We start from the raw sequence: 97,981 nt of genomic DNA, 5'->3' as shown, positions 1-97,981 counted from the left end.
AGCGCCATCGCCAGCAGGAATGCCGAGGTCAGTATGCGCTGGCGGCGCCAGAGTTTCAGGAGTGACTTCACGGTTCTCTTGTGTGCTCGGCTCGGGTTGAGGTTGACAGGTCCGGTTGCCGGCTCTCTATCGTCTCCAAGCATGTAAGCGAGAACGAGGAGCGGCGGCAATGGCGGAGGCGGGTGTCAGGCTCGAAGACAGCTGGAAAGCGGTGCTGGGAGACGAGTTCGCGCAGCCCTACATGCGCCATCTCAAGGTTTTCCTGCAGGCTGAAAAGGCGGCCGGCAAGCAGATCTTTCCCAAGGGGGCGGAGTATTTCCGGGCGCTCGATCTGACGCCGCTCGACGAAGTCCGGGTGGTGATCCTCGGCCAGGATCCCTATCACGGGGCAGGGCAGGCGCATGGGCTCTGCTTCAGCGTTAGACCCGGCGTGCGCATCCCGCCGTCGCTCGTCAACATCTACAAGGAACTGCAGAGCGATCTCGGTATTGCGCCGGCGCGCCACGGCTCCCTGGAGCACTGGGCGCAACAGGGGGTGCTGCTGCTCAACAGCGTGCTGACGGTCGAAGAGGCGCGGGCGGCCTCGCATCAGGGCCAAGGCTGGGAGCGCTTTACCGATGCGGTTATCCGCGCCGTGAACGAGGACTGCGAGCATGTCGTCTTCATGCTGTGGGGCTCCTATGCGCAGAAGAAGGCCGCCTTTGTCGACGGGTCCCGCCATCTGGTCTTGAAGGCGCCGCATCCGTCGCCGCTGTCGGCGCATAACGGTTTCTTCGGCTGTCGGCATTTTTCGCAAGCCAATGAGTATCTTCTCTCCAAGGGCAGAAACGCGATTGATTGGCAGCTCCCCAGCGAAGCATGAGAATGTTCTGAAGTTTGATTATCCATCGCGGCTTAAGTAGTAATCGGTCATTCTACCCATCGGCCAAAATACAGCCTGACGTTTATTGTGTGGTTTGTTGGGGCGGGGCAGATTGCCCGACGATTTTTCCAATCGTGTTCAGGTCTCACCTTTATGCAGTCCGCAATTCCGGTCTCGTCCGTTTGGCGACGCCCCGTTTCGCCGCTTCACTGTCGCTGTGAAGAGGGCGATCTCGACCTCGTTGTCATCGGCGCCGGATATCAGGGATTGTCGACGGCGCTGCATGCAGCGCGCGCCGGGCTATCGGTTCAGGTTATCGAAGCCGGTGGGATCGGTGACGGGGCATCCGGGGTGAATGGCGGCCAGGTGATCCCTGGGCTGAAGCAGGATCCGGAAACGCTGCTTGCGCTTTTCGGTGATGAGGCCGGTCGAAGGCTCATCGAGTTTTCGGCGGGGACGGCAGATTTCGTCTTCGATCTCATCGCCCGCGAAGGTCTCGACGTCGAGCATACGCGCTCCGGCTGGATTCAGGCGGCGCATACCGAGACCGCCATGCAGGCGGCGGTACAGCGCAACCGGCAATGGCGGGCGCAAGGCGCGGATGTCGCGCTTCTCAATCCGGCAGAGATTGCGCTCCTGACCGGTGCCGAAGGCTATCGCGGCGGTTTTCTCGATCGGCGCGCCGGTGTCGTCAATCCGCTGGCGCTCGTGCATGAACTCGCGCGTATCGCAACGGAAGCCGGCGCAGCGCTGCTGCTGAATGATGCCGCCACGTCGCTGCAGAGGGAAGGAACCTTCTGGCAAGTCTCCACGCGGTCCGGTCGCTCGTTCCGTGCTCGGAAAGTCCTCGTTGCGACCAACGCCTATTCCGAGGGGCTGGTGCCGAACCTCGCCCGGAGCCTTGTCTGGCTGCATTCCTTCCAGATCGCCACGGAGCCGCTGCCGCCGGATTTCGATTTCATACTGCCGAGCGGACAGGCCGTCTCAGACAGCCGGCGGATCGTCCTTTACTATCGCCGCAGTGCCGACGGACGTCTTGTGTTCGGTGGGCGGGCTCCGATGCGCGTGCCGCAATCGACAGACGACTGGCTGCATCTGGAGAGGGCCATGCGTCGGCTCTTTCCGATGCTTGGCTCCATGCGGATCGAACAGCGCTGGTTCGGTCGTGTCGCGATGACGCCCGACTATATGCCGCACTTGCATGAACCTCAGCCGGGACTTCTGATGGCGGCCGGCTGTCAGGGGCGCGGCATCGGGCTGATGGTGGCGCTCGGTGGAGTTCTCGCGCGGTATCTGGCCGAGGGGAGCCGCGAGGCCCTGCCACTGCCGATTTCGCCCCTGGTCCCCATTCCGCTGCATCGCTTCCGACGTCTCGGGGTCGCTGCTCATCTTGCCTGGTATCGACTGCTCGATGGACTGGAACGCTGATCCCCGCATTCAGGTTGGGGAAAGCCTGATCACGCCGTCTTGCATGCTTGCCGTGATCCGGCATGTGACCAATAGTGCCAACCACCTTACTTTCACTCCGCTGGAGCCCGCATGTCCAACCATCTGAAGTTCTTCATAGACGGTGCGTGGGTCGATCCGCTGGAGCCTGCGGTTCTTGATGTCATCGATCCGGCCACCGAGGAGCCCTTCACGACGATCTCGATCGGTGGACGCGGTGATGTCGACCGCGCCGTGGCAGCCGCCCGAAAAGCCTTTGCCACTTTCTCACTGACCGACCGGTCAGAGCGGCTGGAGCTTCTCGAGCGCATCCTTGCCGTCTACAACGAGCGCTTCGAAGACATCGCCCAGGCCGTCAGCCGGGAGATGGGGGCGCCGCTCACTTTCGCACGGGACTCTCAAGCCGAGGCAGGGCGAGCGCATCTCGAGGCCACGATCGCCGCCTTCAAGAGCTTCGAATTCATCGAGCAGCGCGGCTCGACCCGCATCGTCAAGGAGCCGATCGGCGTCTGTGCGCTGATCACACCGTGGAACTGGCCGCTCAACCAGATCGTTTGCAAGGTCGCGCCGGCAATCGCCGCCGGCTGCACCGTCGTGCTCAAGCCCTCGGAGATCGCCCCGATCTCGGGGCTGATCTTTGCCGAGGTGATGCAGGCGGCTGGGACGCCTGATGGGGTGTTGAACCTCGTCAATGGCCGCGGGCCCGAAGTTGGTCAGGTGATGGCAGGCCATCCTGATGTCGACATGGTGTCGTTCACCGGCTCGACGCGGGCAGGCATCATCGTCGCCAAGACGGCGGCCGATACGGTCAAGCGTGTGGCGCAGGAACTGGGCGGCAAGTCAGCCAATATCATTCTTCCTGACGCCGATTTCGGAACTGCCGTGCGCAAGGGCGTGGAGGGCTGTTTCGGCAATTCGGGCCAGTCTTGCGATGCACCGACGCGGATGCTGGTGCCAGCTGATCGCCACGACGAGGCGCTGCATATCGCGCGGGAAGCCGCGGACGCTCACAAGGTCGGGAACCCGCGGGCTGAAGATACCGTCCTCGGTCCTGTCGTCAGCGACGTTCAATACAACAAGATCCAGCGGCTGATCGAAGTGGGGATCGAAGAGGGCGCGCTGCTGGTCACCGGCGGACCCGGGCGGCCAGAGGGCCTGAACCGCGGCTACTACATCCGTCCGACGGTTTTCGGCCATGTGACGCCGGATATGACGATTGCCCGTGAAGAGATCTTTGGTCCCGTGCTGTCGATCATGCCTTACGAGACGGAAGAGGAGGCGATCGCGATTGCCAACGACACCGTCTATGGCCTCGCCGCCTATGTCCAGTCGCGGGATATCGACCATGCGCGGCGGGTTGCTGCCCGTATGCGCGCCGGCTCCGTCTATCTGAACTACCCTGATTGGGACACGTCTGCCCCGTTCGGTGGCTACAAACAATCCGGCAATGGCCGCGAATATGCCGACTGGGGTATCCACGACTTTCTCGAGATCAAGGGCATCGTCGGCTGGGGTGCCTGAGCTGCTTTCCACATCAGCATGACGCTGCCATTCCTGCCGCGAACGCGTCTTGTTGCTCTTCAGCTTCGGTCTCGGCGTGCCCGTTGAACGAATAGCGTTTTACTGCCACCTGCAGTAATCCCTGCCTCAAGCATTACGCCTCTGCCTAAATTCTGCCAATTTTTCCAAAGGCTTGTAGTAGAGGCTTGGGAGAGGTTCGCGGAACAATTTCCTGTGAAGTCCGTTCTTTCCGTCAATGGCAGTCAACGGAAAGGATCAAGCCATGAATACGAAGATTATCGCTCTTGGAGCTGTAGTACTTGGTGCTGTCGCTTCTCCAGTCCTGGCACAAGAAGGCACTGTCACCGGTGCTGCCGGTGGTGCAGTGACCGGTGCCATTGTCGGCGGTCCTGTCGGTGCAGCCGTGGGCGGCGTCGTCGGTGCCATCGCGGGTACCGCTGTTGCTCCGCCGCCGGAGCGGGTTGTCACCTATGTCCAGCAGCAGCCGATCCCGGCCCAGCCGGTCGTCATCGAGCGGCAGGTGGTCGTCGGTGAACCCCTTCCGCAGGAAGTCGTGCTGACCACGATCCCCGAAGATCCGACCTACGCCTATGCAGTGGTCAACAATCAGCGCGTCATCGTTGACCCGCAGACCTACGTCGTCGTCGGCGTCGTTCAGTAAGCGACGATCGCCAGCCTTTATAGAAACGAGATTTTGACCGGCCGCGCAGCCGTCGGTCATCCAATCCAGGAGGAAACACCATGGACCAACGTCCTGATCCCCGCCTCGATCAGCGTCCGCACGTAACCCAGCAGACCACTGCTGGCGGCGGCGCGACCTGGGGCATCGCCATCCTGCTTATCGTGGTGATCGCAGCCGGCGCCTTCTTCGTCTTCGGTGGCACGAACACTGCCGAAACGCCGGCTACGCCCGCTACGGAAAGCAGCACGCCCGCAGCCCCGCCGGCCGATGCTCCGGCCCCGCCGCCGGCTGATACGACAACGCCTCCGGCTGCTGATCCGGTCACCCCGCCGCCTGCAACCGATCCGGCTCCGGCCGCACCGGCTCCGACTGGTGGTGCCACCGATACGCCGCCGGCAACCACAACACCTTAATCGGTGTACCAATGCACTGCGAGGCCGGCCCCTGTGGGGGCTGGCCTTTTTCGTGCCGATACGCTTTTCTCTTGATGCGTGCAGCGCAGCGACGGGACAGGAGGTGTCCAATGGGTGATGAGGGTCTGATGAGCACTGAGCCGGGCCGTGCGCCACGTCTCGTCATCGATCCCGCCGACTATGCCGCTGTCTATGCGATCGGTGACGTTCACGGCTGTCTCGACGCGCTTCTGGAACTGGAAGACATGATCCGCGAGGACGCCCTGTCGACCGAGGGGCGCAAGCTGATCGTGATGCTCGGCGACTATGTCGACCGAGGGCCGAAATCCGCTGCCGTCCTCTATCATCTTACAGCGTCGCCGCCGTCTGGTTTCGAGCGGGTTTGCCTGCGCGGCAATCACGACGATGCCTTCCTCGCCTTTCTCGACGGCGATCCGGCCGGTGACTGGGTCCTCGACCACGGTGCGGAGACAACCTTCGCGTCCTATGGTGTGGTGATGGACGGCTTCAATCTGCCCACCAACCGCTTCGCCCTGCGCGAGGCCATCCGGAATGCAGTTCCGAGCAGCCATGTGGAGTTTCTCAGATCGCTGCCTGTGCTCCTCACCCTGGGCACGGATGTGTTCGCCCATGCCGGGCTCAAGCCAGGACGACCGCTGTCCGAGCAGACCGATGACGATCTCATGTGGATCAGGCGATCGTTCCTCGATCTAGGTCCAGGTTTGCCGGTGCGCGTCTTCCACGGGCATACGCCCATGCGCGAGGCCCATGTCGGCCCGGATCGGGTCAGTCTCGACACGCATTGCTATCGCACCGGACGGCTGACCGCCGCGCGTGTTGTTGCTGGAGACGTGTCCATCCTGTCGGTCGGCTAACCTTGCTTAAGATTGTCAGCGCGGAGCCTTGTCGGGGGCGGGCTTGCCCCATTCGGCAATCGCGATGCCACCGAGAACGAGCACCAATGCCACGACATGGAAGACTTCCAGCTTTTCGCCGAGGATGGTGACCGATAGAAGCGTACCGAAGACCGGCACCAGATTGATGAAGAGGCCTGCGCGGTTTGCGCCAATGCCTTCGACACCCTTGATATAGAGGATCTGGGAGATCAGCGAGGGGAACAGGCCCGCATAAAGGATGATGAGCCAGCCGCGCGTGTCGGGCAGGATCAGTTCGCCGCGGCCCGCTTCCCACCAGAGCAGCGGCAGACAGGTGATTGCGGCGGCGAGTGCCGGCACGGCCATCAGGCTCTTCCAGTGAACCGGCGGCTTCCAGCGCAATGACACGGTGTAGATCGCGTAGGCGATACCGGCAAACAGCATCAGAAGATCGCCATAGTTCAGCGTCAGGGTAAGCAAGGTCTGGAGATCGCCATGAGAGGCGGTGACCGCCGCGCCGATGAAGCTGATCATGAAGCCGAGGATCTGGACCGCAGAGACGGCGATGCGAAACAGCAGGAAGTTGATGACGAAGATCAGGACCGGGATGGCGCCCTGTTCGATCGCGCCATTCACGGCGCTCGTGTATTTCAGCGCCGTATAAAGAAAACCGTTGAAGGCGGCATAGCCCACCGCGCCGTAGAAGATCAGCAGCTTCCAGTTGGCTTTAAGGACCTCCCAGTCCTTGCGGATCTGGGGAATCGCGATCGATGCAATTACCAGGGTCGCAAGCGCCCAGCGGCCAAAGCTCAGCACCATCGGGCTGACATGGCCAAGCGCCAGCTTGCCGGCAATCGTGTTGCCGCCCCAGAGCAAGGTCGTGATGACGAGAAAACTATAGGCGCGGATGGGCAAAGACATCATTCCCTGCATGCGGACGCCCCGTGCAGAACCCGTGTGCCCCCGGTCTGTCACGGCGCGAATTGCCTCCGAAATAGGCCAGAGGGGATTGTTTGTCACGTAAAAAGCCAAATCGCCGGTCAAGACGGGTCGATTTCCCAAAAACAACACAGTATAGATGCGCGGGTTTGGGTAGGCGCAGGCACTGCGCAATATACAGGATTATGTGATGACGAATGTCGTGGTGATTGGTTCGCAATGGGGTGACGAGGGCAAGGGCAAGATTGTCGACTGGCTCTCCGAACGTGCGGACATCGTGGTCCGCTTCCAGGGCGGACACAATGCCGGCCACACGCTCGTCATCGACGGCGTTTCCTACAAACTGTCCCTGCTTCCGTCGGGCGTCGTGCGTCCGGGGAAGAAGGCCGTGATCGGCAACGGCGTCGTCGTCGATCCGCATGCGCTGATCGCTGAAATCGGCCGGCTGAAGGATCAGGGCGTCGAAGTGACGCCGGACAATCTGCGCATTGCCGAAAACGCCACGCTGATTCTCTCGCTGCACCGCGAACTCGACGGCATGCGCGAAGATGCGGCCTCCAATAGCGGCACCAAGATCGGCACGACCCGCCGCGGCATCGGCCCGGCCTATGAAGACAAGGTCGGCCGTCGCGCGATCCGCGTCATGGACCTCGCCGACCTCGATGCTCTGGAAGGCAAGGTCGAACGGATCCTTACCCATCACAACGCGCTGCGTCGCGGTTTTGGCGTGGCCGAAATCGAGCACAAGACCATCATGGACGAGCTGACCTCGATCGCCGATCGCGTTCTGCCCTTCATGGATTCGGTCTGGGTGCTCCTGGACAAGGAGCGCCGCAAGGGCTCGCGCATCCTGTTCGAAGGTGCGCAAGGGTCCCTGCTCGACATCGACCACGGCACCTATCCTTTCGTCACCTCGTCGAACACGGTTGCCGGCCAGGCCGCTGCCGGTTCCGGCATGGGCCCGGGCTCGCTCGGCTATATCCTCGGGATTACCAAGGCCTACACGACCCGCGTCGGCGAAGGTCCGTTCCCGACCGAGCTGCATGACGAGATCGGCCAGTTTCTCGGCGAGAAGGGCCATGAATTCGGCACGGTCACGGGCCGCAAGCGCCGTTGCGGCTGGTTCGACGCAGCGCTCGTGCGCCAGTCGGTCGCCACCAATGGAATCACCGGCATTGCTTTGACCAAACTCGACGTTCTCGATGGCTTGGAAGAGCTGAAGATCTGTGTCGGCTACAAGCTCGACGGCCAGGAAATCGACTATCTGCCGGCCGCTCAAGCGGCTCAGGCGCGTGTCGAGCCGATCTACATCACGCTTGAAGGCTGGAAGGAATCGACCGTCGGAGCCCGGAAATGGGCGGATTTGCCGGCTCAGGCGATCAAATATGTCCGTCAGGTCGAAGAACTGATCGGAGCCCCGGTCGCCCTTCTGTCGACAAGTCCGGAACGCGACGACACCATACTTGTGACGGACCCTTTCGAAGACTAATCTAGGATTTTAATGAAATTTTGCCGGCGCGGCGGCCCGGCTCTCAAGAGAAAGTGCTGATGGCTGACTTTATCGCTGTGATTCGACGGGCCGTGGATGGCCTGTCGAACAATACTCCGGAGATGCGCGCGCGAGTCTACGAAAAGGCTCGCGCCGCTGTCGTTCGGCAGCTCGAGAACATGTCACCGCGCCCGCCCGAGCATATGCTGCAGCGTCAGCTCGACAAGCTCGATGCGGCTATCCGTGAAGTCGAAGCGGAACATGCGGACGCCTTGCCGCCGCTCGACGAGGCGTCAGAGCCTTCCATGCCTGCCGTTGCAGGTGCGGCCGCGGCAGCAGCTGTTTCTGCGCCCGCCTGGGCCGAGCAGCAGCCGGAATATGCGCCCTCTTCGCATGAAGACGTCGCGGCGCAGGAGCCGGTAGAAGAGGGTGCTCCGGCAGCAGAGCCGGTCGAGCCTCGTCAAGAGGTGAGCGGCGATGACTGGGCGGATGCCCACATGGCAGAGCCTGCCGCCCCTGCGGTGGTGGATGAGCCTGCCTACCTCGCCGAAGAAACCGTTCCGCCCGTTGAAGATGCACTTCCGGAAGAGCCCGTCGAACCGACGCCGCCGGCGCAAACCGCCTGGCAGGACGAACCGGTTGCGGCTCCCGAGCCGGAAACCGACTACACGCGTCTTTACGAGCATCGCGAGGACGAGGCTCCGGCTGTCGAGCCTGAGCCGCAGTACGAACCGACGCCAGAGGTCCGGCACGAGGTCGAAACCGTCGCAGCCGCTGCGACCTACGGCGACGTTCCGACCGCCGAAGAGACCTGGCCTCGGGGTGACGAGCCGGAGACGGCTGCACCCGCCTGGGATGCCGTGCCTGCCGTCGAGGCCGAGCCGGTGGCCGAAGAGTTTCAGCCGGCGGATGCGTTCGTCGAGGCTGAACCTTATCACCAGCCGCAGGCGCCGGAGGTGGGCGTTCGTGTGGATTCGGTCGAGGATTGGCTGCAGAGCCGCGCACTCGATCCGGCACCGACTGTACCCTCGGCAAGCTGGGACCTGCCGGCTGCGACCGAAACGGCCGCCAATCGTGTCCCCGAACTGCCGGAAATCGACACCGCGCCGCCGGCCGTCTCCTATACGCCGACCGACGAGTTCCCCGCCTATGAGGAACCCGTGCATGTCGAGGCAAGCGGCGACTATGTCGCGCCGGAGGGCCTGAGCCTTCCCGATGCCGACCCCGTCGTGCTCGACAAGATCGCCTCCACCTCCGCTGCACCGGCAATCGACGCCGATGACTTCAGCCAGTGGTTCCAGGAGCATGTCGACCAAGGCGAAACCCAAAAGGGTAGCGTCGATCCGGCTTCTGCTTCTGCCGCTCCTGCAGCCAGCGAGTGGGACGAGCATATCGACAGCTTCGCACCCGGCGCCAAGGGTGCGCAGGTTGAGGTCGCCGGCCAGGCCGATGGCATGGAAGCGCTTGTCGGTGGTTATGGCCAGCAGCCTTCCTATCGCCTCGAGCCGAAGAAGCGTCGCAATCCTGCGCCGATGATCGTCGCCGCGCTTGTTCTAGTCGTGCTGGGCGCCGGCGGCTATCTCGCCTGGAGCATGCGAGATGAGATCGGCAGCATGGTCGCCAACCTGACGGGCGAAGTGGCTCCGACGGAAGAGACCGCAGACGCGCCCGAGACGACACCTGCCGAGCAGCCGGAGGCGCCGGCCGACACTGCGGCTGCACCGCAAGAGGCGACTCCTGCAGTTGACGACGGCAGCCAGAAATTCACGCAGCGACTGCAGGCGGACGGAACGGAAATCGATGCTGGTGCCGGATCGGCGCCGATCGAGGGAGCGCCTGCCGAAGGTCGCTCGGTGTCGGCCCAGACCGTGGCGTCCACGGTCGAGCCGACCGATGCGCCGACTACTGCGAGCGGCACGGCTGCCACGCAAACGCCGGGAACAGCGGCCAATACCGCAGCCGTGGCCGGCGGGGAAAAACTCTTCCTCTATGAGGAGCGCATCGGCCAGGCGACGCCTGTGGCGGTCCCCGGTTCGATCACATGGTCGGCGGTGCGTGAAAACGGTCCGGACGGCCGACCCGATCCGCAGATTCAGGGCCGTATCAACGTGCCGGAACGCGGCATCTCGGCGCTCCTGACTTTCAAGCGCAATACCGACAATTCGCTGCCGGCGAGCCACATCATCGAGGTGGTGTTCTCCGTGCCTGCGGATTTCGAGGGTGGTGCAATCGAGAACCTGCAGCGGATCGCGATGAAGCGCACCGAGCAGGACCGCGGCGACCCGCTGGTGGCCGTGACGGCCAAGGTCACCGACGACACCTATCTCGTGGCGCTCAACGATTTCGAGGATGTGGTGAAGCGCAACATGGACCTTCTGTCCACGCGGGGCTGGATCGACATTCCCGTGACCTATCGCAATGGCCGGCGCGCGCTTATCACGCTCGACAAGGGCACGACGGGTGGCAATGTCTTCGAGCAGGTCATGCGTGAATGGACGGCGCTGACGCCGGCCGCGCCGGCGAACTGAGCTGCATCTCTATCGATCTTCTACATATCCGCCGGGCCTGCCCCGGCGGATTTTTTCTTTTGGAGTTGGGGGCAGGGCACGGGTTGTCTTTACCCCTCAGCGACCGACGCAAGATCAAACGCAAGGGCGACGTGATGTCAGGACAGGCGCAGCGAGTTTCGATCATTCCCTCTGCCGATCCGGGCGGTGATCCCGCCGTTGCCTTCCTGTCCGTCAGCAAGAGTTTCGGGCGCGGTCGCGGCGCCATTCAGGCGCTCGATGGTCTGAGCCTTTCCATCCCCCGCGGTGTCGTCTATGGCCTGCTCGGCCCGAACGGCGCAGGCAAGAGCACGCTCCTGCGCATCCTCGCCGGACTGTTGAGGCCCGATCGCGGCGAGATCCGGGTCTTCGGCGAGCCCGCTGGACCCGCCCAGCGGCGGCGTCTCGGCATGCTGATCGAATCGCCGAGCTTCTATCCCTTTCTGACGGCCCGCGAGCATTTGCAGATGTTGGCGCGCTCCACGGGCACCCTGGCGCTTGTCGAGCCGGTGTTGCGGCGCATCGGGTTGGAAAAGGCGGCTGACAAGGCCGTTTCCGGTTTCTCGCTGGGCATGAAGCAGCGGCTCGGTATCGGCTGTACGCTGATCGGGCAGCCGGATGCGCTCGTGCTTGACGAACCAACCAACGGGCTCGATCCCGATGGCATATTGGAGATGCGGGCCCTTATCGACGACCTGGCGCATCGCGATGGGTTGACTGTGCTCTTGTCCAGTCATCTGCTGGACGAAGTGGAGCGGGTCTGCGACCGGGTGGCGATCCTCCAGCGCGGGACGCTGGTCGCCGAAGGCGCGGTTGCCGATCTCCTTGATCGTGACGGACGCTTCTGGCTGAAGGTGGACGCGCCTGACGCGGTGCTGGTACGTCTCGGTGATGTGGCTGAGGAGGCTGACGGAGGCGTTTACGTCCGGATCGAGAGGGCGGAGGTCCCGGAGCTCATACTGTCGCTCGCCAATGCCGGCGTGCGCATTCACGAGGCCAAGTGGATCAAGCCGGATCTGGAAACCGTATTCCTGTCAGAGACGCGGGAGGTGCGCTCATGAACCCGCTTCTGCCTGCAGAAATGCTCAAGCTTGTCCGTCAGCCGGGGACCCTGTTCTGGGGCTTCCTCGCTGTGCCGATCGCGGCACTTCTGGTCAAACTGGTCATCACAGGTTTCGTCTATCTGCGCCTCGGGCGGCAGTCCGGCGATGTCGATGTGCTCCTGTCGGCGGCCAAGAGCCTCAGTCTCTCCGGAAACTCGCTGGGCCACCTGCTCTTTGCGCTCGGGATCGCCACCGTCTTCTTTCTCGAATATCGCTATTCCACCTGGAGGCTGCTGGTACCAAGGCATGCGCGCGTGCAGCTCTTCGGCGCCAAGCTGCTCATCTGCCTTGCGTGGCTCGCTGTTGCGCTTCTGCTGGCAGCTGCCGGCGATATGGTGCTGACTGTGCTGTTTGGTCTCCTGCAGGGGCAAGGTTTCGACGTCACGGCGTCCTCGCTTGTGACGCTCTCGGCGGCATTCGGCATCGCATTTCTCGAACTTGCGGTTCTGGCGTCGCTCGCTGCCCTGCTCGTGGTTGCCTTCCGGTCGATGATCGCCGCCGTCATCCCGACCTTTCTGCTGGCGATCGGTTCGTCACTGCTCCAGCTTTACCTAGGATCGGATGCCGACCGGCTGCCCTTGCCGAGCTATGCGGCACAGGCACTCCGCGACTGGTTGCTGGCGGGAGGTGCGCCGCTGGCAGCGCTGCTCGGTTTCGCCGTGCTTGTCGGCTGGTTCTGCATCCTGACGGGACTTGGACTCGCCGTCTTCTCGCGGCAGCAACTGGCATCGGAGTAACAGGCGGCCACCCACAAAGGAAAAGCCGCCCGGTTTCCCGGACGGCTTGAACAGTTGTCGTCGATGTCGACGGATTTAAGCCTCGACCACGCGCAAGGCCTTGGCGCGCTCCAGAGCGTCCTTCTGGACGGCTTCCTGAACCTTCTCAAAGGCGCGGACCTCGATCTGGCGAACACGCTCGCGGCTGATGTCGAACTCGGTGGAGAGTTCTTCCAGCGTCACCGGATCTTCCGCGAGGCGACGGGCCTCGAAGATGCGGCGCTCGCGCTCGTTCAGCACGCTCATGGCCCGCTTCAGCATGCTGCGGCGGGTTTCGAGCTCGTCCTGCTCGATCAGCACGTCTTCCTGGCTTTCATGGTCGTCGACAAGCCAATCCTGCCATTGGCCGCTTTCGCCTTCGGACGCGCGCAAGGGCGCATTCAGCGATGCGTCACCGGAGAGGCGGCGGTTCATCGAAATGACCTCCTCCTCGGACACCTTGAGCTTGGTCGCGATCTCGGTGACCTGGTGGGGCTTCAGGTCGCCTTCCTCGATCGCCTGGATCTTGCCCTTGAGGCGGCGCAGGTTGAAGAACAGGCGCTTCTGGTTGGCCGTTGTGCCCATCTTCACCAGCGACCAGGAGCGCAGGATGTATTCCTGGATCGAGGCCTTGATCCACCACATGGCATAGGTCGCAAGGCGGAAGCCACGCTCCGGATCGAATTTCTTCACGGCCTGCATCAGGCCGACATTGCCTTCCGAGACGACTTCGCCGATCGGCAGGCCGTAGCCACGATAACCCATGGCAATCTTCGCCACGAGGCGCAGATGGCTGGTTACAAGACGATGGGCGGCGTCGCGGTCACCATGCTCCGCGTAACGCTTGGCGAGCATGTATTCTTCCTGCGGCTCCAGCATCGGGAACTTGCGGATTTCGTCGAGATAACGATTGAGGCCGGCTTCACCGGCAGTGATGGTTGGCAGTGTATTGCGGGCCATAAAGCACCCCCTTCTTCTTCAGAGCTCCCAAAGCAACGGCGAGCCCGATCTCCGTGGATCTCATTTCCCCACAGAAATCCACATGACAGATAAGTATGGCAAAACGGCGATACAAGGCTTGCGTTCCGTCACGAGGCCGTGACGGAGTGTCAACCGATACGCAACGGTTTGGCTGGGAGCCTCCGGGGCTCACATCGCCTTCAGCGCGTCGATGACCTTCTGCAGGTCCGCCGGGATCGGCGCTTCGAAACGCATGGTTTCGCCTGTGGTCGGGTGTTCGAAGGCGAGCAAATAGGCATGCAGCGCTTGGCGGTGGAACTTGTTGACGGCGCGCTTGGCGTCTTCGGGCAGGAGGTTCGCCTTTGTCTTGAAGGCGGCGCCGTATTCCTGGTCGCCGACGAGGGGATTGCCGATATGGGCCATGTGCACGCGGATCTGATGGGTGCGGCCCGTTTCCAGGCGGCACTCGACCAGTGAGGCGAGGCAGCTGGCATCGGGCTTTTCGCCGTAGCGTTCGAGCACGGTGTAATGGGTGATCGCCTCGCGGGCGTCGTCGGTATCCTCGCGCTTCACCGTGCGCTTCGTGCGGTCGGCGCCGGAGCGGCCCAGCGCCGCATCGATCGTGCCGGCGAGCGTGCGCGGGCGGCCCCAGACGACGGCTCGGTAGGCGCGCTCCAGCGGACCGGTGCGGCCGTGATCGGCGAACTGGTCGGCGAGGTGACGATGGGCGATATCGTTCTTGGCGACGACCATCACGCCCGAGGTGTCCTTGTCGAGCCGGTGAACGATGCCGGGGCGCTTGACGCCGCCGATGCCCGAGAGCGTGTCGCCGCAATGATAGATCAGCGCATTGACCAGCGTGCCATGCCAGTTGCCGGCGCCCGGATGGACGACGAGGCCCGGCGGCTTGGCAATCACGATCAGGTCCTTGTCTTCGTAGAGGACGTCCAGCGGGATGTTCTCGCCCTTCGGCTGCGGATCCTCAGGTTCGGGCAGATCGATGACGACAGTGTCGCCCGGCTTGATCTTGCGGTTCGGGCTGTCGAGGATATTGCCGTTCAGCTGCACCGCGCCTTGTTCGATCAGCGCCTTGACCCGGTTGCGGGAAAACTCTTGACCGAGCGCCGCTGTCAGCCAGGCATCGATGCGGCCGGAGGCATCGTCCTCGGCAATCAGCTCTTTCCTTGATGCGGCGGCTTCGTTAAAGGGGTCGGTCATCATGTCATCCCGTCTTACGGCGGCCAGGGTCTCGGCCTTTGTCGCTGCCATTTGGCACAGACCGGGGTCTTCGACAATCGACAGCCGGTCTGCCCGGCAATTTTCTCCGGCTCGTTCGCATCGGAGAAGGCATGCAAATCAGCGCGAACTTGGATTGGAAACGACTGCTGCCATGGCTCATATCGACGACGAGAACCCGGAAGACAAGCCGCTTGATCCCGTCATGGAAGGTGTGCGCCGCAAGATGGTCAAGTTGCAGCTCATCTCGGGCGGCATCATGGCGGTGCTGTTTCTCGCCGTGCTCGTATCGATCTTCTACAAGCTGACGCGCGACGAAGGTGGAGCCGAGCCGGTCGCGACGACATCGCAGCCCTTCGCCGTGCCCTCAGACCAGCCGCTCAGCCTGACCGCCAACCTGCCGGCCGGCTTCCGCGTCGTGCAGACCTCGTTGTCCGGCAGCCAGATGCTGATCTACGGCGAAACGGCTGATGGCGCGCGCAAGGCTTACGTCTTCGATCTTGCGCTCGGCCGCATCATTGCCGACGTCACGCTTGCCGGCAACTGAGGCAGGCGTGGAAGTGGGTCGCCTTATCGAGATCACCGACCCTGGCGATGTGCGTATCGCCGAGTTCACCTCGATCCGCGAACGCGACCTGACCGGGCGGCACGGCCAGTTTGTTGCCGAAGGCACGGTGGTGCTCTCCATGCTGGCCAAGGCGCATGCCGATGGCGGATCGGTGCGGGCGGAGAAGCTGCTTCTCCTTAAAAACCGGGTGGCCGGGCTCTCCGATCTGATCGAACAGTTTGCGGCTGATATCCCTGTCTACGTGGCCGAGGCTGCGGTTCTCGACGCGATCGCCGGCTTTCACCTGCATCGCGGGGTTCTGGCACTCGGCAGCCGTGCTGCGCCACCTGAACTGAACGATCTGGTCTCACGGCTGCCGAATAATTCTCTGGTGCTGGTTGGGTGCGGCATTTCCAATCACGACAATATCGGTGCCCTGTTCCGCAATGCGGCGGGCTTCACCGCAGATGCCGTCTTCCTTGATCAGACTTGCTGCGATCCGCTCTATCGCAAGGCTCTGCGCGTTTCCGTCGGCTCGGTGCTGATGGTTCCCTATGCTCGGCAGGGGAGCGCGGAAGAGGTGCTCGGGGCACTTGCCGCGGCCGAGTTCGAGATCTGGGCTCTGTCGCCTGGCGGTGTGGTCGAGATCGGTTCGATTGCGCCGGGCCGACGCGTGGCGCTGGTGATGGGAACGGAAGGAGAGGGGCTTCCGGCTGCGATCCTCGACCGTTTCCGATCGGCCCGCATCGCCCAGGCTCCGGGCCTCGACAGCCTGAATGTCGGCACGGCGAGTGGGATTGCCCTCTATGCTATTGCGCGCGCCATGGGACGTCTCGGTTAAGTCCACGTCTCAGATCGCGTAGGGGGCCGACGAGGCAGCGTCTTATTCGGCCGGTGTCGCCATGCCGGCGCCACGACCGATCGAGGGGTCCATGGCGAGCACCCGGTCGACCAGGCTCTTCGGCTTGTCGCCGCTCTTTGATTGCGGCGACACGAAGTCGGTGATGACGCTCTGCTCGCCTTCGCGGGCGGCCGTCAGAACGATCATCTTGGCGGCGATATCGCCGAGTTCTTCGCGCAGCGCATCGTCTTCCGTCGACGCTTTCGCCTTCAACAGGCGCTCGGTCAGGGCAGTCTGGCTCCGGCGGATGTCGTTTTCCAAGGCGGTCGTATCGGTTGCGAGGTTTGAATTGGCGATCTCGTCTTCGGGCATCGGCGTGTCCTTGGCATCGGGTATCGCGATGCCGGCTTCGCGAAGCGCGCGTTGGGCCTCGCGCAACTGGGCATTGGCCGTCTTCAGCTTAGCGCGGAGATCGCGAAGTTCGCGCGTGCGGCGCTCGACGAGCGAGCTCGCGTCGGCTCTTTCGGCAGCATCCCGGGCCAGCACGTCTTCGAGCCGCAATACCTTGTGTTCTTCCTGGGCGAGGCGCAGTTCCGCATCCTTGGCGCGTTTGCCGAGCAGCTTGTTCTCCCGGCGCAAGTCTTCGCGTTCGTCGCGCATGCCCTGAATGCGGGTCTTCAGGGTGTCGATCTCGGTGTCGCGGCTCATGGCTTCGATGCGCATGGTGTCCATATCGCTGATCAGGCGGGCCATGCGATGGGCGCGTTCCTCAAGCTCGACATCCTTGGCAGCGGCTGATATCTCCACGCGCTTCAACGTCTCGCGGATCGTCGACATTTCCACATCGCTGCGGCGCAGACGCGAGCGCAGGTCGGCGGCTTCCGTGCTCATGTCCTCGATCTGGACCTTGAGTTCCTTCGTCTCGGTGACGAGGCGTGCCGCTTCGCTGCTCAGCGTCTCGTTCTTCAGCGTCAGGCCAAGGGACTTTTCACGTTCGCGGGTCAGATCATGTTGGGTCTTGGCGTTCTCGGCCGCATAGAGTGCGCGCACCATGTCCTTCTGGGCGCGGATCTCCTGCGGGCTGAGCGGCATGGTGGCCTTCAGCCGGTTCTCCGTATAGCGCACCACGCGCTGGTGTACGGCCGGGGCAACGAGCATTACCAGCAGCGCTGCTGCCATAAATCCCATTGCGAATATCAGGGTATATTCAATCACGACGGCGCCACAGCACTAGGGAAGCATTAGCAGATAGTTAAGCATGCACGGTGCCGCCCGGCAAGCAGAACAGCCTGACGTGCGACGTCCTTCGACCAATATGGCTAACGACAGAGCAGATCGAGCTTGCTTCAGCCTTAAGGATTAAGGCGAGGCGGTTCAGAACGGGTTCCAGGTCGGCGTACGCGTCAGCTTCAGATAGCCGACATTGACCCCGAGGCGTGCGCCGATGCCGGTGCGAATCGGCACCAGGATCACGTCGCGGCTCTTCAATACCGTCATGCCGACGCCGGCAACGATATAGGCCGAGCCGCTCACGCCGCCATAGCGGGCGTAGAGCGTGTCGACATCCGGCAGGTCATAGACCAGCATCATGGTGCGGGTGCCGTTGCCGCCGTAGTCGATCCCGAGGGACGGGCCCTGCCAGAAGACGTCGTGCTGGCCGACATTCTTGGTGTAGAGCGTGCCTTCGCCATAGGTCAGACCGGCAATCAGGGCGCCGGAGCCTTCCTGGCCGAGAATGTAACCGTTCGGGAGGCCATATTGTTCGAAGGCCTGCTCGATCACCTTGGCGAGCGCTCCGCTGGTCTCGCCGAAGAAGCCATGGCCTGCGTCGACCACTTCCTGGATCGAATATTCGCCGGCAGCCTGGGCTGGGCGCAGTACCGAAACGAGGCTGATCGCCGCCAGAACGGCGACGGCAAGCGACCGCAGCAACGGCAGGGAGCGGTAGGGCAGGTGACGCATAATGCCTCCTAAATGCGAAGCCGACGGATTCGGCGTCTTCCTTGGGGGTAATTAAACCTAGCGAGCATCGTCTTAATAATCGGTTTACCAAATATGGTGTCATTATGGCCGAACGGCATCCGACCAAGTCGCGGCCAGCGGACGTATGTCCGACTGTTGCTTCGAGGGTCCACATCTTCTGGAGAAGACCATGGCGAAGAACCCCAACCTCACGCTTGCAGGCCCCGATCTTGCTGCACTGCTTTGCAGCCGTGTCTGCCACGACGTGATCTCGCCTGTCGGAGCGATCAACAACGGCCTGGAACTGCTTGACGAAGGCGGCGCCGATGCCGATGCGATGGACCTGATACGGACCAGCGCTCTCAATGCTTCGGTGCGGTTGAAATTCGCCCGTCTCGCCTTCGGTGCATCCGGCTCGGTCGGTGCTTCGATCGACACCGGCGAGGCGGAGAAGGCGGCAAAGGATTTCGCCCAGGCAGAGAAGAAGACCGAGGTGACCTGGAGCGGCCCGCGCGCGATCATCGCCAAGAACCGGGTGAAACTGCTGCTCAACCTCTTCCTCGTCGCCTACGGCGCCATTCCGCGTGGCGGCTCGCTCGACATTTCTCTCGAAAACCCCGAGACGGACGCGAAGTTCAAGATCGTCGCCAAGGGTCGCATGCTGCGGGTGCCGCCTAAGTATCAGGAAATCTTGTCCGGTCATCTCGAAGAAGCCGTCGATGCCCATACCATCCAGCCCTATTACACAGTGCTGCTCGCGGATGAGTGCGGCATGGAGCTGAAATGCGTGCCGAGCGAAGGCGAGATCGCGTTCACCGCCGAGGTGGTGGGCTAAGCCGTCCCGATTCGGGACGCGCAGTGGCTACAACCGGTAACCTTTCCTTAGGCGCGGCCCGTTAAGGTATCAATCATATTTCAGATCCCCATCTCTGGGGAGGGAGGCCACCATGAAGCGCCTGATGATCGCAGATGGATCCGACATCGTTCGCAAGGTCGGCAAGAAGATCCTGTCGGAACTCGGCTACCAGGTGACGGAAGCCGCTTCCGGCCGCGAGGCGCTGTCGCGTTGCGAGCGCGAGCTTCCCGATGTGATGATCGTCGATGCCGGCATGGATGATGCCCTCGATCTGATCTCGAATGTCCGTGCGCTGCCGGAAGGCAAGGCGGTCAAGATCTATTACTGCGTGGTCGAAGCCGAGCTGAAGGTGATGATGGCCGGCAAGCGGGCCGGGGCCAGCGACTTCCTGCTGAAGCCGTTCGATCGCGAGATCCTCACCAAGACCTTCGGCGACAAGGCGATCGCCGCCTGATTTCCATCTCGGGACTTGAAGAACGACATCTGACAAGGCGGTGCCCAGGGCGCCGCCTTTTGTGTTTCTGCTGTCCGCGGTCAGGGAAGCCATCGTTTTGTGGCTCTAAAATGCAAGAAGCCCGCGTCATCGACGCGGGCCTCTTTGAAGAAGTGGGAAAGGGCTTACGCCGTTTCCTGGTATTCCGCGCCGTCCGGCTCGCGCAGCACATAGCCACGACCCCAGACGGTTTCGATGTAGTTGGCGCCACCGGCAGCATTTGCGAGCTTCTTGCGCAGCTTGCAGATGAAGACGTCGATGATCTTCAGTTCCGGCTCGTCCATGCCACCATAGAGGTGGTTGAGGAACATTTCCTTGGTGAGCGTGGTGCCCTTGCGGAGCGAAAGAAGCTCCAGCATCTGGTATTCCTTGCCCGTCAGGTGAACGCGCTGACCGCCGACTTCGACCGTCTTGGCGTCCAGGTTCACGATCAGTTCGCCGGTGATGATGATCGACTGGGCATGGCCCTTCGAGCGACGGACGATCGCATGAATGCGGGCAACCAGCTCGTCCTTGTGGAACGGCTTGGTCATGTAGTCGTCGGCGCCGAAGCCCAGACCACGTACCTTGTCTTCGATGCCCGCCATACCGGAAAGGATCAGGATCGGCGTCTTCACCTTGGACAGGCGAAGGGTACGCAGCACCTCATAACCGGACATGTCGGGCAGGTTCAGGTCGAGCAGAATAATGTCGTAGTCGTAGAGTTTACCGAGGTCGACACCTTCTTCGCCGAGATCGGTGGTGTAGACGTTAAAGCTCTCCGACTTGAGCATCAGTTCGATGCTCTGCGCCGTTGCGCTATCGTCTTCAATGAGTAGAACCCGCATATTTATCCCCTTTACCGCCGCCGAAAGGTCTGGAATGGCCCCCTACGCGATACGGATCCAGTCGTTGCCTGATTTGAAGGCTGCCACCAATTGGTTAACAAATTCTGATTCCCTCTGGCAAGGTGTATCGAATTTATTAAGCAAAGATTTTAGCCTCCTGATTCTTCATGTGTTTTCGGTCATCGCCACACTTGAATCTGCGCCTCAGGGAAACCCCGTAACCGATTCATTTGACTCATCATTGTCACGAGCTCTTTTCGGGCTCTGGCATTTACTGACCCTTAAGTGATCGGGCTTATCATTAACGATGCCCGTAAACGAAAGGTTACCAAAGGTAGCTTTTTGTTAACGCCGCGGACTTTTTTTGGACGAATCGGTGGCGGGCGTGTTGAGTAGCAAGTGTGGCGGGGGGTCTCGCATCACGGGAGTATTGCGTATGAAGTCGCGTGAGAGCCTGGTACGCCTGAAGGGATTTCAGGTTACCGAAAAGCGTCGGCAATTGCAGCAGCTGCAGTCTATGATGGCTGAATTCGAACGGATGGCGAAGGAGCTAGAAGCTCAGATCGGCATCGAGGAAAAGAAATCGGGCATCACCGATCCCAATCATTTCGCCTATCCCACCTTTGCCAAGGCGGCACGCCAGCGCGCGGACAATCTTCAGGTTTCGATTCGGGAACTGAAGGTCCAGCAGGAAGCGGCAGAACTGGCGTTGGAAGAGGCTGAAGCGGAATACCAGAAGGCAGCCGCTCTCGAAGAGCGCGATGGCCAGATGCGTGTCCGGGCCTGAATAACGCTATTCAGTCTGGTTGAGATTTCAAACAAGAAGGCGGGCGCGGGTTAACCGGCGTCCGCCTTCATTCGTCTTGGGCACAAACCAGTCGGTGCTCACTTGCGCACGTCGTTCCAATCCGGGTGCCGGTCCATCTGCGCCTTCATGAACGGGCAAAGCGGGATGATCTTCCAGCCGCCGGTGCGCGCTGCGGCCACGGCGTGTTCGGCGAGCGCCTGACCGGCGCCCTGTCCGCGCATTGTGCCGGGAACTTCCGTATGGTCGATGATGATCAGGGTGGCGGAGGCACGGGAATAGGTCATTACGGCGGGTTCGTTGATGCCCTCGATACGGCCGACATAACGTCCGCCCGATCCTGCTTCCTCACTGGTGATCTGCATTGACGCCTCCTGTTGCCGCGTTTGGATGGTTCTGCTTAACATCGGGCAGAGCCGGCCGGCAACGCAACTGCCGGATACGCAGTGTTCGATGTCGGGAAGGAAGCCATCGTGGTCGTCTGGTTGAAGGCGCTCCTTCTCGTCGGGGCCTCGATCTCGTTTGCGCTCGGCGTGAGCCTGCCGCTGATGCGGTTCGAAAGCTTTTACGTCTTTTCCACCGATGCCTCGCTCATCGAGGTGATCGTTTCGCTTTATGTTGACGGTGACGGCGTGCTTGCGCTGCTGGTCGGGCTCGTTTCCATCGTCTTTCCGCTGATCAAGCTGGTGCTTTTGACGGCCGAGGAGATTGCGGGCGAGGCGCAACCGGGGCAGGGGGCGCTGACGCGGCTGGTCCCGGTGCTGTCGAAATGGTCGATGATGGATGTGTTGCTGGTCGCCATCGTCATCTTCGCGACGAAATCCAGCGGGCTCGCTCAGGCCTTCACGCAGCCGGGCCTCTGGTTCTATGCCGGTTCCAGCCTGGCGGTCGCGGCGCTGAGTGGCTTGAACGCAGGACGCTTCGCCCGAAAAGCATGAAACCGGCAGGCTGGGCCTTGCCGGTTTCAGGTATGGGTCTGATGCAAATGGAAGTGTACCGGGCGAGCCGGTACGAAAATGGACTAATGGCGATACTGCTGAATTCGGGTGGTGCGCAGGCCCGGCAGGCCGTGGTCGTTGATCGACGACTGCCAGGACAGGAATTCCTCGACCGTCAGGGTGTAGCGTTCGCAGGCTTCTTCCAGGCTCAACAGGCCACCACGCACAGCCGCGACAACCTCAGCCTTGCGGCGGATCACCCAGCGGCGCGTATTGGCCGGCGGAAGATCGGCAATCGTAAGGGGGCTGCCATCGGGGCCGATGACATATTTCACTCGTGGGCGGATCATTTCGGTCATTGGACTCTCTATACAAACTCAAGACCACACACCCTCATACTAGGACCGATGCTTTAAAATTTGCCTAAGCCCATTGTAAGCATTTGATAATAATTTTCCCGATCAGGCCGGAGCAAGAGTCGTCGCGTTGCGGGGAAGTTGATTAAACTTGCGGCAAATGCATAGGAGTTATGCGAGGACTGCGACTGGTGCCCATTAGCGATCTGTGGCATTGGCTCCGCAGCAATACTGATGTCTCGATCGATGCCTCGATCGGAAGGGCAGATGTCGAGCATCGCGGTTCCCGTCGGGGGCCGCAAGACCGGCGACAGGCCCAGCTGATACTCGTTCCGCATGGAACGATTCAATGTCCATAAACATTCGAAATCCCGATCGGACGAACGTCCGGTCGAAAGGAGTTTTATGTTCAGGCCAACTGATGTGACGGGCAGTCACGGTCTTGGTGACGGTGATGCCGTTTTTCAGAGCGAAGCGCTCTCCGCCGGCCCATGGGGACGCGAGTTCTCTGCGCTCGGTCGCAGCCATGGCTTCCGAAACACGCTGCTTGCGCGCGTCCCAAAGGCCGATAGTCCGGAGTTTTCGGCCAATCTCATCCTCTGCACCTGGCCCGACGAATTGCGCCTCGGCTATGAGGCGGCTGAAGTCTATGCCGGCAGCCTGTTGATCGCCCGGATCAAGCAGACGATCCTTCCGCTCTTCACGCATGACAACCTGTTCCTCGGCACGCCGGGTTCGGAGGCGCGCCAACCGCTTGCCCCGCTTTTCCAGCAGTTCGAGCTCGGCGGTTCTCTGGTCCTCAACCTGTACGACCGCAACCAGACCCAATATGTGCTCGTCTTTTCAGGGCGTGACCATGCGCCCGAGCGTGCTGAAATCGCTGCTCTGCAGCTGGGTGCGATGGAGCTCCTAGATGCCGGCGTCGAGGCCCTGGTGCCGCGGCTCGGGCCGAAGGAAAAGCTGTCGGCCCGCGAGATCGAATGTCTTCGCTGGTCGGCTGCCGGCAAGAGCAGCGACGAGATCGCCATCATCCTTGATATTTCAAGCCATACGGTCGTCAGCTATCTGAAGAGCGCGATGCGCAAGCTCGAGGCTGTGAACCGCATGCAGGCGGTGGCGCGGGCCTGTCGCTATCGGCTGCTCTGACAGCAGTATCCTTTGCAGACAAAAAAGGGCGCCGGCTTTTTCAAGCGGCGCCCTTCGTCGTTCTGGCCTTCAGAGAAAGGCGAGGCTGAGCTCGGTCTTGCCGTAGCCGAACTGGTACTGGATCGTGCCTTGATGGCGAAGTGCCAGCGTGTCGCCGGCGTCGAGCCAGACTAGGGCGACCGTGCTTGATGTCCCGGCACCCCCGACATGGCTTGCGATATCGGCAGATCCGTTGCGGCTGACATGAACGGTGTGGGTGCTCGTGCTGACGGCGGATACGCAGAGCGATAGCAGATAGTAACCGGATGCGGCGACCACGAGTGGTCGACCATGGCCGGAGGCAAGCGGAACGCCGAGGGACATGTCGCCACCGGAGAGGTGCAGATCGTCAAAGCCGGTGAAGCTGCCGGCTGTCGGTGTCAGCGTTGTTGCTGCAAGAGCGGCGCGGGCCAGCGGCCTCTGGTCGTGGCGGACGTAGCCTTCCGGGGTGACGCTCACGGCCTGGCGCCAACCCGTCAGGTCGCCGTTCACTTTCAGCGAGAAGCGATCCTCTCCGGCAAGCCCCATTTCTGCGCGACCCTGCCAGTTGGACTGGAAGATCATGCTTGCCGTATCCGCGGTTCCCGCCTTGTTGATCGCCAGCCGGTGGCTGTCGCCGGCGTGGTTGAACAGGGCTGCCGGCGAAGAAAGGGAGAGCCTGTTGAAGCCATCGGCATCGGCGGCGATCCCCAGACGCTCAAAGCGCGCTTCCTCCGCCAGCGGCGGGACGATCCACTCAGTGCCGTCGAAAATCCTCAACCTCTGTTCGTCGAGGAAAAGAGCGTGCCAGCCGATCCTGGGTGTCATGAAGACCCACACGCTATCCTGAAAAAGGGCGAGTTGCCCGGCATGCCCTGTCCACAGACCGCTTTCCGGCTCGACCACCCAGTGGATTTCTCCTTCTTCCGGAGCGGTAGGCGGACTGCTCGAAGTGCCGGCGACGACCAGTTGCACCAGAGCGTCGAGGCGCTGGAGCGCTTCGTTGTGAGTCACATGTTTCTGCGCCTGCGCCGGCAGGATGAAGGGCAGGGCGAGATTGCGGGTCGTGTCAGGCATGGTCTCTCCTTCGCGTTCGGCTGCCGGGGCAGCGCGGGTTGAAGCGGAGAGTGTGGGCGAGCCGCAGAGGAGGGGGATGAAAAGCACATGCCCCCATTGAAAAATATTGAGTTTTTCCGAAAGTCATCCCCGCTCGGAGGGGCGTCCCGTGGCGAGGAAGGGCGGGTTTTCGAAGGCGCGCAGCCCAGGAAGGCGTTTGCCATAGGTGAGCGGCGCGCCATCTTCGGTGGCAACCATGCCGCCGGCCGCCCGAAGTACGGCATCGCCTGCAGCCGTGTCCCATTCCATTGTCGGGCTGAAGCGCGGGTAAAGATCGGCCACGCCCTCGGCCACCATGCAGAACTTGAGCGAGGAGCCGACCGTCTTGCGCTCCAGGATCGCGGCCTTGCGGATATAGGCGTCGGTCGCATCGCAATTGTGGGAGCGGGAAACCAGGGCTGACGGGGAAGCCCCCTTCAAACGCGCCGCAATCGGCATGCGGGCGATCACCGCGTCCTTGTCATCTAGCTTGACCTTCTCCGCCTTGCCTGCGCCGCCGAGGTAGAGTGTGTGCAGTGCTGGCGCATGCACGACACCGAGGACCGGCGTGCCGGCCTCGATCAGGGCGATGTTGACGGTGAAATCATCGTGGCCACCGATGAATTCGCGGGTGCCGTCCAAGGGGTCGACGAGGATGAACCGTCCGCCGCTCACATCGGGAATGCGACCGGCTGCGACCTCTTCCTCTGCGACCACGGGGACGTCCGGCATATGGCGGGCAAGGGCTGCGAGGATCAGCCGCTCGGCGGCTTCGTCGGCTTCTGTCACCGGTGAGGTGTCGCCTTTTAGGCGTACGGCCGCACCGGCCCTGTAAATGTCGAGGATCACGCGGCCCGCGGCAATCGCGCTCTCTTCGAAGAGTTTCAGTATGTCTGCCGACTGCTGCACCGAACCGGGCTCCCGATCACTTCACACTCGGTTTAACGGTGTCGAATGGGCTTGGGAAGTGCGCTGTGCCGCGGGCCGCCATGCTTGCCTGATGTTTCTGTGCTGCACTGCGATCAAACCTGTGTTCCATGTCTCAAACAGCATAGATTTTGTCCTGATCGCGCTTGCTCTTTGTGACGCCTATGCGAATGTGACGCGACATTTGCAGAGGTTGTTCGATGCGTTATTCCGCCCTTTCGATCTTCCGCCAGGCGCTTTCGGGCAACCGGAACTGGGCGCCGATGTGGCGCGAGCCGCAGCCGAAACCGCATTACGATGTCATCATCGTCGGTGGCGGCGGGCATGGTCTTTCCACGGCTTATTACCTCGCCAAGGAATTCGGCATCACCAATGTCGCTGTCATCGAGAAGGGCTATCTCGGCGGCGGCAATGTCGGGCGAAATACCACGATCATCCGCTCGAACTATATGCTGGAGGGCAACGAGCCCTTTTACGAGCTGTCGATGAAGCTGTGGGAAGGGCTGGAGCAGGACTTCAACTATAATGCCATGGTTTCGCAGCGAGGGATCGTCAATCTCTTCCATACCGACGGCCAGCGGGACGCCTATGCGCGGCGCGGCAATGCGATGATGATGCATGGGGTCGCTGCCGAACTGCTCGACCGCGAGCAGGTGCGCTCGATGATGCCCTATCTCAATTTTAACCATGCGCGCTTCCCGATCCTTGGTGGTCTCCTGCAGAAGCGCGGCGGCACTGCCCGTCATGATGCGGTTGCCTGGGGTTACGGGCGCGGTGCAGACGAACGCGGCGTCGATCTGATCCAGCATTGCGAAGTGACCGGCATCCGCCGTGACGAGCTTGGCCAGGTGACGGGTGTCGAGACGACCAAGGGCTTCATCGGCTGCAACAAGCTGGCGCTCGCCACGGCCGGCCATACCTCGGTCACCGGCAAGATGGCCGGGCTGGACCTGCCGATCGAGACCCATGTGCTGCAGGCCTTTGTGTCCGAGGGCATCAAGCCTGTCATCGACAATGTCATCACCTATGGCGCGGGACATTTCTATATCTCGCAGTCCGACAAGGGCGGCTTGGTCTTCGGCGCCGATATCGACTACTATTCGTCCTATGCCCAGCGCGGCAATCTCGCGACCGTCGAGCATACGATCGAGGAGGGCGTGTCGCTGATCCCGGGTCTGTCGCGGGTTCGGGTGCTGCGCGCCTGGGGCGGGGCCATGGACATGTCGATGGACGGCTCACCGATTATCGACCGTACGCCGATCGACAATCTCTATCTGAATTGCGGCTGGTGTTACGGCGGCTTCAAGGCGACGCCGGCGTCCGGCTTCTGCTTTGCCCATCTGATCGCCAAGAACGAGGCGCATCCCGTGGCCCGCCTCTTGCGCCTTGATCGCTTCGAACGCGGCTTTGCCGTCGACGAAGGCGGCAAGGGCCCCCAACCAAACCTGCATTGAGACATCGCCATGGCAAGCCTGATCACCTGTCCGCATTGCGGCGTCCGTCCCAAGGAAGAGTTCAGCATTCGCGGTGACGCCAGCCCGGTGCGCCCGGCGCCCACAGCGACTGACGACGCCTGGAACGCTTACGTCTTCCTCCGCGACAACCCGAAGGGCCGGATCATCGAGCACTGGCACCATACGAGCGGTTGCCGGCGCTGGCTCGTCGTCGAGCGCGACAATGCCGCAAGTCACGAGGTCTATAGCGTGATCGATGTGCGTGGTTACGCGAAGGAGGCTGCGCGATGACCGGCTACAGGCTTTCCTCCGGCGGGCTCGTCAATCGTGCCCGCACGCTCTCCTTCTCGTTCGATGGTGAGACCTATACCGGCTATGAGGGCGATACGCTGGCCTCTGCGCTGATCGCCAATGACCAGCTGCTCGTCGGGCGCTCGTTCAAGTATCATCGTCCGCGCGGCATCGTGACGGCAGGTTCTGCCGAACCGAATGCGCTTGTGACGATCGGAGCCGAAGGGCGCACCGAGCCCAATACGCGCGCTACCGTGGCCGAACTCTATCAGGGGCTCGAAGCCAAGAGCCAGAACCGCTGGCCGTCGCTGAAATACGACATCGGCGCGGTCAACAGCCTGTTGTCGCCGTTCCTTTCGGCCGGCTTCTACTACAAGACCTTCATGTGGCCAAAGGCGTTCTGGGAAAAACTCTACGAGCCGATCATCCGCAAAGCCGCCGGTCTCGGCAAGACGCCGTTTCTCACCGATCCCGATCGCTACGAAAAGGCCTGGGCGCATTACGACCTGCTGGTGATCGGTGCCGGTCCGGCCGGTCTGATGGCGGCACGGGCTGCGGCGCGCGCCGGGCTTCGTGTCATCCTGGCGGATGAAGGGTTCCGGCTGGGCGGATCGCTGCTGTCCGAGCGCGTCACCGTCGGCGGCGTGCCTGCGGCCGAGTATGCGGCCTCCGTCGTCGAGGAGCTCAAGAGCCTTTCCAATGTTACGCTGATGCCGCGCACCACGGTGTTCGGCTGGTACGACGACAATGTCTTCGGCGCCGTCGAAAAGGTGCAGAAGCATGTTGCGCAGCCATCTGGCGATCTGCCTGTCGAGCGCGTCTGGCGCATCGTTGCCAAGCGGGCGATCCTCGCATCGGGTGCGGAAGAGCGGCCGCTGGTCTTCGGCGGGAACGACAAGCCAGGGGTGATGACCTCGGGTGCCATCAGGACCTATCTCAATCGCTACGGCGTGGCCGCCGGCCAGAACGTCGCCATCTTCACCAATGGCGGTGCGGGCTATCGCACGGCAGCCGATCTGGTTGCGGCCGGCGTCGGCGTTGCGGCCATCATCGACGGGCGGACACAGTCTTCTGATGTTGTGCCCTCCGGCGTGCGGGTCATCCGCGGCGGCTCCGTTGTCGACACATCAGGCCATCTTCGTCTCAAAAGCCTGCTTGCCGAACGCGTCGGCCATCAGGAAGAGATCGCCTGCGATGCGCTGGCGATGAGCGGCGGCTATAGCCCGATCGTGCATCTCGCCTGCCAGCGCGGTGCCAAGCCCACTTGGTCGGAGGAACACCAGGCGTTTCTGGCGCCCGATGTCGGCCACGGATTGCGGATCGCAGGCTCGGCTGCCGGTCATGCCTCGCTTGCCGCTGTTCTGCGCGATGGCGCTGACAAGGCACATGAGGCGATCGGCGATCTCGGTCGTCTGGTCGGCACGGTCGACGTGCCCGAAGTCGAGGGTGAATATGACGCTTCCTTCGCACCTCTCTGGTATGTGCCGGGCGCCAAGTCCAAGGCCTTCGTTGACTTCCAGAACGACGTGCATGTGAAGGACCTGAGCCTTGCCCAGCGCGAGGCGATGGGGCATGTCGAGCATACCAAGCGCTACACGACCGGCGGCATGGCGACTGACCAGGGCAAGCTCGGCAATGTTGCCACCATCGGCATCATGGCAGGCATGCGCGGTGTCTCGCCTGCCGAAATCGGCACCACGACCTTCCGGCCCTTCTATACGCCGGTTTCCTTCGGCGCGATGGCGGGCACCTCGCGTGGCGAACACTCTCGTCCCGTGCGCACCTCGCCGCTGCATGGCTGGGCAAAGAAGAACGGCGCCGTCTTCGTCGAGTCCGGCCTCTGGTATCGCTCCTCCTGGTTTCCGCGCGATGGCGAGAAGACCTGGCGCGAGGCGGTCGACCGGGAAGTGCTGAATATCAGGGCGAATGCCGGCATCTGCGATGTCTCGACGCTCGGCAAGATCGAGATCTTCGGCAAGGATGCCGCCGAATTCCTGAACCGCGTTTATTCCAATGCCTTCCTCAAGCTGCCGGTCGGCAAGGCGCGCTACGGGCTGATGCTGCGCGAAGACGGCATGATCTTCGACGATGGCACGACGAGCCGCTTGTCGGACGAACATTTCTTCATGACCACGACGACGGCCTATGCCGGCGAGGTGATGACGCATCTGGAATTCTGCGCCCAGGTTCTCTGGCCGGATCTCAATGTGCGTTTCGTCTCCTCCAGCGATCAGTGGGCGCAGATGTCGGTCGCAGGGCCGAAGGCTCGGATCATCCTCGAGCAGATCATCGAAGACGATATCTCCGACGAGGCTTTCCCCTTCCTTTCGGCGCGAGAAGTGCTGCTCAAGGGGGGCTTGAAGGCGCGGCTCTTCCGGATCTCCTTCTCCGGCGAACTCGCCTTCGAAGTGGCGGTACCCGCAAACTTCGGCGAGGCGGTCGCCGATGCGATCATGGCCGCCGGCAAGCCGCATGGCATCTGTGCGTACGGCGTCGAGGCACTCAACGTGCTGCGCATCGAAAAAGGCTTCATCACCCACAGCGAAATCGACGGTCGCACGACGCCCGACGATGTGGGCCTTGGCAAAATGTTCTCGACCCAGAAGCCTGACTTTATCGGCAAGCGCTTGTCGAGCCGTTTTGGCCTGACCGCTGCCGATCGTCCGCAGCTCGTCGGGTTGAAACCTGTCGATCACGACAAGAGTTTCGCTGCCGGTGCGCATCTCTTGAAGGAAAACGTCAAGCCGTCGACGCTGAACGACCAGGGCTGGGTGTCGTCCGTCTGCCATTCGCCGACGCTGGGACACACGATCGGTCTTGCCTTCCTGAAATCCGGCCGCGAGCGGCTGGGCGAGAAGATCGTCGTCTGGGATGGGCTGCGTGGTTCGGAAGTGCTGGCGGAAGTCGTCAGCCCCGTCTTCTACGATCCCGACAACAAGAAACTGTACCTGTGAGGACCCTGCCATGCCGGTGACCTATGCTGCCCGTCACGTGCTCGAGGACCACATTTCCGGTTTCGAGGCGACACCCAATCCGCATCATCTCGCGATCCTGCGGGCCGTCTCCGTCTTTTCCGTGCTTGCCCATCAGGGCCATGAGGCCGATATCGACGAGGCTTTGACCACGCTTGAAGATGTCCATGTGCGTGTCTGCGGCCCCGGCGAATGGCTTGTCGTCAGCGAGATCGTCGCCGCCGACACGATCGCGCGGCAACTGGCTGACCTAGGTGCAAACCGCGCGTCTTTCGTCGACCAGACCGACGGGCGTGTAGTACTGCAGATTCACGGGCCAAAAGTTCGGGCGATCCTTGGCAAATGCACGGCGCTCGACCTGCATGCCGATCTCTTCGAAATCGGCCAGTCGACCAACTGCCAGATCTGCCATGTCGCAGCCAACCTCGCCCGCACAGGCCAGGATAGCTTCGAAATCATCGTGATGCGCAGCTTTGCCGGCTTCCTGTTCGACGAGCTGCGCGAGATGGGCCGGGAATTTGCGCTGACGGCGGGGTTTGCGTGAGGGGCTGACCACCCTATGTCTCGGTGATCCGCCGACGCTCTTCCGGCGTTTGCGGCACAAAGGATCCCGCCCCCGCATGTTTCATCTGATGTTCTCCCTGCCATGGCTGATCGTGGCAACCCGCTTCATCGCCCCCTTGCCGTGGCCGTTGATGGTCAAAGTCTTGCTCGCCGCTTTCCTGCTCGTGGCGTCGCAATACCATCTGTTCAGCCGTTTCACCTCCGGCTCGGTGTTCGCGCCGGAGTTTCCGCGCCCACTGGTCATCGGCTTCAACCTGTTCTTCGGCGCGATCGTGCTGCTCGCCATGATGCAGGTGGCTCTCGATCTGGTCAGTCTCCTGATCTTTGCCGTCAAATGGTCGTTTCCCGCCGTTCCGGCGGAAGTGCGCTACACGATGGGCATCGCCGCCGTCCTGCTTGCCAGTTTCGGCATTTCCCAGGCGATCCGAGTGCCGCCGCTCAAGCAGATCGAGGTCGTGATCCCGGGACTTGCACCCGAATTCGACGGCTATCGCATGGTGCAACTCACCGACATGCATATCAGCCGCCTGTTCACGGGGGGCTGGGCTGCCGCTGTCGTCGAGAAGACCAATGCGCTCGATGCCGACCTTATCGTCATCACCGGTGACTTGATCGATGGCAGTCTCGACATCCGGCGCGAGGACATCGCGCCGCTTGGCGGGCTGACGGCTCGGGACGGCGTTTTGACGGTCCCCGGAAATCACGAATACTTCTTCGACATCGACCGGTGGCTCGGCCATTTCCCTGAAATCAACATGCGCATTCTCGCCAATGAGCATGCAGTGATCGAACGCGGGGAGGGGCGTCTCATCGTGGCCGGTGTCACCGACCTTTCGGCGCGCTCGACAGGTGCTCTGGAGCCGGATTTACGGGCTGCCTTGCGAAATGCGCCAGCGGATGTCCCGGTCATCCTGCTCGATCACCAGCCGCGGCTCGCACACCGGGCCGCTGAGCAGGGGGTCGCCCTCCAGCTTTCAGGCCACACCCATGGCGGAATGATCCGGGGCCTCGACCAGATCGTCGCCCGGGCGAACAACGGCTTCGTTTCCGGTTTCTACCAGGTGGGCGACATGCAGCTCTATGTGAATAACGGCACGGGTCTGTGGCCGGGCTTCGCGCTTCGGATCGGCGTGCCGGCGGAGTTGACGGAGTTCACGCTGCGGCGGGGCTGAGCTATCCTAGCCTTCTGAGCTTATCAGCCGCCGGCACATCGCCGGCGGTTTTTCATTTCCCATGTGTCAGATTGCGGCTTCGTGCGTGACCCTCGAGGGGCCGAAGGCGAAGATGGCAATCAGGGCGGTCGCGACAGCGCAGGCGGCCATGACGGCAATCAGCGGAAGCGCCGTGCCATCATCGAGCACGCCGATGGCGAAACTGCCGAGTGCGCCGGCGCCGAAGCCGAGGGCGCCCATCAGCGCCGCTGCCGTGCCCGAGATGGCGCCATGGGATTCCATGGCGAGGATGTTGCAGGTTGGCATGATGCCGCCGACGCCCATCACCATGATGAAGAGCAGGATGCAGACCGGGATGAGGGAGGCAATACCGGCAAGCTGCAGGCCGAGCAGAATGAGACCGGCTGCCGCATAGATTGTTGCCGAAAGCTTCACCGCGCCGCGCACGCCGATCCGCTCTGCAAGGCGCGGGGCAAGCTGCGCGCCGATGCCGATGCCGATGGCGTTCAGGCTGAAGATCACCGAATAGGCGAGTGGCGAGAGGCCGTAGACATTGATCAGCACGAAGGACGAGCCGGCGATATAGGCGAAGAAGCCGCCCTGGGCGAGTGCAAGGGCGCCTGCATAGGGAATGAAGCTGCGGGTGACGAGCAGGCGGCCATACCAGTGCAAAGCGTCGCCCGGGCGGCTCTTGGCGCGCAGTTCGGCCATCCGCGTTTCCGGGAGCATGGTGACGGTGATGACAGCGACGACCACACCGAGTGCACCAAGCAGCGCGAAGATCAGGCGCCAGTCGCCGACCTCCAGCACGAGGCTGCCGAGCAGGGGTGCCAGAACCGGGGCGATGCCGAGCACCAGCACGACCATGGACATCAGGCGGGCGGCGGCCTGTCCGGTATGCACGTCACGGATCGAGGCGGTGGCGATGACCATGCCGATCGAGCCGCCGATGCCCTGGAGGAAACGGAAGACGAGCAGTTCCGTGGCACCGGTCGACAGCACACAGCCGAGCGAGGCGAGAACGAAGATCGTAAGCGCCAGATAGATCATCGGCTTGCGGCCGGTCTTGTCGGAGACGGGACCATAGAAGAGCTGGCCGAGCGTGAAGCCGGCGAAATACGTCATCATGCTCAGCTGGATGCTGGCATCCGTGGTGGCAAGATCCTGTGCCATGCGGGGCATGGCGGCGACATACATGTCGGTGGCGAAAGGGCCGAGAGCACAGATGGCTCCCAGCGCGATCGCAAGCGCGGTGTTCTTGTTCGTCATGGCGTCTTCTCTTCAGCGGCGGGGATTGAAAGATTGGATTGGAAACGATATCGTTTCCTTATGGGGATAGGAAACGCAAACGTTTCTTATTGTCAATCGAAATCTCGTGGGATGGCAGGCATGACAACGGCATCAGCCACGGTGGGACGGCCGCCAAGCCTTGCGGACGACGACCGCAAGGCATTGATATTGCAGGCGGCGGAGACGGTTTTCGACAGTCTCGGCTATGGCGATGCAACCATGGAGGAGGTGGCCCGCGCCTGCGGCATGGCCAAGAAGACGGTTTACAAGTTCTTTCCGGACAAGGCGTCCCTCTTCTGGGCGCTGGTCGAAAGTCATGACGTGGCCGTCATCGAGATCAGGAACGGGGAGGGAGACGAGCGACCGGAAATGAGGTTGGGCCGGCTTCTGGAGGATGTCTCATCGGCCATCCTCTCACCCCGGCAGATCACCCTGACCCGGCTGGTGATCGCGGAATCGGTGAAATATCCTGAACTGGCGCAGCGTTTCTACCGGGACTGCGTCGAGAAGACGATGAACCATGTCGCGAGAACTCTTGCCAGCGATCCATCCCTTCGCCTGCCACCGGGCTACGACAGCCGAACCCTTGCGGACCTGCTCGTCTCGGCTCTGCTCGGCTCCATCCATCTGCGCGCGTTGATGCTCAACCTGTCCGGCCAAGCCCTGGAAGACGAGTTGCGCGGGCGGGTGCCGCTGGTGATGGACCTTATTGTCGGGGCCTTGCCCGCACGCTGAATGGCGAGCAGGGGAGACAAGGAATGCCCGCGCTGGGGAAGCGCGGGCGGCCACAATCTAGAGCGGTTTGAACTCCGCAGGACGGATTTCTCCCGCCTCAGGAGGCGGCGCGGTAGGAGGTGGTCCGCAGACGGGCTGCCCGTTCGGCCGGTGTCCAGACCTCTTTGGCGCCCTCGCGGATATCGCCGCGGCGGTTGAGCTTGAAGCGGTTGACGAGCTCGGCAAGCACCGAGGCACCATCCGAGACCGCTCGGCTGATCTCGGTCGACTGGGCGACCATGGCTGCGTTCGCCTTCGTCATGCCGTCGACATCGGTGACGGCACCGTTGATGGCATCGAGGGCGGCCGTCTCTTCTGCCGCAGAGGTGGCGATACGATCGACGTTCTTGCCGATGGCCGAGACAAATTTCTCGATCTCCTGAAGCACGCGGCCCGTCTCGCCGACGAGGCGCACACCTTCCTGAACCTCGTTGGCCGAGGTGCTGACCAGCGTCTTGATTTCCTTCGCCGCATTGGCCGAGCGCTGGGCGAGCTCACGCACTTCCTGGGCGACGACGGCAAATCCCTTGCCGGCTTCTCCGGCACGGGCAGCCTCGACGCCGGCATTGAGCGCGAGCAGATTGGTCTGGAAGGCAATCTCGTCGATGACGCCGATGATCTTTCCGATCTCGTTGGAGGCGCCCTCGATCCTTTGCATCGCGCTCACGGTGTCGCCCACTACGGCGACGGAAGAGGTGGCGGCGGCGCGTGCTTCCGTTGCGATCTGACGGGTCTCTCGGGTCTGTTCGGTCGCGGCCCTCAGTTTCACCGTGGCTTCTGACAAAGCCGCTGCCGTCTGCTCAAGAGCGACGACCTGCTGGTGGGTCCGGCCGGAAAGCTCTTCTGCCGAGTTCTTCATGGCGCTGCCGTTGCGGGCCAGTTCATGCGTCTGGTCGAGCACGCCGGATAGTGTCTGTTGGAACGCGCTGATGGATGCGTTGAAGTCGCGCCGCAGCGGTTCGAATTCGGTGCTGAAGGGTTTGTCGAGGGTGATGCGGATATTGCTCTCGGCGAGACGACCGAGGCCAGCGCCAAGCTCCTCGATGACGCGGGTGCGTTCCGTCACGTCGGTGGCGAATTTGACCACTTTCAGAACCCTGCCGTCGACATCCATGATCGGGTTGTAGGAGGCCTGGATATGGATCCTCTTGCCGCCCTTGCCGAAACGGGTGAACTGGTCGGCGACGAACCGGCCTTCCCCGAGGCCGCGCCAGAACTCCCGATATTCACCGGAACCTGCGTAGTCCGCATCGCAGAAAATCGAATGATGGCGTCCGACGATTTCGGACAAGGTGTAGCCCATGGCGCCGAGAAAGTTCTCGTTGGCGTGCAGGATCTCGCCCTTCGGCGTGAATTCAATGATGGCCTGGGCGCGATCAAGGGCTGCAAGCTTGCCTTCGGCGTCCAGCGACTTCAACTTCATCGCGGTGATGTCGGTGGCGAACTTGACGACCTTATAAGGACGGTCGCCCTTGAGAACCGGATTGTAGGTCGCCTCGATCCAGATTTCACGGCCGCCCTTGGCGATCCGTTTGTACTGGCGCTGATCGAAATTGCCGGCTGCCAGATTGCGCCAGAATTGTTTGTATTCCGCCGAACCGGCCTCCGCCTCCGTGACGAACATCCGGTGATGCTGACCGACGATTTCGCTCAACTGATAACCGATCGCCTTCAGGAAGTTATCATTGGCGTGGAGAATGCGGCCTTCGAGATCGAATTCGATGATGGCCTGGGATTTTTCGAGTGCGTTTAGGATTGACCGGGCATCGCTGCCGAAGGCGAAAAGGGACATGCGGGTCTCTGGTTTTGGGAACGGCCGGGAAGATGTCGCCGCATTGATAAGATTATAGTTGCTAACTTACCGAACCCTTAAAATAGAGTGGTTGGTGTCGGGTTTGGTTGACACCTGCACCAGTGCTGCACGCCGCCCTCGGAACACTCCCTGTTACCGATGCGACATGTTTCGTCGCAGCATGGTCTTCTGACTTTCACGTGCCCGATCTAGCTTTGTCGCATCAATCATTGCTGCCAAGGGGAGCGTTTTCCATGAAAAGCCATGCACGTGTCGTCGTCATCGGCGGGGGTGTCGTCGGGTGTTCGGTGCTGTATCACCTGACCAAATTCGGCTGGACCGACGTGGTGCTTCTGGAGCGTTCGGAACTGACCTCAGGCTCCACCTGGCATGCGGCAGGCGGCATGCACACGATCAATGGCGATCCGAACGTTGCCAAGCTGCAGAAATACACGGTCGAGCTCTATAAGGAAATCGAGGAATATTCGGGCCAGGATATCGGTCTGCATATGACATCAGGCCTGATGCTGGCCGCCACCAAGGAGCGCTTCGACTGGATGAAGTCGCTGCTCGCCAAGGGCAAGTATGCCGGCGGCGAGGCGACGCTGATCTCGGCGCAGGAAGCCTATGAGATGATGCCGCTTCTTGACCCGAAGCAGTTCGTCGGCGCGGTCTTCGATCCGCATGAGGGGCATCTCGACCCCTATGGTACCACCCATGCCTATGCGAAGTCGGCCAAGAAAAACGGCGCCGAAATCTATCTGCACACCAAGGTCGAGGATCTGGTGCAGCTGGAAGACGGCACCTGGCGGGTGATCACGAACAAGGGCGAGATCCGCGCCGAGCATGTCGTCAATGCAGCCGGTCTCTGGGCGCGCGAAGTCGGTCGCATGGTCGGGCTGGAGCTTCCTGTGCTCGCCATGGAGCACATGTATCTGATCACCGAGGACATGCCCGAGGTCATCGAGTTCAACAAGACCACCGGCAAGGAGCTGATGCATTGTGTCGATTTCGACGGCGAGATCTATATCCGCCAGGAGCGCAACGGCATGCTAATGGGCACCTATGAAAAGGACTGCCGTCCGTGGTCGCCGATCGAGACGCCCTGGACCTTTGGCCATGAACTCCTGGCGGAAGATCTGGAGCGCATCACCAGTGAGCTGGAAATCGGCTTCCGGCATTTCCCGGCCTTCAACAATGCCGGCATCAAGAAGATCATCAACGGCCCCTTCACCTTCTCGCCGGATGGAAACCCGCTGGTCGGTCCGGTACGCGGCATGACAAACTACTGGTCGGCCTGCGCGGTCATGGCCGGCTTCTCTCAGGGCGGCGGCGTGGGGCTGGCACTTGCGAACTGGATCATCGAGGGCGATCCGGGTTTCGATGTCTTTGCCATGGATGTCTGCCGCTACGGCGACTACGCGACGCTTGCCTATACCAATGCCAAGGTGCGCGAGAATTATTCCCGCCGCTTCTCGATCCGTTATCCGAACGAAGAGCTGCCGGGCGCGCGGCCGCTGCTGACCACGCCTGTCTACGACAAGCTGAAGGCTGCCGGTGCCGTGTTCGGCGCGTCCTATGGTCTGGAAACGCCGCTCTGGTTTGCACCTGAAGGCGTCGAAGATGCCTTCTCCTGGCGTCGCTCGACCGACTTCGAGGCCGTGGGACGAGAAGCCAAGGCCGTGCGCGACGGCGTCGGCCTGATGGAGACCTCCGGCTTTGCCAAATACATGGTGAGCGGGGAGGGGGCTCGCGCCTGGCTCGACCACATGCTCGCCTGCAAGCTGCCGGAGGTCGGCCGCATGGCGCTGGCACCGATGCTGAACGAGGCCGGCAAGCTGATCGGCGACTTCACCGTTGCCAATCTCGACGACGAGGACTTTCTCGTCATCGGCTCTGGCATCGCCGAGGATTATCACATGCGCTGGTTCGAGAGCCATCTGCCGGACGATGGTTCTGTTGATGTCGAGCCATTGAACCTCAGCCTGGTCGGACTGTCGATCGCCGGGCCGAAGTCGCGCGAGGTGCTCGCCAAGCTCACCCATCTCGACGTCTCCGACGCCGCTCTCCCCTTCATGGCGATCCGAGAGATGGATCTCGGCATGGCGCCGGTCATGCTGGGGCGTGTCACTTACACCGGCGATCTCGGCTACGAGATCTGGATGCGGCCGGAATATCAGCGCTACGTCTTCGACGCACTGATGGAGGCAGGGGCCGAGTTCAACATCACCCTCTTTGGCCTTCGCGCCCTCAACGCCTTGCGTCTTGAAAAGAGCTTCGGCAGCTGGTCGCGCGAATACCGTCCGCTCTACGGGCCGCTCGAAGCCGGGCTGTCGCGCTTCGTCGCGCTCAAGAAAGAGGCGAGCTTCATCGGCAAGCAGGCGGCGATGGAGGAAAAGCTGTCGGGTGGGGCGCTTCGGCTCCGCACCTTCATCGTCGACGCCAAGGATGCGGATGTCATCGGCGACGAGCCGATCTCGTACAAGGGTGAGGTGCGCGGCTGGGTGACGTCGGGCGGCTTTGCCCATCCGAGCGGGGTCTCGGTCGCCATCGGCTATGTTCCGAAGGAAATGGCCGACGAAATCGACGGCTGGGAGGTGGAGATTCTTGGGGAAATCCTGCCGGCCCGCCTTCAGCCTCAGTCGCTTTTTGACGCGAACGGGTCGCGAATGAGAAACTGAACCGTTTTTGACATAAATGGGCTTGCTTTAGTTCCATGCGATTGACAGCAGGTCGCCCCGGCGACCTGCTGATTTCATAAGCTTTTTCTGCTGCTTTTTTGTGTGACCTGTCATTTCAGGGGTCAAAGTACCTGTTAACAGTAACATTTTGCCCGATGCCTGCCTTTTTGGCTTCACATTTTCGGACAAAGCGATATGGAATCCACCGACGCCTATGCCCGCAAGGGATAACAAAATGAGACGCAACAGTAAGGCGCGTCCGGGGGATAATATATGGAGTACTTTGCCCAGCAGCTCATCAACGGGCTGACTCTTGGTTCCATCTATGGCCTTATCGCTATCGGCTATACGATGGTCTACGGCATCATCGGCATGATCAACTTTGCCCATGGTGACATTTTCATGCTCGGCGGCTTTGCCGCTCTCATCGCCTTCTTGATCCTGACATCCTTCTTTGCCGGTGTTCCCGTGGCGATCGCCCTTTTGGTGATGTTGATCGTCGCGATGCTGATGACCAGCCTGTGGAATTGGGTCATCGAACGGGTCGCCTATCGGCCGCTGCGCGGTTCGTTCCGCCTTGCGCCGCTGATCACGGCGATCGGCATGTCGATCGTTCTTTCCAACTTCATTCAGATCTCGCAGGGTCCGCGCAACAAGCCGATCCCGCCATTGGTCAGCGATGTCCTGCATTTCGGTAACATCACCGTCGCGTTGAAGCAGGTGATCATTGTTGTGATCACGGCCGTCCTGCTGGCTGGCTTCTGGTACATCGTCAACAAGACGCCGCTTGGTCGCGCTCAGCGTGCGACCGAACAGGACCGCAAAATGGCGGCTCTGCTCGGCGTCGACGTCGACCGTACCATCTCCATCACCTTCGTCATGGGCGCTGCGCTCGCGGCTGTCGCCGGCACGATGTATCTGATGTATTATGGCGTCGCCAGCTTCCACGACGGGTTCATTCCCGGCGTCAAGGCGTTCACGGCCGCAGTTCTGGGTGGTATCGGCTCGCTGCCGGGTGCCGTCATCGGCGGGTTGTTGATCGGCCTGATCGAAGCCCTGTGGTCCGCTTATTTCAGCATCGCCTACAAGGATGTCGCAACCTTCGGCATTCTGGCCTTCGTGCTGATCTTCAAGCCCACCGGTATCCTCGGGCGTCCGGAAGTCGAGAAGGTTTGATCCGATGAGCAACACTGCAAACGTAAACGGTGCCGCGTCGTCCGGCATAATGGCGCGTGCCCTGAAGGAAGCTCTGTTCGCTGGCCTCCTCTCGCTCGGCATGTTCAGCCTCTATATCGGCATCAAGACCGACCAGAACATGGCCAACGAGCTGATCTGGTACACGCGCTGGGGCCTTCTTGCGACCTTCGTCGCCATCGCCGCTGGCGGTCGCTTCGCTCTCGTCGCCTTTATCTTGCCGTGGTACTCCGCGCGCAAGGAAAAGAAGTCGGCAGCGATGCCGGTCCATGAAATCGATGCCAAGCCGTCCTTCTTCAAGACGCATTTCCTGAAGATCGCGCTGCTGGCCCTGATCCTTTATCCACCCGTGATCCTCGCGCTCTCGGGTGTGCAGGGCTCGCTGAAATATGTCGACAACTTCGGCATCCAGATCCTCATCTACGTCATGCTGGCCTGGGGTCTGAACATCGTCGTCGGTCTCGCCGGTCTTCTCGACCTGGGTTACGTGGCCTTCTACGCCGTCGGCGCCTATTCCTACGCGCTTCTCGCGCAGAACTTCGGCCTGTCCTTCTGGATCCTGCTGCCGATGGCCGGCATTCTCGCCGCCTTCTGGGGCATCATCCTCGGCTTCCCCGTCTTGCGTCTGAGGGGTGACTACCTCGCCATCGTGACGCTCGCTTTCGGGGAAATCATTCGACTGGTGCTGATCAACTGGCAGGAAGTGACCCGGGGTACCTTCGGTATCTCCAGCATTCCGAAGGCAACCTTCTTCGGCATTCCCTTCGATGCGTCTGCTGGCGGCTTTGCCAAGACCTTCGGTCTGCCGATGTCCTCGGCGTACTACAAGATCTACCTGTTCTACATCATTCTCGCTCTGTGCTGCCTGACGGCCTATGTCACGATCCGCCTGCGCCGCATGCCGATCGGTCGCGCCTGGGAAGCCATGCGTGAAGACGAGATCGCCTGCCGCTCGCTCGGTATCAACACGGTCACCACCAAGCTGACGGCCTTCTCGATCGGGGCGATGTTCGGGGGCTTTGCTGGGTCCTTCTTCGCCGCGCGTCAGGGCTTCGTTTCGCCGGAAAGCTTCGTCTTCCTGGAATCCGCCGTCATTCTCGCCATCGTCGTCCTTGGCGGCATGGGGTCTCTGACTGGGATTGCCGTGGCTGCGATCGTCATGATCGGCGGAACGGAATTGCTGCGTGAAATGCAATTCCTGAAGCTCGTCTTCGGACCCGACTTCACGCCGGAACTGTACCGCATGATCCTCTTCGGCCTCGCCATGGTCATCGTCATGCTGTTCAAGCCGCGCGGTTTCGTCGGCAGCAGAGAGCCGACGGCCTTCCTCAAGGAGCGCAAGGCCGTCTCGGGCAGCTTTACCAAGGAAGGTCACGGCTGATGGCTTCCGGGAATACGACAATGAACAAAGACACCATCCTGAAGGTCGAGCATCTGTCGATGCGCTTTGGTGGCCTGATGGCCATCAACGACTTCTCCTTCGAAGCCAAGCGCGGGGAAATCACCGCGTTGATCGGCCCGAACGGTGCTGGCAAGACCACCGTCTTCAACTGCATCACCGGCTTCTACAAGCCGACCATGGGCATGATCACGCTGAACCAGAAATCCGGTCAGCAGTATCTTCTCGAGCGGCTGCCGGACTTCGAGATCACCAAGAAGGCCAAGGTCGCCCGTACCTTCCAGAACATCCGGCTCTTCTCGGGTCTGACCGTTCTGGAGAACCTTCTGGTCGCCCAGCACAACACGCTGATGAAGGCCTCCGGCTATACCGTGCTCGGTCTTCTCGGCCTGCCGGCCTACAAGAAGGCCGAGGCGGAATCGATCGAGAAGGCCCGCTACTGGCTGGAAAAGGCGGACCTTACCGAGCGCGCCGACGATCCGGCCGGCGATCTGCCCTACGGCGCCCAGCGTCGTCTGGAAATCTGCCGCGCCATGTGCACCGGTCCGGAGCTTCTTTGCCTCGATGAACCGGCCGCCGGCCTCAACCCGAAGGAATCGCTGGCGCTCAACACCCTGTTGCGCAGCATCCGTGACGAGGGCGCCTCGCTGCTCCTGATCGAGCACGACATGTCGGTCGTCATGCAGATCTCCGACCACGTCGTGGTTCTGGAGTATGGCCAGAAGATCTCTGACGGTACGCCTGATCACGTCAAGAACGACCCGAAGGTCATCGCGGCCTATCTGGGTGTCGAGGATGAAGAATTGGAAGAAGTGATCCACGAAGTCGAAGCGATTGCCGGAGGGGAAGCCTGATGTCCTCTGAACCGCTTCTCAAGGTTTCCAATGTCGAAACCTACTACGGCAATATCCGTGCGCTCGCCGGTGTCGACGTCGAGGTCCACAAGGGAGAGATCGTGTCGCTGATCGGTGCGAACGGTGCCGGCAAGTCGACGCTGATGATGACGATCTGCGGCAGCCCTCAGGCGCGTGCCGGCCAGGTCGTGTTCGACGGTGAAGACATTACCAAGCTGCCGACGCATCTGATTGCGCGTCGCCGCATCGCCCAGTCGCCGGAAGGTCGTCGCATCTTCCCGCGCATGACGGTTCTCGAGAACCTGCAGATGGGGGCCAGCCTCGACAATCTGAAATACTTCAAGGAGGACGTGGAGAAGGTCTTCACCATGTTCCCCCGCCTGAAGGAACGTCAGAGCCAGCGCGGCGGTACGCTTTCGGGTGGCGAACAGCAGATGCTCTCGATCGGTCGCGCGTTGATGTCGCGTCCGAAGCTGCTTCTCCTCGACGAGCCGTCCCTCGGTCTCGCACCGCTGATCGTCAAGGGCATCTTCGAGCAGATCAAGCGGCTCAACAAGGAGGAGGGGCTGACCGTCTTCCTCGTCGAGCAGAATGCGTTCGCCGCACTGAAGCTTTCCGACCGTGCCTATGTCATGGTCAACGGCAAGGTGACGATGAGTGGCACGGGTAAGGAACTGCTGGCCGATCCGTCGGTCCGCGCGGCCTATCTCGAAGGCGGCCATCACTGAGCGCGGGGAGTATTTGACATGCAAGGTTTGTTTTTCGAAAGCGACACGACTGTTCGTATGGTCCTCCGCTTCCTGGTGCTCCTGCTCGGTTTGTGGACCGCCTGGCGTACTGGCAAGGCTGCCGCGGAAAGCTGGAACGGCTATGGGACGGTGTTCGTCTATGTGCTGGGCTTGGGCTTCGCGATGCGTTTCCTGCACTTTTCGCTGTTCGCAGGGCCGTTCCTCAGCCCGTTCTTCTACATCCTCGACGTGGCCCTTCTGATGGTCTTTGCGGTCGCCGGATTCCAGGCCCGCAGGACCACCCAGATGGTCGATAACTATTACTGGCTCTACGAGAGAACTTCGTATTTCTCGTGGAAGAACAAAGATTGACAAGCTGTTGTTTTCTGTCGCAGATTGGCGACAGAAGGCTACGGCTCGGCATATAACAAGGCCTCGGCCAGATACAAAAGAGTGGAACAGTTTTCCGGCGCAGTCGCAGCGGGTATTGCGCAGGGTTTTTAACCTAACCCGCACAAAAAACTTGGGAGTAACAATATGAAGAAGTCTCTTCTTTCGGCAGTTGCGCTGACGGCCATGGTTGCCTTCAGCGGCAACGCCTATGCCGAAATCCTGGTCGGCGTTGCCGGTCCGCTGACCGGCCCGAACGCTGCCTTCGGTGCACAGCTGCAGAAGGGTGCCGAGCAGGCTGCTGCCGACATCAACGCAGCTGGTGGCATCAACGGCGAGCCGATCAAGATCGTTCTCGGCGACGACGTCTCGGACGCCAAGCAGGGCGTTTCGGTTGCCAACAAGTTCGTCGCTGACGGCGTCAAGTACGTCATCGGCCACTTCAACTCTGGCGTTTCGATCCCGGCTTCTGAAGTCTATGCCGAAAACGGCATCCTGCAGATCACGCCTGCTTCGACCAACCCGAACTACACCGAGCGCGGCCTCTGGAACACCTTCCGCGTCTGCGGTCGTGACGACCAGCAGGGCGCTGTTGCCGGCAAGTACATCGCTGACAACTTCAAGGATGCCAAGGTTGCCGTCGTTCATGACAAGACGCCTTACGGCCAGGGTCTTGCCGACGAAACCAAGAAGGCGATGAACGAACTCGGCGTCACCGAAGTCATCTACGAAGGCATCACGCCCGGTGAAAAGGACTACTCCGCCCTGATCGCCAAGATGAAGGAAGCCGGCGTTTCGATCGTCTACTTCGGCGGTCTGCACACCGAAGCTGGTCTCATCATGCGCCAGATGGACAGCCAGGGCCTGCAGGCGACCCTGATGTCCGGCGACGGCATCACCTCGAACGAACTGGCTTCGATCGCCGGTGACGCAGTCGACGGCACGCTGATGACCTTCCCGCCGGATCCGCGCCAGAACCCGAACGCTGCTGACGCCGTCAAGAAGTTCCGCGACGCTGGCTTCGAACCGGAAGCGTACACGCTGTACTCCTACGCAGCTCTTCAGGTCATTGCCAATGCCGCCAAGGCTGCCGAATCTTCCGATCCGGAAGCTGTCGCAACGGCAATGAAGGAAAAGGGTCCGTACACGACCGTCATCGGTGAACTCTCGTTCGACGCCAAGGGCGATATCACCCGTCCGGACTACGTCATGTACACCTGGAAGAAGGGCGAGGACGGCAAGTACTCGTACTTCCAGGACTAATTCGATCCCTCATCGGACCGACGGAAAGCCCGACCTCGCGCCGGGTTTTCTGCGTTTGGGGGGAGCTGGGGGAAATGGGGAGTAGCGAATAGCGAATAGTGAGTAGGGGGCAGGTATTTGTGAGTGGGCGCTGGGGGCCGGGAACAGGGCGGCCTGGCAGCCGTCATTTATCGCGAGGCGAGAGAAAAGAGCTTGACCCGCGTCTGGTCACGAGATGGCTAATCTACTCGCTACTCGCTACTCGCTACTCGCTACTCGCTACTCGCTACTCGCTACTCGCTACTCGCTACTCGCTTTCCTCACGTCTCCCGCAGCACATCCGCAGCCTTCACTGCGGCAGACGCACGGTTCTCCACACCGAGCTTCGAATAGATCTGTTCGAGATGCTTGTTCACCGTGCGGGCGGAAAGGCCCAGGATCTCGCCGATGTCGCGGTTTGCCTTGCCCTTGGCGATCCAGAGCAGGACCTCACTTTCGCGGTGGGTGAGGCCGAAGCTTTTGCGCAGCATCTCGTCTTCGCTCTGGCGGTTCGCCGAGGTCAGGCGGAAGAGATATTCGTCGGCGCCGATCGTGCCGAGCAATGACAGCGTGAGTGGCAGGCCGGTGGCGCCGGGAAAGGCAAAACTTGCTTCGCTCTGTTGTGGCGTTCCGGCGCGGCGCTGGGAGAGCCAAGCCGCGGCGGCCTTTGCCACATCGCCGATTCCCTCTGCATGACCGATCGCCGTCTCGATCAGGCGGTTTGCCTGCGGCGTCGTCCAGTGGACCTGACCGTCCCCCCGGATGGCGAGCAGATGACGGCCGGCCGCGTCGAGGGCGACACGAGCGCTTTGGGCCGAGCGGGCATTCGAGAGGTGAACGCGGATGCGGGCGCGCAGCTCGTCGATATTGATCGGCTTGGTAAGGTAGTCCACACCACCCGATTCCAGCGCCTTTACCACATGTTCTGTCTCGGTGAGCCCGGTCATGAAGATGACCGGGACCTGCGCGACCACCGGATCGGCCTTCAAGGTGCGGCAGGTCTCGAAGCCGTCCATGCCGGGCATGACAGCATCGAGCAGAATGAGGTCGGGGCTGATGCGGGCAACGATCGAGAGCGCGCCATGGCCCGAGGTGGCGATCAGCACGGAATAGCCAGAGGCTTCCAGCGCTTCGGTCAGGAAGCCGAGCGCGTCGGGACTGTCATCCACCAGAAGCACGATGTCGCGACGGTTCGCCTCAGCCATGGATCGGCTCCCTGCCGGTTTCGAATGAGGTGAGGAAGCCGCGCAGGCCGGCGAGGTCGAAGGCCTGCAGGTAAGTGCGGGCCGCGTCGACAAAGGCCGTCGTGTTCCCCAGCCCGCCGAGTTCGGCAAGCTTTGCCTCGATGCCGCGGACATAGCCGATATCGCAGAGGCTGATCAACTCCTCGATATGCATCGCCCCGGGCGAGACCGGCCGCTCCGCGGGCACTGCCGGCTGCTGCAGCCGCGGGTCGTCTGCATAGATCCAGTCGAGACCGAGGAAACGGGCGAGCTTGTCGCGCAGGCGGGTGATGTCGACGGGCTTCGTAATGGCATCGTCATGCCCTTCGCCGCCGGGGGCAGGGGCGTCGCCGACATTGGCCGAGAGCATCAGGATCGGCGCCTTCTGGCCGGCGTCGCGCAGCTTCTCCACAAGTTGCCAGCCATTCATGCCCGGCATCGAGATGTCGACGAGGAAGAGGTCGGCCTTCACGCCTTCGATCAGGGTCAGGCATTCGGGGCCGCCGGCCGCTGTCAGGACGACGAAATCGAGCGGGGCAAGCACTTCCCGCATCAGTTCGCGGTGGTCCTCGTTATCATCGACGACGACGATGGTGCGGCGCGGGCCGGTATAGGAGACGATCTTCCGCTCCGGCGCAGGTGCCGTGTTCGGACGGTCGATGGCCGAGAGCATCAGGCGTACCTTGAAGGTCGAGCCGCGGTCGCGCTCGCTGGTCACGGAGATCTCGCCTCCGAGCGTGTTGGTCAGGAGCTTGGTGATCGTGAGGCCGAGGCCGAGGCCCGGCTGCGGGCGGATGTTGTCGGCCTCGCCGCGCTGGAAGGGCTCGTAGATGCGGTTGAGGTCCTTTTCCGAGATGCCGCGACCGGTGTCGCTGACGGTAAAAGTTGCCACCTGGCTGCGATAGTCGACGGTAAAGCGGATGGTGCCTTCCTCGGTGAACTTGATGGCGTTCGACAGCAGGTTGACGAGGATTTGGCGCAGGCGGCGCTCGTCGGTGCGTACATAGAGCGGCAGGGCGCGAGAGCGCTGGTGTTCGAAGAGAATGCCCTTGGCGGCGGCCTGGGGGGCAAACATGTCGATCAGCTGGTCGAGGAAATCCTGGATGTTGACCTCGTTGGAGAAGACCTGCAGGCGGCCCGCCTCGATCTTCGAGATATCCAGGAGGCCGTCGATCAGGCCGGACAGATGATCGGCGGAGCGACGGATCACCTTGATCGCCGACTGGCGCGGCACGGGGATCGTCTCGTCGCGTTCGAGGATCTGGGCATAACCGAGCACAGCATTGAGCGGCGTGCGCAACTCGTGGGAGAGGCCGACGACATAACGGCTCTTTGCCCGGTTCGCCGCTTCCGCCGTTTCCTTGGCAGTCTGAAGTGCGGCATCGGTCTTGCGGTGGGCAGCGATTTCTTTGAGCAGCAGCGTGTTCTGGCGGGAGGATTCTTCTTCTGCGACGACGCGGCTGTCGTGGGCGAGGACATAGAACCAGGAGACGATGCCGGCGATGATGGCGAAGATGAAGAAGACGACGGTAACAGTGCGGTTGACCACGTCGGTCATCGCAGGCGTCGCGGCATTCACTTGGTGCGCGATGACCGCAAGGATGATGCCGATGACGGAGATCGAGATCATGGCGGTCAGCGCATAGCGGCCGAGACGGGTCGAGAAGGTTTCTATCACCGCGTCTGGGAGCAGGGCGCGGGCAACCGTCGCGGCCTGGGCGTTGATCTTTGCGTGCGGCTTGCACATGTCGTGGCAGCGGCTATCGAGCGTGCAGCAGAGCGAGCAGATCGGGGCTGCATAGGCGGGACACCAGGCCATGTCTTCCGGCTCGAACGGGTGTTCGCAGATCGAACAGGTGATACCGGTCTGGTTCTTCCAGCTATAGCGCGGTTTGCGCGCCAGGTGGAACTTGCCCTCGGTCCACCAAGCGATCAGCGGCGAGATCACAAAGGCCACCAAGGTCACATAGGTCGACAGCGATGCCATGGTCGAACCGAAGGCGCCAAAATGGGCAGCGAGCGCCAATCCAGCGGAGAGCGCCATGGTGCCGCAGCCGACGGGATTGATGTCGTAGAGGTGCGCGCGCTTGAACTCGATGCCGGGCGGCGACAGGCCCAGCTTCTTGTTGACGAAGAGATCTGCGGAGATGGCGCAAAGCCAGCTCATGGCGATGATCGAGAAGATGCCGAGTGTCTCTTCGAGCAGTCCGTAGATGCCAAGCTCCATCAACAGAAGCGCGATCGCGACGTTGAAGACCAGCCAGACGACGCGGCCCGGATGGCTGTGGGTGAGCCGCGAAAAGAAGTTCGACCAGGCGAGTGATCCCGCATAGGCGTTCATCACATTGATCTTGAGCTGCGAGATCACCACGAAGCCGGCCATCAGCAGCATGGCGGCCGTCTCGTTGGGGATCATGTAGCCGAAGGCCGCGACATACATGTGGGCGGGATCGGCGGCCTCGCTGATCGGCACGCCGGTGGAGAGCGTCAGCACCGCGAGGAAGGAGCCGGCGAGCAATTTCGGGACGCCGAGCACGACCCAGCCGGAGCCGGCAAGAAAGATCGCGATGCGGTGGTGCAGCTTGCGCGCGCCTTCCGGCGGCAGGAAGCGCAGGAAGTCGACCTGCTCGCCGATCTGCGGCATCAGCGCCAGAATGACGGCGGAAGCCGCGCCGAACTCCAGGAGGTTAAAGGGGGCGGTCTCGCCCAGATGGGCGTTGGAATGACCGACACCGGCGAAAGCCAGCCACAGGTCGATCTTTTCCCAGTCGAGAAAGGCGATGAAGATGAAGGGCAGAATGTTGAGCACGATCCAGAAGGGCTGGGTGATCAGCTGGAACTTCGAAATCATCCGGATGCCGTAGGTGACCAGCGGCAGTACGGCCACGGCGGAGATGATGTAGCCGAGCCAGAGCGGAATACCGAAGGCAAGTTCCAGCGCCTTGGTCATGATCGACGCCTCGATGGCAAAGAGCATGAAGGTGAAGGCTGCATAGATCAGCGAGGTGATCGTCGATCCGATATAGCCGAAGCCGGCCCCCCGGGTCAGAAGATCGATGTCGACACCGTGGCGGATCGCGTATTTGCTGATTGGTATCCCGACCAGCAGCATCAGGATGGCGGCGACGATGATGGCGAAGAAGGCGTTCGTGGTGCCGTAGGCGATGGTGATCGTGCCGCCGATCGCCTCCAGGGCCAGAAAACTGATCGCGCCGATTGCCGTTTGCGAAATGCGACTGGAGGAGAATTTGCGGGCGCTCTTCGCCGTAAAGCGCAGCGCATAGTCCTCCAGCGTCTGGTTCGCGACCCAGCGATTGTATTCGCGGCGAACGGGGATGATGCGTTGGCGTGCGGCCATGCCTAAATTCTAGCGCCTTGTGTCGGGTGGCTTTCCTTTAGGCATTTTCACGCGATTGTCCAGAATAGCAAGGCCTGTCAGGGCTTGATGAGGCCGCCCTGATAGTCGAGTTGATAGACGACGCGCTCCCCCATCCGGATGCGCTCAACACCGAGGAAGGAGCGGTAGTCTCCGACAGACTGGTCCACATATTCTCCGAGCGGATGCAGATAGGTGAAGCCGCCGAGAAAGCGCTTTTCCTGATAAAGCGCCGTCAGAGCCTGCTTGATGACCGTGCCCGCCCGCCCACCGTCGAAACGCTCGGCATCCAGAATGCGACCATAGTAGTTCATCGCCCAGACCGGTGTAGTATCATCCCAGACCACTTCCTGGCCGAGAAAGTCCGTTCCACCGTAGTAACTGTCGAGATAACGAAAGCGTCCCTTCTCGTAGGGAATGTCCGTGGCGCCGATCCGGGTTGCCATGGGGGCCGGGACCTTGCTGCTGACATAGGTCACGGCCTTAGCTTCAATGATGAAACTCTCCAACGCGTCCACGGTCGCCTCCCTTATGTCGGAACATAATGAGAACGTATTGACTTCGAGACGGCTGAACAACCCTAACAACGCAGGGGTAGCTGCAGGTTCATCGGCTCATTCCGCCGGAACCTGGGCGGCCAGCCGATCGGAGAGGGCCCTGACAAGCGCATTGGCATCGTAGGGCTTGCGCACGACCGGCACGGACAACAATTCCTCCGGAACCGAAGAGCGATCGTCGTAACCCGTGGCGAAGACAAAGGGGATGCCGCGACGCATGAGCTCCTGAGCAACGGGCACCGATGTGTCACTGCCGAGATTGATGTCGAGGATCGCGATCGCCGGTGCGAAACTCCTCAGGCGGTTTAGCGCGTCGCTGCTCGAGCTCGCGGTCACGATATTGTCGATGCCGGCATCGGCGAGCATCATTTCGGCATCCATGGCGATCAGCACCTGATCCTCGACCAGCAGGACCGGTATTCCGGCGATGCTGGTCGGATGATCAGCCACTTCGGCTTCGGCATGCGGATTGGGTTCTTCGCTCACGGTTTCAGCTTCCCAATTCAGAAAGCGGCCCGGCAGCCGGAACTCGGCATCCAGCCCCTCGGGATGATAATCTACCCGGCTCGTACCGCCGAGGTCATAGGGGATGCTCCGCTCGACGAGCGCCGAACCGAAGCCCTTGCGGCCGATGGGGCCAATGGTTGGTCCGCCGCTTTCGCGCCAGTGGAGACGGCAGTCGCCATCGCTGGTTTCCTCCCAAGAGACGGTGAGCGAGCCGCCATCGCGCGAAAGCGCGCCGTATTTCGCAGCATTTGTGCACATCTCATGTATCACGAGGGCTGCGACGGCATGGGCCCGGGCGTCGAGCGTGACAGAGGGGCCCTTGATCTCGATCAGGCTGCGACCGGCGCGGTAGGGCAGGAGCTCTGCCTGAAGGAGGTCGTTGAGTGTGCCGCCACCGCCACCGCGGGTCAGCTGGTCATGGGCATGGGAGAGGGCGTGGATACGGCCGCGCAGCGAACCGATATAGTCCTGGATCGGCACTTCATCCTGTGAAGGTGTGGCCACCAGCGACTTGATCACCGCCAGGATGTTCTTCACCCGATGGTTCAGCTCCTCGTTCAGCATGCGCTGGCGCACGTCAGACTTGCTGCGTTCCTCTTCCATCAGCTCGTTGTGGCGCAGGACGATTTCGACGGTCGCCGAACGGATCGCTTCGGCGATCTCGAAATCGCTGTCGCGCCACGGCGTCGCCTGGCGCTGAACCGTTTCCTTCCAAAGGGCAAAGCTCTTGCGCGGGGTCAGGCGGTCGCCGAGCGGCCCTGTTTCATAGGTCTTTTCCGGATTGCCCGCCCAGTTCAGCGTCTGCAGGCGCTCCTTGCGGAAGAAGAAGATGTAGTCGCGTGGCAAATGCGAGAGGGGAACGGCCATGACGCCGGAGACGGTTTCGAAGAAGGCCGCAGCTGGCGGATAGTCCTCGGAAAGCGTCTTCGTCGACCATATCCGGCCATCGGCCACCTCGGTGATGAAGCGGGTAAACTCTTCTTCCGCGCCCGGCGGCGGGGTGCTGCCGATGGCGGTCCAGCGGCCGTTCATCAGCAGGCCGACGCCGTCGCAGGCAAACAGCGTCTGGAATTCGGGCAGGGCGGCCGTGAGGATGTCGTCAAGATCGGAGCGATGCGAGGCGGCCTGGAGAAAGCGATCGAGCGAGCGGCGCGCCTCGTTGGCGATATCCAGCTTGCGCTTCTGCTTCAGCGCCAGAAGATGAAGTGAGAAGAACTCGCCGAACATCTCGGCGGCAATGCGCTCGGACATGGTGAGGGTCTTCGGCGCATAGTGATGGCAGGCGATCAGGCCCCAGAGCCTGCCATCGACAATGATCGAGATAGACATGGAGGCCGAAACGCCCATGTTGCGCAGGTATTCGCAGTGGATCGGCGAGACGCTGCGCAGGTGGGCGAAAGAGAGGTCGAGCGGCGCTGCCCGTTCCTCGGCCTGCGGCAGCAGATCGACGCGCAGGCCCCTTGCATCCGAAATGACGCGGATCGGGTTCTGCATGTAGAGGATGCGTGCCTGGCGCGGGATGTCGGTGGCGGGGAAATACTGGCCGAGAAAACTCTCTAGATCGTGGCGCTTGGCTTCGCTCGCGACCTTGCCCGATCCGTCCTCCTCAAAGCGGTAGACCATCACGCGGTCGTAGCCGAGCACGGTGCGAACCAGCTTGGCGGACGCGGAAATGAGCAGATCGATATCGTTGATATCCTTCACCCGGCCGATCATTTCGCGGGCGAGCTGCAGCGGCTGGGTGCGTCGGAACGATGGCTCGAATTCGAGGATCGCCCCCTGCTTCTGGCGATGGACCGCGACATCGAAATGTTGCCCGGTCGGCAGGCGCAAATGGGCGATCACCGCCGGGCGACTCGCTTCGGGTGCGGCAGCCACGGCGTTGCGGATGTCATGAATCACGTCCTCGCCGAGCAGATCGGCGATCCAGAGCCCTTCCATGGGGCCCTTGGCGCCCAGCATCTGCGGGGCATTCGCCGAATAAAGCCGGATCGACGTTATCTCGGGGTCACAGGCCAGAAGACATCCATGTGGCTGGATCGAGCCGGGGATGTGGATGGGTTCGCGATCACAATTGGTGAGGTCTACGGATGGAACGTTCTGCATTCAGGGCGCTTTCGAAGGCACTACGGGCATAGTCGAAAGCGGTGTTTGCCCACCTAGCTGCGGCTCGGTTGTCGTATACACGCACGTTCTCCATATGCTCAGTCAACGCACGCCAGCTGGAAAAGTTCCGTGCTTGTGAAAAAAGATGTCGTGCGCCGAAATCGGCCGACAGACCGAGCGCTTCCGCGCGCTTGGCGAGAAGGCGAGCGCCGAGCGCCGACCCTTCCAGGACATAGAGCAGTCCGACGATGCCATTGCCCTCCGGGGGCGTAAACGCCGGCTGGTCGGTCGGCGGGCGGGTGTTCAAGTCGTACAGATCGGCCTCGAGCTCGGCATGGACCCGGTGGGGCTCGTAGCCCTTCAGGTCCAGAGGCAGTTCAGCCTCGGAGAGCCAGGCTTCGACTGGCATGCGGAAGGCTGCGATACCGGCTAGATAACATTTGTAGTCATCGAGGGTCCGGAAACTGCCGACGAGGCTATCGAGCGCCGCATGAGCGTCGGCAGTCGCCTCTTTGAGAGCAGTTCGACGGGGCGGAAAATCCATTACAATCCTTTCTAGGCACGCCCTTCTATATCGGTGGTATTTTGATCTGTACAACCCTGACCTTCTAAGGCGGGGATCGGTCTGTTGAGAGGCTCCCCCTTTTGCCCCCCGACCTACGTTAAACGACGTATACGGTTTTGCACTGCGGCATCCGATAGTTCCATTCAGCAACGGTTAACTTTCCTTAACCGACCGGTTGCGGACAAGAAGAGGGGATCACGACAATGACTGTGAAGATGAAACTGACCGGCGCCCTGCTGGGCGCCATGCTGTCCACGACGGCTTTCAACGGTGCATTCGCGCAGGAAGACACGATCAAGATCGGCGTCCTGCACTCGCTGTCCGGCACGATGGCGATCTCTGAAACGACGCTCAAAGACGCCATGCTGATGCTCGTCGAAGAGCAGAACAAGAAGGGTGGCGTTCTCGGCAAGAAGCTCGAAGCAGTCGTGGTCGATCCGGCTTCCGACTGGCCGCTGTTTGCCGAAAAGGCCCGCGAACTGATCGAGAAGGACAAGGTTGCGGCCGTCTTCGGTTGCTGGACATCGTCTTCGCGCAAGTCCGTCCTGCCGGTTTTCGAAGAGCTGAACTCGATCCTCTTCTACCCGGTTCAGTACGAGGGTGAAGAATCCTCGCGCAACATCTTCTACACGGGTGCTGCTCCGAACCAGCAGGCCATCCCGGCCGTCGATTATCTCGCTGAAAACGAAGGCGTCGAGCGCTGGGTTCTCGCCGGCACCGACTACGTCTATCCGCAGACGACCAACAAGATCCTCAAAGCCTATCTGATGTCCAAGGGCGTTGCCGAAGAAGACATCATGATCAACTACACGCCCTTCGGTCATTCCGACTGGCAGACCATCGTTTCCGACATCAAGAAGTTCGGCTCGGCCGGCAAGAAGACCGCCGTCGTTTCGACCATCAACGGTGACGCCAACGTTCCCTTCTACAAGGAACTGGGCAACCAGGGCATCAAGGCCGAAGACATTCCGGTTGTCGCCTTCTCCGTCGGTGAAGAAGAGCTCGCCGGCCTCGACACGGCTCCGCTCGTCGGCCACCTCGCTGCCTGGAACTACTTCCAGTCCGTCGACGCGCCGGCCAATGCCGAGTTCATCAAGACCTGGCATGCCTTCACCGGCAACGAGAAGCGCGTGACCAACGACCCGATGGAAGCGGCCTATATCGGCTTCAACGCCTGGGTTAAGGCCGTTGAGGCTGCCGGCACGACCGAGACCGACGCCGTTCTCGACTCGATCATCGGTGTTGCCGTTCCGAACCTGACCGGCGGCTACTCCACCGTCATGCCGAACCACCACATCACCAAGCCGGTGCTGATCGGCGAAATCCAGGCCGACGGTCAGTTCGAAGTCGTCCAGGAAACGCCTGCCGTCGTCGGTGACGAGTGGTCCGACTATCTGCCCGACTCCAAGGACCTGATCGCCGATTGGCGCAAGCCGATGGAATGCGGCAACTTCAATGTTGCCACCGGCAAGTGCGGCGGCAAGGGCAGCTGATAACAGCCTTCTCAAACCTCCCCCTTGAGGAGGGAGGTCATCGCGCAGCGATGGGTGGGTGTGATTTCGTGCACAGCGTCACCCCACCCCGAACCTTTGGTTCGACCCTCCCCCTCAAGGGGAGGGTGTTCGTGAACCGCAGTTAGCGGAACTACCCCTTCTTCCCGTTCACGGGGCGAAGGTGCCGGCAGGCGGATGAGGGGCTTTCCGAGCTCCGCCGCCCCGCCAACCGGGGGACAACAGAATGCTTATCCGTTTCATCACACTCGCCTTTCTCCTCCTCTCCTTCGCCGCGCCCTCCTTTGCGCAGAGCGATCCCAGAGATCTCATCAACGCGCTCGGAAAAGCCAATTTCAAGCAGGCCGAAGAGCTGCTCGGGCAGATCGCGGCCACCGCCGATCCCCGGGTCGTGCCGGCACTCGAGGCTTTTGCAGAGGGCGATCTTTATGTCCGCAAGTCCGACAATCAGGTCTTCATCACCAAGGCGGCCGGCAGCAATCTTGCGGCCATCGATCCGCTGACGGGCGAGACCGTCGCCGAAGAGCCGAAAGGTGCCTTCACCAAGGTCAAGGTCAACAACAGTCTCCGCCGCGCTATCCGTTCGGCGCTCGGCGGGCTGACCCTGCTCAGCCCCGACCGCAGGGTTCGGCTCGCCGCAGCCCAGGCCGTCCTCCAGTCGCCCGGTGCCGAAAACCTTGATCTCGTAGAGGCAGCTCTGGCGCAGGAAGAAGACGGGGAGGTGAAGGCCCGCATGGAAGAGGCGCGTGCTGTCTCGGTGCTCGCCTCCGACCGCTCGGTCGAGGAAAAGCGTGCCGCAATCGAAACCGTGGCGTCCCTCGGCGGCCGCGGGGCGATCGGCATCCTGATGTCAGTCTCCTCAACCATCGACGAAAGCCTGAGACCCGACCTCGATGCGGCCATATCCGGGCTCGAAAGCAAGCTGCTCCTTTGGGATGCGGCGGAGAATGTCTGGTACGGCATTTCGCTCGGATCGGTGCTGCTGCTCGCGGCCATCGGCCTTGCCATCACCTTCGGCGTCATGGGCATCATCAACATGGCGCATGGCGAGATGGTGATGATCGGCGCCTATTCCACCTTCGTGGTGCAGCAGGTCATCCGCACCAGCTATCCCGGGCTCTTCGACTGGTCCCTCGCCATTGCGCTTCCCGTTGCCTTCCTGATGACGGCGCTGATCGGCCTCGTCATCGAGCGCGGCGTCATCCGCTTCCTCTATGGACGGCCGCTCGAAACGCTGCTTGCCACCTGGGGTATCTCGCTGATCCTGCAGCAGACCGTGCGCACCATCTTCGGCCCGACCAACCAGGAAGTGGGCAACCCGTCCTGGATGTCAGGCTCCTTTGCGCTCGGCGGCATGACGATCACCTGGAACCGTCTGTGGATCGTGCTCTTCTCCCTCACCATCTTCTTTGCGCTTCTGGCGCTGATGAAGAAGTCCGCCTTCGGCCTGCAGATGCGCGCCGTCACCCAGAACCGCCGGATGGCGTCTTCCATGGGTATCCGCACCCCTTGGGTCGACGCCTTCACCTTTGCGCTCGGTTCGGGCATTGCCGGTATCGCCGGGGTGGCGCTTTCCCAGATCGACAATGTCTCTCCGAACCTCGGCCAAGCCTATATCATCGACAGTTTCATGGTCGTTGTCTTCGGCGGTGTCGGCAATCTCTGGGGCACGCTGGTCGGCGCCTTGTCACTCGGCATCCTCAACAAGTTCCTTGAACCGTCAGTGGGTGCCGTGCTCGGCAAGATCCTCGTGCTCGTGCTGATCATTCTCTTCATTCAGAAACGACCGCGCGGCCTCTTCGCGCTCAAGGGAAGGGCGGTGGAAGCATGATTACCGGCTTCATCTTACGCGCACTCGAAGGCAAGATCCTGATTGCCGCCGGCATCCTCGTCGCCTTCGCATTGCTCATTCCAGCGCTCAACCTGCTGATGCCGCCAGACAGTCCCTTGCATTTGCCGACCTACATCATGTCGCTGCTCGGCAAGTATCTCTGCTATGCGCTATTGGCGCTGGCGCTCGACCTCGTCTGGGGCTATTGCGGCATCCTTTCGCTCGGCCACGGCGCCTTCTTCGCCCTCGGTGGCTACGCGATGGGCATGTATCTGATGCGTCAGATCGGTTCCCGCGGCGTCTATGGGGATCCGATCCTGCCGGACTTCATGGTCTTCCTGAACTGGAAGGAATTGCCGTGGTTCTGGTACGGCATGGACATGTTCCCCGTCGCCATGGCGATGGTGCTGATCGTGCCCGGCCTGCTCGCCTTCGTCTTCGGCTGGTTCGCCTTCCGCTCGAGGGTCAATGGCGTCTATCTGTCGATCATCACTCAGGCGATGACCTATGCCCTGATGCTCGCCTTCTTCCGGAACGATATGGGCTTTGGCGGCAATAACGGCCTCACCGACTACAAGGAGATCCTCGGCTTCTCCGTCCAGGCCTCCGGCACGCGCGCCGTGCTCTTTGCGCTCTCGGCCATTTTCCTCGCACTCTGCCTGGTCATTGCGTCCGGCATCACGCGCTCGAAATTCGGCAAGGTGCTGGTCGGTGTGCGCGATGCGGAAAGCCGCGTACGTTTCCTCGGCTACCGGGTCGAGAACATCAAGCTCTTCACCTTCGTCGTCTCGGCGATGATGGCGGGCATTGCCGGCGCGCTCTTCGTGCCGCAGGTCGGCATCATCAATCCCGGCGAGTTTGCCCCGGCCAATTCCATCGAGGTGGTCGTATGGACCGCGGTCGGCGGACGCGGCACGCTGATCGGGCCGATCATCGGCGCGATCCTTGTCAACGTCGGCAAGAGCTACTTCACCGGCGCTTTCCCGGATCTCTGGCTCTTTGCGCTGGGCGGCCTCTTTATCTTCGTCACGCTTTTCCTGCCCAAGGGCATCGTCGGCACGGTCCAGGCCACTCTCGCGAAACGCAAGGACTATGCCCGCGAGGCCGACAAGGACGCTGCCAATAGCGACGTGAAACCCCAATCGGCCCCCGTGGCTGCGGAGTGAGACCATGAGCGAAAAGACCACGTCCAGCCTGCTCTATCTTGACGGCGTTTCCGTCTCCTTCGATGGCTTCAAGGCGCTGAACTCGCTCTCCTTCATCGTCGAGCCCGGTGAACTCCGCGCCATCATCGGCCCCAACGGCGCCGGCAAGACAACGATGATGGATATCATCACCGGCAAGACCCGGCCGGACGAGGGCGAGGTCTTCTTCGACGGCGGCAAGATCGATTTAACCAAGAAGGACGAGGCCGAGATCGCCCAGCTCGGGATCGGCCGCAAGTTCCAGAAGCCGACGGTGTTCGAAAGCCATACCGTCTGGGACAATCTGGAACTTGCGCTCAACCGCAAGCGCGGCGTCTTTGCCACGCTCTTCTACCGGCTGACGTCCGAAGACAAGGCGCGCATCGAGGAGATCCTCGAGACGGTGCGTCTGACTCACCGCAAGGACGAGCTCGCCGCCAATCTCTCCCACGGCCAGAAGCAATGGCTGGAGATCGGCATGCTGCTCGCTCAGGAGCCGAAGCTTTTGCTCGTCGACGAGCCGGTCGCCGGCATGACCGATGCCGAGACGGCGGAAACCGCCATTCTCCTGAAGGAAATCGCCAGGACGCGTTCCGTCGTCGTCGTCGAACACGACATGGGCTTCATCCGCGATCTCGGCGTCAAGGTCACCTGCCTGGCGGAAGGGTCGGTCTTGGCGGAAGGGTCGATCGATTTCGTCTCGAACGACCAGAAGGTCATCGAGAACTATCTGGGGCGGTGATGATGAGTGCAGTTCTCGGGATACCCCTCTCTGCCCTGCCGGGCATCTCCCCCACAAGGGGGGAGAGTAGCGCGGGACTGGCCGCTCGCCTTCCTGCGAGCGTTCAGATTAGCGCGGGGCTGGCTTGCTGGCTCCACTCTCCCCCCTTGTGGGGGAGATGTCACGCAGTGACAGAGGGGGGTATCCCCTCGCACCAACAGAGCGCGGAGCCCGCATCATGCTGACAGTCGAAAATGTCAATCTCCATTACGGTGCAGCCCAGGCTCTCCGAGGCGTCTCCATCAATGCCGAGATGGGCAAGATCACCTGCGTGCTCGGTCGCAACGGGGTCGGCAAGTCGTCGCTTCTGCGGGCCATCACCGGCCAGCATGCGGTGTCGGCCGGCACGATCACCTTCAATGGCCAGAAGCTGAATGGCATGGCGCCGTTCAACCGGGCGCGGACGGGTGTGGGTTATGTGCCGCAGGGCCGCGAGATCTTTCCGCTCCTAACGGTGAAGGAAAATCTCGAAACCGGATATGCGCCGCTGGAGCGCAAGGACTGCTTCATTCCGGATGATATCTTCGCGCTCTTCCCGGTGCTGGATACGATGCTATCCCGTCGCGGCGGCGATCTCTCCGGTGGCCAGCAGCAGCAGCTCGCGATCGGGCGGGCCATGGTGACGCGGCCGAAGATCCTGGTGCTGGACGAACCGACCGAGGGCATTCAGCCGTCGATCATCAAGGACATCGGCCGGGCGATCCGCTATCTTCGCGACACGACCGGCATGGCGATCCTGTTGGTCGAGCAATATCTGGATTTCTGTCGGGAGCTTGCCGATCACGTTTACATCATGGATCGTGGGGAGATCGTGCATCAGGGGGCTGCCGAAACGCTCGATACGCCGGAGGCACGGCGTCACCTGACCGTGTGATTTTGCATGACAGGGTTGATGATTTATTAGCGAAGTCGGGTTGATGCTGGGGCCACGCGTGATATTGAACGCGCACCTGCAAACAGAAGGCACATCCATGACAACCAGCACGGTTTTCCCACTCGTGCGGGCACGCGGTATTTCGCGCGTGGTCGCGGGGCTCTTTCTCTTCGGTCTGTCCAGCGCTGCCGCCCATGCGGCAGGGTGCGGCGAACCCGTCCAGGCCGGTCAGTACAGCCTGACCTTCCAGGCCGGAGGCGTGGAACGCGAGGCGATCTATGTCATCCCCTCAAACTATTCGGGCAAGAAGAAGGTTCCGCTGGTTCTCGATTTCCACGGCTCCAACAGCAATCCCAAGGTCCAGCTTGGCCGCAGCCACTGGAACGAGGTTGCCGAGCGCGAGGGCTTCGTCGTGATGGCGTTGGCCGGCAGCCTCAAGGGCGAGATGCCGAGTACCTATGCCTGGAACGTGCCCGGTGTCACGCAAGCCCAGGGGGCGGATGAGTCGCAGGCGATCCGCGAACTTCTCAAGCGCGCCAAGGAGACGCTCTGCATCGACGCGAGCAAGGTCTACGCCTCCGGCTATTCCGGCGGCGGGCGGATGCTGTCGCAGTATATCTGCAATGGCTATGGCGACTTCGCTGCCGCCGGCTTCGTCATGGGCCTGCGTGCAGGGACGCCTGTCGAGGAAAACGGTGTCTGGCAGCCGCGCCGCGAAAGCTGCCAGCCCAGCCGCCCGGTTTCGATCATCGCCTTTTCGGGCAAGAAGGATCACGTCAATCCGTTCGCGGGCGGCGGCAAGGCCTATTGGCGTTATGGCGGCGAAGTGGCACTCAACCGCTGGGCCGAACTCAACGGCTGCGACTCGCGGGCCTCGATGGAAGCCGGCGACAATGCTGATGTCGCGATCTATGCCGGTTGCCGAACCGGAACCAGCGTCGTCTCCTATGTGATTGCCAGCGCTGATCACGCCTGGCCGGCCCGCACCGTCCGGTTCCGCCTTGCCTCCAACGGCGACAAGGCGATCCGTGAGGTTGATGCCACCGACAGACTGTGGGAGTTCTTCAAGGCTTCGGGCGGCGAGATGATCGCGACGGTCGCGGTCGACGCTGTCTGCGGCGACAAACAGAAAACCGCCGCGGTCAGCGATGGCGGGCAGGGGACACGGTGCACGCCATCCAGCAAACCAGACAGCAACGCGCCCGCGGTATCGGGAGACTTGTAACCAAGTCGCTCGGCGGGCGCACGCGCATCGCCGAGCTTTACCAGGAGGGGGCGGCCAAGCTCCGCCTGCCTGAGAGCTTCACCGACGAACTCGAAGCGGTGACGATCAACACCGCCGGCGGCATTACCGGCGGTGACCAGTTCGACTGGAGCTTTCGTGCCGGCCCCGGCAGCTTTCTGACTGCCACGACCCAGGCCTGCGAGAAGATCTACAAGGCATCCGCCGGCACCGGCCAGATCACCACGCGGATCGAGGTGGGCGAGGGCGCCCGCATGCACTGGCTGCCACAGGAAAGCATTCTCTTCGACAACGCATCACTCACCCGCCGGCTTGAGGTCGACCTCGCTGCGGACGCCGAATTCCTCGCTGTCGAGGCCATCCTGCTCGGGCGCAAGGCGATGGGCGAGGCCATGAATACGGGCCTTGTGCGCGACCGTTGGCGGATCCGCCGGGCAGGGCAATTGCTGCATGCCGAAGAGCTGAAACTCGAGGGCGATGTCGCCAACCTTGTGGCGTCGCCGGCGGTGCTGGCCGGGCGCGTTGCCTTTGCGACTCTCATCCTTGTCAGTCCCCGTGCCGAAGCGCTGGTCCGCCCAATTCGTGAGCAGATCGGTGAAGAATTGGGCGGCGTAAGTCATTGGCAAGGCAAGCTTGTTGCCCGTATCGCCGCCCCTGACGGGTTTGCCTTGAGAAAAATCCTGATCCCGGTCATTTCGGCCTTGCGCGGGGGCGCGTCTGTGCCAAAAGTCTGGACTCTCTGACGAACACGCCATTGGAGCACGCATGAATCTGACGCCACGGGAAAAGGACAAACTGCTGATCGCGATGGCCGCCATGGTGGCCCGTCGTCGGCTGGAACGGGGCGTGAAGCTCAATTATCCGGAAGCGATCGCGCTGATCACCGACTTCGTCGTCGAAGGTGCGCGTGACGGTCGGGCGGTGGCGGATCTGATGGAGGCGGGCGCCCATGTTATCACCCGCGACCAGGTGATGGAAGGCATTGCCGAGATGATCCACGACGTGCAGATCGAGGCGACCTTCCCGGACGGCACCAAGCTTGTCACCGTCCACGAACCCATTCGTTGAGGACTGAGACCATGGCGCTGGAGCTTCGACCCAATTGCGAATGCTGCGACAAGGATCTGCCGCCGGAGAGCCAGGCGATGATCTGCAGCTTCGAATGCACCTATTGCGCCGACTGCGCCTCGACCACGCTTGCTGGCATCTGCCCGAATTGCGGTGGGGAACTCGTGCGTCGGCCGATCCGGCCTTCAGCCAAGCTTCCCAGCAATCCGGCGTCCACCACACGCGTCCTGAAAGCCGAGGGCTGCCAGCCTTCGCGCGCCGCCTGAACCTGCTCAAGGAGAGATCGATGATCCCCGGTGAAATCATTGCCGCGCCTGGCGAAATCGAATTGAATGCCGGTCATCTGACCGTGACGATCGAAGTCTCCAACAGCGGCGATCGGCCCGTCCAGGTGGGCAGCCACTACCACTTCTTCGAGACCAATGCCGGACTGCTCTTCGAGCGTGACAAGGCGCGCGGCATGCGGCTCGATATTCCGGCTGGAACGGCGGTGCGCTTCGAGCCGGGGCAGACGCGTCAGGTGACGCTGATCCCGCTGTCTGGCAAGCGCGAGGTCTATGGTTTCCGCCAGCAGGTCATGGGCAGCCTCTGAGATGCGCGAGGCGGGGGCTTGGTCATGGGGCGAGCGATGAACTGGAGCGTGATCCTGATGCTGTGCGGTTGCGTATTGCTGCAAGACGCGCCGGCCTCGGGTGAGGACGTGTGGGACGTCGATTGCAACAATGCCCAGACCCAGGCCGACATGAACCAGTGTGCGGCCGAGGACTATCGAAAAGCCGATGCCGCAATGAATGCCCAGTGGGCCGAGACGCGAGCCGCCATGCTTGCATGGGACAAGGCGACGCCACCCTCGGACGGTAATGGAGCAGCCAAACGGCTTCTGGCTTCGCAGCGTGCCTGGCTCGCCTATCGCGACGCGGCCTGCGATGTCGAAGGTTACTCGGTCGAAGGTGGTTCGATGCAGCCATTGGTGATTTCATCCTGCCTTGCGGAGCTGACGCGGCGCCGCACCGAGGAGCTGAAATCGCTGGTCGGGCTCTTTTGAGGGTGTGACGCGATGGCTCAGGCGAGACAGATCATGATTGTCGGCAATGGTCCTGTTGATGCGGCGGCAGCGCCTCTGATCGACGCGGCCGATCTGGTGATCCGCTTCAACGGCAGCCGGAATTTCGGTTCAGCCGGACGCAAGACCGACATCATCGCCGTCTGCAATACCGGGCGACCGGGGGCTCAGATGCTCGCCGATCCCGCCTGGCGCGAGAGCGAAGCCGTGCAACGGACCGCCGAGATTTGGTCCGTACGCGATCCCGACAAGTTCGCCGAACTCAAGCCGCAGCTGGCGATCAGCCATCCCGAGCTCGACGATTTCTGCGACGATTACACCGATGGTTTCGCGACCTTTGCGACGGCCAATGGCAAGCAGCACCGGATCATCCATGGCGACGTGCACACGGCCTTGGATGAGGCGCTTCTGGCGCTCGATGCCGAACCCTATGTCGTGCCGTCGAGCGGCATGGTGGTGATTCAGGCGCTGCTCACCGATCCCCGACATGCCGAGGATACCATCATCCTCGCGGGCTTCGGCCATAGCGGCTGGGATGGCCATCCCTTCGAAGCCGAGCGCCGTCTGGTGGATCGCTACATTGCCAGCGGCCGCGTGATGCGCCTGCAACCTCTCTTTGCTTCCTCCCTCTCCCAAGGAACCTGACACCCATGTCCTACAAGATGTCCCGCGCCGCCTATGCTTCGATGTTCGGTCCGACCACGGGCGACAAGGTACGTCTTGCAGATACGGAACTGTTCATCGAGGTGGAGAAGGATTTCACCACCTATGGAGAAGAGGTGAAGTTCGGTGGCGGCAAGGTCATCCGTGACGGCATGGGCCAGAGCCAGGTGACGCGAGCGGACGGCGCCGTCGATACCGTCATCACCAATGCTCTCATCCTCGATCACTGGGGCATCGTGAAGGCCGATATCGGGCTCAAGGACGGGCGCATCGTCGCTATTGGCAAAGCCGGCAATCCGGACACGCAGCCTGACGTCAACATCATCGTTGGTCCCGGCACCGAAGCGATTGCCGGAGAAGGCAAGATCATCACCGCCGGCGGCATGGATGCGCATATCCACTTCATCTGCCCGCAGCAGATCGAGGAGGCGCTGATGTCCGGCCTCACCTGCATGTTGGGCGGCGGCACGGGGCCGGCGCATGGCACGCTTGCAACCACCTGCACGCCCGGACCCTGGCATATCGCCCGGATGATCGAGGCCGCCGATGCCTTCCCGATGAACCTCGCCTTTGCCGGCAAGGGCAACGCCTCGCTACCCGGCGCGCTTGAGGAAATGGTTCTTGGAGGTGCGACCTCGCTCAAGCTGCATGAGGACTGGGGCACGACGCCTGGCGCCGTCGATTGCTGCCTCTCGGTCGCCGACCAGTATGACGTCCAGGTGATGATCCACACGGACACGCTGAACGAAAGCGGCTTCGTCGAGGATACGGTCAATGCCATCCGTGGCCGCACGATCCACGCCTTCCATACGGAAGGGGCGGGCGGCGGTCATGCGCCTGACATCATCAAAATCTGCGGCCAGATGAACGTTATCCCGTCGTCGACCAATCCGACGCGGCCTTACACAGTCAATACGATCGCCGAGCATCTGGACATGCTGATGGTCTGCCATCACCTGTCGTCGTCGATCCCTGAGGATATCGCCTTTGCCGAAAGCCGTATACGCAAGGAAACGATCGCGGCGGAAGACATCCTGCACGACATCGGCGCCTTCTCGATCATCTCCTCCGACAGTCAGGCCATGGGTCGCGTCGGCGAAGTCATCATCCGCACCTGGCAGACGGCCGACAAGATGAAACGTCAGCGCGGCGCCCTGCCGTCCGAGACCGGCGACAACGACAACATGCGCGCCAAGCGTTATATCGCGAAATACACGATCAACCCGGCAATCGCCCATGGGGTGTCTCACGAGATCGGATCGGTCGAAGTCGGCAAACGCGCCGATCTCGTGATCTGGAACCCGGCCTTCTTCGGCGTGAAGCCCGACATGATCCTGATGGGCGGCATGATTGCCGCTGCCCCGATGGGCGACCCGAACGCCTCGATCCCGACACCGCAGCCGGTGCACTACCGGCCGATGTTTGGCGCCTATGGCAAGGCGCGCACCAATACCTCCGTGACTTTCGTCAGCCAGGCGGCGATTGATTCCGGCCTCGGCAACCGTCTCGGTGTCGCCAAACAGCTGGTCGCGGTGAAAAACACCCGTGGCGGAATTTCGAAGAAGTCGATGATCCACAACGACTTGACGCCGCATGTAGAAGTGGATCCGGAAACCTATGAAGTGCGCGCCGATGGGGAACTCCTGACCTGCGAGCCGGCAACTAAGCTGCCGATGGCGCAGCGGTATTTCCTGTTCTGATGATTGCGGCTCTCCGGTTGCTGAAATGGAAGGGCGGCCTGTTGGCCGCCCTTCTGGTCTCTCTGGCCTTGGGAACAGTCGTCCCCCGCCCTCTGACCACGCCTGCTGGTGCCGCCGTTCAGGGCGAGATGCAGATCCTGCTGCTCGCCAACCCGATCCACACGGATATCGCGCTGCCCGTCGATGACGAAATCAGGGCCGCCTTTGCCGATCTCGTTCCCTCGGGCCTGCCGGTCGACATGCCCGGTGTCGAGTATCTGATCATCGGCTGGGGTGGGCGGTCCTTCTACATCGAAACGCCGACCTGGGGCGATATCCGGCCGCTGCCGGTCCTGAAGGCTCTGACCATTGACCGCTCCGTGCTGCATGTCTCGGTTGCCGGTCCGATCGATCCTGGCCATCCCACCGTGCGTCCGCTCATCGTGACACCGGAAGAGCGCAGCCGGATGATCGCAGCGATCCGGGAGAGCTTCATCCGCGATGGCGGTTTGCCGGTTGCCATTCCGGGTGCTGCCTATGGTGCCGACGATGTGTTCTTCGAGGCCAAAGGTGCCTTCAACGCCCTCATCGGCTGCAACACCTGGACGGCTGCGGTGTTGCGGGAGGGTGGGGTGCGTACCGGCTGGTGGACGCCCCTGCCGCAATTGCTCGATCTTTCCATCGATCTTCACCACGGCGCCTGAGGCATGGCCCTCATCATCTAACCGCGCGTCACCGGATGACAATCTCGTCCAATTTAGGGGCTTCCGAAGTCAATGCGGCGATCGATCGTATTTTAGCGATTCGATTAGGGATTGAGGAAGCGACACTGCCTAATCCAGTACGCATCTTCATGAAGGAGCGGGCGGTTGAGTCGCGGCAGCAAATGGCTTTGGCGGCAGGTCGATGTGGGGGCGCTGGACAGCGCCGGCGCGGTCCGTCGCTTTGCCCTGTCGGTGGGCTTCCGGGCGGTGATCGTGACCAGCCTGGCAGGCCTCGTCTTGCTGCCGCTCCTTTATGTCCTCAAGGTCGTTGCCACGCCGATCGACCAGACCATGCGGCTGATGGTGGCCTTTTCCTGGCTGTTCGGCGGTGTGCTTTCGGCGGCTTGCGCCTTCGTCGCCGGCCATGTGGTGCGTGAACTCGTGCTGACGCGGCGCAGGTTCGAGCGTCTCAGCCGCACCGACACCCTGTCCGGTCTCGCCAATCGCCGCGCTTTCAACGAGGCGTCTCTCGCCACAGGCGGGGAGGCCTCGCTGGCGATCATCGATGTCGACCGGTTCAAGACGATCAATGACCGCTACGGCCATCAAACGGGGGATCGCGTCATTCAAGCGATATCCAATCTCTTAAAGGAGGTGTTTGGCGAAGCGCAGCTCGTCGCTCGCCTCGGCGGGGAGGAATTCGGCGTCATCGTCAGGGGGGGCAGCGTCGCCGAAAGGCTTGCCCTTGTCGAGCAGGCGAGACGTCGTGTGGCGGCCGAAACGATCCTGTTTCAGGATGCGGAGCTTCGCGTTACGGTTTCGGCTGGCGTTGCCGAATTTACGCCGGAGAAGCGCCCCGAAAGCGTCTATGCCTGGGCCGACAAGGCACTGTACCTGGCCAAGGAGAGCGGACGGGACTGCGTTTTCCATGAGAATTCGCTCACCCTCGTCGAGGCCTTCCCGAGCGACCATGCACCTGATGATGTTCAGCTTTTTGCGGCCATCGGACGCCGGGGCTGAAGAACGATCTTGCTGTTTGCCTCATTCCTGTGCATGGTTCAAAAAACAGCCATGCCGGAGTTTTCATGCAGCGCGCAACGTCTTTCAAACCCGCCGGTTTCATCACCGACGCGCCTGATGGCGTTGTTGTGCTTCCCCATGACGGGCGCCATCTGCGGCGCAAGCTCTTGCATCTCGACAATGGCGAGATGGTCATGCTCGACCTCAAGGAGCCGGTGCTGTTTCATCATGGAGATCGGCTCGTGCTCGACGATGGCACGACCATCGAGATTCAGGCGGCGGAGGAGCGGCTCTTCGAGATCCGTGCGCGCGACACGCTGCATCTGATCGAACTCGCCTGGCATCTCGGAAACCGGCATCTGGCGGCCCAGATCGAGACCGATCGCATTCTCATCCAGCGCGATCACGTCATCCGCGACATGCTGGCCGGGCTCGGTGCCGAGGTCAGCGAAGTCGTCGAGCCGTTCCAGCCGGTGCGCGGGGCCTATCATGCCCATGGTGGCCACGGATCTCACGGGGGGCACCAGGATGCCGGCCATGGCCACGGCTGAACTAGGAGCCGGTGGCTTTGCCGGACGCCAGGCGCTCCTGCGTCTGATGGCCTGGCTGTCTCCGGCCTTCCCGGTCGGCGGCTTCTCCTATTCGGCGGGCTTCGAGAGCGCGGTGGTCGAGGGCCATGTCGTCGATGGCGACGCGGTCGAGGCATGGCTTCAGATGCTGATGAGCGATGGCGGGCTGCGCAATGATGCGATCCTGCTTTCCGAAGCGCATCGCTGCCAGAAGGAGGGAAGGGCGCTGGGGGTCCTGATCGCCCTCGCAACAGCACTGGCGGGCTCTGCAGAGCGGCATGCTGAGATCACCCGGCTCGGCGAGGCATTCGTCAAGGCCGCCGCTGCCTGGCCGCATCCGGTGATCGACGCATTGGCGGGGCCTGTTCCCTACAGCGTCGCTGTCGGAGCGGTGGCCTCAGCCCATGGGATCGACCGATTGGACGCACTTGCCGCCTTTCTGCATGCACAGGTGTCGCAATATGTCTCAGTCGCGATCCGCCTCGGGGTGATCGGACAGACGCGCGGCGTGGCGATCCTCGCTATATCGGAAAGCCTCATTCTCGATGCTGCCGCCAGTTTTTCCGAGCTCGGCCTCGACGATCTCGGATCAGCGACCGTGATTGCCGATACGCTCAGCATGCGCCACGAGACGCAATATTCACGGCTTTTCCAATCCTAGGCGAAAGCGCTTACACAGGACGAAGATGATGAAATCGAAGAATGGTCCTCTCCGCGTCGGAATCGGTGGGCCGGTCGGATCCGGCAAGACGGCGCTCACTGAAAAGCTCTGCAAGGCCATGCGCGACGACTATTCGGTCGCGGTCGTGACCAACGACATCTATACGCGCGAGGACGCGGACGCGCTGATCCGCATGCAGGCTTTGAGTTCGGACCGCGTCGTCGGCGTTGAAACCGGCGGCTGTCCGCATACGGCCATCCGCGAGGATGCCTCGATCAATCTGAAGGCCATTGCCGATCTCAATGCACGCATTCCGGATCTCGATGTGGTCTTCATCGAATCAGGAGGCGACAATCTCGCGGCAACCTTCTCGCCCGACCTCGCTGACATCACCCTTTACGTCATCTCGGTGTGCCAGGGCGAGGAAATCCCGCGCAAGGGCGGTCCAGGCATCACCCGGTCGGATCTGCTTGTCATCAACAAGACGGATCTCGCGCCGCATGTCGGCGTCGATCTCGAGGTCATGGAGCGGGATGCGGGACGGATGCGCTCGGAGCGCCCCTTCGTCTTTACCGATCTAAAGCGGGGTTCCGGCGTCGACAGGATCGTCAGCTTCCTGCAGCAGAGTGGGGGGCTCTGAGCGGAAGCCCGGGGTGCCGGGTGCCGATGCCGTCAGATCTGCCTGAGGGCGTTGACGTCGCTGATCTGAATGGTGCGTCCACGCACGATGACGCCGGCGCGGCGCAGTGAAGAGAAGGCCCGGGACAGGGCCTCTGGCGCCAGGCCCAGCTTGCCCGCAAGCAGGCTCTTCTGGAAGGGCAGGCGGATGGAGGCCGGGCCGCCCTCGGCTTCGCAATGGGTCAGGAGATAATGCGCCACGCGCTGCGGGGCGGTCTGCAGGCGGTCATTGGCAATACAGTCCATGGTCGTGCGCAGATGGTCGGACAGGCAGCGGATGACCGCCTTTGCGACATCCTTCTCCTGTTCGGAGAGGGCCCGAACGCGCTGCAGGTCAAAACGAGCAAGCGTCACCGTTTCAGCCGCCTGGGCGTTGTAGAGATACTTGTCGCCGACAGCCAGCAGGCACTCCGCAAAGGTGTCCCCGGGACCGCAGATGCGGATGTCGGCCTCTCGGCCGTCCTTGTTAAGGCGATAAAGGCGCACATAGCCGGTCAGCACGCTGTAGAAGCTGTCGGCAGGCTCTCCTTCGCGGAAAAGGACCTCGCGCGCCTCGTAGGTGGAGATGTTGGCGATCTCCATCATCGAGGCCATCGCCGTGGGGCCCAGTTGTGACAAGAACGACGTCCGCAGAAGCGTGTTCTTGTCGCGCGCGTTCAGTCTCAGGATCTTGTTCACGGTCGTCACGGCTCCCCATCCATCGCGGTATCAGGGCATGCACCGCTGCGGTCGTCGTGCCGCTTCCGCCTCGCCGGATGTGCACGTCTTCTGCAGGTCCGGGTGATCGTGCCCTTTCCAGTGACAGTCACATTATCGCGAGCAAGGGGAGACCGGATTGATTTCGATCAACCGCAAAGCGGCAAATCAGATTTTCCTAATCTGAGTGTCGCAGCTGCTAAAACGCCAAAAGCCGGGCGCTTGGGCCCGGCCTCTGCTGACGATGTGGAAACGTCTTACTCTGCCGCGAGCGGTGGCAGGTTGATGACATTGCCGTTGCCATCGCTCTTGCGGTTGACCGGCTGGCTGCGTTCGACGGCTGCGACACGCTTTTCCATCGCTTCAATGGCCTGCACGTTCTTGCGGGCGAGGAAGGAGAGGACTTCCGGCGTGAGCGGCTCTTCCTCTTCCTCCTTCTTGCCGACGAAGCGACCGAAGAACCACCCGAGCAGTCGGGAGACATCGTCGAGGATCAGGAAGAAGGCCGGCACGACCACGAGGCTCAAGACAGTCGAGACGATGATGCCGCCGATGACCGCGATTGCCATTGGCGCACGGAACGAGCCACCTTCGCCGACGCCGAGCGCCGAGGGCAACATGCCCGCGGACATGGCGATCGAAGTCATGATGATCGGGCGGGCGCGCTTGCGGCCCGCTTCGACCATGGCCTCGAGCCGGTGCATGCCCTGACGGCGCATTTCGATCGCGAAGTCCACCAGCAGGATGGCGTTCTTCGTCACGATACCCATCAGCATCAGAATGCCGATGAGGACGGGCATTGAAAGCGCGTTGTTGGTGATGATCAGTGCGACTGCCACGCCGCCGATCGCAAGCGGCAGTGAGAACAGGATGGTGAAGGGCTGGATCACGTCCTTGAAGAGCAGGATCAGCACCGTCAGCACCAGAAGCAGGCCGAGGATCATGGCGTTGACGAAGCTCTGCTGCATCTCGGCCTGGATCTTGGCGTCGCCGCTTTCAGCCAGACGGACACTTGCGGGGATCTCGGCATTCTCCACCGTCGTTCGGAAGGCGGCCGTTGCCGTATCGAGGGCGACACCCTGCGGCAGTCCTGCACCGATCGAAACGACACGGTTGCGATCGTTGCGCTTGATCGATGAGACGCCTTCCGCGTATTCGATGTCGGCGACGCTGGAGAGGGGCACGGTGGCGCCGCTAGCCGTGCGCACCTTCAGTGAACGGATGGCGGCGAGATCCGTGCGCAGGCCAAGCGAAGCTTGGACCCGGATCGGGATCTGGCGGTTGTCGAGCGAGATCTTCGGCAGGGCTGCATCCACGTCGCCGATGGTTGCCACACGAACCGTCTGGGCGATCTGCTGCGCGGTGATGCCAAGGCGGGCTGCCTCGTCGGCGCGGGGGCGGATCTGCAGTTCCGGCCGCGGCAGGGCACCGTCGGCGCTGACATTGGCGAGTTCCGGCACCTGGCGAAGCTTGGCTTCAAGTATGCCGACAGCCTGGTTCAGCTCTTCCTCGTTCTTGGAGAGGAAGTTGAAGGTGATGTCGCGCTCACCGCGGTCATTGAGCTTGGTGACCCGGATATCCGGAATGCCGGCAAGCTTTGCGAAGACTTCTTCCTCGACATCCCATTGCGGGCGGATGCGGCCGTTTTCGGGAAGTTTCGGCAGATATTGGCCGATCAGCGGAATGCTGCCGAGACCGCCATTGACGAGCGTCTTGGCGAGCGAATGCTCGATCCGATCGAGGTTCATGGTGACGCTCGCACGGCGCAGCTCCAGATCCCCGCGCGGCGAGGAACCGCCGAGGATGAAGATGCTGTCGACATCAGACACGTCCTGGATGGCTGCGTAGATCTCGTCCGTCTTGCGTTCCGTTTCGTCGAGCGTCGCATTTGGCGGAAGCTCGACCGAGAGCACGATACGGCCTGCATCTTCCGGCGGAATGAAGCTGCCGGGGACGCCGGCGAGAAGGATGATCGAGCCCACCAGGAAGGCGATGGCAGCAGCTAGCGTGCCGAGACGCGAATACCAGTGGCGCGTCGTGAAGCGCACGAGCTTCGTGTAGAGCTTCAGCGGCAGGCTGTCGTTGTCGTGATGGTCGTCCATCGCGTCTTCCGCCCGCATGAGATAGGCGGCCATCATCGGGGTGATGAGACGCGCCACAAGCAGCGAGAAGAAGACGGAGAAGGCCACAGTCAGGCCGAACTGGATGAAGTACTGGCCGGGAATGCCCGGCATGAAGGACACCGGCACGAAGACGGCGATGATCGTAAACGTCGTCGCGATGACGGCGAGACCGATTTCGTCCGCCGCCTCGATGGCCGCCCGGTACGGCGTCTTGCCCATCTTGATGTGTCGGGCGATGTTTTCCACCTCGACGATCGCATCGTCGACGAGAATACCCGTCGCCAGCGTGAGCGCCAGGAACGAGACGAGGTTCAGCGAGAAGCCCATCATGTCCATGACCCAGAAGGTCGGGATGGCAGACAGCGGCAGGGCAACGGCGGAGATGAGTGTCGCACGCCAGTTGCGCAGGAAAAGCAGAACCACGATTACGGCGAGGATCGCACCCTCGACGAGGGTGTGCATAGCGGCTTCGTAGTTGCCGTAGGTGAAGTAGACCGAGTCGTCGATCATCTCGATCTGGACATCGGGGTTCTCCGCGCGAACCGTGGCGAGGCTTTCGGCGACGGTTTCAGCGACCGTGACTTCGCTGGCGCCCTTGGCACGGAAGACGGCGAAGGACACGACCGGCTTGCCGTCGTGACGGGCGAAGGACCTCTGTTCCTCGTAAGTGTCGTAGACACGGCCGAGATCCGAGAGCTTGACGAAACGACCGCCGGGCAGGGCGATGGTGGTGTTCGCAAGGCTTTCCACATCGCGGTTGTCACCGAGTGTGCGGATCGACTGCTCGGCACCCGCCACCTGACCCCGGCCCGAGCCGAGATCGACATTGGTGCCCTTCAACTGACCAGAGATGTCTGATGCTGTCACGCCCAGTGCATCCAGACGATTGGGATCAAGTTCGACGCGCACCTCGCGGTCGGCACCGCCGTAACGGTCGACGCGGCCGATGCCGGGCTGTCCCTGCAAGGCGCGCTTGACGGTATCGTCGACGAACCACGAGAGCTCGGCAAGATTCATGTTCGGTGAGGAAACAGCGAAGCTCTGGATTGCCTGGCCCTCGACGTCGATCTTGGTGACGATCGGCTCCTCGACGGAGGCCGGAAGATCGCCACGAATCTGGTCGATCGCGTCCTTGACGTCCTGTACCGCCTGTTCGGTCGGCACTTCCAAGCGGAACATGACAACCGTCTGGGACTGGCCGTCGGTGACGGTCGAATTGATCTCGTCGACGCCGGTGATCGCGGCCACCGCGTCTTCGACTTCCTTCGTCACCTGGCTTTCGAGCTCAACCGGGGAAGCGCCGCTCTGGCCGACGGTGATTGCCACCAGGGGCACGTCGATGTTGGGGAAGCGGGTGATCGGCAGCGCATTGAACGACTGGATGCCGACGACCATCAACAGGAAGAAGGCCAGAATCGGCGCAATCGGATTGCGTATGGACCATGCAGAGAAGTTCATGGCGTCGTCGCCTCTCAGTTGGAAACGCTGCTGGTTTCTTCCACGGGATTGATGCGGTCGCCGTCACGGACGAAGACGCCCGCCTTGGCCACCACCTTGTCCCCTTCGCTCAGGCCTTCGGTCACCTCGACATAGGCGCCGTCCTGAATGCCGGTGCGGATCTCCACCATCTGGACGCTGCCATCGGAAACCTTGCGTACCGTCGTCTTTCCGCCCTCGGTGGTAATCGCCGAGAGGGGTAGGGCAATGCCCTTCGTCTCAGTCACAATAATCGCCGCATTGCCATACATGCCGGAGCGAGCCGCCGCGTCATCGTCAAGCGCGATGTGCACCGAGCCGAGGCGCGTGACCGGATCGATCACCGGAGATACGAGGCGGATGGAGCCCGACAGCGGTTCGGCGCGTCCGGCAACCGAGATGGCCGCCTTTTGGCCCGCCTGCAGGCGCAGGATATCATTTTCCGGGACGTCCGCCACCAGTTCGATCTGACCGTCGCGGATGACGGTGAAAAGCGGCTGACCAGCGCCGGATGCGATCGCGCCGATGCGCGCATTGCGCACGGAAATCGTGCCGGCCACAGGCGATTTGACCTCGGTGCGCGCCAGACGCAGATTGATGTCGGCGATCTGGCTGTCGACGACCTTGATATCGGCATCCGCAACCGTAATCGCCTGACGCGCGGTTTCCACGCGGGCGGTTGCGCTTGCGAGCGCTGTTTCGGCCTGCTCTTTTTGTGCGGTCGAGACGGAACCGGAAGAGACCAGGCGCGTTGCACGATCGAACTGGCGCTGCGCGTCACTCAGGCTCGCTTCGGCTTCGACGACTTGAGCCTGATACTGGGCGAGTGCCGCTTCCGCCTTTGCGCGGTTGGCCACCAATTGGCTGCGCTGGAGCACGAGCGTGTCTTCGTTCAGTCGCGCAACAACAGCGTCGGCTGCGATGGTGTCGCCGACATCGGCTTCGAGAGACTTGATCTGCAGCCCTTCGACCTGGGGTTGGATCTGGACCTCTTCGACAGCCATGACGGTCCCCGTCGCGACGACGCGGTCCACCAGGTCGCGGGTCTGGGCCGGGGTGACGATGATGGCTGGAAGGTTCTGGGCGGGTGCCGGAGGTGTCGGCTGCTCCTGCGCCAGCGCGACCGAGGCCGACAGCGAGAGAGTGGCGGCCATCAATACGGCCTTGGCGCTCGTGTTAAGAAACATAGGTCCCTTCCCAAAGATCTATTATGCAGTTCACGCCCTGATACGTGGCAACAAGCGTTCCGGCTCACCGCCCCAATCCCGCCTGACGATAACGCGCGTCTTCACAATCGCGGCAATGAAATCTGGTCAAAGAGGTGGGGGATGGCGAAACCGCTTGCAAGTGGCGGAACAGCCGATTCCATGATTCCTCTGAAAATTGTTCAATATAGAACGGTAGTGTTGCCGAACTGCCAGACCAGGTGTCTGAATCGATAAGCAGAACCTACAAAAAAACACGGGGACAACTGTCCCCGTGTCTCTATTTCAATGGTCCGCCAGGATCAGTTCAGGGCCGCGTCGGTGATCTCGGTCGTGAAGGCGCCGGTCGGCTCCTTCGTGATGACCGGATCCGAACCGCCGCCGAGCAAGGTCTTGACCGTGCGGTCGTAGTCGGCCTGGTCGAGGGCGCCATTGGAGCCTGCCGTCAGCTTGGCGACTTCGCTCATCATGCGCTTCTGATGGGCTTCGGTCTGCGCGCCGGACGCATCATTTTCGAGCACGATTTCTGCCGCTTCGTCGGAGTTCTCCTCGGCATACTTCCAGCCCTTCATCGAAGCGCGGACGAACTTGACCATCTTTTCCTTGAAGGCCGGATCGGCAAGCTTGTCTTCGAGCACGTAGAGACCGTCTTCGAGGGTCGCCACACCTTCGTCTTCATATTTGAAGGTCACCAGTTCCTCCGGCTTGATGCCGGCATCGATGACCTGCCAGTATTCGTTATAGGTCATGGTCGAGATGCAGGCGGCCTGCTTCTGCAGGAGCGGGTCGACGTTGAAGCCCTGCTTCAGAACGGTGACGCCGCCGTCCGAACCGTCGGTCTTGATGCCGAGCGTGCTCATCCAGGACAGGAACGGATATTCGTTGCCGAAGAACCAGACGCCAAGCGTCTTGCCCTTGAAATCCTCCGGCGTGGTGATGCCGGTCTCCTTGAGGCAGGTCAGCATCATGCCCGAAGACTTGAAGGGCTGGGCGATGTTGACGAGCGGCACACCCTTTTCGCGGGTGGCAAGAGCGGACGGCATCCAGTCGACGATGACGTCTGCGCCGCCACCGGCCAGAACCTGCGGAGGAGCGATGTCGGGGCCGCCCGGCTTGATTTCGACGTCGAGGCCTTCTTCTTCGTAGAAGCCCTTGTCCTTGGCGACGTAGTAGCCGGCGAACTGGGCCTGGGTTACCCATTTCAGCTGGAGGGTCACCTTGTCGGCGGCGGCGGCCTGCATGGCGGTCAGCGAGACCGCGGCAGCCAGCAGCATGGATGCGAGTTTGACAGTCATTTCAGTTCCCTCTTTTTTGTTGGTTTAGTTCACGACCGTCCACCACGGACGGACGGATGCCAGAAGGTGACCCGGCGTTCTGCCAGTGCCACCAATCCGTAGAAGACCGAGCCGGCGAGTGCGGCAACCGCAATCTCGGCCCAGACCATGTCGACATTCGAGCGTCCGACCTCGGTCGAGATACGGAAGCCCATGCCGACAATCGGGGTGCCGAAGAATTCTGCCACGATCGCACCGATCAGCGCGAGAGTGGAATTGATCTTCAGCGCATTGAAGATGAAAGGCCATGCGGCAGGCAAGCGGAGTCTGACCAGCGTCTGCCACCAGGAGGCGGCATAGGTATGCATCAGGTCGCGTTCCATGTGGCTGGCGGCGGCCAGGCCCTGCACGGTGTTCACGAGCATCGGGAAGAAGGTCATGATGACGACGACGGCGACCTTGGACTGCCAGTCGAAGCCGAACCACATGACCATGATCGGGGCGATGCCGACGACGGGCAGCGCCGAGACGAAATTGCCGATCGGCAGCAGGCCCTTCTGCAGGAAAGGCGAGCGGTCGATCAGGATCGCGACGATGAAGCCGAGGCCGCAGCCTGCGACATAACCCGTGATGACGGACTTCAGGAAAGTCTGCTGGAAATCCGCCCAGAGGATATGGGTGGAGGTGAGGATCCGCGCCCAGATCATCGACGGGGCGGGGAGCAGGATCGAGGGGATCTCGAAGCCGCGCACCATGCATTCCCAGATGACGAGCAGGGTGACCCCGAAGATCAGGGGAACGACGAGGCCGATTGCCCGGCGAGTGGCCGGATCCTTCGGGCGCTGTGCAACCAGCCATTGGTTGAGACCCCAGGCGCCGAGCCAGAAGACAAAGGCGAAGACGAGGTAACCATTCATGGCTTGACCCCCATGCGTGCGAGAACCCGTGTATGGGCCATGCCGACGATCGAGACGAGCAGGGCGGCGAGCCCCGCCGCCATGAAGAGGGCAGCCCAGATCTGGATGGTCTGGCCATAGTACGAGCCCGACAGCAGACGGGCACCGAGACCGGCGACCGCGCCCGTCGGCAGTTCACCGACGATGGCGCCGACCAGCGAGATGGCGATCGCCACCTTCAGCGAGGTGAAGAGATACGGCATCGAGGCCGGCCAGCGCAGCTTCCAGAAGGTCTGGGTCTGGCTGGCATTGTAGGTGTGCATCAGGTCGAGCAGCAGGATGTCGGGGCTGCGCAGGCCCTTCACCATGCCGACGACGATCGGGAAGAAGGAAAGATAGGTGGAAATCAACGCCTTGGGCATGAGGCCTGAGATGCCGATGGAATTCAGAACGACGATGATCATCGGCGCAATCGCGAGGATCGGGATCGTCTGGGAGGCGATGACCCAGGGCATCAGCGACTTGTCCATGGCCCTGTTGTGGACGATGGCGATGGCGAGCACGATGCCAAGCACGGTGCCCATGGCGAAGCCCATCAGCGTCGCCGATAGCGTGATCCAGGCGTGATAAACGAGGCTGCGCTTGGAGGTGACGGCCTTGTTGATCGTCGTATCCCAGAGTTCAGCGACGATCTGGTGCGGGGCGGGCAGGACCGGGCGCTCCTGGGCGAAGGTTCGCTCGACGATCTGGGAGAAGGTGATCGTCTCGCCGGCACGGGCCGCCTGGTCGCGGACGAAGGGCGCGTTCAGATAGACGACGAAGATGTGCCAGATCACGAGGATCGCCAGGATAACTGTCAGGACCGGCAGGATTCGGTCTCGGAATGCGGAAGGAGCCGAGGTCATCAGACACCTCCTTTTGCAGGAAAGAGCATCAGGGCCATTGAGACGACACCAAGCGCCACGCCGGCCATCTGGATCGTGCTCAGCCTCTCGCCGAAAAGGAGGAAGGCAATGACATTGATGAGAACCAGTTGGGCGACCGCAGAGGCGGAGATGGCAAGGCCCAAGCCCCCCTCGCGCATGAGCTTCACCATCATCAGATTGCCGACGCAGTAAAGCGCGAGCGAGGCTGCCAGCACCCAGAGCTTGCCGTTGTCGACATAGGCGCGGCTGACGGTGGCGGCACCGAGGAAGGTCGCCATGGCGGCGCCCAGCCAGAGGAGGAAGGTGGGGTTCATGGGGTGGCCTCCACTCTGGTCGAGAATGTGTTACCCCCCTCTGTCACTCCGTGACATCTCCCCCACAAGGGGGGAGAGTGGCGGCTAGCGCTTTGCCATAGGAGCGAGACGGCGGCTGTCTGCCGCTCTCCCCCCTTGTGGGGGAGATGCCCGGCAGGGCAGAGGGGGGTGCCCAAGTTCTCCAAGTGGATGTCATTCCTCATAGCTATGCCCCGCCTTCAGACCTTCCCGCACACGATGCGCGATCTCGAGAAATTCCGGGGTCTCGCGGATGTCGAGCGGGCGTTCCTTGGGCAATGTCGACTCGATGATGTCGGTCACTCGGCCAGGCCGCGGGCTCATGACGACGATCTTGGTCGAGAGGAAGACGGCCTCGGGGATCGAGTGGGTGACGAAGCAGATGGTCTTGTTGGTGCGGTCCCAGAGCTTCAAAAGCTCGGAATTCAGGTGGTCGCGGACGATTTCGTCGAGTGCGCCGAAGGGTTCGTCCATCAGGAGCAGGTCGGCGTCGAAGGCGAGCGCGCGGGCGATCGAGGCGCGCTGCTGCATGCCGCCTGAGAGCTGCCAGGGATATTTCTTGGCAAAGCCCGAAAGGTTGACCAGCTCCAGCGTCTGTTCGATGCGCTTCTGCTTTTCAGCAGCGCTGTAGCCCATGATTTCAAGCGGCAGAGCGATGTTGTTTTCGATCGTGCGCCAGGGATAAAGGGCGGCGGCCTGGAAGACATAGCCATAGGAGCGCGCCTTGCGGGCATCCTCCGGTGTCATGCCGTTCACCGTGATCTTGCCGGCGGTGTGTTTCTCAAGGTCCGCGATGACGCGCAGGAAGGTGGTCTTTCCGCAGCCGGAGGGGCCGATAAAGGAGACGAAATCGCCCTTGTTCACCTCGAGATCGACATTCGACAGGGCGTGGACGGGGCCGTCATTGGTCTCGAAAGTGAGGCTCAGGTTTTTGGCCGAGACGACGGAGTAGGGTGCATTCATGCGCTGGGACCAATCGGGTTTGTTGCAAAGGCAGCCTGCCTCTTGCATTCTTTAGACATGCGGTCGCTCGAGAGCAGCGGGCCGGGAGTGGCGGACGTGCCGCCGAAGGGAGGAGGACAGGTCAATGGACGCATCAGCAAAGCCCACCTGCCGGATCGTGAAGCCCGGCCTTACCTATGAGGGCAAGCAGGGGCTGAGTTATTTCGAAGGCATCGCTGCCGAGACGGTGGGTGCCAAGGGTATCTGCATGCATGTGCTGACCATGCCGCCCGGTGCACGCGCCAAGGCGCATCTGCACGAGAGCCACGAGACGGCGATCTATATGCTCTCCGGCCAGGCGCATACCTGGTATGGCGACCGGCTGGAGAACCACGTTGTCGTACATGCGGGCGAGCTGTTCTACATTCCGGCCGGCGTGCCGCATCTGCCGGCGAACCTGTCGAACGCCCCCTGCACGGCGATCATCGCGCGCACCGACCCCAACGAGCAGGAGAGCGTCGTTCTGCTGCCGGAGCTGGATGGGTTGGTTGAGGTGTAGCACAGGGTTCATCTCGCCAGACCCCCTGTCTGGGGCAAGGCGATCCACCTGTAGATGATCGCGCAAATCATGCCTGTCGGAGCGAGCGACATCGCCATTGACGCCTCGTTCTGATTGAAGAAGCGGCCCCAGGTCGCCAGTTGCAAAAGGGCGATGCCGGAAAGGGGGCAGGCGGCACCCGCGATGGCGAAATGCCACCAGCGGTTCCAACGCATTCGCAGCAGCACCCAGGTTGCCAGCAAGGTGAAGGGGGCAGCGAGCAACAAGGCAACCGGCAGGATTTCCACGGTCAGCCGAAGTGCTTGAAGGATTGAGCCGGGAAAGATCAGGACGAAGAGCGGCAGTCGACCGTAGGTGACGGCATCTGTGACCTCAAGCGTCGCCCAGATGCCCATGACGCCGACAAACACGGCTGCTGCATAGCCCGCGCCGAAGCGCGCACTTCTCCGCAGCCATGTCTTCTTCGCTGGCATCACGCTCAAACCCCCGTCGCCGGAATGCCCGTGCGTTCGACCTTGCGCGGCGCCACGAGTTCTTTCCAGGTGGAGAGTGCCTTGTTCACGGCGGTGAACGGCTCGCGGTGCACGAACTTGCCGTGGCCCTCGCGGGTCTTCACTGCATTTTCCTCGATCGCGACATAACCGCGGGTCAGCGTGTAGCGCGGTAAACCTGTCACTTCCTTGCCCTCGAAGACATTGTAGTCGATCGAGGACTGCTGGGTCTTGGCGGAGATGGTCTTGGAGCGCTTGGGATCCCAGACCGCGAGGTCGGCATCGGCGCCGACGAGGACCGCACCCTTCTTCGGGTAGATGTTGAGGATCTTGGCGATGTTGGTCGAGGTGACCGCGACGAATTCGTTCATCGTCAGGCGACCGGTCGCTACACCATAGGTCCAGAGCATTGGCATGCGGTCTTCAAGCCCGCCGGTGCCGTTCGGGATTTTGGCGAAGTTGCCGACACCGAAGCGCTTCTGTTCGCTGGTGAAGGCGCAGTGGTCGGTGGCGACAACCGAGAGCGAACCGGATTGCAGGCCAGCCCAGAGCGAGTCCTGGTGCTGCTTGTTGCGGAAGGGGGGCGACATGACGCGGCGGGCAGCGTGGTCCCAGTCCTTGTTGAAATATTCGCTCTCGTCGAGCGTCAGGTGCTGGATCAGCGGCTCGCCATAGACGCGCATGCCCTTCTGGCGGGCGCGGCGGATGGCTTCATGCGCCTGTTCGCAGGAGGTGTGCACGACATAGAGCGGCACGCCGGCCATATCGGCCAGCATGATGGCGCGGTTGGTTGCTTCGCCCTCGACCTCAGGCGGTCGGGAATAGGCATGGGCTTCCGGCCCGTCATTGCCTTCGGCGAGCAGCTTTGCGGTCATCGAGGCGACGACGTCGCCGTTCTCGGCATGCACCATCGGCAGCGCGCCGAGTTCGGCGCAGCGCTGGAAGGAGGCGAACATCTCGTCGTCATTCACCATCAGCGCGCCCTTGTAGGCCATGAAATGCTTGAAGGTGTTGATGCCGCGATCCTGAACGACCGTCTTCATCTCGTCGAAGACGCGCTCGTTCCAGCCGGTGATCGCCATGTGGAAGGAATAGTCGGCCGTCGCGCGGGAGGTCTTGTTGTCCCACATCTGCAGCGCTTCGAGCAGCGACTGATCGGGGCCCGGCAGACAGAAATCGACGACCATGGTCGTGCCGCCGGAGAGGCCGGCACGGGTGCCGCTTTCGAAGTCGTCGGCGGAATAGGTGCCCATGAAGGGCATTTCCAGATGCACATGCGGGTCGATACCACCCGGCATGACGTAACAGCCTGCCGCATCCAGCACGGTGTCACCGGAGAGGTTGGGGCCGATCTGGACGATCGCACCGCCTTCGATCTTGACGTCGGCCTTGTAGCTCAGATCGGCGGTGACGATGGTGCCGCCCTTGATGACTGTGGTGGTCATGGCAGTTGTTTTCCTCCGTTTTCGCCTTCGTTTCTCGGCGCGCTGGCCAGACCGAGGCCTGTAATGTGGATCAGAGCGGTTTCGAGCCGCTTCAATTCGCCGGTCGTAAGTCTCCCAATCTGCTGCCGGATCACATCCCGCCTCAAGGGGGAGAGTTTTTCGACCATGATCTGCGAGATTTCTTGCAGACCATTGTCAGGACTTGGAACGATGATCGGACGAAGCGTTGGGGCGTCGATCAGATGCGTGGTCATCGGGCAGCAGAGGATCGTGCTGAATAGGCCAAGGAGTTCATCCCTCTGAAGGATTACTGCGGGTCTTGGTTTCCCCAACTCCCCTGGAAAGACTGCGATCACGATGTCCCCTCGCGTCAGCGTCACGGCTTGTCCCAGTCGGTTGGACCGACGGCCTCAAGCCAGTCCGTCACATCGTCCCGTTCGTCAGCTTCCGCAACTCGCCGAGCCTCCTCAGCGAGTTGCGCCCTGATGGTTTCATTCTCGAGATCAGGTACCCAGATTTCGATCGGGCGATAGCCGCGCCGCAGCAGGTCGGCGCGCTCATCCGGTGACAATTCCCTTGGTCGTCCCATGGTTCGCTCCCGTTCAGGACTGTTCGCAAGCCCTGATCCTACGCCACAATCTCCGCCGTCTCCAGCACCGCCCTGAGCAGCACATCGCAGCCGGCCGTTGCCCATTCCTGCGAGATCTCCTCCGCCTCATTGTGGCTCAATCCGCCGACGCAGGGGCACATGATCATGGTCGAGGGCGCGACCTTCGCCGTCCAGCAGGCGTCGTGGCCGGCGCCGGAGATGATGTTCATGTGGGAATAACCGAGGTCTTCGGCGGCCTTGCGGACGGAGGCGACGAGCTTTTCGTCGAAGGTGACCGGGTCGAAATGGCCGACGGCCTCAACCGCACAGCCGACGCCGAGCGCCGCGCAGATCTCGTTGGCCTTGGCCTCGATCGTCGCGCGCATGCGGTCAAGCTTCTCCTGGCTCGGCGTGCGGATGTCGACGGTGAAGACAACAGTGCCGGGCAGCACGTTGCGGGAATTGGGCGAGAACTTCACCTGGCCGACCCCGCCGACGGCGCCGGGCTGTTCGCTCATCGCGACCTCCTGGACCATTTCCATGATCCGGGCCATGGCAAGGCCGGCATTGACGCGCAGGTTCATCGGGGTGGAGCCGGTATGGGCTTCGCGGCCGGAGAGCGTGAATTCTAGCCACCACAGGCCCTGACAGTGGGTGACCACGCCGATCTGCTTGTTCTCGGCCTCCAGGATCGGTCCCTGTTCGATGTGATACTCGAAATAGGCGTGCATCTTTCTCGCGCCGACCACTTCGTCGCCCAGCCAGCCGATGCGCTTCAACTCGTCGCCAAAGGTCTTGCCGTCCATGTCCTTGCGGCCATAGGCGTAATCCTGGTCGATGACGCCGGCGAACACGCCAGACGCCAGCATGGCGGGGGCGAAGCGGGCACCTTCCTCGTTGGTCCAGTTGGTGACGACAATAGGGTGTTTGGTCGTGATGTTGAGGTCGTTCATCGACCGCACGGCCTCTAGGCCGGCGAGGACGCCGAGCACGCCGTCATATTTGCCGCCGGTGGGCTGGGTGTCGAGGTGGGAGCCGATATAGACGGGCAGTGCGTCCGGATCGGTGCCGGCGCGGGTCATGAACATGTTGCCCATGGTATCGACGCCCATGGTGAGGCCAGCGTCTTCGCACCAGCGCTGAAAGAGGCGGCGGCCTTCCGCATCCTCGTCGGTCAGGGTCTGGCGATTGTTGCCGCCGGCAATGCCGGGGCCGATCTTCGCCATCTCCATGAGCATGTCCCAGAGCCGATCGCCGTTCACGCGAAGGTTCGTGCCGGTTTGCGCCGTCATTGCAGATCCTCACCTGTTTTCTGGGACCGGATCTTCCGCCCGTTCCCCTTGTTCCCGGGGTCAACAACAGCGACTTGTCTTTGTTCTTTTCGCTGTCGTATCGGCAGTTGCCTTTATTTGACATCTGTCCAATAATTTGACCGACTGGTAAAACATTACAGCTTCCATCACGGCACTCAAGACAAAATCGGCAAAAATCTGCGACAAAAAACAGAGCAGATGCACAGAATTTGAGCGCGGATATTGTTGAGTGACTTCAGGGTCTTAGGCGGGGAATAACTCTAAGATGGCAATACCGAGAGCGGCGCAAACCCAGAGGCGGACGCGGATCCAGGAGGAAAAGGAAGAGCAGATCCTCGAAGCAGCCCTGGAAGTGTTTTCGCAGCGGGGATTCCACGGCTCGACCATCGACCAGATCGCCGAGGTCGCGGGCATGTCGAAGCCCAATCTGCTCTATTATTTCCGCACCAAGGAAGCCATGCACCGGGCGCTGATCGACCGGGTGCTCGAAAACTGGCTGGAGCCGCTGCAGGCCTTCGATGCGGACGGCGACCCCGAACACGAGATCAAGTCCTATATTCGCCGCAAGCTGGAGATGGCACGCGACTTCCCGCGCGAAAGCCGGCTGTTTGCCAACGAGATCCTGCAGGGTGCGCCGCATATCGCTGGTGTTCTCGAAGGACCGTTGAAGGAGCTCGTGGATGAGAAAGCTGAAGTCATCAGGGCCTGGATTGCTGCGGCCAAGATCCGGGAATGCGATCCGCACCACATGATCTTCTCGATCTGGTCGACGACGCAGCATTATGCCGACTTCGACGTTCAGGTCCGGTCCGTGCTGGGGGCAGGCCAAGAAGGTGAAGACCGCTTCGAGGCGGCCGCCTCCTTCCTCGAAGGTCTCTTCCTGCACGGCCTCATTCTGAAGCCCGCGGTGTGACGCCGGCCGTCAGTCCCTGAGCAGGCCCATCACCAGAAGCCCGGCGGCGGTCACCAGCGCACCGAGGAAAACGGCCGGGCTTGCCCAGCTGTGGCCGAGCACGCCTTCGAGGAGGATGATGAAGGTTGGAGTCAGATAGCCGTAGCCCAGCACCTTGGGGGCCGGCAGGCGCATGGAAGCGTATTGCAGCAGCATGAAGGTGAGGGCGGTCGTGATGACGGAGAGATAGGCGATCGTCGCCCAGACCATGGGTGGGAGGTTCAGAAAATCCGTCGTCGCGAGCGGGATAGCACCGGTCGGCAGGAGCCAGGGAATGGTGAAGACCACGACCCAGAAACCGAAGGCGACCGGGTTGTCTCCCTGATTGAACTTGCGGATCAGCGGCACATAGGCACCGTGGCAGATGACACCGACGAAAAAGATCAGCTCGCCGCGTCCCACATCGAAGGAGAGGATCGCCTGAATGTCGGCGCGGAAAATGACCCAGATCGCCCCGAAGGCTGCGATAACCAGCGCGATGAACACGTCCGGGCGGGTTTTCTGCCCGATGAAGAGAAGCGCGAAGCCAGCGCTGATCAATGGCATCAGGGTGAAGACGGCACCCGTCTGCACAGGGCTGGTGAATTCAAGCGCCACGAACATGGTGAGCATGTAGACGGCGATCAGCGCGCCAAGCAGGGCAAAGCGCCAGATCCGCTGCGGTGCCCGGAACGGAACGCGCAGGATGCCGAAGGTCAGCGCGCCCATGACGACAACTGTCATCAGGTAACGCCAGAGGGTCAGCGGGCCGGCATCCATGTGCCGCGCGGCCATGCCGCCGAAGGAGAAGGAGCCCGCGATCAAGGCGGCAAAGAGCAGCATTGCCGCATGCGCCTTCAGTTTTTCCCTGCCCTTGGCATGGACGGTATGTCGGTTCACGGGGGAGGCGACGGGTGGGGCTTGCTCTGTCATCGGATGTCTTTCGGCACGAAGCAGTCTCGCTGTTGGCGTGACTTGACCCGACCGTCTTTCTCATTCATCTGCGATCGCGGATGCGCGCACCATGCGCCGCCCCAAGATCCTTCCGGCAGTTAATCGAAAGCGGCTCCGATGACAACGATGATCGGCTTCACTGATACCGACAAGAGTACCAGCGCAGTGCTGCAGGACGTGATCGACTCGATGGATGAGGATCACGTCACGCTGCGGCAGATCCTGGAGAAGATGGGCGAAAGCGGGCTTCTGCTGCTTTGCGGCCTGTTGTCTCTGCCCTTCCTGGTGCCGGTTTCGATCCCGGGCGTCTCGACGGTCTTCGGCGCCGGCATCGTGCTGATCGGGATCGCGATTACCTTCAACCGGTTTCCCTGGCTGCCGAAGAAGGTGGCCGATCGCAAGCTCGATCGGGCGCGCCTCGTCCCGGTGCTGGAGCGAGGGCTCAACGTCCTCAGAAAGGTCGACCGTTACGTTCGTCCCCGCATGCCGGGTCTCACGGATGGCGCGGCGGTCAACCGTATCAATGGTCTCGTGCTGACGGGCGCCGGCGTGCTCCTGATGATGCCGCTCGGCTTCATTCCGTTTTCAAACACGCTGCCGGGCGTTGCGATCCTGCTTCTGTCGACGGGGATTTCCCAGAGAGACGGCATGGTCGTTGCGATGGGGCACCTGATGGTGCTGCTGACGCTCGTCTATTTCTCGGCCCTGGCCTATGCCGGGTTTGCCGCGGGACAGAGCCTGCTCGGCTGATCCTTCGTCAGCGCGCGGATCACGCGCTCCGCCGCAGCAGGTCCTCACGTTGCAAGGCATGCTTCCTTGCAAAATCGATGAAACTATCAGGGCTCATCGGACGCGCCAGCGCGTAGCCCTGCAGCGTCTGGCAGCCGAGGTCGCGCAGGATCGCGGCATGCTCCATTGTCTCCACACCCTCTGCGACGATGCCGATCCCGTAGGAGCGGCCGATATCGACGATCGAGCTGATCAACTTGCGCTGGGCAGGGTTGGTCACGATCGGGGCCACCAGCTGCCGATCGATCTTCAAGCGGCTCGGCGAGAGCTTGATCAGGGAGAGGATCGAGGCGTAACCGGTGCCGAAATCATCGATTTCAATGGCAATGCCCTGGGTGCGGATGCGTTCGAGGCTTTCCGCCACGGCGTCGGCCTTGTCGTCGAAGGAGATCGATTCCAGCAGTTCGAATGAAAGGCTGCCCGGCGTGACGGCGAGCTTGGTCAGGTGGTCGAGCAGCTTGTCCTCGAACAGCCGCTGGGCAGAGATATTGACCGAGACATGCTCGATCCCGAGGCCCTCGGTCTTCCAGCGCGCCAGCTGCTCGAGTGCCTGATCGAGAATGCTCGCGTCGATCTGGGACACGACATTGAGGTTCTCGGCCGTTTCGAGAAAGGCAATGGGGGCGAGGATGCCTTTTTCCGGATGACGCCAGCGAGCAAGCGCCTCCACACCGTTGATCGCAAGCGTTCGGGCATCGAATTGCGGCTGGTACCAGGCGATGAAATCGTCATCGCCCAGGGACCGAAGAATGGCGTCGGCAGTACGCTTGATGTTGATCGTGCGGGCACGCAGCGTATCGTTGAAGCGCTCGACGCGATTGCGGCCACGGCGTTTTGCCTCGTAGAGGGCGATGTCCGCATTGACGAGGAGCTGTTCGGCGGTCAGCTCGGGCTCGATCCTGTCGGCGATGCCGATCGATGCGCCGACACGGCATTCGTGTCCGTTGTAGACGATCGGCCGGTTGACGGCTGCGATCAGGTTCGACCCCATGGCCTCGTAGCCTTCGGAGAGATCGCAGCCCTGGCAGACGATGACGAATTCATCGCCGCCGATCCGGGCAACGAAATCAGAGGCGCCGACCATGCCCTGCAGTTCCTGCGCGACATGGCGAAGAATGGCGTCGCCAGCACCATGGCCTAGCGTGTCGTTGATTTCCTTGAAGCGGTCCAGATCCATGTGAAGCACGGTCAGTCGTCCGCTGGGACGATCACCTGCTGCAACCAGGGCCTCGAGGCGCTGGTCCAGATAGCGGCGATTGGGCAGGCCGGTCAGCGCGTCGTGCAGCGAATTGTATTCCATCCGCTGCCGCGCGCTTTCAAGCTCCTCGTTGCGCTGCGCCGTCTCGCGCTGAGCTTTGCGGAGGTTCTCCTGCAGATTGATGTCGGCGCTGACATCCCAGTTGACGCCGAGCACACTGACCGGTCCCTTTTCGTCTCGGTGGATCGTGCCAACGGTGCGGATATGGGAGATTTCACCGGTGTCGCGGATGATGCGGAACTGGGTCTCGTAGAGCGTGTTTTGCTCGATAGCCTTCGCGAGGGCTTCATCCGATGCGGCCAGGTCGTCGGGGTGAACGCAGGATTTCCAGACGTCATAGCAGGCCGCAACATCGCGGTTGAGGCCATAGATCTGGTACATTCGCTCATCCCAGGTGATCTGTCCGGAGGCAAGATCGAGTTCCCAGATTCCGATCCGGGAGGCGTCCAGTGCGAGACCCAAGCGGTGAGATACCGCTGTCAGTTGCCCCTCGCGTTGCCGCAAAGCCGCGTAGTTGCGCTGCCGCTCCCGCATCAGGCCGGCGACCCAGATGACGCTGCCGGCGATCAGCGCGGACATGGCGGCGATCATGCCGCGGATCAGGATGTCTGGCCTACTCATCGCGTGCCAGCCACCCTTCGGCACTGCCGAAATGGACCAATGCTCGTTGCCGAGATCGACGGTCATGGTGACCGGATCGTCGGCCAAGACGTAGCTGTCGCCGTAGATCACGGCTTGGCTTCCCGTCTGCTGACTGTCGTCGGTAATGGTGATGGCGAGCGGCAGATCCGGAGCGCGAAGGCCGCTGTCGTCGTAGAGTCTCGCGACATCGACGACACCCGCCAAGCCACCCCAAAAGACCCGCTTGCCCTCATCATTGGTGATGTGCACGGGCAGCGTGATAATGAGGCCCATACCGCCACTCTTGAGCGGCAGTGGGCCGCTGATGATTGTCTTGCCCTCGTCGCGCAATTGACGCGCCTCTTCCTCGCCATTCGGTGGCGGGAGTATCCAGTACCCGATGAAGGATTTGTTGTCCTCGTAAGGGTGGACGAAACTGGTGATCAAATTCGGTGCCGCGGCGATGTTGCCGATCTGCGACGGCGTCGACAGGAGGCTGGATGCCAGCGCCTCGAAACGCTTCTGGGTGACATAGGGCTCGGTCCCGATCACCGCGACCATGCCTTGCAGAAGCTTTACATTCGCGTTGATGTTGGCTTCGAGCTTGGTGCGGATCAGACCCAAGTTTTCCTCGACCGCATTGCGGGCTGCCTCGCGGCTCAATCGTTGCTGCTGAAGATCGGCATAGAGAGCAGAGACGGCGACGCCGACGAGGACGATCGCGCTCGGAATGAGGATCTGCAGGCGGGACCGCAGGTTCGATCCACCGTCCGTATTCTTGCTTTTGATCGCCATGGTCTCCTTGCCCGGCTGGCCCGGCCTGACGCAAGTGCGGTCAGTGCCGATGGCGGGATGGTGGAGTATAGCGCTGAATAATTTCTGAAGGGCTGGGCGAAAGTTCGAGTTTTTCTTTTGTCAAACCGTATCCGGCCCGCAAGCGGGCCGGATTTGCTTCATCGAGACTATTCTGCGGCCTGCACGGCCATCGGGTTGTTCGGATGGGTCGTCCAGTTTGCATAGTTCGGATCGACCGGTTTGCCGGTGCGCTGATCGAGCGTGCCGGTCGGCAGTTCGACCATCGTGATGCAATTCTCCACCGGACAGACGTTGACGCAGAGATTGCAGCCGACGCATTCGTCTTCCATCACCTCGAAATGCCTGACGCCGTTGACCATGTTGGTGATCGCCTGGTGAGACGTGTCCTCGCAGGCGATGTGGCAGCGGCCGCATTTGATGCAGGCGTCCTGGTCGATATGGGCCTTGGCGATGTAGTTCAGGTTGAGATACTGCCAATCGGTGACGTTCGGCACGGCGCGGCCGCAGATATCGTCGAGGCTTTGGTGACCCTTGGCATCCATCCAGTCGTTGAGGCCTGATATCATCTCCTGGACGATCTTGAAGCCGTAGGTCATGGCGGCCGTGCAGACCTGGACATTGCCGGCACCGAGCGCCAGGAATTCTGCCGCATCGCGCCAGGTGGTGACACCACCGATGCCCGAAATTGGCAGGCCATATGTTTCCGGATCGCGGGCGATTTCGGCGACCATGTTGAGTGCGATCGGCTTGACGGCCGGGCCGCAATAACCGCCATGGGTGCCCTTGCCGCCGACGGTGGGCGAGGGGGCAAAGCTGTCGAGATCAACCGATACGATCGAGTTTATCGTGTTGATCAGCGAGACGGCATCCGTGCCGCCGGCCTTCGCCGCACGCGCGGGCTTACGGATATCGGCGATATTCGGCGTCAGCTTGGTGATGACGGGCATGCGGGTGTATTGCTTGCACCAGCGCACGACCATTTCGATGTATTCCGGCACTTGCCCGACGGCGGCGCCCATGCCGCGCTCGGACATGCCGTGCGGACAGCCGAAGTTGAGTTCGATGCCGTCAGCGCCGGTCTCTTCGACGAGCGGCAGGATCGCCTTCCACTCTTCCTCGACGCAGGGGACCATGATCGAGGCGACAAGCGCCCGGTCCGGCCAGTTCTTCTTCACCATCTTCATTTCCTGCAGGTTTATCTGCAGGGGGCGGTCGGTGATCAGCTCGATGTTGTTGAGGCCGAGAAGCCTGCGGTCAGCACCCCAGATCGCGCCGTAGCGCGGGCCGTTGACGTTGACGACCGGTGGTCCTTCCGAGCCGAGCGTCTTCCAGACGACGCCGCCCCAGCCTGCCTTGAAGGCGCGCTCGACATTGTAGGCCTTGTCGGTTGGTGGAGCGGAAGCCAGCCAGAAGGGGTTGGGCGACTTGATGCCGACGAAGTTGTTTCTCAGATCAGCCATTGTTCAAATCCTCTCGAGAGCGATGCGTCATGCGACGGCGGTTGCGCCCGCCGTCATGACGGCGAGAGAGCGGTTGATGCTTTCGGCCGCATCGCGGCCCATGGCGACGGCAGAGACCGTCAGGTCCTGGCCTCCGAAGGCGCAGTCGCCGCCGGCCCAGACGCCCGGGATAGAGGTCCGGCCTTCGGTATCGATGGCGATCTTGCCGCCTTCGAGCTTCAGTCCGTCCAGACCCTGGCCATCGAGTTTCTGACCTATGGCGACCAGAATCTGGTCGGCCTTGATCTCGGTCGTGTGGCCGGTGCCCTTCATCATGCCGTTTTCGAGATGGGTGTATTCGAAGGTGATCGCCGAGCAATGGCCGCCGTGATGGGCGACTTCCTTCGGCTGCAGCCAGTGGCGGATGTGAACGCCCTTGGAGGTCGCCAGATCCTGCTCGAATTCCGAGGCGTTCATGTGTTCCTTGCCGCGGCGATAGCAGATCGTGACGTTTTCGGCGCCGAGCAGCTTTGCCTGCACGGCAGCGTCGATCGCGGTCATGCCGCCGCCGATGACGACCACGTCGCGGCCGACGGGCACGTCGGCCTTGTTATCCGCCTGGCGCAGATGGGCGATGAATTCGACGGCATCGAGCACGCCATTGATCTTGGCACCTGGGATGTTCAGCCCGTTGACGTTGCCGAGACCCGCACCGAGGAAGACGGCGTCGTGTTTCGCCTGGAGGTCGCCGAGCGTGAAGTCACGGCCCATCATCTGGCCATCCAGCACATCGATATTGCCGAGCGACAGGATATAGTCGACTTCCTTCTGGGCGAAATCGTTGGGTGTCTTGTAGGCCGCAATGCCGTATTCGTTCAGACCGCCGGCCTTGTCCTTCGCTTCGTAGATGGTGACCTGGTGGCCGTGCATGGCAAGGCGATGGGCTGCTGCAAGGCCTGCGGGGCCTGCGCCAACGATGCCGACCGTGCGACCGGTTGAGGCGGCCGGACGGTAGAACTGGCGACCCTCTTCGATGGCGATATCGGTGGCGTAACGTTGCAGGCGGCCGATTTCGACCGGGCGCTCTTCCGCCGTGTTGCGCACGCAGGCTTCCTCGCAGAGCGTTTCGGTGGGACAGACGCGGGCGCACATGCCGCCGAGAATGTTCTGGTCGAAAATTGTCTTGGCGGCGCCGAGCGGATTGCCAGTCGATATCTGCCGGATGAACATCGGGATATCGATGGCGGTGGGACAGGCCGTCATACAGGGCGCGTCGTGACAGAAGTAGCATCTGTCGGACGCAACGAGCGCCTCATGGCCGCCGAGGCGGGGATGCAGGTCGGAGAAATTCTTTGCATAATCGGCAGCGTCAAGCCGCCCGGCCTTGAGGCCTGGTTCCAGTCTTCGCATCGCAGTTCCCTCTTTTATATTCGAAGCGATGCAGAGAAAGGTAACTCAGGAACAAAGTTTTATCAAACGGTAAAAAATTGCCATGAGCGCCGTGGATCCCCTGAAAATCAGGGGAAGTTGATTGCCGTCAATCCCGGACGAGATGTTCGGGTCGGGTCGCATCTGTGCCAGTGAAAACATGACTGAGAACTTCAACTATATACTTTACTCTTTTTGTCATGTTTTGTATGCCTGTCCACCTGAGGCTCGCAACCGCTGCCTCTGATCGGAATTGAGGAGACGGGACGTCATGGCGAAGAAGAAGAAGCAGGCTGCGAAAAAGTCGGGTGCGGAGGCTTCCGCGACGGCCTCCACCGCGAAAACGCAAGCGGAAGTTCGCAGCTTTCTGTATGTCGGGGGCCGTGATTGCCAGGTCGCCCATCTTCGTCAGATCGCCAGCAATTTTGGTGCGGAACTAATTCACCATGATGGGGGTTTACGTGAAGCGGTTTCACGTATCGACACGGTGCTACCCTCCGTCGACTGCGTCTTCTGCCCTATCGACTGTATCAGTCACGATGCTTGTCTGCGCGTGAAGAGCGGTTGCAAGAAGTTCGGAAAGACTTTCATTCCGCTGCGAAACGGCTCGAAATCCAGTCTCGAGCGCGCGTTGCAAACGCTGAATGAAAGGAATGCCGAAGCATGAGCAGGGACGGGTCAGACAAGGGTGGCATCAGCTCGTTCCAAGAGCTTGCACGTCAGCGCGGCGAGGGACTCCTTCCGGAACTCGCCGAGGCAATGTTGCAACGCTCTCAGGAAAGTGAAGTGATGAATTGCGAAATCGTCACTTTGCCGGGCTTGCACGAGCGCAAACCTGCTACCATGTACGCAGAATTGAACCGGGCCCCCGCCCTTGTTATCGATTTTCCCGCGCCAAGATGGCAGCGAAACGCCAACGCAAGGTCGTAGCCGTTTCGTCAGCCAATCTCATGCGGGAACCAGAGGAACTTTCCGCATGAACGCCCAGCAACCTGTTGCGAAGACGATCCTCAACGCCGTGCCCATCCTCCCATCCCTCAATCTTTCGGAAACACGCAATTTCTACGTCGATACGCTCGGTTTCGAGGATGTCGGCTTCGATGGGCTTGATTACCTCGTCGTGCGCCGCGGCGGAATGGAACTGCATTTCTGGCTGAGCGACGATCCACTCCAGTGCCAGAACAGCTCTGTGTTCTTCAGGGCCGAAGCGCCGACGGAGATCTACCGGGACTTCTGCGATCGCGGCATCGAGGCGATCCGTCCTTCGGACAATTCGGGAGAGTGCGGCGGAACGGTGCGTTTCCACATCCGCGATCCCCACGGAAATCTGCTGATGTTCGGTGGTACCGTTTCGGCTACCCTGGCCCATTGAGCCAAACCATCACAGTATTTTTGGGGCGCTGATGCCGAAGCCTCGTCCTCCAGTGGAGGTTGATTGGCGTCAGTTGCGCCCCGGAGCCAAAGCTCCTGCGCAGAGCAGCAGCCACGATACGATGAGCGTCACCCCACCTGTGGGTGCCGCCATCGGAAAGAGCCCGCTGCCGATGAAGTGCCGGGCTACCAGATCGCCTGAAAACAGCACCGTGCCGAGTGTCATGCCGACCGCTACCAGTGCAGCCAGTCTGACCCGGTCTCCGGCGATGGAGAGTGCAACGAGTGCCGGGGCATGGGCGAGACAGATCGTCGAGGCCGGGCGCAGAAGCGCTTCGCCGCCCGCGTGACTGGCGGCTGCGGCCAGTCCAACACCGGCAGCCCCCATCAGTCCAGCCGCGACGGTCGCCCAGCGGTAACTCTGTACGCTCGCCATTTCCGTCATTCCTTGTTCTGCATGTGAAAGGCCAGCTTCTCTATCGGCGGCCAGATGAGTTCCCGCAGCTTCCGATGGGCGACGGTTTCATCCAGCGCGCGGCGGAAGCACAAGAGCCATTCGTCCCGTTCCAGCGGGCCGATTTCTGCCACGAAATGGCGACGTCGCAGCATCGGATGGCCGCGTTTCTGCATGTAGATGGGCGGACCACCGAGATAGCCCGTCATGTAGTCGTAGAACTTCTCTTCGCTCCCGGAGAGATCCGGTGGATGCACAGCCCGGCAATGGGCGGCCTCGGGCAGCGTGTCCATCAGTTCATAGAACCGCCGCGTCAGCGCCTTGACGGTCGCATCGCCGCCGATCGCTTCGTAGAGGGTTATCGTCTCGTCACTCATGCTGTCGTCCTTGCGTCAGGTCTTTTCGCGCTTTCGGCACGCTCTTGCAACCAGCGTGGCGTTCCCGTGGCTTTCCGGCGCAGTCGCGATGCCGCCGTGCAACAAAAGCAGGGGACAGGTGGGCTTCGACATGCCATAAGGGCGCCGATTTCCAGCAGGCGCCCTTGTCCATGATCCGTATCGAAAACATCTCCAAGCAGCTCAGCCACCGCATTCTGTTCATAGAGGCTTCCGCCGCGCTCAATCGCGGCGAGAAGATCGGTCTCGTGGGACCAAACGGTGCGGGCAAGACCTCGCTGTTCCGGATGATCATCGGGCATGAACAGCCCGACGAGGGGCAGGTCTCCGTCGATAAGGGTGTCTCGATCGGTTATTTCAGCCAGGATGTTGGCGAGATGTCGGGGCGCTCGGCTGTCGCTGAGGTCATGGACGGGGCAGGACCTGTCAGCGAAGTTGCGGCCGAACTGCGCGAACTCGAGGCAGCCATGGTCGATCCTGACCGGATGGACGAGATGGACGCGATCATCGAGCGCTATGGCGAGGTGCAGGCGCGCTACGAGGAGCTCGACGGCTATGCGCTTGACGGCCGTGCTCGCGAAGTGCTGGCCGGTCTCTCCTTTTCCGAAAGCATGATGGACGGCGACGTGGGCGCGCTCTCGGGCGGCTGGAAGATGCGCGTGGCGCTTGCGCGCATCCTGCTCATGCGTCCCGACGTGATGCTGCTCGACGAACCGTCTAACCATCTCGACCTCGAAAGTCTGATCTGGCTCGAGCAGTTCCTCAAAGGTTACGAGGGCGCACTGCTGATGACCTCGCACGACCGCGAGTTCATGAACCGCATCGTCAACAAGATCATCGAAATCGATGCTGGCCAGCTCAACAGCTATTCCGGCGACTATGTCTTCTACGAGGGGCAGCGTGCCTTGAACGAGAAGCATCAGCAGTCGCAGTTCGAGCGTCAGCAGGCGATGCTCGCCAAGGAAATCAAGTTCATCGAGCGCTTCAAGGCGCGCGCCAGCCATGCCTCCCAGGTGCAGAGCCGGGTGAAGAAGCTGGAAAAGATCGACCGCGTCGAACCGCCGAAGCGCCGCCAGGTCGTCGCCTTCGAATTCCAGCCAGCGCCGCGTTCCGGCGAAGATGTCATCAACCTCAAGGGTGTGTCGAAGCGCTACGGCGACAAGGTCATCTATGACGGCTTCGACTTCATGGTCCGCCGCCGCGAGCGCTGGTGCATCATGGGCATCAATGGCGCGGGCAAATCGACCTTGCTCAAGCTCGTCGCTGGCGATTCGAAGCCGGACGACGGGACCGTCTCGATCGGTGCCAGCGTCAAGATGGGCTATTTCGCCCAGCATGCGATGGATGTGCTCGACGGCGACATGACAATTTTCGAGATGCTGGAAACGAGTTTTCCCCGCGCTGGTCAGGCCCCGCTTCGGGCGCTCGCCGGCTGCTTCGGCTTCTCCGGCGACGACATCGACAAGCGCGTGCGGGTCCTCTCGGGTGGCGAAAAGGCGCGCCTCGTCATGGCGATGATGCTGTTCGACCCGCCGAACCTGCTCGTGCTCGACGAGCCGACCAACCACCTCGACCTCGATACCAAAGAAATGCTGATCAAGGCATTGTCGCAGTTCGAAGGCACCATGCTCTTCGTCAGCCACGACCGCCACTTCCTCGGGGCCCTGTCGAACCGCGTTCTGGAGATCACGCCCGAAGGCGTCTTCCAGTATGGCGGCGGCTATACCGAATATGTCGAGCGCACGGGCCACGAGGCGCCGGGCCTCAGAAGCTGAAGCCCGGCAATCATTGGTGACTTCGATTTAGGCGCCGGCTGCCGTTCTCTCGGCCCGAAGCGCGGCGATTTCGGATCGCAGCGCCTGCATTTCCCGCAGCAGCTCGGCATTGTCGACATGCAAGGTCTTCAGGTCCGCGTCAGTGTCGGCCATGCTCTGTTCCTGCATGGCAGAGACGATCACACCGATGAAGAGGTTCAGGACCGAATAGGTGCTGAGCAGGATGAAGGGCACGAAGAACAGCCAGGCATAGGGATGGACCTCCATCACCGGCCGGACGATGCCCATGGACCAGCTTTCCAGCGTCATGATCTGGAAGAGCGAATAGGTCGACGCACCAAGATTGCCGAACCAGTCCGGGAAGGTCGCGCCATAGAGCTTGGTCGCCATGACGGCCGCGACATAAAACAGCATGAACAGGAGCACGATGATCGAGCCCATGCCGGGTAGGGCGGCAATGAGGCCGCCGATGACCCTTCGCAGGGAGGGCACGATGGAGATCAGGCGCAGGATACGCAGGACGCGCAGCGCGCGCAGGACCTGGAAGGGGCCGGTCGCCGGGATCAGCGCGATGGCGACGATCGAGAAATCGAAAATGCTCCAGGGGTCGCGGAAGAAGGCGAGCCGGAAGGTGTAGAGCCGGGCTGCGATTTCGATGACGAAGATCGCAAGAATGAGCCGGTCCAGCGTCACCAGCAGCGGCCCCATGACCTGCATCACTGCGGGCGACGTCTCAAGGCCCAGAGTGACCGAATTGATCAGGATGACCGCAATGATCAACCGCTCCCACGCGTTGGAGGAGAGGATTGTCTTCAGTCTGTCGCGCATGGTTCTGGCTCCGCAAAATCTGCACGACGAAAAGCGGAAGGATCGCGGCGCGTCAAGGGGCACCAGCCAGCGGTACCGGCCGTTCACGCGCCTTTTTAGGGAAAGTCCGATCGCCGGGTAATCGTCCTCAGGTGGAATGGCCGTTGAAGGTCGAGTGCCACTTCCAGGCCGACCGAATGATGTCGTCGATGCCGTGCTTGGGATCCCAGCCGAGAACTTCGCGGGCAAGGGCGTTGCTCGCGACGAGGCCAGGTGGATCGCCCGGGCGGCGCTCGGTGCGCTTGATCGGCATCGGACGGCCGGAAACGTTCTCGATGGCCGTGATCAGTTCCTTGACAGTCGTGCCGTTGCCGGTGCCGAGGTTGATGGCGATCGTCTCGCCGCCGTTCAGCAGGTATTCAACGGCACGGACATGGGCGTCGGCAAGATCGTTGACGTGGATGTAGTCACGGATGCAGGTGCCGTCGCGGGTGTCGTAGTCCTCGCCGAAGATCGAGAAGAATTCCCGCCGTCCGAGAGCCGTCTCGATCGCAAGCGGGATGGCATGGGTTTCCGGCGAGTGCCATTCGCCGATGCGGCCTTCGAAGTCGGCGCCGGCAGCGTTGAAGTAGCGCAGCATGACGGAGCGCATGCGACCGCAGAGGTTGAGGTCACCGAGCGCCTGCTCAACGATATGCTTCGTGCGGCCGTAAGGATTGATCGGCTTCTGGCCGTGCTTTTCGTCAAGCGGCAGATATTCCGGCGCGCCATAGGTGGCGCAGGTCGAGGAGAAGACGAAGTTGCGGATATCGGCTTCGCTCAAGGCCTGCAGCAGGCTCAGCGTGCCCGAGACGTTGACGTCGTAGAAGTGCTCCGGCTCCTTGAAGGACTGTCCGACCTCGATCAGGCCTGCGAAATGCATGGCAGCCTTCGGCTGGTACTTGGCAAGCACTTCCTTCAGCCGCACCTTGTCCCGGATGTCGCCTTGTTCGGCCGGGCCCCACTTGACGAATTCCGGATGGCCCGAGGTGAAGTTGTCATAGACAACAGGCAGATAGCCGCGCTCGGAAAGCGCAAGGCAGGTGTGCGAGCCGATATAGCCGGCGCCGCCGACGACGAGAATGGGGGTGGCAGTCATGGTCATTCTCGGATCAGAGTGGGGCATGCACGAAGGCCGGCATGGCTGCCTGTTCCTTCGATTTGGCGAGGAAGAGGCGAGCGGTGTCAAGCGCTTCGCGGATCGTTGCATCCATATCGAGATAGCGATAGGTCGCAAGGCGTCCGACGAAGGTGACGGCCTTTTCCTCGTAGGCGCGGGCAACGTAGTCCGCCAACTGCGCCTTCTCCTCGACGAGCCGGATCGGATAATAGGGAATGTCATCCTCGCCGCAGGCGCGGGAGAACTCGCGGTAGCAGACCGATCCCTCGTGGCTTTCCCAGGGCGAGAAATGCTTGTGCTCGGTGATGCGGGTGTAGGGCACCGAGGCATCGCCGTAGTTCATCACCGCGCAGCCCTGGTAGTCGCCCTGATAAGTGAAGCGCTCGAAATCCAGCGTGCGATAGCCGAGGCGTCCGAACTCGTAGGCGAAGTAGCCATCGAGCGGGCCGGAATAGAAAAGATGGGCATAATCGTGCGGCGCGCGGGGATCGAAGTGCTGGCCGAGCGTCACCTTGATCTTCGGATGGTCGAAGATCTTTTCGATCATGTCGGTGTAGCCGTTTTCCGGCATGCCCTGGAATTTGTGGAAGAAGTAGTTGTCGTCATAGTTGAAGCGCACGGGCAGGCGCTTCAGGATAGAGGCCGGCAGGTCGGTCGGCGAGCAGCCCCACTGCTTTTCGGTGTAGCCCTTGAAGAAGGCCTCATAGAGATCGCGGCCGACGAAGCGCAGCGCTTGCTCCTCGAAGGTCTGCGGGTCTGATATCGTCTTGTCGGCCTGTTCCTCGATGAAGGCGCGGGCTTCTTCTGGGCGGAAGGTCTTGCCAAAAAACTGGTTGATCGTGTGCAGGTTGACCGGCAGGGAATAGACTTGGCCCTGGCTCGTGGTCTTCACCCGGTTCTTGTAGGGCAGGAAGGTCTGGTAACCGTTGACGTAGTCCCAGACTTCCGCGTCATCCGTGTGGAAGATGTGCGGGCCGTAGATGTGCACCATGACGCCCGTTTCCGCATCGCGCTCGGTGTGGCAGTTGCCGCCGATGTGCGGACGCGTGTCGAAGACCTCGACCTCGAAGCCGGCTTCCGCCAGTTCGCGTGCGATGACGGCGCCGGACAGGCCCGCGCCGACGATCCCGATTTTCTGACCCTGTGCCATCCGGTGGGTGTTCCTCGATTTTCGGGGCGG

Annotated in this window: 93 protein-coding genes; 54 read left to right on the top strand and 39 right to left on the bottom strand. The window is 61.8% G+C overall.

What is annotated here, in order from left to right; translation table 11 throughout:
• The first annotated feature begins 169 nt into the window (after positions 1-169).
• The 6 genes from ung to QWE_RS09370 all read left to right on the top strand — a co-directional run bounded on the left by ung (position 170) and on the right by QWE_RS09370 (position 5,799).
• A complete protein-coding gene (gene ung / locus QWE_RS09395) occupies positions 170-862 on the top strand; it encodes a uracil-DNA glycosylase (RefSeq protein WP_006725875.1) in 693 nt (230 codons plus the stop codon).
• A gap of 153 nt (positions 863-1,015) precedes the next feature.
• On the top strand, positions 1,016-2,290 hold the full coding sequence (locus QWE_RS09390; RefSeq protein ID WP_006725874.1) for an NAD(P)/FAD-dependent oxidoreductase: 1,275 nt from the start codon (positions 1,016-1,018) through the stop codon (positions 2,288-2,290).
• A 111-nt stretch (positions 2,291-2,401) separates the two neighbouring features.
• Complete coding sequence (locus QWE_RS09385; protein WP_006725873.1) at positions 2,402-3,829, top strand: aldehyde dehydrogenase family protein; 1,428 nt, start codon at positions 2,402-2,404, stop codon at positions 3,827-3,829.
• A 262-nt stretch (positions 3,830-4,091) separates the two neighbouring features.
• Positions 4,092-4,490 carry a DUF1236 domain-containing protein gene (locus QWE_RS09380; RefSeq protein WP_006725872.1) on the top strand — a complete coding sequence of 133 codons (399 nt, stop codon included), beginning with the start codon at positions 4,092-4,094 and terminating at the stop codon, positions 4,488-4,490.
• Between the two features lie 80 nt (positions 4,491-4,570).
• Positions 4,571-4,924, top strand: a complete 354-nt coding sequence (locus QWE_RS25250) for a hypothetical protein (protein ID WP_006725871.1) — start codon at positions 4,571-4,573, stop codon at positions 4,922-4,924.
• Between the two features lie 110 nt (positions 4,925-5,034).
• The gene (locus tag QWE_RS09370) at positions 5,035-5,799 is read left to right on the top strand and encodes a metallophosphoesterase (protein ID WP_006725870.1); all 765 of its coding nucleotides are present in this window, start codon (positions 5,035-5,037) and stop codon (positions 5,797-5,799) included.
• Positions 5,800-5,814: 15 nt separating this feature from the next.
• Here QWE_RS09370 and QWE_RS09365 read toward each other — a convergent pair whose 3' ends face one another.
• Positions 5,815-6,714, bottom strand: a complete 900-nt coding sequence (locus QWE_RS09365; protein WP_085942921.1) for a DMT family transporter — start codon at positions 6,712-6,714, stop codon at positions 5,815-5,817.
• 214 nt (positions 6,715-6,928) lie between these two features.
• Here QWE_RS09365 and QWE_RS09360 point away from each other — a divergent pair, with 214 nt between their 5' ends.
• The 4 genes from QWE_RS09360 to QWE_RS09345 all read left to right on the top strand — a co-directional run bounded on the left by QWE_RS09360 (position 6,929) and on the right by QWE_RS09345 (position 12,613).
• Positions 6,929-8,227, top strand: a complete 1,299-nt coding sequence (locus tag QWE_RS09360) for an adenylosuccinate synthase (RefSeq protein WP_006725868.1) — start codon at positions 6,929-6,931, stop codon at positions 8,225-8,227.
• Positions 8,228-8,286: 59 nt separating this feature from the next.
• Positions 8,287-10,755, top strand: coding sequence for a hypothetical protein (locus QWE_RS09355; RefSeq protein WP_006725867.1), 2,469 nt, complete (start codon positions 8,287-8,289; stop codon positions 10,753-10,755).
• Positions 10,756-10,838: 83 nt separating this feature from the next.
• Positions 10,839-11,834: an ABC transporter ATP-binding protein gene (locus QWE_RS09350; protein WP_240532520.1), complete on the top strand. Its 996-nt coding sequence runs from the start codon at positions 10,839-10,841 to the stop codon at positions 11,832-11,834.
• Complete coding sequence (locus tag QWE_RS09345) at positions 11,831-12,613, top strand: ABC transporter permease (RefSeq protein ID WP_006725865.1); 783 nt, start codon at positions 11,831-11,833, stop codon at positions 12,611-12,613. The genes QWE_RS09350 and QWE_RS09345 overlap by 4 nt, the downstream gene beginning before the upstream one ends.
• Before the next feature lie 75 nt (positions 12,614-12,688).
• On the opposite strand, the gene rpoH is transcribed toward QWE_RS09345, so the two are convergent.
• Both rpoH and QWE_RS09335 read right to left on the bottom strand, forming a co-directional pair.
• Positions 12,689-13,591: an RNA polymerase sigma factor RpoH gene (gene rpoH / locus QWE_RS09340; RefSeq protein WP_006725864.1), complete on the bottom strand. Its 903-nt coding sequence runs from the start codon at positions 13,589-13,591 to the stop codon at positions 12,689-12,691.
• Between the two features lie 189 nt (positions 13,592-13,780).
• Positions 13,781-14,809, bottom strand: a complete 1,029-nt coding sequence (locus QWE_RS09335; protein ID WP_006725863.1) for an RluA family pseudouridine synthase — start codon at positions 14,807-14,809, stop codon at positions 13,781-13,783.
• 172 nt (positions 14,810-14,981) lie between these two features.
• On the opposite strand from QWE_RS09335, the gene QWE_RS09330 reads away from it, so the two are divergent.
• A complete protein-coding gene (locus QWE_RS09330; protein WP_006725862.1) occupies positions 14,982-15,374 on the top strand; it encodes a hypothetical protein in 393 nt (130 codons plus the stop codon).
• A 13-nt stretch (positions 15,375-15,387) separates the two neighbouring features.
• Positions 15,388-16,215, top strand: a complete 828-nt coding sequence (locus QWE_RS09325; protein WP_006725861.1) for a TrmH family RNA methyltransferase — start codon at positions 15,388-15,390, stop codon at positions 16,213-16,215.
• A 42-nt stretch (positions 16,216-16,257) separates the two neighbouring features.
• On the opposite strand, the gene QWE_RS09320 is transcribed toward QWE_RS09325, so the two are convergent.
• A complete protein-coding gene (locus QWE_RS09320) occupies positions 16,258-17,403 on the bottom strand; it encodes a coiled-coil domain-containing protein (protein WP_240532518.1) in 1,146 nt (381 codons plus the stop codon).
• Positions 17,404-17,589: 186 nt separating this feature from the next.
• A complete protein-coding gene (locus tag QWE_RS09315) occupies positions 17,590-18,177 on the bottom strand; it encodes a DUF1134 domain-containing protein (protein ID WP_006725859.1) in 588 nt (195 codons plus the stop codon).
• Between the two features lie 190 nt (positions 18,178-18,367).
• On the opposite strand from QWE_RS09315, the gene chpT reads away from it, so the two are divergent.
• The gene (gene chpT, locus QWE_RS09310; RefSeq protein ID WP_006725858.1) at positions 18,368-19,012 is read left to right on the top strand and encodes a histidine phosphotransferase ChpT; all 645 of its coding nucleotides are present in this window, start codon (positions 18,368-18,370) and stop codon (positions 19,010-19,012) included.
• A gap of 112 nt (positions 19,013-19,124) precedes the next feature.
• Positions 19,125-19,487 (top strand): response regulator, encoded by a 363-nt coding sequence (locus QWE_RS09305; protein WP_006725857.1) that lies wholly within the window; start codon positions 19,125-19,127, stop codon positions 19,485-19,487.
• Positions 19,488-19,651: 164 nt separating this feature from the next.
• On the opposite strand, the gene ctrA is transcribed toward QWE_RS09305, so the two are convergent.
• A complete protein-coding gene (ctrA, locus tag QWE_RS09300) occupies positions 19,652-20,353 on the bottom strand; it encodes a response regulator transcription factor CtrA (protein ID WP_006725856.1) in 702 nt (233 codons plus the stop codon).
• Positions 20,354-20,789: 436 nt separating this feature from the next.
• On the opposite strand from ctrA, the gene QWE_RS09295 reads away from it, so the two are divergent.
• Positions 20,790-21,140, top strand: a complete 351-nt coding sequence (locus tag QWE_RS09295) for a hypothetical protein (RefSeq protein WP_006725855.1) — start codon at positions 20,790-20,792, stop codon at positions 21,138-21,140.
• A 98-nt stretch (positions 21,141-21,238) separates the two neighbouring features.
• Here the strand turns inward: QWE_RS09295 and QWE_RS09290 are convergent, their stop codons facing one another.
• Positions 21,239-21,523, bottom strand: a complete 285-nt coding sequence (locus tag QWE_RS09290; protein ID WP_006725854.1) for a GNAT family N-acetyltransferase — start codon at positions 21,521-21,523, stop codon at positions 21,239-21,241.
• 81 nt (positions 21,524-21,604) lie between these two features.
• On the opposite strand from QWE_RS09290, the gene QWE_RS09285 reads away from it, so the two are divergent.
• Positions 21,605-22,096, top strand: a complete 492-nt coding sequence (locus tag QWE_RS09285) for a paraquat-inducible protein A (protein ID WP_006725853.1) — start codon at positions 21,605-21,607, stop codon at positions 22,094-22,096.
• Between the two features lie 83 nt (positions 22,097-22,179).
• Here QWE_RS09285 and sciP read toward each other — a convergent pair whose 3' ends face one another.
• Positions 22,180-22,455 (bottom strand): CtrA inhibitor SciP, encoded by a 276-nt coding sequence (gene sciP, locus QWE_RS09280; protein WP_006725852.1) that lies wholly within the window; start codon positions 22,453-22,455, stop codon positions 22,180-22,182.
• A gap of 402 nt (positions 22,456-22,857) precedes the next feature.
• Here sciP and QWE_RS09270 point away from each other — a divergent pair, with 402 nt between their 5' ends.
• Complete coding sequence (locus QWE_RS09270; protein ID WP_006725851.1) at positions 22,858-23,598, top strand: helix-turn-helix domain-containing protein; 741 nt, start codon at positions 22,858-22,860, stop codon at positions 23,596-23,598.
• Between the two features lie 69 nt (positions 23,599-23,667).
• Here the strand turns inward: QWE_RS09270 and QWE_RS09265 are convergent, their stop codons facing one another.
• Together QWE_RS09265 and cysQ are read right to left on the bottom strand one after the other, a co-directional pair.
• Entirely contained in the window at positions 23,668-24,693 is a 1,026-nt protein-coding gene (locus QWE_RS09265) for a DUF2793 domain-containing protein (RefSeq protein ID WP_006725850.1), read from the bottom strand.
• Between the two features lie 123 nt (positions 24,694-24,816).
• Positions 24,817-25,602: a 3'(2'),5'-bisphosphate nucleotidase CysQ gene (cysQ, locus tag QWE_RS09260; protein ID WP_040299869.1), complete on the bottom strand. Its 786-nt coding sequence runs from the start codon at positions 25,600-25,602 to the stop codon at positions 24,817-24,819.
• A 236-nt stretch (positions 25,603-25,838) separates the two neighbouring features.
• Between cysQ and QWE_RS09255 the strand changes: the two genes are divergently transcribed.
• The 5 genes from QWE_RS09255 to QWE_RS09235 all read left to right on the top strand — a co-directional run bounded on the left by QWE_RS09255 (position 25,839) and on the right by QWE_RS09235 (position 32,091).
• Positions 25,839-27,092, top strand: a complete 1,254-nt coding sequence (locus QWE_RS09255; RefSeq protein ID WP_006725848.1) for a sarcosine oxidase subunit beta family protein — start codon at positions 25,839-25,841, stop codon at positions 27,090-27,092.
• Between the two features lie 9 nt (positions 27,093-27,101).
• The gene (locus QWE_RS09250; protein WP_006725847.1) at positions 27,102-27,383 is read left to right on the top strand and encodes a sarcosine oxidase subunit delta; all 282 of its coding nucleotides are present in this window, start codon (positions 27,102-27,104) and stop codon (positions 27,381-27,383) included.
• Positions 27,380-30,337 (top strand): sarcosine oxidase subunit alpha family protein, encoded by a 2,958-nt coding sequence (locus tag QWE_RS09245; protein WP_006725846.1) that lies wholly within the window; start codon positions 27,380-27,382, stop codon positions 30,335-30,337. Before QWE_RS09250 ends, QWE_RS09245 begins: the two co-directional genes overlap by 4 nt.
• Positions 30,338-30,347: 10 nt before the next feature.
• Positions 30,348-30,899: a sarcosine oxidase subunit gamma gene (locus QWE_RS09240; RefSeq protein ID WP_006725845.1), complete on the top strand. Its 552-nt coding sequence runs from the start codon at positions 30,348-30,350 to the stop codon at positions 30,897-30,899.
• 76 nt (positions 30,900-30,975) lie between these two features.
• Positions 30,976-32,091 carry a metallophosphoesterase gene (locus QWE_RS09235; protein WP_006725844.1) on the top strand — a complete coding sequence of 372 codons (1,116 nt, stop codon included), beginning with the start codon at positions 30,976-30,978 and terminating at the stop codon, positions 32,089-32,091.
• Between the two features lie 66 nt (positions 32,092-32,157).
• On the opposite strand, the gene QWE_RS09230 is transcribed toward QWE_RS09235, so the two are convergent.
• A complete protein-coding gene (locus tag QWE_RS09230) occupies positions 32,158-33,360 on the bottom strand; it encodes a multidrug effflux MFS transporter (protein ID WP_006725843.1) in 1,203 nt (400 codons plus the stop codon).
• A 120-nt stretch (positions 33,361-33,480) separates the two neighbouring features.
• Here QWE_RS09230 and QWE_RS09225 point away from each other — a divergent pair, with 120 nt between their 5' ends.
• Positions 33,481-34,116, top strand: coding sequence for a TetR/AcrR family transcriptional regulator (locus QWE_RS09225; protein ID WP_157790695.1), 636 nt, complete (start codon positions 33,481-33,483; stop codon positions 34,114-34,116).
• Positions 34,117-34,213: 97 nt separating this feature from the next.
• Here QWE_RS09225 and QWE_RS09220 read toward each other — a convergent pair whose 3' ends face one another.
• Entirely contained in the window at positions 34,214-35,947 is a 1,734-nt protein-coding gene (locus tag QWE_RS09220; RefSeq protein WP_006725841.1) for a methyl-accepting chemotaxis protein, read from the bottom strand.
• 254 nt (positions 35,948-36,201) lie between these two features.
• Here QWE_RS09220 and QWE_RS09215 point away from each other — a divergent pair, with 254 nt between their 5' ends.
• From QWE_RS09215 to QWE_RS09185, 7 genes are all read left to right on the top strand, one after another.
• Positions 36,202-38,628, top strand: a complete 2,427-nt coding sequence (locus QWE_RS09215) for a GcvT family protein (RefSeq protein ID WP_006725840.1) — start codon at positions 36,202-36,204, stop codon at positions 38,626-38,628.
• A 273-nt stretch (positions 38,629-38,901) separates the two neighbouring features.
• Positions 38,902-39,804 (top strand): branched-chain amino acid ABC transporter permease, encoded by a 903-nt coding sequence (locus QWE_RS09210; protein ID WP_006725839.1) that lies wholly within the window; start codon positions 38,902-38,904, stop codon positions 39,802-39,804.
• Between the two features lie 4 nt (positions 39,805-39,808).
• Positions 39,809-41,203: a high-affinity branched-chain amino acid ABC transporter permease LivM gene (gene livM, locus QWE_RS09205; protein ID WP_006725838.1), complete on the top strand. Its 1,395-nt coding sequence runs from the start codon at positions 39,809-39,811 to the stop codon at positions 41,201-41,203.
• Positions 41,203-42,075, top strand: a complete 873-nt coding sequence (locus tag QWE_RS09200; protein WP_006725837.1) for an ABC transporter ATP-binding protein — start codon at positions 41,203-41,205, stop codon at positions 42,073-42,075. Before livM ends, QWE_RS09200 begins: the two co-directional genes overlap by 1 nt.
• On the top strand, positions 42,075-42,803 hold the full coding sequence (locus QWE_RS09195; RefSeq protein ID WP_006725836.1) for an ABC transporter ATP-binding protein: 729 nt from the start codon (positions 42,075-42,077) through the stop codon (positions 42,801-42,803). Before QWE_RS09200 ends, QWE_RS09195 begins: the two co-directional genes overlap by 1 nt.
• A gap of 18 nt (positions 42,804-42,821) precedes the next feature.
• Positions 42,822-43,175, top strand: coding sequence for a DUF6867 family protein (locus tag QWE_RS09190; RefSeq protein WP_006725835.1), 354 nt, complete (start codon positions 42,822-42,824; stop codon positions 43,173-43,175).
• Positions 43,176-43,340: 165 nt separating this feature from the next.
• Positions 43,341-44,456 (top strand): branched-chain amino acid ABC transporter substrate-binding protein, encoded by a 1,116-nt coding sequence (locus QWE_RS09185; protein WP_006725834.1) that lies wholly within the window; start codon positions 43,341-43,343, stop codon positions 44,454-44,456.
• 299 nt (positions 44,457-44,755) lie between these two features.
• Here QWE_RS09185 and QWE_RS09180 read toward each other — a convergent pair whose 3' ends face one another.
• From QWE_RS09180 to QWE_RS09160, 5 genes are all read right to left on the bottom strand, one after another.
• Positions 44,756-45,679 carry a response regulator transcription factor gene (locus QWE_RS09180; protein ID WP_006725833.1) on the bottom strand — a complete coding sequence of 308 codons (924 nt, stop codon included), beginning with the start codon at positions 45,677-45,679 and terminating at the stop codon, positions 44,756-44,758.
• Entirely contained in the window at positions 45,672-49,055 is a 3,384-nt protein-coding gene (locus QWE_RS09175; protein WP_006725832.1) for a hybrid sensor histidine kinase/response regulator, read from the bottom strand. Before QWE_RS09175 ends, QWE_RS09180 begins: the two co-directional genes overlap by 8 nt.
• 77 nt (positions 49,056-49,132) lie before the next feature.
• Positions 49,133-49,582, bottom strand: coding sequence for a DUF5680 domain-containing protein (locus tag QWE_RS09170; RefSeq protein WP_006725831.1), 450 nt, complete (start codon positions 49,580-49,582; stop codon positions 49,133-49,135).
• A gap of 105 nt (positions 49,583-49,687) precedes the next feature.
• Entirely contained in the window at positions 49,688-52,243 is a 2,556-nt protein-coding gene (locus QWE_RS09165) for an HWE histidine kinase domain-containing protein (RefSeq protein ID WP_040299773.1), read from the bottom strand.
• A complete protein-coding gene (locus QWE_RS09160) occupies positions 52,206-52,787 on the bottom strand; it encodes a biliverdin-producing heme oxygenase (RefSeq protein WP_006725829.1) in 582 nt (193 codons plus the stop codon). The genes QWE_RS09165 and QWE_RS09160 overlap by 38 nt, the downstream gene beginning before the upstream one ends.
• Before the next feature lie 224 nt (positions 52,788-53,011).
• Between QWE_RS09160 and urtA the strand changes: the two genes are divergently transcribed.
• The 18 genes from urtA to ureG all read left to right on the top strand — a co-directional run bounded on the left by urtA (position 53,012) and on the right by ureG (position 68,299).
• The gene (gene urtA / locus QWE_RS09155) at positions 53,012-54,301 is read left to right on the top strand and encodes an urea ABC transporter substrate-binding protein (RefSeq protein WP_006725828.1); all 1,290 of its coding nucleotides are present in this window, start codon (positions 53,012-53,014) and stop codon (positions 54,299-54,301) included.
• 244 nt (positions 54,302-54,545) lie between these two features.
• Positions 54,546-56,150 (top strand): urea ABC transporter permease subunit UrtB, encoded by a 1,605-nt coding sequence (gene urtB / locus QWE_RS09150; protein ID WP_006725827.1) that lies wholly within the window; start codon positions 54,546-54,548, stop codon positions 56,148-56,150.
• The gene (urtC, locus tag QWE_RS09145) at positions 56,147-57,316 is read left to right on the top strand and encodes an urea ABC transporter permease subunit UrtC (protein ID WP_006725826.1); all 1,170 of its coding nucleotides are present in this window, start codon (positions 56,147-56,149) and stop codon (positions 57,314-57,316) included. Before urtB ends, urtC begins: the two co-directional genes overlap by 4 nt.
• A gap of 4 nt (positions 57,317-57,320) precedes the next feature.
• A complete protein-coding gene (gene urtD, locus QWE_RS09140) occupies positions 57,321-58,076 on the top strand; it encodes an urea ABC transporter ATP-binding protein UrtD (RefSeq protein WP_006725825.1) in 756 nt (251 codons plus the stop codon).
• Between the two features lie 217 nt (positions 58,077-58,293).
• On the top strand, positions 58,294-58,989 hold the full coding sequence (urtE, locus tag QWE_RS09135) for an urea ABC transporter ATP-binding subunit UrtE (RefSeq protein ID WP_006725824.1): 696 nt from the start codon (positions 58,294-58,296) through the stop codon (positions 58,987-58,989).
• Positions 58,990-59,086: 97 nt separating this feature from the next.
• The gene (locus QWE_RS09130; RefSeq protein WP_006725823.1) at positions 59,087-60,214 is read left to right on the top strand and encodes a CE1 family esterase; all 1,128 of its coding nucleotides are present in this window, start codon (positions 59,087-59,089) and stop codon (positions 60,212-60,214) included.
• Positions 60,157-60,975, top strand: coding sequence for an urease accessory protein UreD (locus tag QWE_RS09125; RefSeq protein ID WP_006725822.1), 819 nt, complete (start codon positions 60,157-60,159; stop codon positions 60,973-60,975). The genes QWE_RS09130 and QWE_RS09125 overlap by 58 nt, the downstream gene beginning before the upstream one ends.
• A gap of 22 nt (positions 60,976-60,997) precedes the next feature.
• The gene (locus QWE_RS09120; protein WP_006725821.1) at positions 60,998-61,300 is read left to right on the top strand and encodes an urease subunit gamma; all 303 of its coding nucleotides are present in this window, start codon (positions 60,998-61,000) and stop codon (positions 61,298-61,300) included.
• Positions 61,301-61,311: 11 nt separating this feature from the next.
• On the top strand, positions 61,312-61,566 hold the full coding sequence (locus QWE_RS09115) for a DUF1272 domain-containing protein (protein ID WP_006725820.1): 255 nt from the start codon (positions 61,312-61,314) through the stop codon (positions 61,564-61,566).
• 20 nt (positions 61,567-61,586) lie between these two features.
• The gene (locus tag QWE_RS09110; RefSeq protein WP_006725819.1) at positions 61,587-61,892 is read left to right on the top strand and encodes an urease subunit beta; all 306 of its coding nucleotides are present in this window, start codon (positions 61,587-61,589) and stop codon (positions 61,890-61,892) included.
• Between the two features lie 36 nt (positions 61,893-61,928).
• Positions 61,929-62,345 carry a lysozyme inhibitor LprI family protein gene (locus QWE_RS09105; RefSeq protein ID WP_040299772.1) on the top strand — a complete coding sequence of 139 codons (417 nt, stop codon included), beginning with the start codon at positions 61,929-61,931 and terminating at the stop codon, positions 62,343-62,345.
• 12 nt (positions 62,346-62,357) lie between these two features.
• Positions 62,358-63,008: a hypothetical protein gene (locus QWE_RS09100; RefSeq protein WP_006725817.1), complete on the top strand. Its 651-nt coding sequence runs from the start codon at positions 62,358-62,360 to the stop codon at positions 63,006-63,008.
• Between the two features lie 5 nt (positions 63,009-63,013).
• Complete coding sequence (gene ureC, locus QWE_RS09095) at positions 63,014-64,726, top strand: urease subunit alpha (RefSeq protein ID WP_006725816.1); 1,713 nt, start codon at positions 63,014-63,016, stop codon at positions 64,724-64,726.
• Complete coding sequence (locus tag QWE_RS09090; RefSeq protein ID WP_006725815.1) at positions 64,726-65,409, top strand: TIGR02117 family protein; 684 nt, start codon at positions 64,726-64,728, stop codon at positions 65,407-65,409. Before ureC ends, QWE_RS09090 begins: the two co-directional genes overlap by 1 nt.
• Positions 65,410-65,574: 165 nt before the next feature.
• Positions 65,575-66,429: a GGDEF domain-containing protein gene (locus QWE_RS09085; protein WP_006725814.1), complete on the top strand. Its 855-nt coding sequence runs from the start codon at positions 65,575-65,577 to the stop codon at positions 66,427-66,429.
• A 65-nt stretch (positions 66,430-66,494) separates the two neighbouring features.
• The gene (ureE, locus tag QWE_RS09080; RefSeq protein WP_006725813.1) at positions 66,495-66,980 is read left to right on the top strand and encodes an urease accessory protein UreE; all 486 of its coding nucleotides are present in this window, start codon (positions 66,495-66,497) and stop codon (positions 66,978-66,980) included.
• Positions 66,967-67,659, top strand: coding sequence for an urease accessory protein UreF (locus QWE_RS09075; RefSeq protein WP_006725812.1), 693 nt, complete (start codon positions 66,967-66,969; stop codon positions 67,657-67,659). Before ureE ends, QWE_RS09075 begins: the two co-directional genes overlap by 14 nt.
• A 28-nt stretch (positions 67,660-67,687) precedes the next feature.
• On the top strand, positions 67,688-68,299 hold the full coding sequence (gene ureG / locus QWE_RS09070) for an urease accessory protein UreG (RefSeq protein ID WP_006725811.1): 612 nt from the start codon (positions 67,688-67,690) through the stop codon (positions 68,297-68,299).
• Between the two features lie 32 nt (positions 68,300-68,331).
• On the opposite strand, the gene QWE_RS09065 is transcribed toward ureG, so the two are convergent.
• The 8 genes from QWE_RS09065 to QWE_RS09030 all read right to left on the bottom strand — a co-directional run bounded on the left by QWE_RS09065 (position 68,332) and on the right by QWE_RS09030 (position 78,228).
• Entirely contained in the window at positions 68,332-69,015 is a 684-nt protein-coding gene (locus tag QWE_RS09065; protein WP_040299866.1) for a Crp/Fnr family transcriptional regulator, read from the bottom strand.
• A 275-nt stretch (positions 69,016-69,290) separates the two neighbouring features.
• Positions 69,291-72,614 carry an efflux RND transporter permease subunit gene (locus QWE_RS09060; protein WP_006725809.1) on the bottom strand — a complete coding sequence of 1,108 codons (3,324 nt, stop codon included), beginning with the start codon at positions 72,612-72,614 and terminating at the stop codon, positions 69,291-69,293.
• 14 nt (positions 72,615-72,628) lie between these two features.
• Complete coding sequence (locus QWE_RS09055; RefSeq protein ID WP_006725808.1) at positions 72,629-73,819, bottom strand: efflux RND transporter periplasmic adaptor subunit; 1,191 nt, start codon at positions 73,817-73,819, stop codon at positions 72,629-72,631.
• A 320-nt stretch (positions 73,820-74,139) separates the two neighbouring features.
• Complete coding sequence (locus QWE_RS09050) at positions 74,140-75,132, bottom strand: ABC transporter substrate-binding protein (protein ID WP_006725807.1); 993 nt, start codon at positions 75,130-75,132, stop codon at positions 74,140-74,142.
• 29 nt (positions 75,133-75,161) lie between these two features.
• Positions 75,162-76,028, bottom strand: coding sequence for an ABC transporter permease (locus QWE_RS09045; RefSeq protein WP_006725806.1), 867 nt, complete (start codon positions 76,026-76,028; stop codon positions 75,162-75,164).
• Positions 76,025-76,912 carry an ABC transporter permease gene (locus QWE_RS09040; RefSeq protein ID WP_006725805.1) on the bottom strand — a complete coding sequence of 296 codons (888 nt, stop codon included), beginning with the start codon at positions 76,910-76,912 and terminating at the stop codon, positions 76,025-76,027. Before QWE_RS09040 ends, QWE_RS09045 begins: the two co-directional genes overlap by 4 nt.
• A complete protein-coding gene (locus tag QWE_RS09035) occupies positions 76,912-77,247 on the bottom strand; it encodes a hypothetical protein (protein ID WP_006725804.1) in 336 nt (111 codons plus the stop codon). Before QWE_RS09035 ends, QWE_RS09040 begins: the two co-directional genes overlap by 1 nt.
• 192 nt (positions 77,248-77,439) lie before the next feature.
• Positions 77,440-78,228: an ABC transporter ATP-binding protein gene (locus tag QWE_RS09030; RefSeq protein ID WP_006725803.1), complete on the bottom strand. Its 789-nt coding sequence runs from the start codon at positions 78,226-78,228 to the stop codon at positions 77,440-77,442.
• A 124-nt stretch (positions 78,229-78,352) separates the two neighbouring features.
• Between QWE_RS09030 and QWE_RS09025 the strand changes: the two genes are divergently transcribed.
• Positions 78,353-78,766, top strand: a complete 414-nt coding sequence (locus tag QWE_RS09025; protein WP_006725802.1) for a cupin domain-containing protein — start codon at positions 78,353-78,355, stop codon at positions 78,764-78,766.
• 8 nt (positions 78,767-78,774) lie between these two features.
• Here QWE_RS09025 and QWE_RS09020 read toward each other — a convergent pair whose 3' ends face one another.
• From QWE_RS09020 to QWE_RS09000, 5 genes are read right to left on the bottom strand one after another with little or no spacing between them, the layout of a single operon-like run.
• On the bottom strand, positions 78,775-79,239 hold the full coding sequence (locus QWE_RS09020) for a hypothetical protein (RefSeq protein WP_006725801.1): 465 nt from the start codon (positions 79,237-79,239) through the stop codon (positions 78,775-78,777).
• A 5-nt stretch (positions 79,240-79,244) separates the two neighbouring features.
• Positions 79,245-80,702 carry a dihydropyrimidinase gene (hydA, locus tag QWE_RS09015; RefSeq protein ID WP_006725800.1) on the bottom strand — a complete coding sequence of 486 codons (1,458 nt, stop codon included), beginning with the start codon at positions 80,700-80,702 and terminating at the stop codon, positions 79,245-79,247.
• A complete protein-coding gene (locus QWE_RS09010) occupies positions 80,699-81,058 on the bottom strand; it encodes a type II toxin-antitoxin system PemK/MazF family toxin (protein WP_240532525.1) in 360 nt (119 codons plus the stop codon). The genes hydA and QWE_RS09010 overlap by 4 nt, the downstream gene beginning before the upstream one ends.
• A 20-nt stretch (positions 81,059-81,078) precedes the next feature.
• Positions 81,079-81,291 (bottom strand): antitoxin MazE-like protein, encoded by a 213-nt coding sequence (locus tag QWE_RS24670; RefSeq protein WP_157790694.1) that lies wholly within the window; start codon positions 81,289-81,291, stop codon positions 81,079-81,081.
• Positions 81,292-81,329: 38 nt separating this feature from the next.
• Complete coding sequence (locus QWE_RS09000) at positions 81,330-82,583, bottom strand: Zn-dependent hydrolase (RefSeq protein ID WP_006725797.1); 1,254 nt, start codon at positions 82,581-82,583, stop codon at positions 81,330-81,332.
• Positions 82,584-82,869: 286 nt separating this feature from the next.
• Between QWE_RS09000 and QWE_RS08995 the strand changes: the two genes are divergently transcribed.
• Positions 82,870-83,517 carry a TetR family transcriptional regulator C-terminal domain-containing protein gene (locus QWE_RS08995; protein ID WP_006725796.1) on the top strand — a complete coding sequence of 216 codons (648 nt, stop codon included), beginning with the start codon at positions 82,870-82,872 and terminating at the stop codon, positions 83,515-83,517.
• A 9-nt stretch (positions 83,518-83,526) separates the two neighbouring features.
• Here the strand turns inward: QWE_RS08995 and QWE_RS08990 are convergent, their stop codons facing one another.
• Positions 83,527-84,468 carry a DMT family transporter gene (locus QWE_RS08990; RefSeq protein ID WP_006725795.1) on the bottom strand — a complete coding sequence of 314 codons (942 nt, stop codon included), beginning with the start codon at positions 84,466-84,468 and terminating at the stop codon, positions 83,527-83,529.
• A gap of 138 nt (positions 84,469-84,606) precedes the next feature.
• Here QWE_RS08990 and QWE_RS08985 point away from each other — a divergent pair, with 138 nt between their 5' ends.
• A complete protein-coding gene (locus QWE_RS08985) occupies positions 84,607-85,239 on the top strand; it encodes an exopolysaccharide biosynthesis protein (protein WP_006725794.1) in 633 nt (210 codons plus the stop codon).
• Between the two features lie 19 nt (positions 85,240-85,258).
• Here QWE_RS08985 and QWE_RS08980 read toward each other — a convergent pair whose 3' ends face one another.
• The 3 genes from QWE_RS08980 to QWE_RS08970 form a co-directional block, all read right to left on the bottom strand.
• On the bottom strand, positions 85,259-87,952 hold the full coding sequence (locus tag QWE_RS08980) for a bifunctional diguanylate cyclase/phosphodiesterase (RefSeq protein WP_006725793.1): 2,694 nt from the start codon (positions 87,950-87,952) through the stop codon (positions 85,259-85,261).
• A gap of 167 nt (positions 87,953-88,119) precedes the next feature.
• Entirely contained in the window at positions 88,120-89,433 is a 1,314-nt protein-coding gene (preA, locus tag QWE_RS08975; protein ID WP_006725792.1) for an NAD-dependent dihydropyrimidine dehydrogenase subunit PreA, read from the bottom strand.
• 27 nt (positions 89,434-89,460) lie between these two features.
• On the bottom strand, positions 89,461-90,822 hold the full coding sequence (locus QWE_RS08970; protein ID WP_006725791.1) for an NAD(P)-dependent oxidoreductase: 1,362 nt from the start codon (positions 90,820-90,822) through the stop codon (positions 89,461-89,463).
• A 289-nt stretch (positions 90,823-91,111) separates the two neighbouring features.
• Here QWE_RS08970 and QWE_RS08965 point away from each other — a divergent pair, with 289 nt between their 5' ends.
• Both QWE_RS08965 and QWE_RS08955 read left to right on the top strand, forming a co-directional pair.
• Positions 91,112-91,507 carry a DUF2325 domain-containing protein gene (locus tag QWE_RS08965; RefSeq protein WP_006725790.1) on the top strand — a complete coding sequence of 132 codons (396 nt, stop codon included), beginning with the start codon at positions 91,112-91,114 and terminating at the stop codon, positions 91,505-91,507.
• Positions 91,508-91,816: 309 nt separating this feature from the next.
• Complete coding sequence (locus QWE_RS08955; protein WP_006725788.1) at positions 91,817-92,212, top strand: glyoxalase superfamily protein; 396 nt, start codon at positions 91,817-91,819, stop codon at positions 92,210-92,212.
• Positions 92,213-92,281: 69 nt separating this feature from the next.
• Here the strand turns inward: QWE_RS08955 and QWE_RS08950 are convergent, their stop codons facing one another.
• Together QWE_RS08950 and QWE_RS08945 are read right to left on the bottom strand one after the other, a co-directional pair.
• Complete coding sequence (locus QWE_RS08950) at positions 92,282-92,647, bottom strand: DUF423 domain-containing protein (RefSeq protein WP_006725787.1); 366 nt, start codon at positions 92,645-92,647, stop codon at positions 92,282-92,284.
• Positions 92,648-92,652: 5 nt separating this feature from the next.
• Positions 92,653-93,042 (bottom strand): globin domain-containing protein, encoded by a 390-nt coding sequence (locus tag QWE_RS08945; RefSeq protein ID WP_006725786.1) that lies wholly within the window; start codon positions 93,040-93,042, stop codon positions 92,653-92,655.
• A 170-nt stretch (positions 93,043-93,212) separates the two neighbouring features.
• On the opposite strand from QWE_RS08945, the gene QWE_RS08940 reads away from it, so the two are divergent.
• Positions 93,213-94,835 (top strand): ABC-F family ATP-binding cassette domain-containing protein, encoded by a 1,623-nt coding sequence (locus QWE_RS08940; protein WP_006725785.1) that lies wholly within the window; start codon positions 93,213-93,215, stop codon positions 94,833-94,835.
• A gap of 27 nt (positions 94,836-94,862) precedes the next feature.
• Here the strand turns inward: QWE_RS08940 and QWE_RS08935 are convergent, their stop codons facing one another.
• From QWE_RS08935 to glf, 3 genes are all read right to left on the bottom strand, one after another.
• The gene (locus tag QWE_RS08935) at positions 94,863-95,663 is read right to left on the bottom strand and encodes an ion transporter (protein WP_006725784.1); all 801 of its coding nucleotides are present in this window, start codon (positions 95,661-95,663) and stop codon (positions 94,863-94,865) included.
• 127 nt (positions 95,664-95,790) lie between these two features.
• A complete protein-coding gene (galE, locus tag QWE_RS08930) occupies positions 95,791-96,780 on the bottom strand; it encodes a UDP-glucose 4-epimerase GalE (protein WP_006725783.1) in 990 nt (329 codons plus the stop codon).
• A 13-nt stretch (positions 96,781-96,793) separates the two neighbouring features.
• Positions 96,794-97,951: a UDP-galactopyranose mutase gene (gene glf, locus QWE_RS08925; protein WP_006725782.1), complete on the bottom strand. Its 1,158-nt coding sequence runs from the start codon at positions 97,949-97,951 to the stop codon at positions 96,794-96,796.
• Positions 97,952-97,981 lie beyond the last annotated feature (30 nt).

It is taken from the genome of Agrobacterium albertimagni AOL15, assembly GCF_000300855.1.
Taxonomy (GTDB): Bacteria; Pseudomonadota; Alphaproteobacteria; order Rhizobiales; family Rhizobiaceae; genus Allorhizobium; species Allorhizobium albertimagni.
The sequence above is the reverse complement of the archived record's forward strand: the minus strand, read 5'-3'. Positions and strand labels throughout refer to the sequence as shown.

Excerpts from the sequence above, each read along its gene's own strand:
- QWE_RS09050 (WP_006725807.1), bottom strand. The coding sequence starts at position 75,132 with ATGACTGTCAAACTCGCATCCATGCTGCTGGCTGCCGCGGTCTCGCTG.
- QWE_RS09215 (WP_006725840.1), top strand. The coding sequence starts at position 36,202 with ATGAAAAGCCATGCACGTGTCGTCGTCATCGGCGGGGGTGTCGTCGGG.
- QWE_RS09330 (WP_006725862.1), top strand. The coding sequence starts at position 14,982 with ATGGCTCATATCGACGACGAGAACCCGGAAGACAAGCCGCTTGATCCC.
- QWE_RS09210 (WP_006725839.1), top strand. The coding sequence starts at position 38,902 with ATGGAGTACTTTGCCCAGCAGCTCATCAACGGGCTGACTCTTGGTTCC.
- QWE_RS09270 (WP_006725851.1), top strand. The coding sequence starts at position 22,858 with ATGTTCAGGCCAACTGATGTGACGGGCAGTCACGGTCTTGGTGACGGT.
- glf (WP_006725782.1), bottom strand. The coding sequence starts at position 97,951 with ATGGCACAGGGTCAGAAAATCGGGATCGTCGGCGCGGGCCTGTCCGGC.
- QWE_RS09240 (WP_006725845.1), top strand. The coding sequence starts at position 30,348 with ATGCCGGTGACCTATGCTGCCCGTCACGTGCTCGAGGACCACATTTCC.
- QWE_RS09075 (WP_006725812.1), top strand. The coding sequence starts at position 66,967 with ATGGCCACGGCTGAACTAGGAGCCGGTGGCTTTGCCGGACGCCAGGCG.
- rpoH (WP_006725864.1), bottom strand. The coding sequence starts at position 13,591 with ATGGCCCGCAATACACTGCCAACCATCACTGCCGGTGAAGCCGGCCTC.
- QWE_RS09180 (WP_006725833.1), bottom strand. The coding sequence starts at position 45,679 with ATGGCTGAGGCGAACCGTCGCGACATCGTGCTTCTGGTGGATGACAGT.
- QWE_RS09290 (WP_006725854.1), bottom strand. The coding sequence starts at position 21,523 with ATGCAGATCACCAGTGAGGAAGCAGGATCGGGCGGACGTTATGTCGGC.
- QWE_RS25250 (WP_006725871.1), top strand. The coding sequence starts at position 4,571 with ATGGACCAACGTCCTGATCCCCGCCTCGATCAGCGTCCGCACGTAACC.
- preA (WP_006725792.1), bottom strand. The coding sequence starts at position 89,433 with ATGGCTGATCTGAGAAACAACTTCGTCGGCATCAAGTCGCCCAACCCC.
- QWE_RS09355 (WP_006725867.1), top strand. The coding sequence starts at position 8,287 with ATGGCTGACTTTATCGCTGTGATTCGACGGGCCGTGGATGGCCTGTCG.
- hydA (WP_006725800.1), bottom strand. The coding sequence starts at position 80,702 with ATGACCACCACAGTCATCAAGGGCGGCACCATCGTCACCGCCGATCTG.
- QWE_RS09100 (WP_006725817.1), top strand. The coding sequence starts at position 62,358 with ATGGCTCAGGCGAGACAGATCATGATTGTCGGCAATGGTCCTGTTGAT.
- QWE_RS09055 (WP_006725808.1), bottom strand. The coding sequence starts at position 73,819 with ATGTTTCTTAACACGAGCGCCAAGGCCGTATTGATGGCCGCCACTCTC.
- ctrA (WP_006725856.1), bottom strand. The coding sequence starts at position 20,353 with ATGCGGGTTCTACTCATTGAAGACGATAGCGCAACGGCGCAGAGCATC.
- QWE_RS09035 (WP_006725804.1), bottom strand. The coding sequence starts at position 77,247 with ATGAACCCCACCTTCCTCCTCTGGCTGGGCGCCGCCATGGCGACCTTC.
- QWE_RS08990 (WP_006725795.1), bottom strand. The coding sequence starts at position 84,468 with ATGACAGAGCAAGCCCCACCCGTCGCCTCCCCCGTGAACCGACATACC.
- QWE_RS09045 (WP_006725806.1), bottom strand. The coding sequence starts at position 76,028 with ATGAATGGTTACCTCGTCTTCGCCTTTGTCTTCTGGCTCGGCGCCTGG.
- QWE_RS09390 (WP_006725874.1), top strand. The coding sequence starts at position 1,016 with ATGCAGTCCGCAATTCCGGTCTCGTCCGTTTGGCGACGCCCCGTTTCG.
- urtA (WP_006725828.1), top strand. The coding sequence starts at position 53,012 with ATGACTGTGAAGATGAAACTGACCGGCGCCCTGCTGGGCGCCATGCTG.
- QWE_RS09200 (WP_006725837.1), top strand. The coding sequence starts at position 41,203 with ATGGCTTCCGGGAATACGACAATGAACAAAGACACCATCCTGAAGGTC.
- QWE_RS09320 (WP_240532518.1), bottom strand. The coding sequence starts at position 17,403 with ATGGGATTTATGGCAGCAGCGCTGCTGGTAATGCTCGTTGCCCCGGCC.
- QWE_RS09345 (WP_006725865.1), top strand. The coding sequence starts at position 11,831 with ATGAACCCGCTTCTGCCTGCAGAAATGCTCAAGCTTGTCCGTCAGCCG.
- QWE_RS08935 (WP_006725784.1), bottom strand. The coding sequence starts at position 95,663 with ATGCGCGACAGACTGAAGACAATCCTCTCCTCCAACGCGTGGGAGCGG.
- QWE_RS08970 (WP_006725791.1), bottom strand. The coding sequence starts at position 90,822 with ATGCGAAGACTGGAACCAGGCCTCAAGGCCGGGCGGCTTGACGCTGCC.
- QWE_RS09245 (WP_006725846.1), top strand. The coding sequence starts at position 27,380 with ATGACCGGCTACAGGCTTTCCTCCGGCGGGCTCGTCAATCGTGCCCGC.
- QWE_RS09195 (WP_006725836.1), top strand. The coding sequence starts at position 42,075 with ATGTCCTCTGAACCGCTTCTCAAGGTTTCCAATGTCGAAACCTACTAC.
- QWE_RS08995 (WP_006725796.1), top strand. The coding sequence starts at position 82,870 with ATGGCAATACCGAGAGCGGCGCAAACCCAGAGGCGGACGCGGATCCAG.
- QWE_RS09230 (WP_006725843.1), bottom strand. The coding sequence starts at position 33,360 with ATGACGAACAAGAACACCGCGCTTGCGATCGCGCTGGGAGCCATCTGT.
- sciP (WP_006725852.1), bottom strand. The coding sequence starts at position 22,455 with ATGACCGAAATGATCCGCCCACGAGTGAAATATGTCATCGGCCCCGAT.
- QWE_RS09025 (WP_006725802.1), top strand. The coding sequence starts at position 78,353 with ATGGACGCATCAGCAAAGCCCACCTGCCGGATCGTGAAGCCCGGCCTT.
- QWE_RS09360 (WP_006725868.1), top strand. The coding sequence starts at position 6,929 with ATGACGAATGTCGTGGTGATTGGTTCGCAATGGGGTGACGAGGGCAAG.
- QWE_RS09190 (WP_006725835.1), top strand. The coding sequence starts at position 42,822 with ATGCAAGGTTTGTTTTTCGAAAGCGACACGACTGTTCGTATGGTCCTC.
- QWE_RS08945 (WP_006725786.1), bottom strand. The coding sequence starts at position 93,042 with ATGAGTGACGAGACGATAACCCTCTACGAAGCGATCGGCGGCGATGCG.
- QWE_RS09115 (WP_006725820.1), top strand. The coding sequence starts at position 61,312 with ATGGCGCTGGAGCTTCGACCCAATTGCGAATGCTGCGACAAGGATCTG.
- ureE (WP_006725813.1), top strand. The coding sequence starts at position 66,495 with ATGCAGCGCGCAACGTCTTTCAAACCCGCCGGTTTCATCACCGACGCG.
- ureG (WP_006725811.1), top strand. The coding sequence starts at position 67,688 with ATGAAATCGAAGAATGGTCCTCTCCGCGTCGGAATCGGTGGGCCGGTC.
- QWE_RS08985 (WP_006725794.1), top strand. The coding sequence starts at position 84,607 with ATGACAACGATGATCGGCTTCACTGATACCGACAAGAGTACCAGCGCA.
- QWE_RS09020 (WP_006725801.1), bottom strand. The coding sequence starts at position 79,239 with ATGCCAGCGAAGAAGACATGGCTGCGGAGAAGTGCGCGCTTCGGCGCG.
- QWE_RS08940 (WP_006725785.1), top strand. The coding sequence starts at position 93,213 with ATGATCCGTATCGAAAACATCTCCAAGCAGCTCAGCCACCGCATTCTG.
- ureC (WP_006725816.1), top strand. The coding sequence starts at position 63,014 with ATGTCCTACAAGATGTCCCGCGCCGCCTATGCTTCGATGTTCGGTCCG.
- QWE_RS09030 (WP_006725803.1), bottom strand. The coding sequence starts at position 78,228 with ATGAATGCACCCTACTCCGTCGTCTCGGCCAAAAACCTGAGCCTCACT.
- QWE_RS08955 (WP_006725788.1), top strand. The coding sequence starts at position 91,817 with ATGAACGCCCAGCAACCTGTTGCGAAGACGATCCTCAACGCCGTGCCC.
- QWE_RS09335 (WP_006725863.1), bottom strand. The coding sequence starts at position 14,809 with ATGACCGACCCCTTTAACGAAGCCGCCGCATCAAGGAAAGAGCTGATT.
- QWE_RS08965 (WP_006725790.1), top strand. The coding sequence starts at position 91,112 with ATGGCGAAGAAGAAGAAGCAGGCTGCGAAAAAGTCGGGTGCGGAGGCT.
- galE (WP_006725783.1), bottom strand. The coding sequence starts at position 96,780 with ATGACTGCCACCCCCATTCTCGTCGTCGGCGGCGCCGGCTATATCGGC.
- QWE_RS09130 (WP_006725823.1), top strand. The coding sequence starts at position 59,087 with ATGACAACCAGCACGGTTTTCCCACTCGTGCGGGCACGCGGTATTTCG.
- urtC (WP_006725826.1), top strand. The coding sequence starts at position 56,147 with ATGATTACCGGCTTCATCTTACGCGCACTCGAAGGCAAGATCCTGATT.
- urtE (WP_006725824.1), top strand. The coding sequence starts at position 58,294 with ATGCTGACAGTCGAAAATGTCAATCTCCATTACGGTGCAGCCCAGGCT.
- chpT (WP_006725858.1), top strand. The coding sequence starts at position 18,368 with ATGGCGAAGAACCCCAACCTCACGCTTGCAGGCCCCGATCTTGCTGCA.
- urtD (WP_006725825.1), top strand. The coding sequence starts at position 57,321 with ATGAGCGAAAAGACCACGTCCAGCCTGCTCTATCTTGACGGCGTTTCC.
- QWE_RS09255 (WP_006725848.1), top strand. The coding sequence starts at position 25,839 with ATGCGTTATTCCGCCCTTTCGATCTTCCGCCAGGCGCTTTCGGGCAAC.
- QWE_RS09235 (WP_006725844.1), top strand. The coding sequence starts at position 30,976 with ATGTTTCATCTGATGTTCTCCCTGCCATGGCTGATCGTGGCAACCCGC.
- QWE_RS09160 (WP_006725829.1), bottom strand. The coding sequence starts at position 52,787 with ATGGATTTTCCGCCCCGTCGAACTGCTCTCAAAGAGGCGACTGCCGAC.
- QWE_RS09265 (WP_006725850.1), bottom strand. The coding sequence starts at position 24,693 with ATGCCTGACACGACCCGCAATCTCGCCCTGCCCTTCATCCTGCCGGCG.
- QWE_RS09165 (WP_040299773.1), bottom strand. The coding sequence starts at position 52,243 with ATGCAGAACGTTCCATCCGTAGACCTCACCAATTGTGATCGCGAACCC.
- QWE_RS09090 (WP_006725815.1), top strand. The coding sequence starts at position 64,726 with ATGATTGCGGCTCTCCGGTTGCTGAAATGGAAGGGCGGCCTGTTGGCC.
- QWE_RS09185 (WP_006725834.1), top strand. The coding sequence starts at position 43,341 with ATGAAGAAGTCTCTTCTTTCGGCAGTTGCGCTGACGGCCATGGTTGCC.
- QWE_RS09370 (WP_006725870.1), top strand. The coding sequence starts at position 5,035 with ATGGGTGATGAGGGTCTGATGAGCACTGAGCCGGGCCGTGCGCCACGT.
- QWE_RS09040 (WP_006725805.1), bottom strand. The coding sequence starts at position 76,912 with ATGACCTCGGCTCCTTCCGCATTCCGAGACCGAATCCTGCCGGTCCTG.
- QWE_RS09175 (WP_006725832.1), bottom strand. The coding sequence starts at position 49,055 with ATGGCCGCACGCCAACGCATCATCCCCGTTCGCCGCGAATACAATCGC.
- QWE_RS09110 (WP_006725819.1), top strand. The coding sequence starts at position 61,587 with ATGATCCCCGGTGAAATCATTGCCGCGCCTGGCGAAATCGAATTGAAT.
- QWE_RS09120 (WP_006725821.1), top strand. The coding sequence starts at position 60,998 with ATGAATCTGACGCCACGGGAAAAGGACAAACTGCTGATCGCGATGGCC.
- QWE_RS08950 (WP_006725787.1), bottom strand. The coding sequence starts at position 92,647 with ATGGCGAGCGTACAGAGTTACCGCTGGGCGACCGTCGCGGCTGGACTG.
- QWE_RS09385 (WP_006725873.1), top strand. The coding sequence starts at position 2,402 with ATGTCCAACCATCTGAAGTTCTTCATAGACGGTGCGTGGGTCGATCCG.
- ung (WP_006725875.1), top strand. The coding sequence starts at position 170 with ATGGCGGAGGCGGGTGTCAGGCTCGAAGACAGCTGGAAAGCGGTGCTG.
- QWE_RS09295 (WP_006725855.1), top strand. The coding sequence starts at position 20,790 with ATGAAGTCGCGTGAGAGCCTGGTACGCCTGAAGGGATTTCAGGTTACC.
- QWE_RS09220 (WP_006725841.1), bottom strand. The coding sequence starts at position 35,947 with ATGTCCCTTTTCGCCTTCGGCAGCGATGCCCGGTCAATCCTAAACGCA.
- urtB (WP_006725827.1), top strand. The coding sequence starts at position 54,546 with ATGCTTATCCGTTTCATCACACTCGCCTTTCTCCTCCTCTCCTTCGCC.
- QWE_RS24670 (WP_157790694.1), bottom strand. The coding sequence starts at position 81,291 with ATGGGACGACCAAGGGAATTGTCACCGGATGAGCGCGCCGACCTGCTG.
- QWE_RS09105 (WP_040299772.1), top strand. The coding sequence starts at position 61,929 with ATGAACTGGAGCGTGATCCTGATGCTGTGCGGTTGCGTATTGCTGCAA.
- QWE_RS09250 (WP_006725847.1), top strand. The coding sequence starts at position 27,102 with ATGGCAAGCCTGATCACCTGTCCGCATTGCGGCGTCCGTCCCAAGGAA.
- QWE_RS09060 (WP_006725809.1), bottom strand. The coding sequence starts at position 72,614 with ATGAACTTCTCTGCATGGTCCATACGCAATCCGATTGCGCCGATTCTG.
- QWE_RS09225 (WP_157790695.1), top strand. The coding sequence starts at position 33,481 with ATGACAACGGCATCAGCCACGGTGGGACGGCCGCCAAGCCTTGCGGAC.
- livM (WP_006725838.1), top strand. The coding sequence starts at position 39,809 with ATGAGCAACACTGCAAACGTAAACGGTGCCGCGTCGTCCGGCATAATG.
- QWE_RS09000 (WP_006725797.1), bottom strand. The coding sequence starts at position 82,583 with ATGACGGCGCAAACCGGCACGAACCTTCGCGTGAACGGCGATCGGCTC.
- QWE_RS09315 (WP_006725859.1), bottom strand. The coding sequence starts at position 18,177 with ATGCGTCACCTGCCCTACCGCTCCCTGCCGTTGCTGCGGTCGCTTGCC.
- QWE_RS08980 (WP_006725793.1), bottom strand. The coding sequence starts at position 87,952 with ATGGCGATCAAAAGCAAGAATACGGACGGTGGATCGAACCTGCGGTCC.
- QWE_RS09305 (WP_006725857.1), top strand. The coding sequence starts at position 19,125 with ATGAAGCGCCTGATGATCGCAGATGGATCCGACATCGTTCGCAAGGTC.
- QWE_RS09380 (WP_006725872.1), top strand. The coding sequence starts at position 4,092 with ATGAATACGAAGATTATCGCTCTTGGAGCTGTAGTACTTGGTGCTGTC.